This is a genomic window from Arcobacter pernae (assembly GCF_049472135.1).
Taxonomy (GTDB): Bacteria; Campylobacterota; Campylobacteria; order Campylobacterales; family Arcobacteraceae; genus Arcobacter_B.
The window spans coordinates 346,030-461,372 of sequence record NZ_JBMOVV010000001.1 but is presented as its reverse complement, the minus strand read 5'-3'; the positions used below and the strand labels follow the sequence as shown (position 1 = coordinate 461,372).

The window sequence follows — 115,343 nt, the reverse complement described above, 5'->3', positions numbered from 1 at the left end:
GAAGAGCTGCTGCTGGTATTGTAAAAATTGCTATTGAACATGAACTTCCAGTTGATTTATCACAAATCATAGATACTTTAGCTTCAAATTATCCAGGATTAGATAAAGCTCAATTAATTGAATTCTTTAATGAAAGATTATTTAAAATTTTTGATGTAAATCCATCTGTATTAAAAGCTGTTTTAGGTTCACAAGAAACAGATGTTTATAAAATTTCTAAAAAACTTTGTGCTTTAAATCCAATAGTTCAAAGTGATAACTTTAAAGAGTATACAGCTACATTTAAAAGAGTTGCAAATATTATTAAAGATCTAGATATTAACGCCGAATTATCTGTAAAAGAAACTTTATTAGAAGATGATGCTGAAAAAGAATTATATGAAGCAATTAATAAAGTTGTATCAGTAAATTACAATTGTTATGAAGATGAATTAGATGCATTATTTGGATTAAAAGCTCAATTAGACAACTTCTTTGATAATGTATTTGTAAATCATGAAGATGAAACAATAAAAACAAATAGAAAAAATATTATTGGTAAAGTATATCAAGAGTTTAGAAAAATTGCTGATATCAAAGAAATTACTATCTAACAAAATATAAATAGGCATAAGCCTATTTATATCATATTTAACTCACAAAAAATTATTCCTCATATATAATATTTAATCAAACCTTCCTTTTAGTACATTTGTAGTAGACTTTTACTTTGAAAAGCTTAATATAAAAGGATTTTTATTGAAAAGAATATTAATTACAAGTTCGTTAATAGCAACTGCACTTTTTTTCAATGGTTGTGAAGAGAAACAAAATAAAATAAATAGATATTTACAAAATTGGACAGGTGTAAATGGCGTTCTAGAAGTTTATGCAGGAGAAAAACTAGTAAAAAGATTTATTAAAATTGATAAACTTTCAACTGCTGTAGCAACAGAAGGAAGTTTTAATAGACCATACAGATTTGGTTATGGAATACTTGATGAGAATTTAAACTTTAAAAAAGATGCAAATGAAAGTAAAGTATATTTTGAATTTTCTGACTATTCAACAAACTATATTTTCTTTGAAAATCCAAATCCATAAATAAAGGAATTAATATGAAAAAACTTTTATTAATAACTATTACATCAATATTTGTATTTACAGGTTGTGCAACATGGGAAGGTGTAAAAGAAGATAGTTCTGATGCTTGGAGTGCAACAAAAAAAGGAACTAAAAAAGTTTACGAAGGAACAAAAGAAGCTATTCATAATGCAACAGAGTAGTTTTTGTTAATATTTTGGGATTACTCCCAAAATATGTACAAAGTATAATAGAAAAAAATCGCGCTTTTGAAATAATTGTTTGTATTTATTATAAAAATTACTTTGTGAAATTTAGAGTGGAGCTGGTGAAGGGACTTGAACCCCCGACCTGCTGATTACAAATCAGCTGCTCTAGCCAACTGAGCTACACCAGCTTCCAAAAATAATTTGGAATAAAATAAATTTTAATTCCTGAAAATTGTTTACACAATTTTATAAGTGGTGTCAAGAGAGAGACTTGAACTCTCGACCTCCGGCTTATGAGACCAGCGCTCTAGCCAGCTGAGCTACCTTGACACTATGGCTAAATTGGTTGCGGAAACAGGATTTGAACCTGTGACCTTCGGGTTATGAGCCCGACGAGCTACCTAGCTGCTCTATTCCGCGAACTTGAAATAACTTAAAGTGGATGGGGTAGAGGGATTCGAACCCCCGAATAACGATACCAAAAACCGTGGCCTTACCGCTTGGCGATACCCCATCTTTTAAGTGACGAAATTATAGTAGAAATTCTAATATTTGTCAAGAGGTTTTAGAAGAAATTTCAAAATTTCTGATATAATATATTATATATTAAATAAATTATTAAAAAGAAGAGATATGAACGCAATACAAAGAGTAAAAGAAGCAATTGAAGAGATCCAAAAAGGTAATATGGTTATCATGCTTGATGATGAAGATAGAGAAAATGAAGGTGATTTAGTTTATTCTGCTGCATTAAGTACACCTGAAAAAGTAAACTTTATGGCTACTCATGCAAAAGGTTTAATTTGTGTATCAGTTACAACTGAAACTGCAAAAAAACTAGATCTTTATCCAATGGTTAGTTCAAATACTTCATCTTATGAAACTGCATTTACAGTATCTGTTGATGCAGCTGATGCAGCAACTGGTATTAGTGCAGGGGAAAGAGATGATACAATTAAAATATTAGCAAATCCAATCTCAAAAGCAGAAGAGTTAGTAAGACCAGGACATATATTCCCACTTATTGCAAAAGATGGTGGAGTATTAGTTAGAACTGGTCATACAGAAGGAAGTGTTGATTTATGTAAACTTGCTGGATTAAATGGTGAAGCTGTTATTTGTGAAATCATGAAAGAAGATGGTACTATGGCAAGAAGAGATGATTTAGATATTTTTGCCCAAAAACATAATATGAAACAAATCTATATTTCTGATTTAGTAGAATATAGACTATCACATGAAAAACTTATCGAAGAAATCAGTAGTACAGATATAAAGTTTTTTAATACAGATGTAAAGAAAAAAGAGTTCCAAGATCATTTAGGAAATGTTCATACTGCAATTCTTTTTGGAAATACAAATGAAATTACACATGTGAAATTCCATACTATTGTACCAGATATTGAACTATTCTTAAATGATGAAAAATTAAACTCTATGTTAAAAACAATTAACTTTTTATCATCAAAGGGTGGGGTACTTATATTCTTATCTGATGAGAAGAAAAGAGAATCTCAAAAAGATTATGGTATTGGTGCACAAATTCTTAATTCATTAAATATTAAACAAATCAAACTTATGACTAGTGGAGGAAAACACTCTTTTGTTGGACTTCAAGGATTTGGATTAGAAATCGTAGAAGAAATTCAAATAGAGTGTTAAACTCTATTTGAAATATTGATTAAACTAAACCAGCTGCTGATTTAATTAAATCTAATGTTTTTTGAGGAATTACTAAATCATTAGATAATTTATCTTCATTCTCTTTATAATATTTTGATTCTAAAATTGCATTAATTTTATCTTCATATTTTTGAATAACTGTTTCTTGAGTATCTTTATCTTCAATATCTAAGAATTGTCTTGGTTCTTGGTTTGAAACTCTTGCAAGTCTAAATTCAAAAAGAGATTTATTATCAAAATCTTCATTAAATCTGTTACAAATTGTTTTATAAACATCATTTAGCTCAGCTTCATACTTTCTGTATATAGTACCAGCACTATCACTTAATGCTCTTGTAAAGTTATCATAATCAACAAATAATGACTTTAAAGTCTCTTCATCTAAAGAGTCTTCTTCAACATTGTATTTTTTTGATAACAAATGATTACAACAGTAGTAAACTACTTCTTCTTCTGTATTTTTAATGTCAGCTAAAAATTCTGATAGTTTCATGTATTTCTCCTATTTTATTTAATGAAAAAAAGGAGTGAAAAAATTCACTCCTTTTAACAATAAACTTTTATAGTAGAATTATACCTTATAAAATTGGTCCTGCAGCTGTGAAATCATATTCACTTTCTAAAGTTAAGTATTTTTTAAAGTTTTCAATATACATTGCTGCTAATTTTTTCTTAGTATCATCATAAGCAGCTTTATCTTCCCATGTATTTCTTGGGTTTAATACTTCAGTATCAACACCATTTAAAGTTTTAGGAATAGATAAATTAAATACTGGTAATGTTTCAAATTCTGAATTATTGATTGATCCATCTAAAATAGCATTAATACAAGCTCTAGTATTTTTAATACTCATTCTTGAACCAACACCATAAGGACCACCAGTCCATCCAGTATTTACTAAATATACATTTACATTGTGTTTATCAATTTTTTGACCTAATAACTCTGCATATTTAGTAGGGTTAAGAGGTAAGAATGCTTCACCAAAACAAGATGAGAATGTAGCAACTGGCTCCGTAATTCCTCTTTCAGTTCCTGCAACTTTTGCAGTATATCCACTTAAGAAGTAGTACATTGCTTGTTGTTTATCAAGTTTTGCAACTGGAGGTAAAACACCAAATGCATCAGCACATAAGAAGATAATATTAGTTGGATGACCACCTCTCATATCAGGAGTATGGTTTTCAATATGATCTAATGGGTATGAAACTCTTGTATTTTCAGTTTTTGAACCATCAGAATAATCAACAACACCATTTTCATCTGCAACAACATTTTCTAAAATTGCACCTTTTTTAATAGCTCCAAAAATTTCTGGCTCTGATTCTGCATCTAAGTTAATTACTTTAGCATAACATCCACCTTCAAAGTTAAAGATACCATTATCATCCCAACCATGTTCGTCATCACCAATTAAAGCTCTATTAGGATCTGTAGATAAAGTTGTTTTACCAGTTCCTGATAATCCAAAGAATAATGCAGTATCACCATCTTTTCCAATATTAGCAGAACAGTGCATTGGAAGTTTACCCTCTAATGGAAGCCAGTAATTCATCATTGAGAATACACCTTTTTTCATCTCACCAGCGTACCAAGTACCACCAATGATTGCTGTGTTTTCTTCAACATTAAATACTACATACACTTCTGAATGTAAACCATGGCTAGCATATGACATATCACAAGTTTTACAAGAGTTATAAACAGTAAACTCAGGTTCAAAATTATCAAGTTCTTCTTGAGTTTGAGGAACAATAAACATATTTTGAATAAAGTGTGCTTGCCATGCAACTTCTGTGATGAATCTTACAGATTTTCTAGAATCTAATGAAGCTCCACAATAAACATCAGTAACATATAAATCTTTGTTACTTAATTGCTTTTTAGAATTTTTTAATAAATCTTCATAAACTTCTTTAGAAACTTTTTGATTTATATCACCCCAAGCAATATATTTATTTGAAGGATCTTGGTTCACGAAGAATTTGTCTTTTGGACTTCTTCCCGTGAAAATACCAGTATCAACCATTAAAGCACCAGTTGAAGAAACTCTTGCTCCTTCATTCTCTACTGCATCTTTAATTAAAGAATCTACATCAAGATTCCTTTTAACTTCACCTACATTTTCTAGACCTAAAGCGTCTTTAATTTCAGACATAATTTAACTTTCCTACTATATAAAATTTGTTTTCTATTTAAAAATTGATAATAGAACACCAGCTGCAACTGCTGATCCAATTACCCCCGCAACATTAGGACCCATAGCATGCATTAATAATACATTTGATGGATCATATTGTTGACCTTCTTTACTAACAACTCTAGCTGCCATAGGAACGGCAGAAACTCCAGCTGCACCAATAAGCGGATTTACTTGATTCTCCTTAGAACTAACCATGTTCATTACTTTCGCCATAATAACACCCATTGCAGTACCAGCAGCAAATGCTAATAATCCAATAGCCATAATTCCCATAGTCTCTGCAACTAAGAATTGCTCAGCTGCAAGTTTCGAACCAACACCAAGACCTAAGAAGATTGTAACGATATTGATTAATGCGTTTTGCATTGTATCAGATAATCTATCAACAACTCCTGATTCTTTAGCAAAATTACCAAAACAGAATGCACCAATTAAAGGAGCAGCATCTGGTAAGATTAATAATGTTAATACAACAACTACGATTGGGAAAATGATTTTTTCTGTTCTAGAAACTTTTCTAGTAGATTTCATCTTAATTTTTCTTTCATCAATAGTTGTTAAAGCTCTCATAATTGGAGGTTGAATTACTGGTACTAATGCCATGTACGAATACGCGGCAACAGCAATAGCTCCAAGTAATTCTGGTGCAAGTGCAGTAGCAATAAAGATTGATGTTGGACCATCAGCCCCACCAATAATAGAAATTGCAGCAGCTTGTTCTAATGTGAAATCTATTCCCGGAACTAATTGTGCTAAAACAATAGCAGCAACTAAAGAACCAAAGATACCAAATTGAGCAGCACCACCAAGTAATGCAGTTTTAGGATTTGATAATAAAGGACCAAAATCCGTCATAGCTCCAACACCCATAAAAATTAAAAGAGGGAAGAAACCATTTGCAATACCCATATTATAGATAATACCTAACATTCCACCTTCACCAGCAATTTCTGCTATAGGAATATTCGCTAAAATACCACCAAAACCAATAGGAATAAGTAATAAAGGTTCAAATCCTTTTTTAATTGCTAAATAAAATAAAGCAAAACAGATTATAATCATTATTACTCTACCAAAGCTTTGTGCGAACTCTGTTAATTCCTCACCGTGTGGTCCTTTAAGACCTGGTTGAGGATCAAGAATAGCTTTTAAACCTGTCGTATTATAAAAAGCTTGAACTAATTCATTCATACTTTTTGAATGATACTCTTGTTGTTCAGCAGCAGGCTCTACTGGTGCTGATGCTGCTAGTGCATTTATTGAAAATGCACTAAAAAATGTAAACAGTAGGATAAATAGACTTTTTTTCATTTCAACTCCAATAAAATTAGCCAATAATAGCTAATGTTTGTCCTTCATCTACTGCTTCGTTTGCACCAACTGTAATTCTAGTAATAGTACCAGCTGCTGGTGCAGTAATATCAATTTCCATTTTCATAGCTTCTAAGATCATGATTTTTTGATCTTTTTCAACTTTTTCACCTTCATTAACTAAGATTTTCCATACATTACCATTAACTGTTGCTGGAACTTCTGTTTCTTCACCACTTGTAGCTGCTGCAGGAGCTGCATTTGATGATGAGTTACTTGCTGGTGTTACTTGAATATCAGCATCACCTTCAGCAATACTTACATTGAATTTTTGTCCATCTACTACTACAGTATAGTTTCCAGTTGCATTAGCCATTGAGTTTTCTCCTTGAGTTGTATCATTTTTTCTAACATTTAATGGTGAATCACCTTTTAAGAATGCGATTCCTTTTTCATCACATGCTGCTGCAATGAAAATATTTTCTTCAGAAGTTTCTAAACCTTCCATTTCTAATCTTTGTTTCCATACAGAGATTTTTTTCTTATCATCTCTATCTGCAATATCTAAAGGATTTTCAGTAGTTGGTTCCATTTTAAGTTTTTCAGCTGCAAGTGCAACTACTTCTGGATCTGGTTGAACTGGAGTTTTTCCAAAGTATCCAAGTACCATCTTACCGTATCCTGGAGCAATTTGTTTCCATGGACCAAACATTACATTTGCATATGCTTGTTGCCAATAGAATTGAGAAACTGGTGTTACAGATGTACCATATCCACCTTTTTCAACAACTTCTCTCATTGCTTTAATAACTTCTGGGAATTTATCTAATGTTCCGTTGTCTCTCATCATTTGAGTATTAGCAGTTAATGCTCCACCTGGCATTGGTGAGAAAGGAATTAGAGGTGATACTTGAGTTGCTTCTGGTGGCATAAAATATTCACCTAAACAATCACTTAATACTTCTTGATACTTTAATACTTTTTCAATGTCTAAACCACCTAAATCGTAGTTTTTACCTTTTACAGCATGTAACATTGTTAAAATATCTGGTTGAGAAGTTCCACCTGAAACAGGAGAAGCAGCTAAGTCAATTCCATCAGCTCCAGCTTCTAATGCTGCTAAATAACAAGCAACAGAAACACCTGCAGTTTCATGTGTATGTAATCTAATATGAGTATCATCACCAACTAACTTTCTAGCCATTTGGATTGTTTCATATACTTTTTGAGGAGATGAAGTTCCAGATGCATCTTTAAAACAGATTGAATCATAAGGAATTCCACTATCTAATATTTGTCTTAATGTTTTTTCGTAGAAAGGAACATCATGAGCACCTTCACATCCTGGAGGTAAATCCATTAATGTAACAACAACTTCATGATTTAAACCATATTTTTTAATACATTCTGCAGAATACTCTAAATTTTGAACATCATTCAAAGCATCAAAGTTTCTAATTGTAGTTGTACCATGTTTTGCAAACATTTTAGCATGTAAATCAACAAGTTCTCTAGAACCTGTATCTAACATTACTGTGTTAATACCCCTAGCAAGTGTTTGTAGATTTGCATCTGGACCAACAATTTCTCTGAACTTGTCCATCATTTCAAATGCATTTTCTTGTAGATAGAAGAATAAAGATTGGAATCTTGCTCCTCCACCAAACTCAAAGTGTGTTATACCAGCATCTTTCGCAGCTTCAACAGCAGGAAAGAAATCATCCATTAAAACTCTACCTCCAAAGACAGACTGAAATCCATCTCTAAAGGTAGTATCCATAACATCGATATACTTTTTAGCCATTATATATTAACCTTTTAGATTTTTGTGATGTTGAACTGCAGCGATAATTGCAGCCGTCTTTGCAGAATTGTTAGATGCAGATGAACCAACTGGTTTATTTGCAATAGGTTTTTTTTCCTTTTCAGGAAAATACTTCGTAATTAAAGCCGCTTGTGCTTTTAGCACGAAAATTAAGATAACTAAAAATGAGAAAACAACTCCCATCCCTAGCATCATGAACTTTAGTGCTTCTGTGACTAAGTTTACTTCCATAATACTCTCCGTGGTTACCACCATGTAATTATTATTGTAATAATATATAAAAGTAGCTTTATTAACATTTATACTTATCTTTTATTTGTATTAAATTTATAAATTTTTGAATATTTTAGTAGTTTATAATACTTTATCACCAAATTTATAAATCAATATGTCAAGTTTTTGAAAAAAATTAAGAAGATTATCTTTTGTTTCTACAATTTTTCTTGCCATATTTTATCCTTTTTTAAAAATATTTCAAATTTTATGATATTTTTTAAAAACCCTTGAAAAATATTTCATTTTGTAATATAATTGTGTAACTAGTATGTAATAGGAGTTAAAATGTTAGATGTTAATGAAATTATAGACAAATTAAAAGATATTATTAGTGCTGATGGTAAAAATGGTAAAGTTTTTGATAAAGATGTTGCTAATTCATTAGAATTGAGTCAAGCAAACTTTGCAACTATGAAAAATAGAGGAAAAATACCTTATCAAAATATCTTAAATTTCTGTGCGCTTAAAAAAATATCTATAAACTGGTTACTATACAATCAAAACCCTGATTCACTTGTAGATTCTACAGATAAATACTGGATTAAATACTATCCTTCAGTAAATGTAAGTGCAGGTGGTGGTGCATATGAAACTGAAGACAATTATGAATCATTAGAAGTTCCACCATATTTTATTGATATGCTTGGAGGGAAAGAAAATCTTAAAAACATTGATGCTATCAATGTAATAGGGGACTCAATGGAACCAACATTAAATGATGATAATATTATATTTGTTGATAAAACAAAAAAAGATCCTTCAAGAGAGGGTATATTTGCATTTACAACAAACCATGGACTTTTTGTTAAAAGAATACAAAAAAGAGTTGATGGCGATTTAGATATTATTTCTGATAATAAAGATTACCCTTCACAAATTTTGAATAAAAACGATATTGAAATTGTAGGTAAAGTTGTAAGTTCTTTTGGAATGGTATACTAATACTTCAAAAAATTAGAAAAGAGATGCTTGCTTTTCTAATTTTTGAAGCTCTTTTGAAATCTCACTATAATCAAACCCAATTATATATGCTGCATTAAAACTTGTATCTTTTAATGTTTGTTTTAATTCATCTATAGAATTTACAATTATTTGCTTTTCATCTAAAAAAGAATTATATTTTGATGTAATATATAAAGTCTTTGCATATTTAAATCTATTCTTTAAATATGTAATTTCATTTCTTATTAATGATTCATCACTTTGAGTTATAATAAACTTATCACTTTTTCCAAACTCTATAATCTCTAAAGACTTATCTAAAAAAAGTGGTTTAAAATGCTTAAATGATCTAAGTTTTGAAAGATCAATATCTAAATCTAAAAAATTATAGACTTCTAAAAAATCACTTATATAAATTTTAGGTAATCTTAATTTAGAAAAATAGACATCTTCATAAGTAAATGAAACTTCAAAAAGAGAATGTTCTACTAAGTTTTCATAGATTAAGTTATTTTTGTTGAATAAATTAATATTAGGATATATTTTTTCTAATAACTCTTTATTTTTAGAAATTAAAAAATCTCCATCTTCTACATCATCAATAATTTTTATAAAATCATCTAAACTGTTAGATAAAAACTTAATACTTTTTGATGAACTACTAGAAAATAGTTTTAAAAAATCATAACTTGCACTATTACAAGTATATGCTTTTAAAGAGTAGTTTGCTAATTTAAATCTAATTAGCTGTACTATTGAAAGATCAACATCAATAACTTTTATCCATGCAATTTCATCATCAATAATAGGATGAACTTCTTGAGTTACAATAGCAAAAGCACCATTTTGTACTGCTAAAGGAATATCATTTATAGTTCTTGCTATAAATAAATCTCCCTCATTTACTTTTGAAGGATCTGTTTTAAAAGAGTAAATAAATGAGATAGAAGGAGAGTTTAAAAGTCTCCCTCCAATTATATCTATTAATGATGATATTTGCACTAGCTTATTTTTGTTCCTATTTTTTTAGGAGCTTCTGGTCTAATTAAAGATAAACCATTTTCATCTTTAGCAGCCATTAGCATACCTTCTGAAAGCATACCCATTAATTTTGCAGGTTTTAAATTTGCAACAACACAAGCTTGAGTACCTACTAATTCTTCTGCAGAATAAAACTCTTTAATACCTGCTAAAATCTGTCTATTTCTTCCTTCACCTAAATCAACTTGTAGTTTTAAAAGCTTTTTAGATTTTGGAACTTCTTCAGCTTCTACAATTGTTCCTACTTTTAAAGTTGTTTCAAAAAACTTATCAATTGTAATTAAATTATCACACTCTTCAGTTTTCTCTTCTTTTTTAGACTCTGATTTTTTTTCAACTTCATTTTTAGATACTTCTGCAGGTTTTGCTTGCTCTAACAATACTTCTTCAATTCTTGGAAATAATTGTTCAACTTTAGTTATAGTTGTATCATCAAGAAGTTCTTTGTTCTTTAATAATTTATTATAATTTTCAGTTGTTATTTCTATACCTAGTGATTGTGCAATTTTACCAATTTTTTCTGGCATTACAGAATCTAAAAGTAGGGCAACTCTAGCCATAATATTAGTAATTAAAGCAACTAAAGCCATAGCTTCGTCTTCTTTACCTTCTTTCATCTTAGCCCAAGGTTCATAATCACCAATAGCTTTATTAGCTACAGTTAAGACTTTCCAAATATCTTCTAAGTATCTATTAATTTGCATATTATATAGATAATCTTCAATATTTTCTAAAATAGCTTCAACTTCTTCAAGCTCTTTTTTATGATATTTTTCAACATCTTTAGAAGTTACTTTAAAATCAAAATATTTACCAGACATACCAGAAATTCTATTTAATAAGTTTCCTAAATCATTTCCTAAATCAGAATTAATTCTATCAATTAATGCTTTTTGAGAAAAATCTCCATCTTGACCAAAAGGAACTTCTCTTAACATAAAGTATCTAAATGCATCTAAACCATATGCATCAGCTACTTCTTTAGGATTTACAACATTCCCTTTTGATTTAGACATTTTTTCACCATCTCTTGTCCACCAACCATGTGCTGCAATATGCTTTGGTAAAGGTAAATCTAAAGACATTAAAAATGCAGGCCAATAAATAGAGTGGAATCTTAAAATATCTTTTCCAACTAAATGAACACTCGCAGGCCAATGATTCATATTTTTTTCATCTGCACCATAACCTAAAGCTGTAATATAGTTCATTAATGCATCTAACCATACATACATTACGTGTTTTGGTTCATTCATTGATTCTGGAAGCTTAACTCCCCAATCAAAAGAAGTTCTAGAAATTGATAAATCTTTTAAACCACCTTTTACAAAGTTTAAAATCTCATTTTTCTTACTTCTTGGTAAAATACAGTCTTCATTCTCTTCATACCATTTAATTAATTTATCTTCATATTTAGATAATTTAAAGAAATAACTCTCTTCTTTCACAATAGATGTTGGTCTTCCACAATCTGGACAGAACTGCTCATCTACTAATTGTTTTTCAGTAAAGAATGTCTCACATGATACACAGTAGAATCCTTCGTATTCTCCTTTGTAAATATCACCTTTGTTATACATTGTTTCAAATGCTTTTTGAACACCAATTTTATGCTCACTATCAGTTGTTCTAATAAACTTGTCATAAGTAATATTAAAATCATCCCATAATGCTCTAAATTTACCAGAAACTTCATCTGCATATTCTTGTGCAGTTCTTCCTCTTTGTTCAGCACTTTGAGCAATTTTCTGACCATGCTCATCAGTTCCTGTTAAAAAATAAGTGTTTGCACCAGTTAGTCTTGAGTATCTAGCTAACATATCTGCAATAATAGTTGTGTATGCATGACCTATGTGTGCTACATCATTTACATAATAAATTGGTGTTGTTATATATACATTTTTACAAGATTCTTCCATTCTTTACCTCTTTTATAATTTATAATAATTTTTAAAATTCAAATCCACCGCCAGAGCCTTTATTCATAGACTCATAAACAGCAATTACATATTTTTTTCTAAGTTCACAATCAAAAAATTGCTCACAAGGAGTACAAGTTTTTAAGCTTTTAGATTCTTGACAAGTCTTAAGCTCTTGTAGTTTTTGATCAAGCTTTATTTGCCACTCATCAATAACTATCTCTTCTTGATTATCCATTGTTTTTATATACTTCTAATACTCTATTTATTTCTGTTTTTGAACCAAAGAAACAAGGAGTTGTATCATGAATATGAGTTGTTTCAACTTCTAATGCTCTTTTAAATCCATCAACTGCACCACCATTAGCTTTTTCATAAACATAAGCAAATGGGAATACTTCAAATAATTGTCTAAGTTTACCTTTTGGTCTATCAGTAGTACCTGGATATGAGAAAAGTCCTCCACCTTTTAATAAGATTTGATGTAAATCAGGAACCATACCACCTGAATATCTTAATCTATATCCATCTTGGAATATATCATCAATCATTTGTTTATGGAAAGGTGCCCAACAATTTTGAGTTGAACCAGGAGCATTTAACTTACCTTTTTCATTTAAAACAATGTTCTGAATAAACTCAAATTTGCCTTTTAAAAGTCTATACATTTTAACATCATCAGTTGCTACAACCATTTCTACTCTTGGACCAAAAACTACATATATCGATGCTACAATATTTTGTGCATTAAACTCATTTTTGTAAATACCATAAATCGATCCAACTGATAAATTAACATCAACTAAAGAAGAACCATCTAATGGATCATATGCTATTAAATATTCACCATTATCATTTAAATTTACTATTTCTTCTTGTTCTTCTGAAACTATAGCTTTTATAGATGGTACACCTTTAAAAATATCTTCAATAATCTCATCACTTGCAATATCAAGTTTTAACTGAGTATCACCTGTTGAGTTTTCTTGTTCACTTTTTCCAGTATCACCTGTTTCAATAAGATCTTTGATTTTTATACTTGCTTCTTCAATTGCTTTAATTATATCTTGCATTATTACACTCTTTTTGCGTTTTTATCAATCCAAGAGATTATCTCTTCTGGATTGTTTAAATCTAGTTTATAAATATTAGTAGGGATTTCTTTTTTATCAATAGTTTCATCACAAGCTATTGCATCAGTAAAAGGGAAATAAGACTCTTCCAATTTATCTCTAAAAATAGAAATTCTTGGTAAATCTAAAGTTTTTAAACCTTCTACAAGTAAATAATCAAATTCATCAAACATTGAAATTAAATCATCAATCGATGAAGTCTGCTTTTTAAATAGTGTTGTTCTTGTAGAACTCACTACAGCTACACTAGCACCTGTTTGACTGAATTTATATGAGTCTTTTCCAACTACATCAAAAACTGCTTTATCTTTTGGATCATGTTTAATGATACAAACTTTAAAACCTTTTTCTTGCAGCAGATTAGATAGTTTAACAATAACAGTAGTTTTTCCACTATTTGATGGGCCAGATAAAGCCACTACTAATCGTTTATTATTCATAGTGGGGATTTTATCCAAATTGTAGTTAAAGTATATTTAGATTGGTTTATTTTTTATTTAAGCAATAGTTATTAATAATTAATTGTGCTAAACCATCAATCTTACCTAAGTGAGGTAAAATTTCTATATTTGCATTATTATAAACTTCTTTTATTTTTTCTATTTCCATAGGAATATCAACTTTTACATGTTTACCTCTTGCTAGAAAATATGGTAAAATTTTGATTTTAGAGTCTAAATTATTTTTAAGGCAGCTTTCAAGTGAATCATAAATATTAGGTTCAGCTAATTCTAAAAAAGCATATTTAACTTCAAAATCATCGTCAATTAAACTTTTAATACTCTCACAAAATTTAATAATCTCTTCATTTGAGTCTTTAACTCTACTTCCGTGGGCTATTACTAATAATGTATCCATTTTAATCCTTTTTGGAATAATACAATATTTTATTGAAGTTTTATATATAAAATCTGTAAGTTAATTTCTATTTTAGATATTTAAAGTAAAATTAGTTTTCATATAAACTTGGAGAAAACATGTATAAAACTATACTAATAGCAACTCTTTCAACAATATTTATTGGCTGTACATCAACAAATGCATTAAAATATTTTGACGCAGATAAACAAAAAGCAAGAGCTGTTCAACATACAAAAAAAGCAGATATTATAGAAAACAATGAACAAAAAGTTTTATTTTGGGCTACATATTTAAATAATATAAAAGAGTTAGACAAAGAAACTTTTATTATTTCTACATATTTTATAAATCAAAAAATACAAGATTTTAGTGATTATGATTATAAAATAGTATTAAATGAAAATATTAATCCAATTAGTTTTGAAGAAATAAAAGAAGATAGTAAATATAATAATATACTTAAAAATAGATCTTGGGGAAAACACTATTTAGTTAAATTTGAAACTTTAAAAAAAGAAACAAACTTAACTATTGAATTACAAAATAAAAATGCTAAGGCATCTTTAAAGTTTGAAAAATAGAAGATAAACTCTTCTTATTTTTCTTATCTAAATAATTATTATATATATAATAATTAGCTAAAACTTTTTTACCATATTTTCTTGTTTCATTATAAGAAATCAATTCCATACTTAAAAAAGGTTCATACTTTTTATTTATCTTTTTAAATAATCCTCTTTCAAACTGAGTTCTTGTGTATCCAGCACCACCATTGTAAGCATACGCTATAAATAAAGGATTATTATTAAATTGCTTTTTTAAACTCTCTAAATGTTTATTTGCAAATTTTATATTAATTGCAGGAATAAACTGTTCATAAATATTATATGGCATATTTAGTTTTTTTGCTAAACTTTCTGATAAAAATGGCATGATTTGCATCATACCTTGAGCAGTAGCAAATGAAATTGAAGAGGGGATAAATCTACTTTCTTGCTTTCCTAAGGCATAAATCAATATTTGATTATCTAAACTATACTTTTGAACTTCTTTTCTATATGGTGTTAAAAAATGTTCAATTTTATAATTGTTAAATTTTTCAAGTAAAAATGCTAAATGAGGCTTAGTATCATCACTTGTAAATATTTTATTTTTATATTTTAAAAGTTTTTCTTCGTCTAAACCTTTTTTAATATCATCTAAAACTTTTATCCATTCAAATTGATTATGTATATCATAAGTACTCTTTTTATTAGATACTTTTATATCATAAAAAATATTATCAATATCTTTTTTTAAAAGTTCCTTTGCAAATAAAGAGTAAATATTAATATCCCAACTATTGCTTAACTCTTCTAATACAGCTTTATCTTTATTTACTTGATATTTCCAAAAAAGAACTTTGTCCTTATCCATTTTATAATAAGCTTTTTTAGAAGCTATTTCTAAATATTTCAAAGCCACTTCTTCTTTATGATGACTTAATGCATTCATTGCAAGAAAAAAAGTTGTTTGATGAGATAAATTTTTATTATCTTCTACTTGAAATAAAGACCTTTGAATAAAATTATATTTAGGATTAGGCACTGTATATCTAACAAATTTATTAAAATCTTTTTCTAAAGACAATTTATCAACAAAATCTTTAGGCATTGGATGATTTAATTCTTTTAATCTATACTGTTCACCCACATCAAAAAAGATTCTATAAAATCTATGGGGATAGGTTTTTAAAATTGCTAAAAAAGGTTGATTAGCAGCAATAATTTCTAAATCATTCATTAAAGTAGGGTATGAAGATACTCTTTTTATTGCTTCTTTAACATATGAAGTAGGTAATTTTGTAGCTTCTTTTAAAGTAAGTCCTAAAGCTAGACATCTGTCATCTTCTAAAAAAAGTTCTTTTGATGTAGCTCTATAACATTTTAAATCCTCAATAGGAATATCTTGAGTATATTTTTTATATGCCTTATTTACTCTACTTGATTTTCTTTTTGCTAAATCATAAGCTTTCTTTGCATCATCAACAGTAATATTATCTTGATTTAAATATTGAATAATAAAAAAATCTCTTGCATAAGATTCTGGTTTTTCTTCTAACCAAGAAAGAGTAGGCTTAAAATCTTTTTTTAAAAAAGGTGTTTCATTAGCAATAAGAGTAGATGAAGTTAAAGTAAAAAAACAAATTAGTGAAGTTGCTAGCCTTTTCATGATTAAAAGGCTAGACTTTTTAAGAATGTTTCAATAAATATTAAAGCAAAAATTAAAATGATTGGAGCTAAGTCCATTCCACCAAATACAGTAGGAATATATCTTCTAACAAAAGCATATGCTGGTTCTGTTAATCTATATAACATTTGAACTATTGGATTATATGGATCTGGCTTAACCCAAGTTAAAATTGCAGAAATAATAATAACCCATTTATATAAAAATATAATCCCTAAAACAACAGTAAAAATTGATGTTACAAGTGCATCTATCATTTTGCAATCTCTCCTATGTAATTTTTAATTAAAGGATAAATACTCTTTAATTTAGAATAATCATCTTGAGCAGTTAAAATAAAACTCAATGGCTTTTCTAAAGATTTGCCTTTAAATTCAGTCTTTTTAGAGACATAAACTATTAAATCATCTAGTTTTTCAAAGAAAGGTGCATCTTGAATACAAAGTTTTATTTCAACGAACTCTTTTTCATAACCTTCATAAGTTACTTTTTGAGCAAAAAGATTATCTACATTTGATTTTAATTCTTTTATAGTAGAACAATCTTCTAAGAAAATTTTACCAAGTTTTCCTAAATCAACGTCAGCATACCCTAAAATTTTTGATAATCTCATATCATCTAAAATTTCTAAGTGTTTTTTATTTATTTGCTTTAGTTTATCTAAATCAAATGAAATTGTTTCTTTTGAAATCTTTGTGATATCGAACCACTCAATAGCCTCTTCTAAAGTAAAAATCTCTTTTGGTGTTTTATTTCCTAATAAAACTAAATAGTTTGCGATAGCACTTGGTAAAAACCCATCTTCAATTAAAGTTTTGATTGATATTTCATCTGCTTTTTCTATTGTTGGGATATGAATATAATCTATTTTTTTATCATAAGATAAACATTTTCTAATATGTATTTGATTTGCTGTAGAACTTAAATACTCATCATTTCTAATAACTGTAGAAATATCCATTATCATATCGTCTACTGCACAAGCATAATCATAAGTAGGAGTTTTATCATGATTTAAAATTACAAAAGAGTCCATTTCTAATGGTTTAAATTTAAAATCCCCTTGTAATAAATCAGTAAACCTTATACTTGCTGAAGGCTCAACTACTCTTACAGTAAATGGTGCATTTGTATTTAAAACTGTTTCATCAGACAAAGTTTGACAAAAACCATCATACTTAAATGGTTTTCCTTCTTTTTGAGCTTCTTCTTTTAGTTCGTCAAGTTTTACATCACCACAAAAACAAGCAAATGCTTTTTTTTGTGCCATTAATTGCATTGCCATTTTTTGATGATATTTTAAAGAATCACTTTGATGAGCTGCTCTTGAGTAATCTATAGAGAATAGATTTAAAATTTCTAAAATCTCTTTATCTTTCCCTTCAATAACTTTATCTTTATCAATATCTTCAATTCTTACAACTAAATCTTCATTTTTTTGTTTTGATACTATATAATTAAAAATAGCAACTCTTAAGTCACTTAAATTCATACTTCTTGTTGGACTTGGTGCAAATCTGAACAAATCTATTTCCTTACTATTGCAAATGTTAATTTATTAATCTCATTATGAGATTTTATATAATCGTTTAAATCTTCAAGTTTAAGATTTTGAATCTTTTCTAACTCTTTTTTAGAGTAATCTTGAGGTAAACCTCTATAATAAAGAGTAAAAGCTCTATTTAATCTTTGTGCTAATGTTTCACTTCTTAAAGGTTCACTTCCTGTTAAAAAGTTTTTAGCTGCTTCTAACTCTTGGGCTGTTACACCTTTTTTTACAAAATCTTTTACTATTGATGATACAAGTTCTTTTGCCTCATTTGCAGTCTCATTCTTAGTTTGTAAATATCCTGTGAAATATGAGTGTGATTTATTAACTGAAATGTAACCATAAGCACTATAAGCTAATCCTCTTTTTACTCTTATTTCTTCCATTAACCTTGAACCAAAACCTGAACCACCTAAAATAAATGAAGCAACTTTTGCCATATATGAATCTTTATCTTTTGTTTCAACATCATAAGAACTACCAAAATAAATATAAGCTTGTTGTGTATCTTTTATTATAGTTTCTTCTTGAATTTTTGATTTAAAACTTACTTTCTCAAGAGATGGTTTTTCACCTTTTTTAAGAGTCTTTAATACAGGTTTTATTAACTTTTTAAACTCTTCATAATCAAAATCTCCACCAGCAACTATAATTAGCTTATTTAAAACTAAAGTTTCATCTAAAAACTCTTTAATATCTTTTAGCTGAATTTTAGAAATTGATTCAATACTACCTGAACTAGGGTTTTGTAATGAAGTATTTTTAAAAAGTGTAGCTTTTAAAAGATTTCTAGCTGTATAATCAAAATCATTCTCTTTTCTTTTTAATGCTCCAATTTGTATAGTTTTTAACTTATCTAAAACATTATCATCGAAATTTGGTGAACTTAAAAGTTGAGTTAATAAATCTATTGATTTATCACTAACATCTTTAATATTTGAAAGCTCAATTACAAATGTTTCAAATCCATTAGAAGCATTTAATGAAATAGCATTTTCTTCAAGTTTTTGAGCAAACTTTGTTGAACCTAATTGTTTTGTTCCTTCATTTAAAAGTTTAGAAGAAAGACTAACTAATCCACTTTTTTCTTTATCTTGAATATATCCTGAATCTTGAAAAACAAGTTGTAAGTTTAGTGTTGGCAAACTTTTTTGTTCTTCAAAAATCACAGGTATTTTAATATCATCTACTTTTATATGCTTTATTACAGCACTCATTAAACTCCCTTGTATAATCATTGTTGCTAATAAAAGTTTTGAAAATTTCATTAGACTTAATACCTTTCTAGTATCTCGTATGCAGTATTTCTTTTTGCAGGTTTTTCACCAACATCTTTAATCAATCTAATCATTTCTTCTTGATTCATTCTATTTGCAGCTCCTGCTGCTTTTACTACATTTTCTTCCATCATTGTAGAACCTAAGTCATTTGCTCCAAATTTTAAAGCCATTTGACCTATATAAGAACCTTGTGTTACCCAAGAGCTTTGCATGTTTTTAAAGTTGTCTAAATACAATCTTGAAACAGCAAGTAATCTTAAGTATCTATTTGATGATTGAGGTTTTATATTAGGTTGTTCTTTTGCTAATTGTGTATTTTGACCTTGGAAAGACCACATAATAAAGGCTCTAAATCCACCTGTTTCATCTTGCAGTTTTCTAAGCATTTCCCAGTGTTCTATAATCTCTTCATCTGTTTCAACAGTTCCAAACATCATTGTAGCAGTTGTTTTCATACCAATTGAGTGAGCAAGTCTATGAATTTCTAGCCACTCTTCTGAGTCCATTTTGTTTGGCGCTATTATATCTCTTACTCTATCAGATAAAATCTCAGCTCCAGCTCCTGGAATTGAGCTTAAACCTTTAGCTTGTAATCTTTTTAAAACTTCAAGCTTAGATATTTTTGAAACTCTTGCAATAAAGTGGATTTCAATAGCAGAGAAACCATGAATAGTAATTTGAGGATATTTTGTATGAATATGCTCAACTAACTCTTCATAATAATCAATTTTTAATTTTGGATGAACTCCACCTTGGAATAAAATTTGTGTTCCACCAATTTCAAGTAGTTCATCAATTTTTTTATCAATTTCATCAAATTTTAATACATACGAGTCTTCATCTCTTCCATGTCTATAAAAAGCACAGAATTTACAATCAACCCAACAAACATTTGTGTAGTTAATATTTCTATCAACTATAAAAGTTGTAACTTTATTTGGATGTAATTGATCTTTTTTTAAAGATGCTAACTCACCTAATTCTAAAAGTGAAGCATTTTGAATTAAATCTAATGCCTCTTCATTTGATATTCTTCTATTAATAATATCTTTATCTATTTTATTCTCAAATTTCTTAACCATTAAAAACTTGCTCCTAGTGAGAATTCAAATGATGAAGTCTCATCTCCTGCTTCATCATCAAGTGGTTGTGCAAAGATTAACTGTAGTGGTCCAACTGGTGAAATCCACTCAAGTAGGGCACCTGTACTTGATCTTTGTATATCAGTGAAGTCATCAACACCTGTCATACCATAATCATAGAATAATCCCCATCTCATTTTTGCACTATCAGATAATGGGAAGTTTAACTCTAAAGAGTTTGTCCATAACCTTTTATAAGGCACTTCTTTAATACCTTCATCATTACTTGGACCAAAAGCATATGATTTATAACCTCTAAGTGATCTTACACCACCCATATATAAAGAATCCCCTGGATTTAATTGACCTAAATCAGCTAAAACTTTTATTTGAGTTTTAAATCTAAAAATCCAATCAAGCTCAGTCATATCTTCAATAGAATGGAAATATTTAAATGATGTTGTTGATTTTAAATATTGAGAATCGCCACCAACCCCTGCAAACTCTAAAGAAGATGCCATTTTATAACCTTCTCTTGGCACATAAAAATCATCTGTATTATCAAAGTTCATATATGGAGTAATAGAACTTGTGATATATTCAGCATCTTGATAGTATTTGGGATTGCCATCTTTAGAAGTATCATCGTATTTATAATCTTCTTCTATTGTATCTAATCTATATCTTAATCCAACATACATATCTCTTACAACTTCTTTACCAACTGATAAAGAAAAACCTAAAGAGGTTTTATCTAAATCATAAGTATCTCTTGTAATTTCATCTTCACTATTATGTATTTCAAAATTACCATTGTAATCACTGTCATTAATAGCAGGGTTTTTTACATTAAATGCAAACTTACTTCTAGTTGCAGATAAATCAGCATCAACACCAACACCAATTCCTGAACCAAAAATACTTGAGTCACTAACTGATGCATTGATCATTAATTTATCGTAAGAACCATATCCTCCACCAACAATAATTGATCCAGTTGAAGTTTCAACAACTTTTACAAGTAAATCAATTTTATCTTCAGATACTCTTTTTTCTTCAATTTTTACATCATCAAAACTTCTTGTTCTTCTAAGTTTTGAAATTGAGTCTTTTAAGTCAGTAGCATTATATAAGTCACCTGGAGCTAAATGTATATTTCTTCTTACAACTCTGTCAAGTGTTCTTGAATTCCCAGAAATTTTTACATCGTTAATATAAACTTTATTCCCTGGAATTACATTAAAAATAACATCAACTGTTGAATCTTTTGTATTTTTCTTTATATCAAACTTAACTTGGGCAAAAGCATAACCTTGGTTAGCTACCTGAGTTTTGATGTAGTCTTGGTCAGCTCTTAATTTTTTAATATTAAATGTATTACCTATAATAAGATCTAAATTTTCTTGAAGATATTTAGGATCAACAATTGTAGAATCAACATAAATTTTTATATCATTTGTTGTGTATTTAGTCCCTTCACTAATAAAGAAATCTAAATTAGCTTGATTTGAAGCAAAATCAATATTTAAATAAGGTTTTTTAACTTGTGCATCTAAATATCCATTTTCAAAATATAGTTCATTAATTCTTCTTGCATCATATTTTAGTTCATCAACTTTTACTTCACCACTGTTTTGACCAAACCACCATGAAGCGAACTCTTTTTCATTATTTGCAGTTACATCTTCAAAATCATCACCATCAAGTTTATCAGCTCCATAATAGTTAGCTTTTTTAATAATGATTTCATCACCTTTATTTACATTAAAAGTAACTTTTACTGAGTTCTCGTTAAGTTCTTCTGTTTCAATCTCAACAACAGAGTTAATGTATCCTTCACTTTCTAAAAGATCAAGAATTACTTTCTTACCATCTTCTAGTCTTTGTTGTGTATACATAACACCTTTTTTAACTTTCATGAAATCTTTAATAGTTTCAATTTCGTTTTCTCTAGTTTTGTAACCTTTAATCTCAACTTTTGCAATAGAAGGTTTCTCTTTAAAAACTAATTCAATATTTCCATTATTATTTAAAACTATAATATCATCAAAGTAACCAAAGTCATAAAACTTTTTTATAGCATTATTTAACTTTTCATTATCAAGTTTATCACCAGCATTTAGGCCTAAAGTTTCATTTACAATTTTAGGCGATATTTTATTCAAATTTTTATATTCAATAGATTTTATCGTGTTTGCACTAAGTGCTGTTGCACACGCTAAAGAAAATAGTACTGCTTTATTTTTCACGACTTTCCTTAATTTCTTAATAAGGCAATAATATAGCTAAATATTGTTTAAGAATAATTTATAAAGTTTACATTTTTTTAAATGTAAAAAACTATAAAATCGCACTTTCTATTAACTATTAACTTTATATTTTTTTTATTTTCATATAAACTTTTGTAAAAGTAGGGCACAAAAATGACACAATTTTTTATATACTACCTATATAGTTTAACATGTCATAAATAGCATTTGTCATACCTCTTGTAAAACCTTTTCTTGAATCATATGTATATAAAGGTTTTTTATTTTGTTCTTTAAAATGAAAGTATAAATCTCTTTTAGAAATTTTTTTATTTATCTTTATTAGATGATTGCATACATTGATACCATATAAGTAACCTTTGTATAAACCTCTATAATAATAAAGCTTTTCATTATCGTACTCTTTGACTATCTTAGTACATCTATTTCGACAATAATTCTGAAAATCTTTTATTTCATAAATCTCTAAATATTTCATATTGTAATTATATTACATTTTGAAATATAAATCAAATATGTTTTTATAATATATTAATAGTATTTAAATATAATTATTTTATTTTTTAGGGGTAATATGGAAGATACTATTGTAAAAGCTGCGATTAAAGCACTAAGACTGTTAAATAGGCCTTCTTCAATAGAAGATATACGAAAAGTTATTGATGATAATAGACTTTATTTATTTGGTGCACAAGAAGAAAATATTGATTCAGTTGTTAGAAACAATATAGAAAGGTGTTCTGAAAATACTAATAGAAAGAATACTCAAAAAACAAAATACTTTAAAAGAACAAATCCAAATACTTATGAATTACTAGAATGGGAAAATGAAGTAAACTTCTATTGGGTAAATATTGGAAGATCTTATAAAGAAGTACTTGATAATAGCTTTTTATGGGCTCCTGCATATACTTATTTAAAAGATGGACAAACGAAAACTGTAAATGCAGGTTGGAAACATGTTCCAGAAGTAAGAAAAGGTGATGTTATCTTTTGTCAACATAAAAAAAATATTTGTTTTATAGCAGTAGCTAAAGAAAATGCTTATCCATCTCAACGGCCAGCAAGTAGAAAGTTTGAGAAATGGAAAAATGAAGGTTATAAAATAGATGTGGACCTAACTATACTTGATACACCTATTGATAGATCACTTTTTATAGATGATATAAAAAATATTTTTAATGATAAATGTTCTCCAAAATTAGTTGCTGATTCAGGAACTATTAGTCAACAATATTTAATATCTATTCCAAATGGTGCTGCAGCACTTATTTTAAATCATACAACAGAAAAGTCAATAGAAATTCAAGAAAATATTAGAACTAATAAATCAAGAAAAAAACCTACAGAAAGACAAAGAAAAGCAATCGTAAAAGCAAGGGTAGGACAGGGTATATTTAGAGAGGAAGTATTAGAACTTTGGAATAATACATGTCCAATTACTAAAATAAATAAAAAAGAACTTCTTATCGCTTCACATATAGTATCTTGGCAGCTTTCAAATGATGAAGAAAAACTTGATAAATATAATGGCTTTCCATTCTCTCCTGATGTAGATAAACTTTTTGATAAAGGATACATATCTTTTTCAGATGAAGGCAAATTATTAGTATCAAAATTCATTGACTCAAATGTTATACAAAAACTAGGAATAGATATAAATTCTAAAATTGTAGGTTTAAAAGAAGAACATAAAAAATATCTAGAAAGACATAGAAAAGAATTTAATTTTGTTAAGGTCGCGCATGACTAATAAAAAGACATTAAAAGAATTAGAAAAAGAAAATTTAGAATACAATAAATCTTTAAGAAAATTAGAGAAATTACTTAAAATAAAAAAAGACATACTTAATCAGGAAAAAAATAACTTAACAAATGAGAAACTAAGAGATAAATTAAATAAATTACTTGAATCTATTTATAGTACTACAGATCAGCTGGTTGAGATTAATGAAGAAAATAAATTCTGTTGTGATGATTTAATAAACTATTTAGAACATGAGAAAAAAGAATTGAAAAACAAATTATATGATTATAGTTTAAATGAAAAAGACTTTTATCATGTTAATGAAGAATATAAAAATTTAAAAAACAACTTTGATGAGATTTTTAATAATTATGAAAAAAATCTAAATGATTATGATCTCTTTAATAATTATCAAGAAAATTTAAAATATGAAAAATTATGTAATAAGCTAGCGAATAAGTTATTGTCTTTTTCTGAAAAATATAAAAGTTTAAGTGTTAAAAACTATTATATTAATAAAAGCATGAAACTTTCTCGGCATCAATTACAAAATATTAAAGGGTTTTACTTTCAACAATTAGAAGATATATATGAAGATATTAAATTAAGAAAGAGTTTTGATTGTTATAGTGATAAGTATTTGTCTCAAATATGGAGTCTCTTTATTCAAAAAAGTTATAAGTCTAATATCTGTATAGAAATTTATTTAAAAGATTTGAAACAAAATATTAAATTAACTAATATATTAAGTGACATTAAAACTTATATAACCTTATATATAGATAGATCAATTATATTAAATAATAATATAAAAGAAATAGAAAAAGAAAAATCAAAAACTTTTTATATGATTTATGATAATTATAAGATTGTAGGAAGTTTAATTTTGTCATATTCAATATTTCTGGGGTTTCTTTACAATTATATTTTATACAATAAGTATTTTGAATTTGATATATTTAATTTTGTTGATCCTTTAGATTTAATAATGAGTTGGATTTCAAATGATATTTTTATAGTATTTATTTTAGGTATCTTTTGTATGACTATAATAATATATTTTGTTAAAGATAAGCAAAATTTTGAAATAAACTATGAGAATAATATAAATAAGAGATTATTAAAAAACAAACATTTCTATTTTTCTATAGGGTTTTTTATTTTATATATTTTATCCATATTTTTACTTTATTATTTAATGGTAATTGAAAAAAAATACTCGTATAGCTTCTTCTGTTTCCTAGCTCATTTTATTTTTGGTTTATATTCAGTAGAGTTTTTGCCTTTAAAAGTGAATAAAACTTTTTCTTATATAAAATATATTTTTCTTGTTTCAGTATCAACGTTAATTGTTATAGGTCTATCACCAATTGTTTATGCACTCAAATTAATTAATGAGCACAATTTAAATAAAGTAAAATTGAAATTGGTTAGAAATATCGACTCTTTCAATAGTAAAGATAACTTTCAATATATAAGTAGTACTTCTTCTGTAAGTGTTTTTTTAGTAAAAAATTTTGATCATAACTATACAAGATTACAAGTATTTAATAATAGTGATATTTCAAGTATGTATTTTTATAATAATCTAGTGAATGAAGATTTAACTATAAATAAACAATCTATTTCCTTAAAAAAAGATAAATCAGAGATTTTTTTATTTACTTCTGGTTCAATAGAAAATGACAAACATATAAAAAAAGTCTCTACTTTAACAAAGTCTTTTAATTATAATAAAAAGTATTTCATTAAAATTGTAGGTTACTCTGATATAGATAATATTGAAAAAAGTAAGAATAAAATTAATGACAATTATTCTTTATCTATTGCAAGAGCAGAAAATATAAAGAAACATTTTGTTAATGAATTACTTTCTAAAGAATTGGATTTAGATAATTTTAGATTTGAAACATTTGGAATAAGTAACGAGCAATCTACAGGTAATTTAGCTAATGATAGAAAAGTGATTGTAGAAGTTTTTGAATATAGTTTAAAAAATAACTAAATATAATACAACTCATACATTTAAATATGTATGGGTTTATTTTTTAATTCTTTTATCAAGAAACTTCTCTTTCTTTAATTTATAAATCTTTCTTTGTTTCTTTACTTCAATATTGTAAAATCTTTTCTCATTTTCCAGCTTTTCTTTTAATTCTTTTTTTATAACTTTAAGATTGTAGTACTGTAATATTGTTATTGTTGTTAATAAAATGACTATAGTATAATAAGTGAAAGGATTAAAATAAAAACTTCCTAAAATGGCTAATGTTAAAATTATGGGAAATGCATTTTGGTTGTCTTTACTAAAAACAAGTATTGTAAAATTTTGAATAATTTTATTTGTTAAGTTAACAAAGAACTTTGATGTTTTAAAGTTAATAGATTCATCTTTTTCCTTTTTAAATTCTAATTCTTCCATTATTTTATAAAATACACTTGATATATATCTAATTAAAAAATAAATCCATATAATAACAAGTAAATCATTGAAACTTTCAATAAACTGTAGTTCCTTATTTAGATTAAATTCAATATTTAATATTTTAAATTCTGTAATATCTTTATCAGTTATTGCTAGAAGAAACATTAATACATTCATCAGCATTAAGTTTCTTCTTTGAGTGCTTAAATCATTTTTATCTTCCATTAATTATATTAATCTTCAAAAAGTTTAAATACTCCATAAGCTACAGCTCCAACTACAGCAACAGGTGCAGCAGCAGTAATTATTGCACCTGCAGCCATACCTCCTCCTACAGTTCCTCCTATTGCAGCTAACCCAGAAGAAATTGCTGCAGCTCCTGCTGTTCCAGATGCTCCTGCTACTGCAGCACCACTAGCTATATATGTTCCTGCTGTAGCAGACATTATTGTTGCAGCAGAACCACCTGTCACAGCTGCAGCAGTAACTCCACCTGTTAGTGCAGTAACTGCAACTCCACCAGCTGCTACTTTTGTTGATGTTTTTATCTCTTTCCCAGCTGTTGCTTTTACTGATGTTATTACTTTTTCTTCTTTTTCCATTTTTAATCCTTTAAATTTTAATAAACTATACAGTTAACCAAAGCACCAAATTGCTTTTTTCTGCATTTGATATGTACTTTGTCATTTTCTTTTGTATATCCAAGTTCTCTTTTACTTAGTTTCAAAGTAACTCTTCTAAACTCTTTACTATGAACTCTAACCCTGTAGTAATCTGAAAACTTTGTGATATTTAATACTTTTGCTTCAAACAATGAATTTACAATATCTCTTTTTTTATGAACATTTACAGTATGTGTTCCTGCAAATAAAAATGAGTTTATTAATACAATCATTATTAACTTTTTAATCATCCTAAAAACCTATATCCAAGTAATATTGTTGCTGTTAAAAAACCCAAAAGAAAAACAGTTAAATACCTTATCGATGAAATAAATATTTTATTTTTTATTAAATTCATATAGATTCCTTTTTATTTTCTTGCATCTTTTCTAAATGATGTAATGAATTGAAAGTATAAATATCCTAAAAACAATTTATTCAAAGCAAAGGCTATAAAGTTAGATTCTATAAACTCTTTATTCATATTTATAATTGACATATAATTAATGATTTTTGATAAACCTGTTTTAATATATGATTCATTAAATGTAATTACATTATAAAAAATGTCATAAAATGATTGGTTATGTATATACATAGCAGTAAAAAGACTCGTGCAAAATATCCAAAAAAATGCTAAAAACCACCATTGATAAAAGTTTGAACTCCATTGATGCAATTGTAAAGCCCATTTATTTGGAGAGTAAAAGGGTAAATTATGTTTTCTTTTTAATAATTCTAATGAATAGTATTTGTTAGCTTGAATTTTATTACCTAGCTTCTCTAATTGATGTTTTATTATTCTATAGGTTTCTTGAGAAACATTTGATTCTTTTTTTATTTCTATTCCATAAAAGTTTATCTCTTTTTCAATAATTGCAAGTTCTAAGTCAATCCCATTTTTAAAAACAGCATTTTTAAAATGACCATGCTCTTTAAATGTTACATATTCAAATATGACCTTTTCATTATAAATACTACTACCAAATAATACTAGTCCTTTGAATATACAACTTTTAAAATAAATCTCTTTTTTATCTTCTGCTAAAAACTTAGTTTTATAGAAATCTGCATCTTTTTCAAAATTTGTATTATATATTTCAAACTTTTCAATAGTTGAGTTGTGTAATTTAAAATTATTATAAAAATTGCTATTTATAATTTTTATATTTTTTATATCATTTTTTTTATCTTCTTGTTTATCTAAATGGTTAAATTTTGAGAAATAAAACCTTCCATAAAAATCACTATTTAAAATTTCAATATTTTTTATAGTATTATTATCAAAATTTATTTTTGTGTTATAGTCATTTTGATGAGTTTTAAGTATCGATGGGGAAATATTTTTATTTATATCTTCAAATTTTATTTTTTGAATTTTTGAATTTTGAATATCTATATTTAATGCAAGATTATTAATAAACTCTAATTCGTTAATTTTACAATTATCTTTAATTGTCAACTTTGAAATATTTCTAACTATATTATTAATTATAAATTTATTTATTTCACAGTTGTTTAATATAAGTTCATTACAATTGATATTAATTTTATTATTATCATAATATAAATCTAAACTTACACCAGTTTTATTTAGAATAAAAAAATCTTTATCGAAAATAATATTCTCTAATGTTAAAGTATTATTTTCTTTAGTTAAATTATTAGATTTATCAATACTCTCATTAATTAATTTTTCAAATTCAACTTTAATTTTTTGCATCTAGAACCTATTTTTTATTTGATAATACAAAAATAAAATAAAAATAAAATGAATTAATAACAAGATAAAAAGAGTCTGAATTGTATATTTTACAGGATTATGCAACATATACAATTATTATTTGATTATTGTTTTAGTTTTTCTGCTTCTGTTAGGTGGTAAATGTATTTGATTTGTTGTTCATTTAGTTTTTCTAAATTATTGATTATTTCCAATTTATAATCTATATTAGTTGTATTCACTTTTTCTGAATAAATTTCATTTAAATCCAGTTTTTCTGTAACACATAATTCAATAATTTCATTATTTGGTATTGAATTAGTCCTTTTTCTTTCACTAAATGTAGTTGCAGACATCTTAAGTTTTGATGCAAGTTCTTTATCAGTGCCTATATTAAGGGCTTTCTTTAGTTTTTTTACGATTATTTCAAATTTATCCATAAATTCTGTATTTCCTATTGACTTATATTCAGAAAATCTGTATAATTATCTTGTTCATTTATAAATTACATTTTAATTATGGGGTAACAAAATGCAATTCTTTATACAGTCTAACTTATTATTCTATCAAAATTATTCTAATAAACAAAGTCCATAGTCCTTTATGGATTAAATACAAAATCAAATAAATTTCAAAATTTCTGTTTTAGTGTGAAGTTTAGCCACAGCTTCAGAACCATTTAATGCCAAAAAATAGCACTTAAACTCTCTTCGAGTGTATTTGTTCAATACATTTTATAGTGGGTTTTCATGATTGTTCTCTCACTCGGCTAGGCACTTTACCCCGCCTAGTTCGTTAGTTTAAAGGGGTAATTAAATTAAAAATATTAGCAAGGGGTTAACATGCAACTAATCGAACAAGGTTTTGAAGTAAATTATACTTTACAAAAGATGGGACTTATCAAAGTAGGTGGTTCAGGAACTATGGATAATGGACACGCATATCCTGCAAGTTTAAAAATTAGAACTTCTAATTTAACTAGTGAATATGATGAAGAATTAGGGGAAGTAGATAGAGAAGAACTGTTAGAGTTTAAAATTCCTTGTGACACAAATGTACAAGCAGGGGAACTAAATAGACTTTTTAGAGATTTAAAAGCAAACGGAATAATCGTGCCTTTTAATGGTGGACTTCCTAGAAAATATCCTCAATCAGAATATGCAACTGTAACAGTTACAGATAAAGCAGATGAGTTATTTGAAAAATTAAAAAAGTTAAAAGCTCCAACTTCAAAGCCAAATGATAAATAAAAACTTGGAGTAAAGAACAATTGGGACGATTTTTAAATTATCGGGTAGAGATATAAATACGAACTTTATAAAACTCCTCCCGTAATTTAAAAATGTTCAAACAAACGAGAGTGCGTTTAGGGCAGAAACCAAATACCTAAACTAAACAAAAAGCTTACTAGAAAGCAAAGCAATATAAAACGATAGTTGCCTTGATGAAGTACATATCTTCTAGCTGTGTATTTCACAAATTCAACTAAGGCTCTAGGTTAGGGCAAACATAAAGGAAAAAAAGATGAAAGCTATATTCAAAGGTGGAAAAGCAAAAGTAGGTGCATTAATTGCAGCAGGTTTATTAACAGCTTCTCAAGCTCAAGCAGCATTATTACCAGTAGATGCTTCTATTGATATGACAGAGTTTATGGCAATTGCTGGAGTTATTGCTACAGGTTATTTAGTAATCAAAGGTGTACAAAAAGCACTACAACTTTTAAGAAGTGCATAAGATACTTCTTATCTTCCAAAATAGAGGTTAACCCCTCTATTTTATACCTTATCTAAACTAATAAAAACTTGATTTATATAAGTTATAAAGGATTTAAAATGACAGAGATAATACTAACTGGAAAACTAAAACAACATCTTTCAAGAACATCTTCTCAAAATAGCAAGATGTACCATATATACCAATTTGAAACTATGAATAACCATGATTATATTGAAATCATTGATGTATATTCTCAAAATCTAATACCTGCTGCAAAAGTAGGTGCTGATATAGAAATACCTGTTGTTGTATCTCTAAGAGATAACTCAATCTTATTTGAAGTTAAAACAAACAATCTAAAAGGCTAGATTATGGCAACTAAAGTATGGGGAGCACCATCACTAAGTGATGATATTTTTAATAACCTTTCTAAAACACATCATAAAGAAATAGAGTACACAAACTCTTTTTCTACTGATTATTTTAACTCTTTCAAGGCTGCTTTTAAAGGTGAAAAATATGAAAGACCTTTTGAAGAAAAACTTGTAAGAAATAATGATATCGACTATGTAGCAGAAACAAACCTTAATGATATTGCCTATGAAATGACAAATGAGTCTTTACTAGGTTATGACCAAGATGAACACGCAGAAAATCTATTTAATGATTTTGAATCATCTGATAACTTTGGTGATTTTGATACAGACTGGATTTAAAGTGATTTTACTTACTGATTTAAATATCTATTTCGCTTCTGTTGTTGTTTTCTACTTAGCAAAATTTGGATTTGTAAAAGCATTAGATTTACTAAAAAGGGCATAAAAATGAAACTATTACTATTAACACTTTTTTTCTTAGCTTCTCTAAATGCTGATATGCTTCTTAATAATGATAGATGTATTGTCGCTTATTCTACATATTCAAATGGTGCATATTATGAAGTGATTTATTCATCAAATCCTAGTACATCTGTAAAAACTGGATTATCTGTAAATACAACTCCTATTTCATCAGATATTTATATTTTAAAATATGACACAAATAATCAAGAACTATGTATTAAATCAAAAGCTAAAGAACTAGGAATGACAGAACAAGACTATAACTTAGTTATGTCAATAATAGGTGGCCTTTTTGGCATTGCAATCTTTTCTCAACTAATAAGGTTAGCATAATGCCAATACTAGATATACAAATAATAGCAAACGAAGCTGCATTTAATTACTTCGCAAGTATTCCAATGACACTAACATTATATGCACTTCCTATCTTTGCAGCTATTAGGTTAATGAGGTAGTTTTTATGCTTAAAAAATCAATATTTTTACTTTTATTAATTAATAGTTTTGCATTTTCATCTTGTCCTGATGGTCAAGAGTTAAAAGTAGATAGTTATGTAAAACGAGTAATGCATAAGAGCGGTAATACTGAATCACATTGTAATAGTAATAGACAAACTTATCTTTCAAATTCTAAATATTCAACTACTTCATGTACTTACTCTTCTACACTAGGTTGGAATTTCAAAGTTACATATTATTTAGTAATTAGAACTTGTCATGATATAGACGATGGACATGTAGAACCTGAACGACCTAGTTATATAAAACCTGAAACGAATGAAACTTGTGTTCTTGGTTTAGATGGTAGGTATACTTGTTCATGTTCTTCTAATCAAGATTATAAAATAGGTGTTTGTACAAACTTAGGTGCTGGTGAAACAGGTTTTGATAATGATGGTGCACCTATTTGTGGTGATGGCTATGAAATAACTATCATTAATGGTGAAAGCTTTTGTACACCAAAACAGGAAAAACCTGATAACTCATATTGTGGCTCAAGACAAAACGCACTTAATATTTTAGGTAATATATGTAAAAGTGGTGTAAATTCTTCTACTATTGCACCTGATACAAATGGTTGTTATAACTCATTGTCTTACTCTTGTGATAACGGTGAGATTGGTACTGTTGAAATTACTCAAGACTTTAAAACTGGTACAGGTGATAGTGGTGGTACTTCTCCAACTAGTCCAACAGACCCTGATACAAGTACGGGTACAGGTGGTACAACAACAGACCCAACAAATCCTAATCCAGATACAGGAACAAGTACAGGTGGAAGTACTGGAAGTATTGACCCAACAAATCCTGATGATGATAGAACACCTGCAACTGCTGGAACAGGTACTTCAACAGGTGGTGGCTCTACGGGTGAAGTTGATGAACCTGTAACAGATCATACATTTCCTAATGATGAAATAGTACCTGAGCCAGTTGATACTTTACCTGAAGGTAATACTGCTAGTAACTGTGATGAAACACAACTTACATTAACAGAAATGCTTTTATGTGAAATGAATGATAATCTAGAAGATACTGACGGTACTTTTCCAACTGCAGTTGATGATTTAAAAAAGTCTAATAATGAAGCCTATAAAGCTATGAATAATAACCTTATTGGTTCTAATAAAAGACTAGATGAACTTATAAAACTTGAAAGAAATAGTTTACAAGCTGAAAATAAATCAAATTCATTATTAACAGATGTTAAAGACTTATTAACACCTCCTGCAGATGGTGGGAAATCTGAACTTGATAAATTAGATACTATCTTAGATGATGAAACAAACTTTTCCGAAGATGTTGAACTAACAAGTGATTTAAAGAATACTGCAAATGGATATTTTGAAAACTACTCTAATATATTTAAAAATCAATTATTAGACCTTTTTAGTACTTTCTTTTCTATTAATACATCAGGTGCAACAGCTCTTGGAGTTCCTTATAATTTTACCCTTGCAGGTAGAAACTTTACAGGTGTATTTTTAGATGAAGAAATGTTTAAACAATTACATATGGATAAATTAGCAAAGATAATTATATTTGGTTTCTCTGTTCTTGGATTCTTACATGCTTTTAGATTTGTAATAAGTTCAAAGGATAACTAATGTGGAATTTTCTAACTGGATTTTTTGTATCTATCTTTGAAAAGCTATTTTCTTTTATTGGTAAGTTCTTTAAAAAAGCTGTTATTACTGTTCCTGTAGTTGCATTTTTAATAACTTTAGAGTTTGTAATACTTGATAAAATCTTTGATTTAGTACAACCTTTAATACTTACTTTTCCTTATTTAAACTACTTAGTTTATTTTGGATTTATTCAAGGTATTCAAAACTATATACTTATTCTTATTACTGCTTATAGCTCTAAAAAAGCCCTTGATATTGCTAAAAGGTTTATCTAATGGTTGTGTTTGGTACAGGAGTAATGGGAGCAGGGAAGTCTTATGAAGCTATATGTAGAATATATGCTTACTTTGGTAAAGATTCTAAAACAAAAACTTACCTAAAATCTAAGTTCATTATCAATAAAGATATTAAATACCTAAGAACTAATATACCTTATAATAAAGATTCTTTTACTATTGAAAAAGATACTGATACTTCATTTAAATTTGAAAAGTTTTATGAAAAGATTCTGTTACTTCATGCTTACTATTTAGATGATAATGTATCTGAAAAAGAACTTGTAAATCATGCAAAAGATTTTGGAATAGCTGATACTTTCTTTGTAATAGATGAGTGTCATAACTACCTAGATAAAGCTGATAAAGCCTTATTATTCTTTTTTACTTATCATAGACACTTTCATTGTGAAGTACTTCTTATCACTCAAAACCTTTCATTAGTTAACTATAAATATAAAGGTTTTTGTGAACAGTTTGTAAGAGCCGTTCCTTCTACTTTTCAATTAGTATCAAGAAACTTTGTTTATAAATACTTTCCATCTTCAAGAATGTCTGCAAAAGAACTTTATAAAACAGAAAAAATTAAAAAGCTAGATATTGTATTTAAAGCATATACAAGTGGTGGTAAAGTTTTTACTAATAACGCTATTAAAAAAATATTAATATCTTCTGCAGCTCTTTTAGCTCTTGTAATAACTGCTTTTTATTTTCTTGTTTCAAATATGACACCACAACAAGAAACACCAAATATAAATGAAGTAAATAGTACACCTGTAAATGTACCAACTCAAAATAATAGTACGCTGCAGGACACATCACTACAAACTATAAAAGAAGAAAAACTATTTGATATTACAGATTTTGAGGGCTTTATTCTAATAAAACTAGTTTGTAATAAAACAAAATGCTTTAACTCTGACTTCTCTATGAGTTCTAAACTTTTAGAGGTCCTATATAAAAAGAAAATACTTGAGGTAATTAGCTTTACACCTATTACTAAAAGTAGTTACTCAACAACTGTTGCAACTAAACCTGCATTTATAAATCTATTTCAATACAAAGGGGTAAATGATGAAAAAGATATTAATGTCACTGATGATACTAAGTACACTTATTCTAGCAAATAATGATACAGATACTTTAACACTAAAGAACTATATAAAGCTTTTTTCAAACTTGCTAAATATAAATGTTTTAGTTCCAAAAGATTTAGAAGATAAAAAGATCTCTTTCTTTATAAATACAAAATTAGAAAATATAGAAAAAGACTTAGGCACTTTATCAGATGTTTTAAGAGCTAATAACTTAATACTTGTTAGAAAACCAAACTACTACTTAGTTACTGAAAAAAATGAGCTCTCATTAACTTGTACTTATGAAGTAAATAATTCAAGCTTTACTGATATAGAAAACTACTTTAAATTCCAAGCACTAAAATATACACTTTTTAAAGACACAAATGTAGTTTATTTTAAAACAAATAAAACATGTAAAGAGCATATTAAAAAACTAACTCTTATAGATAATGTACTTCAAAATATGGTTCTTAATATCTCAATCTTTCAAAACGATATGTCAAAAAACAATGAGAAAGAAGTTAAGTTTGATACAAAATATTTACAAATACTTAACCCTTTTACTGTTGCAGCTGATACAACAATAAAATATAGTAGAAATAGTTATGAATCATTTTTAAGATATGTAGATAAAAACTCTGATGTACAAATAAAGTCCTCGCCATCTTTAAAAGTCTTTAATAATAAAGCTCTTAATTTTAATTCGTTCCAAGAAATACCTTATACAAAGACAATAACTCAATTGGATAAAGATAATTCAAATAAAACCACAGAATCAACAGACTTTAAAAAAGTAGGTATCTCAATAAAAATTAAACCTAGATTTCTTAAAAATGGCTCTGTTTATTTTGATATGAATTTGTCATTTTCAAACTTTATTGATTTTGATAAAAAAGGTATTCCAACTACATACACAAATGATTTAAATACTAGTTTCATACTAAAAGAAGATGAAATGTTTGTTCTCTCTGGTTTAAACTCACAATCAAACAAAAATGTTCTTTCTTATCCGCTACTTTCTCAACTACCAATAATAGGAGAGGCCTTTAATGGATATATCAAAGAAAACAAAAAGTTCCACTTGTCATTAGTGGTTAAATTAACAAAAGGAGTTAATGATGTCAAAAACTAAACTAAGAATAAAAAACAAGTATAGAAAATCTTTTAGAACAGATTCAATTAAAATTCATTCATATTTTCATAATCATCTTGATGGGAATTTATTTCCTTTATTGATTCCAGATTCAGTAATTGAGATTTTAATAATTCATGGTTTAAAACAAATGTTTAACAAATTTACAAAGGATATATCATGATAAAAAAAATTAAAGACAATATAGCTTTAGCCAATAACCTGATTAGTTCAGTTGATTTTCCAATATCTTTACTTCCTTATGCAGGAGTTATTTTATCAATAGCAAGTGTTAAACAATCATTAGAGGCTTTTAAACAAATGGAAAAAGCAGCACAAGATGACCCAAGAACTGATGAAGAGTTTTTCCAAGATATAAAAAACGAATATTTAAATATGCAAAGAATAAGTGAACAAATAAATGATAATTTTTATGTTTTTACAGAAGAATTTAATCAAGAGCTGAATTTTAGAATTAATTACATTAATGAGTATATCTTCAAATTTGAAGATCAATAAAAATAGGTTTTAAATCTTTATTTTATAGGGATTTAATTAGTGAGAAGAACACTTTTTCTTTGTGAGCGAAGCGAACAAAAAAAAGTGTTCCTTGTCAAATTAACAAAAGTTGTCGTAAGAGGGTAAAAATGAAATATGGTATAACAACAAAAGATTTAGAAGTTATTCAAAAGAAACACGAAATACAAAGAGCATATCTAAAAGACAAATTCTTTATAGGTTCAACAGGTCAATATAAATCACTTTTAGATGTTTCTTTCTCAGCTAATCATTCAAGAAGATACTATTCAGAGATTATAAATAAAATAAATACAATGAATGAGATAGTATCAAGTGAGCTTGTAGAATATTCTAATATTTTTATAACAGCTACTTTAGATGGATATTATAGAGATTTTTTATATGGTAAATTTGATAAATTTTTTAAAAAATATAAAATATTAGATGAACAAAAAAAGATTTTACCTAATAATGATAGATTTGGTAAGTTACTAGATAAAGCTTATGAAGGTTTAAACTTTTCCATCAAAGACTTATACAATGTTTTAAACTTTCAAATATACAGATTTCAAAGTTCATCAAAATATAGAAATATCAAAAAAGCAGGATATAAAGCCCACTATATAAGAGTTGCAGAACCTCATAAAAAAGATGGTGTACCTCATATTCATATGATGTTATATGTTCCTGTACAGTTTAAGAATGACCTTTTAAAAGCTTATAGAGAGTATTTTCCAGCACCTCAAAATATTAAAAAACTAAAAAACTGTAAATTAGGTCAACTAAATGGTTTCCAATGGGATATTCAATCAGCTCCTGCATATATCTTAAAATATTTATTTAAATCATTTCTTGATGTAGAGAATGAAAGTGAGCTAGATGAATTACAATGTTGGTATATTAAACATAGAATTTTAAGAGTTGTTACTTCTCACTCTTTAGTTCCTGCATGGGTTTATAGAAAAACTGCAATCATTGAAAAAGACTGGCATTATCTAACAGATATTATAAAAACTGGCATTGCTTCATGGAATCAAGAGAATGACTATTTTATGTTTCAAGATGAACAAGACAGGGTACTTAGATACCATAACGGTACTTACGAGGTTTTTAACAAAAATAAACTAATTAAATCATTTGGAAAAAAGAAAGATACCATTTCTAAAGATAAACCTTTTAGAATTGATTTAAAACTAAAATATAAAAAGAAAATTAGAAATCCTCATGTTATCGTTGATGGTGTTGATTATGTAAGTATAGATAATAAACTAAAAAAATTTAATCCAATCCCTATACCATCAAGAATGACAAATAAAATATTAACTGATTACTTCAATGAACTTGATAATAAACCAATAGATCAATTAAATATACCTCATTACAAAGTAACTAAAAATGAAATGATTAAAAGAGGGCTGTTTAATAATAAAAAACTTGAACTAGTTAACGGAAACTTTGAACTTATAAACTCTATGCCTTATGAAACATTTGAGACTATAGAGTCATTAGGATTTTAAGATGTTAAAAGAACATACACTAAAAAATGATGAAACTACAATCTATTACATTTTAAAAGACAAAATAGTTTTTCAAATAAGAAAAATAAGACTTTCAGAAAATGCAACATTTGTATTTTTTGATTACACATTTAAAGAAACAAAATTTAAAAGCTTTAAATCTATAGATGAAGCAAAAGAACATCTAAAAAGTAGATTTGAACAATATGTAAATAAATTTAATAAAATAAAAGGAGATACTTAGAATGAATGTACCATATGAAAATTTAGATCTCATACCTTTACTATTAACTAAAATTGAAAAAATAGAAGAAAAAATACAAGAGCTAAATAATAAAGAAAAAGAGATTGATTTGTCAAAACCTACAAATGTTGCTAAATATCTAAAGATATCTAATAAAACTTTATACAATATGATAGAAGAGGGTAGATTTAAAAAAGATATACACTATAAAAGAGTACTTAATAAAAATAGTACTAGAATTGTATTTATAGAAAGTGCGATTAGAGATAAAGGTAAACATGACTTTTTATAATCGTAAATCAAAAAAATATCCTAAAAATGGCCTTTTATATTATAGGCTAAATGGAAATCGTTTCAGTACAGGCTTGGAAGATACTCCAAAAAATAGAAAAAAAATACAAAATTATCTTAAAGATGATGAGTTCTTATTAAAACATACTGTTAAAAAAGATAAGCACCTTTTTAATGATCTTATCATTAAAGCATTAGCAGAAAAAGAAAAAGAGATTAAACATAATTCTTATGATTGTTATGAGTCTTGCTCAAATATATATACTCTACCATTTTTTAAAGATATATATGTTGAAGATATTTCACCTCTTTTAATGAAAAAATATTTTAATCTATTTGATAATAGAAGTAGTTTAAATAGTTCATTAGTTATTGTAAATTTAGCCTTTGAAAATGCAATTTTACAGAATTTTATAACACATAACCCAACTAAAGATATTACAAAACCTAAATTTGAAAGTGATTATAAACCTAATCCTTTCAATTTAGAAGAAATAAGTTTAATTCTAAATGATGATAATTTTTATAGAAATATGTTTTGTATAGCTTTTTATACTGGTATGAGATTTGGTGAAATTATTGCTTTAAAATGGTCTGATATAGATTTTGTAAATAATAAGATTTCAATATCTCGTAGAAGATATAACGGTATAGAACAAAAAGCAAAAACAAAAGCTTCAAATGCAGTTATTGATTTACCATATGAAGCAAAAGAGTATTTTATTAGTCAAAGGTTAAGAACTGGACTAAAAGATTATGTTTTTTATTCAATTAAAGGTAAATTAATTAATAATACATCAACTATTAGTTATTATTTCAATAATCTTTTAAACAAGCTAAATATTAAAAAGCGTGGAATACATCAAATAAGACATACATTCGCTAGTTTAAAACTTTCATATGGTGAAAGAATAGAATGGGTATCTTATATGCTAAGACATGAAAATATTACAATAACTCAAAATATTTATTATCAATGGATTCCACAAAAAGAAGAAAAGAGAATTATAATTAATCTAATTGACACAAAAAAAGCACAATAACTATATATTTCCCTTAAAATCGTGTTTTTTCTGTAAATATTGTTTATATAAATATTAAGATATAATCTCGAAATTATTAAAATTAAAGGTACAAATTTGAATATAGGAATTGTTGGTTTAGGACTAATGGGTGGTTCTTTTGCAAAGGCTGTAAAAAGATATGCAATAGCCACAAAAGTATACGGTTACGCAAGAAGTGAAAAAACAAAAAAAGAAATAGCAGAACTAAATCTTGTGGATGAGTTGGTAGATATTAAAACATTGAAAGAAAAGTGTGATTTAATTGTTTTAGCAATACCTGTTGACAATATTATTTCAATACTTCCTGAATTTTTAGATATTAAAGATAATACAACTATTATGGATTTAGGTTCTACAAAAGATTTTATTGTTAAAAATATTCCAGAATCTATTAGACAAAATTTTATAGCAGCTCATCCAATGACAGGAACAGAAAAATCTGGACCAAAAGCTGCTATTGATGATTTATATGAAGGTAAAACAGTAGTTTTATGTAATCTTGAAGATAACGAAAACATTCATGTAAATAGAGCATTTAAAGTATTCCAAGAAATTGGAATGAGAATTGTAGTTATGGATGCAGATGAACATGATATACATGCATGTTATATGTCACACCTACCTCATGCTATTTCATACTCACTAGCAAATACAGTTATGGGTCATGAAGATCCAAAATCTATTATAGCACTTGCTGCTGGTGGATTTAAAGATATGAGTAGAATAGCAAAATCAAGTCCTGAAATGTGGACAGATATTTTTAAACAAAATAGAGAAAACCTATTAAAATCTATTGATTTATTTGAAGATCATATGAAAAAAGTAAGAAATATGGTTGAAAATCAAGATTATGATGATTTAAAAGAGTGGATGAAAAAAGCAAATAGCTTACATGAGATACTTTAAAAAAGTATCTCATCATTCCGTAATTAATTTATACTATTTATAGCTTCTTGAACTTTGATTGCTTGATGGTGTTCTTTTACATCATGACACCTAATAATAGAAGCTCCATTTTCTATAGACTTAAGATGAATTGCTAAAGTTCCTGGAAGTCTTTCTTCTATTTTTGAAGGAGAAATTAAATCAATCATTGATTTTCTACTAGCTCCAATTAATAATTCATAACCAAAATGTTTGAAATGTTCTAAGTTATTTAATAAAGTAAGATTATGTTCCAATGTTTTACCAAAACCAATCCCAACATCTAAAATTATGTCATTTACTCCAAAAGAGTTAGCTTTTTGTATTTGAGTTGCAAAATATTCATCTAAATCTATCATTACGTCTTTATATTCAGGATTATTTTGCATTGTTTTAGGATCATTTTGCATATGCATAATTACAACTTGAGCATTATATTTAGCACTTATTTTACATACCTCATCATTTTCTAAACCTGTAATATCATTTACTATTTTAAAACCTTTATTTAAGACATAATCAATAACCAAAGGCTCATAAGAATCTATAGAGAACTCAACTTTTTCATAATACTTGTTTTCATAAATAGTATCTACAATATCTTTTAATCTCTCCAGCTCAACTTTTGGTTCAACAGCTACACTTCCAGGTCTTGAAGATACAGCTCCTATATCTATAATATTAGCACCATCTTCTATCATTGATTCAATTTTTTGGCTTGCTTGTTTTGAACTAAATCTACTATCTTTGAAAAATGAGTCTTCATTTGCATTTAAAACACCCATGATTTTAGTCTTATACTTTTGCTCTTTTATATACTCTTTTAGACTTTTTGCTAGATCTTTTAAACCAAAAGGTTGAGCTAACTCTTTTCTTGATAAAAGTTCAAAGTGTTTTGTAGTACCCAATAATATTCCATCAACATACTTTTGCTTTGCTGTAATAACACCAGTTGGAACAGCTAAATCTGCACCAATAGATAAAGCATCTTGCTTTAATATATTTGCTGCGCCAACATGCATTTGTTTTATATATAAAGTATGAAGTTTTGCTTTTTTAGAGAGTATATTCACTCCGCCTTTATCACAATTTAATTGTGCAAATAGTTTTTTAGCATCATTTATTGATATTTTGTATGTTTGCATACAAATCCTTTAAAAAGATTTTTTTTGTTTTGATAAAGATAAAAGTAGGGTAGTTAAAACATTAATAGGTCTAGCATTAAGTTCTATTAGTTTTATAGATTTTGAAAATATATTTAATTGAGCTTCATCCAGTAAAATTTGTTGTTCTTTTACTTTTAGCAAAATTGATTCAATTAAATCTTTAGCTTCATTTTTAGAAATTTTTTGATTTTGTTTTAAAAAATTATACATATCTTTTAAATCAAGTTTTGCAATATCTAAAGAAGAAACTTCTTTTGCTATAGATTTTTTTAAATACTTATAAGGCATCCTAGAATAAATCGTAGGCAGTATTGATGACTTAGAAGTAGTTATTAAAATAAAAACAACATTTCTAGGAGGTTCTTCTAAAACTTTTAATAAAGAGTTTTGTGCTTCATTTCTAAATACTGAACCACATAAAAATATAAACTTTTTTTCATTTGAAGCTATGTAAGCTTCTTTAATAGCTAAATTTGCCTGTGCAATTAAAAACTCATCTTTTTCCTCATTTTTAATTATCCTAACAAGATGTTTTGGATAAAAAGGAACAAGCTCATTTAGAGTAGCTTCTAAATCATTAACTATAAGTATAGTTGAGTTTTCAATTATTTCAGTAATCATTAACTTTAATTTTCCACATTTATTTGTGCGAATAGTGCTGCACTTACTGTTTTATTATATAATCTAAACATTTGCAGTAGTTTCATATCTAATGCTTCGTCAGTACTTCTTAGATTAAAAGCATCTTGCTTTTCTTCATCAAATAACCATAAAAATGAGTTTTTAGAAACCTTTGGAATTATTGCTCTTGGATCTTGGCTTTTTCCAATATACCAAAATACATACCCATTAGGAAAAGAGATATTTAACATATCTTTAATATATGCAATATCATCATCTGATTTTATATTATCTATATATTTATAAAATGATTTAAAATCATAAAAAGGCAAAAATGGTCTATTTAACTTAGGAGAGTTAATGTGAGTTAAAATATACTCTAAGTACCATTCTCTTTCATTATCAGTTAAAACAATTACTGAACATCCTTTTTCTAAAAGATTTACAATATTCTTTGATACTAAAGGTGTCCATTCATACTTTTTTTCTTCCAACCAAGGAGAGATAAGTCTATCTTCCCTAATTGAATCAACTGTCCAGTTTAAAAACTCTTGCACTGTTATTTATCCAGTTCGTATGCTTCATGTAAAGATCTAACAGCTAGTTCTGCATATTTTTCTTCAATTATCATTGAAATTTTAATTTCAGAAGTAGAGATGATTCTAATATTGATATTTTCAGATGCTAATGTTGAGAATGCTTTAGAAGCAACACCTGTGTGTGATTTCATACCAACACCAACAATTGATACTTTACAAATTGAGTCATTGTAATCTATATTTTGTGCATCACCCTTAAATTTTTCCATAACTTTTTTACAAGCTTCAAAATCTGTTGTTGGAATAGTAAAGTCTAAATCAGTTGTTCCATCAACACCAACTGTTTGAACTATCATATCAACATTAATATTACTATCTGCAAGTGAAGTAAAAATAGCTGCTGCGATACCTGGTTTATCAGTTACACCATACATTCCTACTCTTATTTGATTTTTATCTAAAGCAATACCACTTACAACTGGTTTTTCCATAATATTTTCTTCCTTTGTTATTAATGTACCTTCAACTTCAGGAGTGAAGCTACTTCTTGATACTAAATTTACGTTTAATTTTTTTGCCATTTCAACTGATCTATTTTGTAAAACTTTTGCCCCTAAACTAGCTAATTCTAACATCTCATCATATGAAATCTTGTCTAGTTTTTTAGCTTTTGGTTCAATTCTAGGATCAGTAGTATAAATACCATCAACATCTGTATAAATCTCACAAACATCTGCATTAATTGCTCCTGCAATAGCAACTGCAGTTAAGTCACTTCCACCTCTACCTAAAGTAGAAACTCTATTTGTGTCTTGTGCAACACCTTGGAAACCTGCAACAATAATTACATTACCATCACTAATAGCATCTTTCATTGATTTTGTATCAATAGCTTCAATTCTAGCTTTTGTGTGAGCATTATCAGTAACAATACCTGCTTGTCTACCACTCATAGAACAAGCTTTGTATCCTTGTTCATTTAATGCAATAGAAAGTAGGGCAGATGTAACTCTCTCTCCTGAACTTAAAAGCATATCCATTTCATCAGCCTTAGGATCATTAGAGAAACTATTAGCATATTCAATTAACTTATTTGTTTCACCACTCATAGCTGAAACTACAGCAATTACGTCATGACCTTCGTCTTTAATCTTTTTAATAATATTCGCAACGTTTTGAATTCTATCAAGTGTTCCTACACTTGTTCCACCAAACTTAAGTACTTTTAACATCTAACTCTTTATCCTTCTTAAATATAACCTTCATTTCTAAAATATTTTAAAACTTGTTTATAAACAGTTCTTTTAAAAAAGGTTATATAATCGTATATATTTTTTGTTGGTACAAATTTATATTCACTAAACTCAGGAATTTCTGTATTTATGTCTATCTTTGCACCTTTTTTTAGTTTTACTAAAAAATATTTTTGTATTTGACCATCATAAGGTTGCATTTTTTTTGCAATTGCAGGAGGGAACTCATAAGATACCCATTTTGGATACTCTGCAATAATCTCTACTTCTCTTGTGCCTATTTCTTCTTCTAGTTCTCTAAATAATGCCTCTTTTGCACTCTCTCCATCATCTATACCACCTTGAGGAAATTGCCATGCATTTTCTACATCAGTCCTTGAAGCAATAAAAATTTCACATGTATGAGGGTATTTTGCTGATAGTACAATTGCTGCTACGTTCGGTCTAAAATTTTTGTTCTCATTATTTGTTTTTTTCTCGTTTTTATCAGTCATAAATATATTTTCCCTTATAATTAGCCCGATATTATATAATTACTAGGATTAAAAATTGCTTTTATACATACACATACCATTTTGTGACAGTAAGTGCTTTTATTGTGCTTTCAACTCCTATACAGATAGGTTTCACCTAAAAAAGGAGTATATGAAGGCCTTAAAAAAACAATTAAAACATGAGTTACAAAATTATGTTGATAAAAATAGTAAAGAAATAGAAACTGTTTTTATTGGAGGAGGAACTCCATCAACAATAAAATTCCACGAATATGAAGAGGTTTTTGAGTTAATAAAACCTTATTTAAAAAAGAATGCTGAAATAACAACTGAAGCAAATCCAAACTCTGCATCCTTTGAATGGCAAAAAGGAATGTATGATTTAGGAGTAAATAGAATTAGTTTTGGAGTACAAAGTTTCCATCAAGATAAACTAAAGTTTCTAGGTCGTTCGCATAATAGTAAAAGTGCTATAAAAGCTATACAAAATGCCAATTGTATAGGTTTTAATGGTGTTAATTGCGATATTATATATGGTGTACAAGGAGATACTCTATCTTCAATGAAAGAGGATTTTGATACTGCTTTTTCACTACCTATAACTCATTTAAGTGCATACTCTTTAACTATAGAAGAAGGTACAAAATTCTTTGATAGAAGTAGTGTAAAGATTGATGATGAAGAGTTATCAAAAGAGATTTTTGATTATATTCATTCAAAAGGTTTTAAACAATATGAAATCTCAAATTTTGCTAAAGCTAAAGAGTTTGAATCAAAACACAACTATGGTTACTGGGAACATAAAGAGTATTTAGGTATTGGAGCAGGAGCTGTTGGTTATTATGAAAATAAAAGAAGATATCCAACAAAATCAATTGAAGAATATATTGAGAATCCACTAAATATTGAACTTGAAGAGTTAAGTTTAGATGATATAAAAACAGAAAAAACTCTTTTAGGATTTAGATGTTCAAATGGTGTTGACTTATCAATATTTAACGAAAATGAACTTGAGAAAATAAAAGACTTATTAGAGTATGGTAAACTTGAGAGAAAAGAGAATAGGATATATAACATAGAGTTTTTACTTTCAGATGAGCTTGCTTTATATATTTTAGGGTAATAAAAACTGTTTTTACTATAATTACAAGTTTTAAAGGATTGAAAAATTATGACAATAAAAGAAACTATTAAAAAATACTCTTCAAGATTGAAATATGTAACACATATTCCAGCTAAAGAAGTAGAGATATTAATGATGCATTTATTAGATAGAAATACTATTTGGCTTCATTTAAATTATAATGAAGAGTTTACAAAAGAAAAAGAGTTAGAAAAACTAATCAAAAAAAGAGAAACAAACTATCCAATAGAGTATCTAATAAATAAAGCCACTTTTTATGGTGAAAACTTCATTGTAAAAGATGGTGTATTAATACCAAGACCAGAAACAGAAATTCTTGTAGAAAATGCTGTAGAAATTATAAAAAAAGAAAATAGAGCTTTTAAAGTATTAGAAATAGGAACAGGTTCTGGAATAATTTCAGTGATGTTAGCCTTATTAATAGAAGATATTTCTATAATTGCTGTAGATATAAATGAAAAAGCAATTGAATTAGCAAAACAAAATGCAAAGAAACATAATGTTGAACATAAAATAGAGTTTAGACTAAGTAATCTATATGAAAAGGTTGATGAAAATATAGATATGACTATATCAAACCCTCCATATATTGCAGATGATTATAAACTTCCTGAAAATGTAAAATATGAACCCTCAAATGCATTATTTGGAGGAAAGATTGGAGATGAGCTTCTAAAAGACATAATAGATGAAACAAACAAAAGAGATATTGAGTATTTATTATGTGAAATGGGATATGATCAAAAGAAACCATTAGAAGAGTATTTCAAAAAGTTTAATATTAAAGAATATAGTTTCTATCAAGACTATGAAAAGTTTGATAGAGGTTTCACAATACAATTTAAAAAATAAAAGGAGAATAAATGTTTAAAGATTTTAATTTAGAAAACTTAGAAGATTCAAAAAATATATTAGAAAAACTACTTAATGAAAGTAGAACAAAAATAAATGACTTATTAAATATAGAAGAAAAAACATATAAAAATTTTGTTACACCATATCAAGAAATAGGGGAGAGTATTAATGATTTTTTAACTCCTATTTTTCATATTGATTCAGTAAAGAACTCAGAAATAACGAGAAAAGTATATGAAGATTGTCTTCCTATCATCTCAAAGTATGAAACTGAAATAGGTCAAAATGAAAATATTTATAGTGCTTTAATAGATATACAGTCTAAAGAAAAAAGTATATTAAGCAATATACAATTAAAAGTTTTAGAAAATGAAATTAGAGACTTTAAATTATCAGGTTGCCACTTAGATAATAATAAAAAGAAAAGACTTGAAGAGCTTAATTTAAAACTAGGAGAACTATCACAAAAGTTTTCTCTAAACTTATTAGATGCTACAAATTCATGGGAAATGATAATTGAAGATTTTGAAGATGTAAAAGAGATTCCAAAATCAGATTTAGAATTAGCAAAAGTTGAAGAAGATGGAAAAACAAAATATAAATTTACTTTACAAATTCCATCTTACTTAGCATATATTACATATGGTACTTCTAGAGAGAAAAGAGAAGAGATTTATAAAGCTTATTGTACAAGAGCACCCCAAAATGGAAAAATTATTGAAGAGATATTAGAACTGAAAGATGAAAAAGTAAAAATTTTAGGTTTTGATTGTTATGCTCAATACTCTTTATCAACAAAAATGGCAAAAACAGAAGAAGAAGTTGTATCATTTTTAGAAGAGTTGGGTCATAAAGGAAAAGCTAAAGCAAAAGAAGAGTTAGAAGAGATAAAACAAATAGCTTTAGAAGATGGTATCTCTAATGATGAATTTAGATCATCAGATATGGCTTATTACTCAGAAAAATTAAAGAAAGCTAAATATGATTTAGATGAAGAGTATTATAGACCATATTTTGAACAAGAATCAGTTCTAAATGGTTTCTTTGATTTCTTAAATAAAATCTTTGATATTAAATTTGAAAAAGTTAATGCCCCTGCTTGGGATGAAAAAGTTAAAGTTTATAATATAAGTTCAAATTCAGAACTAAAATCTAGAATCTATTTAGACTTAGAAGCAAGAAAAGATAAAAGAGGGGGTGCTTGGATGAATAACTGGCATTCACACTATACTGATTCAAAAGGTATAACTCATCTTCCTACTGCTTATATTGTATGTAATTTCCCACAATCAACTGAAACTACACCATCACTACTTAGACACTCTGATGTTGTTACACTATTTCATGAGATGGGACATGCTCTACATCATTTATTAAGTGAGGTTACTGAAGCATATGTAAGTGGTATTTCAGGTGTTGCTTGGGATACTGTTGAATTTCCATCACAATTCTTAGAGTATTTCTCTTATGATAAAGATATTTTAAAACTATTTGCAAAACATTATGAAACAAAAGAGGTTTTAGATGATGCAGCTATAGAAAGAATAATCAAAGCTAAGAACTTCCAATCATCGTTAGCATTAGTAAGACAAGTTGAATTTGCACTGTTTGATTTTAAAGTACATCAAAAGCTATACAAAACTGAAGAAGAAGTTCAAGATGTATTAGATAATGTAAGAAAAGAGTTTGCTGCAATTACACCACCTAAGTACAATAAATTCCAAAATGGATTCTCTCATATTTTTGCAGGGGGATATGCTGCTGGGTACTATTCTTATAAGTGGGCTGAAGTTTTAAGTGCAGATGCATTTTATATGTTCTTAGATTCAGGAAATGTATTTAACAAAGAGCTTGCAGTTAAGTATAAAGATACAATATTAAGTAAGGGTGGTTCAAAAAATATGGATGAATTATTCTTTGATTTTGCACAAAGACAAGCAAGTGTTGATTCTTTATTAAAAATTGATGGAATTATTAGCTAAAATTTGCAATAATACACTTTTAATTATAATACAAACAAGGATTTTATAACAATGACAAATGCAGAAACAATTTCAAAATTAAACAATGCTTTAAATACACTAATAAATGCATATGAAGAGCTTCAAAATGATAATGAAAATTTAAAAAATAGAATAACTGAATTAGAAGATGAAGTTTTAGAATTAGAGTCTGCTAAAGAAGAATTAGAGTTAAGTAAAATGGAATTAGAGAGTAATTTAGAAGAGTTCAATGAACATAAAGAAAAAGACAACTCAAATATTTCATCTATGTTAGGAAAAATTGAATCTTTATTAAACTCAAAAAGTGATGATGATAACGATAAAGACAAAAAAGATGAAAATTCTACAAATAACAATAGTTCAAATAATTACAACAATAACTCAAGTAGTTTTAACAATAAACAAAACACACAACAAGATAATGATAAAGATGAAGAAGAGGGTGAATCAAATAATAGTGCCTTAAGCTCCTTTGATAATCTTGGCTTAAAAGTGGAAGAGCGTAAAGAAGATGACTCTAATGACAATAAAATTGATTTGAATAGAATGGCCTCATTGTTAAATGGATTTAATAAATAAATTGAAAAGATAAAATGACAATACTATTAAATAAAAATTCTTTGTATAATACTTTTGGAGTTAATGACTTCAACTGCCTAGAAGATGCCGTAAATAATATGGCACCTTCAATGGTAGAATACTATCTTACGAACTTAAGCGAATATAGCGAAGATGCTTATTTAAATAAATCACAAATCGAAAAAAGTGTTTACATAGGGGATTATAGTTTATACATGGATTATAGTGATAATATATATTTAGAATTAGACACACAAAAAGAAAATCCTTATGAAACAGGAAGTTTTTGGTAAGCTGCAATCTATTAAAGAGGTAACCAAAAGCATAAATATAAAAGTTTGGAAATTATAGTTTCCAAAAGTAAAATATTAAATTAAAGGTATATAGTGAAATATCCATTAGATTGTGAAACAACATTTAGTGATACTTATTTATTCTGGTTATCAAGGTTTATAAGAAGTAAAATCACAAGTTTATCTAATAGACAAGTTAAAGATAAAGATAGATTAGCCATAATTCTAAAAGAACTAATTACTGGATATAAATCTATAGATGATTTAAAACTTACAGTTAAAGAAGTTAGGAATATTGGGATAAATAGTATTCATGTATACTATATACCCCTTGAAAAGCTATACAGATTTATGATTAACTTTGGTGCTTCTTCAATGAAAGAAATTGATGAAGAACTGTTAAGTGATTTCCTAGCAACTGAAACAAGTAGATTATCAGATGCTACAAAAAAAAATTATAGAATAAGCCTTGTTACTTTTTTTGGTTATATCGATAAACAAAATGAAGAAGATAATAGCTATGTTTATAGATATGGAATTGAGCTTAAAAACTGGGGTGGATTATCTGGGAAAAGTGGTACTAAACTGCCCTCTTTCATGCAAAAAGATGAAGTTAAACGATTTATTGAAGGTATAAACGAGTATCCTTTTAGTTCAAAAGTTGCAGCAAGAAATAGACTAGTAATAAAAACTATTCTTTATACAGGCATTAGGGTTAGTGAAGCTATAAATATAGATTTAAAAGATTTCAACAAAGATGGTGATGCATATATTATACAAGTAAGAGGAAAAGGAAATAAACCTAGAGTTGTAATGATAAAAGAAAATATCATAAAAAGCGATTTAAATGAATGGTTAGATATAAAATGTTGTGAAAATAATCTTTTATTTTGCAATCAAAAAGGAAAAGCTTTAAGCCAAGCATATATAAGTAGCATTGTAGAGAAAATTCTTCTTAGTGTTGGAATAAGAAAAGAAAAGAATGGGGCACATATGTTAAGACATACTTTTGCTACCCTACTTTATCAAAAAAATAAAGATTTAATTTTAGTGCAAGAGTCTTTAGGTCATGCAGATATTAATACTTCAAGAATTTATACTCACTTTGATAAAGATAAACTAGAAAAAACAACTGACATTTTTTAAATAATATTAAATAGTGTAATTTATTTTATAAATCATTAAAATGTTTTACACTATTTCTTCCATTATTTTTTACATAATATAATGCATCATCTGCTTCTTTTATGATTCTATCTAAAACATCATCAACATTATCATCTTTTGTTAGAGAAGTACTTGTCAAACCACAACTAATTGTTTGATTTTCCATTTTTCCAATCTTATGATTTTGTATATATAGTCTAATTCTCTCCACAGCAATAAAAGCTTCTTCTTTACCAGTCTGTGGCATAAGAACTATAAATTCTTCACCACCATATCTAGCAATAATATCGCTGTTTCTACAAGTATCAAGTAAAATTTCTGAAATAGTTTTAATTACTTCATCACCTTCTAAATGACCATAAGTATCATTAACTTTTTTAAAAAAATCTAAATCTAATATAGCTAAACTTAGTGGAGTATTATCTCTTTTTGAGAGTTCAATAATAGGCTTAACTCTTTTTATAAAACCTCTTCTATTAAAAAGTTTTGTTAAGTAGTCCTCATATGCCTTTTTATAAAGCTTCTCATTTGCCTCTTCTAAGGCTTTTTTTTCTTCAAGTTTTTCTCTTAACTGCATAATAGTTGTTAAATCATTATGAGCACCAAGCATTCTTTTTGCATTTCCATCTTTATCTCTTATTGCCATACCTCTACATCTTATCCATACAGTAGAGCCATTTTTATGCTTGTATCTAACAATTTGATCATAAGGATGTTCAGGATTTTGTATGTGTAAGTTAAAATTTTCAATAGCTAAAGCTAAATCTTCTTTAAATATAATATCTTGCCATTCTGATGATTTATGTTTCATTTCAGTAGGGTCATATCCAAGAATTTGCCAAAATTTAGGACTCATCCATTCATTTTGAGGGTTTTCTAAATCCCAATACCAGATTCCATCTAAACTTGATTCTTGAATAAACTCAAAAATTGAAATATCTTCTCTTATTAAATTATACAGTTCTTCTTTTAAATAGTTTTCTTTTTTCAAAAAAAATCCTAACTAATAATATTTATCTAACAAATTATGTAACAATAACAAAATTATGTTTTGAAAATAATTAAAAAAGAAGAAAAGTTTTATTTATCTTCTTTTCCCTTTTGAGAACTCTACAATATATTGAGCTATTTCATTTAAGTGTATTATATCTTTTACTGCACCTGCTTGAATTGCCTTCATAGGCATTCCAAATACAACACAAGATTCTTTATTTTGAGCAACTGTGTAAGCACCATTATCAAACATGTCTTTCATAGCAATCATACCATCATCACCCATTCCAGTCATCATAACAGCCATTGCAGAAGAACCTACACTATTATTTACAGATCTAAATAGAACATCAACACTTGGTTTATGTTGACTCACTTTTGTTGTATCTAATAATCTAGTTTTATAAACAGAACCTATTTTTTCAATAGTTAAATGCATATTACCAGGAGCTAAATATGCACAACCTCTCTCTAAAATTTCACCATCTTTAGCCTCATGTACATTAACTTGAGAATTATCATTTAATCTATGGGCAAAAGAGTTTGAAAAACCATAAGGAATATGCTGAGTAATAACAATTGGAGGTAAACCACTTGGTAAATCTCTAAATACTTTTAGTAAAGATTCAACTCCACCTGTAGATGAACCAATTGCAATAACTTTACTCCCAGGCATTAATGCTGGTCTTGATGGAATAACTTCATCAGGATGAACTTTATGATGAACTTCAAGTTTTGTAACCTTAACTTGTTTTAATGGTTTTGGTTTCTTTAAAGTATATCTTTTTAAAAGAAACGTTAAATTAAGTAATGTATCTTTTATTCTTTCATGAAAAGACATCATTGATTCCCCAACTTCAGGTTTTGGAATAAACCCTACTGCGCCATCATCAAAAATATCATTTCCTCTAACACCTTCACCAGATATAACAACAGCTGGCATAGGGTGAAGTCTCATAAGATTTCTTAAAAATGTAACTCCATCCATTTTAGGCATATTAATATCAATAGTAACTAAATCAGGTTCATACTGTTTAATTTTTTCTCTTGCATCATAAGCATCTACTGCTGTAGCAATAACTTCAAATTCATCAATTGAATCTATCATATCTTTTATGACTCTTCTCATTGAAGGAGAGTCGTCAATAATCAAAACTGTATACACTACTATATCTACCTTTTTTAGAAAAGATCAATTTCCATTTGAGGTTCAGCTTCTTGTTTATCTGAACCAAATAAGTCAACACCACCAACGTATTCTTTGATAACTGGTGCTTTTGTAATCTCTTTTTGTAATGATTGTTCTTCAGTAGCAATTTTACTATCAGTTTCACTTTTCTGAGTAACTTTAATAAAAGTTTGAAATTCATCAGCTAAAAGAATCAATCTACCGTGCTCACCTCTTGTATGTTCACTAATAAGTTTAAAACCCTCTGATTTACAAAAATCTTTAGCAAACTCAACATTTCTATGTCCAATAGATAATGAAGACATATTAAGTTGCATAATATCAGCACCACCTGAAATCTTTGCAACCATATTATTTTTAGCACAACCTAATTTATACATTTCATTTAGCATAGCCTCAACAGAATATAAACCATACTTCATATCATCATTTGTATTATTTGTTGTTGGTAATAAAAAATGGTTCATTGCTTTAATCTTTTTTACTTTATCATAAAACATAATTGCTACACATGAACCTAAAAGAGTTTTAAAAGCAATATTTTCAATATCACTTCCAACTGCAAACTCTCCACCAATTACTGTATGAGTTAACAAACCTTTTGTTTTCTGAGTAAATCTTACAGCTGATGCTTTTTCGATACTACCATCTTTATGACCAATAACAATCAATTTATTTCCTTTTGTTTTACAAAAATATTTTGTCCAACTCTACTAACATAATTAATTAGATCTTGAGGATTTTCAGAGTGTCCTAAGTATAAAGTCCCACCAATTTTTAAATGTCTAAAAAGTTTTTTAAGAATCTTATTTTGATCTTCTGCTGAAAAGTAAATTAAAACATTTCTACAGAAAATTACATCAAATTGGTTATTTTGATAAGGATACGAACTATCATTTAAATTCATTACTTTAAAAGTAATCATTTTCTTTAATTCGTCTTTTACCTTAATTAAAACTTCTTCACCTGCAAGATTTTTTTGAACTCTTCTTTTAAAATATTTTTGAGGTTTAATCCAACTTGGAAACTCTTTAGAAGATTTTGAGAATCTATAAATACCATTTGCTGCATATTGTAAAACATTTGTATCAATATCAGTAGCAATTATAGAAGCATCTATAAATTTACTCATTTCTTCTTTTGCTTCTAATACAGTCATGGCCATTGAGTAAGGCTCTTCTCCTGTAGAAGATGCAGAACAATACATTTGTATTTTACCACCCTCTTTTGCTATTTGAGGTAGTACCCTATCTTTTAAATCTAAAAAATGAAAATCTTCTCTAAAAAAGTGAGTTTTATTTGTAGTAAATGAGTTAATAAACTCAGAAACATAACTTCCACTCTCAACTAAATCTAAAAGATCCATAATATCACCTTGATATTTTGAATCTCTTTTTAATTTATCAATTCTATTTGAAATCATAATATCTTTATTGTCTGCCAGAGTAATCCCTGTCAGAGAATAAAGAAGTTTTTTTATTCTATCATGAGCATCTTGAGTACTATATTTTTTCATCTAAGGTTCTACTATGAAGCCTTCTTTGCGAAGCTCATATCTTTCTCTCTTTTTATTTGTGCATTGATAATACCAACTACATCTAAAATAAGTCCAATACTTCCATCACCTCTTACTGTTGCTGCACCAATACCTTGAACACTTCTAAAGTTTTTATCTAAAGGTTTTACAACAACTTGGTGTTGATTTAGGAATTCATCAATTGATAAAGCAACTTTTGTGTTACTTGATTTAACAACAATTAACATACCTTCTTCAAGTTTTTCAAAACTTTTCTCAATTCCAAATAAGTCATGAAGTCTAACAACTGGGATAAATTCTTCTCTTAACATTAAAAGATCTTGAGTTCCATCACCAATTTTCTTAATCATGTCAGAACTTGGTTGTAATGACTCAACAATAGAACTTAGTGGTAAAATATATTTTTTATCTCCAACAGCAATGTCAAGACCATCAAGAATAGCAAGTGTAAGAGGAAGCATAATAGTAATAGTAGTACCAACACCAACACTAGTATCTAATTCAATCGCTCCACCTAATTTATGAATGTTTGTTCTAACAACATCCATTCCAACACCTCTACCTGAAATATCAGTAATTTGATCTGCTGTTGAAACACCAGCACCAAATACAAGCATTGCTTTTTCTTTATCACTCATAGTTTTAAATTGATTTTCATCAATTTGCCCGTTATCTAAGGCTTTTTGAGCAACTTTTTCAGCATTAATCCCTCTACCATCATCTTCGATAGTAATAATCATTTGACCATTAGCCTGCTCTGCTGAAATAGTAATAGAACCTACTTCTGATTTACCAGCTTCAATTCTTTGTTCAGTTGTTTCAAGTCCATGATCAAGAGAGTTTCTAATAATATGCATTAAAGGATCAGTTAGTCCCTCAATCATAGCTTTATCAATCTCAACATTATCACCATAATGAATAAATTCAACTTTTTTACCAAGTTTTCTTGAAATATCTCTAACAACTTTTGGGAACTTAGAGTAAATAGATTCCATTGGTACCATTCTAATACTCATAATTGAATCTTGCATATCTCTAATATGTCTTTCAAGAAGCTCTAATCTTTCAAGTACAGAATTTCTAGTTTTAGCTGCTTCAATTGTAGTTGCGAATTGAGTTAACATTGCATTTGTAATTACTAAATCTCCAACATTATTCATTAATAAATCAATTTTATCAAGATTAACTCTAATATTACTACTTGCTGCAGATTTCTTAGCACCCTCTTTTTGATCTCTTGGTTTTCTTGAAGGTCTTTCTTTAGTTTCAGTAGAAGTAACTTCTTCTTTACTCTCTTCAACTTGTTCAGTTACAGCAGTAACAGTATCTGCTTTTTCTACATTTTTAACTTCAACAGTTTTTGTTGTATTTTGCTCAACACTGTTTGTTTCCATAACTGAATCAGGTGTAATTGAAGGAACATCATCAAAGAAACCAAAATCTTCTCTGTCATCATTAGTATCAATCATATCTTCTTCTGAATCATCCATACTAATAGCTAACTCTTCTAAATCATCATCAAAGAATCCATAATTTTTATGTTTTTCATCAATTGAATCATCTTCAAAAATACCATAGGCATTGCTATTTTTTTGTTCATTTAGGTCATCATCAAAAAATCCAATATTGTCATTGTCGATTTCTATATGATCTACAGATTTAATCTCTTGCTTTGGTTCTTCAACAGTTTTTTTAACTTCTACAGTTGCTGCTTTTTCTTTTGATACAGGTACATCACCACTTGAGTAAGATCTAATCTCTTCTAAAAGATCTTTTGTCATATCTTCAAAAGTTTCTCTTGTAAGAGTTTCTGCAACCTCTAAGTCTAGAATTTCTCTCATTACGTCTAAACCATCAATAAGAGTACTTGCCATTTCTGGAATAAATTCTATTTCGTGATTCCTTAGTTTATCCATCATGTTTTCTACATCATGTGTAAACTCAGCAAACATAGTCAATTCTACAGATGCACCACTACCTTTTAAAGTATGTACATCTCTAAAAAGTTGACCCATTTCATCATCAGTTAATGCTCCATTGTTTTCTGCTTCTAATAAAACATTATCTGCAGATTCAAAAAGCTCTTCAGCCTCCTCAAGAAACATTTCTCTGTATTTAGAAATATCAAATGACATGATAACCCCTTTTTTATTATCTACTTAAAACTATATTCACAGCTTTTAGTAATTGATCTGGAACAAATGGTTTAACAATCCAACCAGTAGCACCAGCTGCTTTTCCTTTTGCTTTCATTTCATCGCTTCTTTCAGTTGTAAGAACTAAAATAGGCTTTTTTGAATATTGTGGAAGTTTTCTTAATTCACCAATTAATGTTAATCCATCCATATTTGGCATATTTACATCTGTGATAATTAAGTCAAACTCTTCTGCTTTAGCTTTTGCTAAACCGTCTACACCATCGATACCTTCTGTAACATCAGTGTATCCACCTTCATTTAATGCATAGTTTAGCATATCTCTTAGCATAGTAGAATCATCTACAATTAAAAGCTTAGCCATTATAAAACCCCTTAGTTTTTTAAAAAAATTATTTTTACTATACTATCGTAAGAAATATTAATGTAAGTTTATAATTTAAAATAATTCTTACTATATTACATCTGAATGACAAAGTTTAGCATATATTGCTATATCATTGTTTTATATTATATCATAAAAGTTATAAATACCAAACATTGTTTGTTACTTTTTATTACTATTAAGGTAAGATTTAAAATTATTTATTTTTTGTAAGTAAATAAAAAGACCTAAGTCTTTTTATTTTAAAGTGAAGCTGCTGATAGTTCTATTCTGTCTTTTTTAACATTTAATACTTTAATTTCTACATTATCTCCAACTGAGAATACATCAGAAACATTATTAACTCTTTTTTTAGAGATTTTAGAAATATGAAGTAATCCTTCTCCACCTTTTGGTAAAGAAACAAACGCACCAAAGTCAACTATTCTTTCAACTTTTCCTGTTAGAATATCTTCTGCTTTATATAAGTCTTCAAAGTTAATATTTTTTGACTCTTTTTTTGCAGGAGCATTATTTGAAATAGATTTAATATGCTCACAAGCATCTAATACATTTTGTTTAGATTCACCACTAACTTTTACATTACCAGAGTTTCTATCTAAATCAATTGCAACTGAGAATTTCTCAATAATTTCTTTAATAGTTGCACCAGCTTTTCCAATAACAACCATCATTTTACTAGGATCAATTGCAAATTGCTCTACTAAAGGCAAAGCATCACTTGGTACAATTTGTTCTGCTGCTTCTTCCATTAAACCTAAAATATGTTCTCTACCCTCTTTTGCTTGAAGTAATGCCTCTTTTAATACAGATAGCTCAATTCCACCAAGTTTAATATCCATTTGAAGTGCTGTAATTCCTGTTCTAGTACCTGCAACTTTAAAGTCCATATCACCATCATGATCTTCTAATCCCATAATATCAGTTAAAACAGCATACTCATCACCTTCAACAACCATACCCATTGCAACACCTGCAACTAAATCAGATACAGGAATACCTGCTGCTTTTAGTGCCAATGAACCTCCACAAACTGTAGCCATTGAAGAAGATCCATTTGATTCTAAAATTTCTGATACTAATCTAATAGTTTCTGTATAATCTTTATCAATTGTAGCTTCAAGAGCTTTTTTACCTAAGTTACCATGTCCTAACTCTCTTCTTCCAACTCCAAACATTGGTTTAGCTTCACCAACTGAGAATCCAGGGAAGTTATAATGAACCATAAAGTTTTCCATTGAAGTTGATTTGTCAGTTAAAACTTCATACATTTGTCCATCTTTTGCTCCAGCGATTGTTCCAACAACTAAAGCTTGAGTTTCTCCTCTTGTAAATAAACAAGAAGAGTGTGCAGAAGGTAAAATGTTTGTATCAATTGAAATAGGTCTTACATCTTTAAGTCCTCTTCCATCTGCTCTTACTTTATCTTTTACAATCATATCTCTTACAAGTTCTCTTTTTACTACAGATACTGCTTCATATACTGTACTATATTCAATCTCTTTTGAAACACAATTTTCATCTTTAGCAATAAGCTTAGCTACATCTTTTAACTCTGTTGCTCTTTCACTTTTTGCAAGTTTTTTAATTGCATCTTTAATATTTGAAGAGTAATTGTCTCTTACATAGTCAATTACTTCTTCATCTATTGTAAATTCAACTAATTCGACATCTTTTATAGGAGCACACACACTTTCAAAACCATCTTCATAAGTTTTGTTTGCTTCATATAAAGCTTTTTGAGCAACAGCAATTGCTTCAACAAGTTCTTCTTCACTCATTTCATTTGCATGATGAACTTTAGTAAATGCTTCAATATCAACTTCTACTAATTCTGAGCTTGAAATAGATTTCATTTCAATCATTAAAAGTTCATCTTTAGAACCTGCAACATATAAATCAAGTGTTGAGTCTTCTAATTGAGATGATGTAGGATTTACAACATACTCACCCTCAATTTTACCAACTCTTACACCACAAACTGATTTTTTAATAGGAAGATTAGAAGTATATAAAGCAGCATTCGCAGCATTTAAAGCTAAAGTTTGTAAATCAACATCTTTATCAGCACTTAAAACCATTACAGTAATAGTTGTAGGATAAACATAACCTTTTGGAAATAATGGTCTTAAACTTCTATCAATAACTCTTGAAGTTAAAGTTTCAAACTCACTTGGTTTTGCTTCTCTTTTAATAAATCCACCAGGAAGTTTTGCTGCTGCATATGTTTTTTCAACATATTGAACAGTCAATGGAGTAAAGTCTTCTTCCACTGGATTGTCAAATTCACTTACTACAGTAGCTAAAACTACTGCATTTCCTATTTTTGCTAATACCGAACCATTAGCTTGTTTAGCAACTTTGCCAAACTCAAAAATCTCTTCTTTTTCATTTAATTCGAATTCACATACTGTTGACATACTTACTTTATCCTTTATTTATTTTTTCTAAATCTTCAAATTCAATATCATTTAAACTATCATAATAAAAATCAATTGATATAAAATGATCAAGTTTTTTTACATAATACAAATCATCTGCAATTGACTCAATTGTTTGTATACTAGCTGTTGGTAAAATAGGAGTTGCAACAGAAATTGACTTTGCTCCTAAATTTATAGCAGTTTTAATACAAGCCATCATAGTAAGACCTGTATTAATACCTTCATCAACAATTAATACATTTTTATAGTTTAAATTTTCGATTTGACTGCCATGTCGTAATCTATTAACTTTATTTAATACAATGTTTTCATAAACCTGTTTTGATTTAGCATAAATATAATCTAAACTAATATCAAAACTTTTAACAAGTTCTTCATGAATTACAACTTCTTCATGCTCAGTTACAATTGCAATTTCACACTCTTCATTAGAAGGTGCTTCAATTTTTTCATTTATCATTATATCAAGTTTAGCATTTAATGTATCTGCGATTACTTTAGCAATTTCATAACCACCACAAGAGCTTGATATTACTGTCCAATTTTCAAGTTTCATTTTGTCAATAGGCATAACATCTAATAATCTATAAGCAGCAACTTCTCTATTTTTAAAATAGATATTATTTTCAGGACTCATTACTATCCTTGAATTTGTACTTTTGTTTTATACCACCTAGTGGTTTTAATTCCAAGTTTATATATAAAATATTTTGTTTAATTCCCTCAACATTAGTACTAGTAGATGGAACAATTTCTTTTTCATATTTTAAACCTAAACTCCAGCATCTATCATAAATATCAAGTCCTATACCTTGTCTATTTCTTAATTTTTCTTCAATATTATAGTTTTCATAATAAGAGATTTTATAATCATTTGAAATATCATAAGATGTATTAATTCTAAACGACTCTAATTCTTCTTTGTTTGAATTTTCTGTATCTTTTGATTTATAATAACCTAAAGATAAATCAAAATCTTCATATTTATATGTAAAACTTGAAGTGTTTTCTGTAAAATGTTTATCCTCTATATTGTAAATGATCTTATTTGTGATAGTTCCATAAGAATAATTGTATTTAACAAAATTCTCTAAATCATAAAACTTTGCATCATTATTTTCATCATATAAAATAGATTGAGATATTTTATGATTAATTATCTGTTTTAAACTATCTTTTTTATATAAAGATTGATTCAACTGTAGCTTAATATTCTTTCTACCTTGAGTAATTGGAAAAGATTCTAATTCTTGTCCTTTTATACTATTTTTATCAATTGTAATGTCATATAAATCACCATCTGTTTGAATATTCTTAGGATAAGAATATTTTGCACTTAAATTAATAGTATGAAGATAGTCTTTATAAGGTTTTATTAAATCTGTACCTAAAGTAATAGAAGATTCATTTTGAACTAATGTTCCATCTTCATAATTTGTATTAAAATTAGAGTATTGATATTGACTAATAGTACTTTTATTTTCTAAATTTATATATAAAAAATCATCAAAAAAATAAGTCGTATAACTAATTGGTAAAGTTAGTTCATAAATAGTTGCATTTATTTCTTTTTGTCTTTCATAATTAATAGCTTTAGCATCAATTGAATAAATTAGATTTTTGATACCTAAATCTTTATTATATGAATGTAATTGAATTTGAGGTAATTCTTGTAAAGTTGCATCATTAGAATCTAATTTTGTATCAATATAATATCTCGCATATAATCCACCATAATATTTAGGTGTATTATAAAAATAGTTCAGTTTTGATTCAACTTTTTTTTCTGTTGAAACAGCATCTTCTTCATCTTCAACAGTCTTATATTCAATATCATTTAGCCAATTAATAGAAGCATATAGACCATCTTGGTGGGAGTCTTTTTTTGAAAAAACTTTTGTTCTTTCATAATCAATATTCCAACCATAATGTTTTTCATTCTTTAAATCAAACTCTTTTCGATACTCATCTTTTTCTTCAAAATATCCACTTTTTAATTTAAGTAATGAATATGGTGAGTCTGCTAATCTATAATAAGCATAAAGTCCTGAACCTCTTTGTGTTCTTATTTGAGGGATAAACTCAAAATCATAATTCTTTGCAGGTGCAAAATAAATTGGTTGAGAATAAAAACCACCATCATTTTTTGAATAACCAATAGTAGGAGTTAAAAGACCTGTTCTTCTTGTTTTGTCAGTTGGAAAACCTAAATAAGGAGTATAGAAAACTGGCACATCTTTGATATATAAACGTGTGTTATATGTATGTAACCATTTATCTTCAGTATCAAAAGAAGCTGATGAAACTTTTATACTCCAAACTGGATCAACACAATCACAAGAAGAAATAATAGAGTCTTCAAGTTCAATTTCTGATTTATTCTTTTTTGAAGATTTTGAATTCACCCATAAATTACTCTCTTTTTCCATAAGTAAAACAGGTGTTTGTTCATAAGTATCATCATTTATATCTAAAAAGGCATAATTACTTTGAGTTTGTACATTATTATCTTTTAAAATCAATACATTATCAAAAAGTTCAAATGTCTCTTTCTTCTTATCATAAATTATTTTATCTGCTGAGATGTAGTAATTTTTAGAGAATATAACTACATCACCATTTGCTATAACCGTATTATCTTTAGTATCAATATTTTTTGCAAGAATTTGAAATTGTTCATTATTCAACTCTTTAGAGTAAGAAAGAGTTGATAATAAGATTAATGGGGCTACTACACTTCTAAGCATTTACAACCAATGTTCTACCAGTATAATCATGGAAAGTTCTTTTCCCATCATTAAAGAATGCAAATATAAATCCTATATATACAAACCATTCAGAAAAAACTCTACCAATTGCTCTTAATAAAGATGAAAAAATAGAAATTCTTCCTAATGTATTATGATCAATAACTCTAATTTTAGTAATGATCTTACCAACAGTTGCTCCATAATACCAAACAAAAAAAGTATGGTAAACAACTTTTAACATAATTAAAGGACCAACAATTTCTACTTTCATTAAGTAAACCATTGATTCCATAGAATTACCCGCATTAGTAATTTTATCCCAAAACATTGCGATAATTAAAAAAGTAACAAGTAAATCATCAATTACAAAAGCCATTGCCCTTGAACTAAGTGTTGCTAATTGAAGATCTTTTGAACTGTTTTCTTGCATTATCTAATCTCTATTTTAAAGCTTGGTATGCAATATCTGATCTACATTTTTTCCCAGCAAAATGAACATATCCACATAAATCATATGCTCTATCTCTTGCTTCTTGAATTGATTTACCAAAACCTACACAAAGAAGTACTCTTCCTCCTGTAGCCATTAATTTACCATCAATCTCTTCTACTCCAGCAAAAGATATATGAGAATTAGCTTTTAATTCTTCATCTGTAATATCATCAATTATAATCTCAGCAGGTTTTGAAGAAGAGTATGGATAGTTTTCACTTGCCATTACAACAGCAACACCAAATTCATCTTTAATCTTAATATCTAATTTATCAAGTTGTTTAGTAGCACCTTTGTAGAATAAATCTGAAACAGGTGTTTCTAATAAAGGCATTAAAATTTCACACTCTGGATCACCAAATCTTACATTATATTCTAAAATAATTGGCTCACCTTTTACAACCATAACACCAATAAATAATACACCTTCAAAAGGAGCACCCTCTTGTTTCATACCTTCAAGTGTTGGTTTAATTACTCTTTCTTCAACTTTTTTATAAATATCTTCATTCACTAAAGGTGTTGGAGCATATGCACCCATTCCACCAGTATTAGGACCTGTATCACCATCACCTACTCTTTTGTGATCTTGTGCTGCTGGAAGAACTTTGTAGTTTTCTCCATCACAAATAGCAAAAATAGATAACTCATATCCATCTAAATACTCTTCAACTACAATAGATGTACCTGCATCACCAAATGAAGAACCACTTAACATATCAGATGCAGCTTGTTTCGCTTCATCTTTTGATTGAGCAATAATTACACCTTTACCTGCACATAAACCATCTGCTTTTACAACAATTGGTTCACTCATAGTATCAATAAAATCATGAGCTTCTTTTTCATTTGTTGTTTCTATAAACGCTGCTGTTGGTATGTTATACTTTTTAAGAATATTTTTCATATATACTTTAGAACCTTCAAGTTGAGCAGCAGCTTTACTTGGTCCAAATACAGTTAAATCATTCTCTTTAAAAATATCAACAACACCATCTACTAATGGAGCTTCTGGTCCTACAATTGTTAAATCAATAGAATTATCTTTTGCCCACTGTGCTAATTCGTTATAATCTTTTATATTAATATTTGTACCTAATTGCGAAGTTGCACCATTTCCTGGCATGAAAAATAAGTTATGAGCATTTTCTTTATATATTGCTAATCCAATAGAGTATTCTCTACCACCACTTCCTAGTATCAATATATTCACGATAATTCCTTGTATTGTTAGTTTAATGTTAAATAACCAAGTAGCCGTTAACCATCAAATGGCCCACAAAAGCCAACGACTGCACGTAAGAGCGACGCTTTAGGAGCATAAACATAATGAAATGCTGCACACCACGTATCTACAATTACACACATAAATACAGTATCGGACCCTCAACAATGGAAATCCCGAACTACTTAGATAATCTTATTTTAGCGAAACTTATTAAATCTGAGTTTAAATTTATAATGTAGAAGCCACTTTTATGCACTCTTCAACAGATGTTTTTTCACTTACATGTGCATTTATATCAAAAGGCAAGTATTTTAATGTAGTCTTTCCAATAACAACTGCTTTATAAGATTCATCCCAATTAAAACTTTTGAAAAAACACTCAACACTTGAGGGAGATGTAAAAATTATTACACTATTTTTTTCTAAATCTTTTTCTATTTTGTTACATGATGTTTTATAAACTATTTCATCATCAATTTTAATTTCATTGTTTTTTAATATATCAACTAAGTTTGAAACTGTTTTTTCTGCTTTTAAATATAAAACCTTTTTATTTTTTAAATTTGGTATTAATTCATAAGCAAAATCATTTCCATGTCCAGAGTTACCTGTAAATTTTAAAGCACCACCAAGTTTTTCTAAAATATTTGCTGTTTTGGGTGCAATAACATATGAAGGTATCTTTTTCCAAGTTGAACTAAAACTATCTATTGAATAAATAGCATTTTTTGATGTAAATACTAAAGCATCATATTTTTCAAAATCAATATCTTTTTTTATATACTCTATTTTAAAAACCTCTAAATTTTCAACCCCATCATATTTTAAATTATTTAATAAATATATTTTTCTATGCATTTTTCAACTCTAACTCTTGTGTAAAATTAATTGCTTCATCTATGTCATGATAAAGTTTACTATCTTTAAATTTTTTGTTTATGTCAACTTTTTGAATAGCTCTTCTATGAGCATACTTTAAAACAAATATTGTTTTTATACTTTTACTATTTAATTTTTCTATTAAATCTTCAATCATAAAAATTGCAGATATATCTAAATAAGCAACATTTTTTAAATCTAATATTACATACTTAATCCCTGACAATTTTTCAATTTTTTTATCTAAAACAGATGCTGTTCCAAAAAAAAGTGAACCATCAATTTTTATTATTTCAATTTTACTGTTATCTAAATCAATATCAAAAGAAGTTTTTGTTCTTTGAGTTTTAATTTTAGTACTTTTTGAAACCTGATAAACTGCCAAAATTGATGCAATAGTAATACCTACTCCAACTGCCATAATCAGATCTACAAAAACAGTTAATAAAAAAACTGTTATCATAATCAAAAAGTCTTGTTTTTTTATTTTTGATAAAATCTTTATAAATCTATAATCTAATATATCAAATCCAACTTTTATTAAAATTCCAGATAAAACAGCTAAAGGTATTTCAGATGCCAATGGTGCTAATATTAAAACTATTAATAATAGTGTAATCGAATGAACCATACCTGATAGTTTTGATGTTCCGCCACTATTTATATTTATTACTGTTCTCATAGTAGCACCAGCACCAGGAATTGCTCCAACAAAAGAACATAAACTATTTCCTATACCCTGACCTATTAACTCTTTTTTTGAGTTATGTTTAGTCTTTGTCATAGAATCAGCTACTAAAGATGTTAATAAAGAATCAATTGAACCTAATAAAGCAAGAGTAATAGCAAGAGTTAATATAGTATCTAAGTTTGCTAAATCAAAAGAGAAAGGTAAAGTTATTTGTGGTAAACCCATAGGAATTTCACCAATTTTATCAATTTGCAAGTTAAGATAATAACTAAGTAAAGTAACTAAAACTAAAGCTATTAGTGCTGTAGGTATCTTTTGAGAAACTTTTTTTGGTGTAAAAAACATAATACATAAAGTAATTAAAGCAATTAAAAAAGAATCATAATTAATATTTTTTAATGTAGTGAAAATCTGACTAATTGTCATAACAACAGAACTTTGAGAATCAACACCTAAAAAAGGATTAATTTGAAGTATTATAATAATAACTCCAACTCCACTCATGAAACCAGAAATAACTGGATATGGAATATATTTAATCCACTTACCAATACCAACAATTCCAAAAGATATTTGAATTAATCCAGAAAGAAGTATAACAGTCATAACAGAAGAAAAATCATTGGGAAAAGCAACAATTGCACTTGCAGTTATAACTGTCATAGGACCAGTAGGTCCAGATATTTGAGTAGATGTACCTCCGAATGCTGCAGCGAAAAATCCCAAGATTATTGCACCATAAAGACCAGCAATCGCACCAGCACCACTTGCAACACCAAAGGCTAAAGCTAATGGCAAAGCAACAATAGCAGCAGTAATTCCTGCAAAAATATTATTCTTTACTGCATTCAAAAGTACTCCTAAATATTAATTATTCTCTTCTAAATATTCCTCATCACCAATTTTATCATTTTTACCTCTTGCAATAACATGAATAGGTGTTCCTTCAAAGTTAAAGTTATCTCTTAAGAAGTTGATTAAATATCTTTTATAAGAGAAGTGAAGAAGTCTTGGCTTATTCATAACTAAAGCAATTTTTGGTGGTTGTGCACTAAATTGTGTAGCATAATAAATTCTAAGATAGTTACCAGCAGGACTTGGTAAAGCATGTCTAATAACTGCTTGTTCAATTACTCTATTTAATGCAGAAGTTGGAATTCTTCTTGTATAGTTTTCATGAACCTCTAATATTTTCTCTTTTAATCTTTCAACAGATCTTCCAGTTTTTGCAGAAATAGCAATAATTGGTGCATACTCTAAGAATCTAAATCTTCTTCTAACTTCTTTTTCAAGTTTTTGGAAAGTATCCATATTCTCATCCCATTTGTTTAAAACAATAATAGTTCCTAAACCATATTGATCAACTAATCCTGCAATTTTTTCATCTAAATCTGTAAAAGGCTCTGAAGCATCTAATACAACTAAAGCTACATTTGCTTTTTCTAACATATCTTTAGTTCTCATTAAAGCAAATTTTTCAATTCCTTCAATTCTACCTCTTCTTCTAAGACCAGCAGTATCAACAAAAGTGATGTTTTTATCTTTGTATTCAAAAGATTCGTCAACTGGATCAATTGTAGTTCCTGCAATTTCTGAAACTACTGATCTTTCCTCTCCAATTATTGCATTAAGTGTAGATGATTTACCAACATTTACTCTACCAATGATGGCAACTTTGATATTTTTTTCATCTACTTCTTCTCTTTTTGCTTTTTCATCATCTTCTTGATTTTCTAAAGCAGCTTCAAGTTTAGCTTTTTCTTCTTCTGTAAGTTCTGGTTCAATTACAGCAGGAAGATGATTATAAATCCATTCAAATAAAGATTTTGTTCCTCTATTATGAGATACAGAGATTCCAAAAAGATTTTCATCTGAAATTCCAAATTCGAAGAATTCCCACAATCTTTCATTCTCTTTATCATTATCTATTTTATTTACAACTAAAGCTAACTCTTTTCCTAAAGCTTGAAGCTCATAAAATAATTCTTTATCTTTTTCATCAGGTATTTTTTTACCATCTACCATAAAAAGTATTATATCAGCCTCTTTTGCAGTTTCTATAGCTTTTCTTTTTACATTAGAAAAGATTGCATCATTAGTTTCATCAATACCACCTGTATCAAGCATCATAGCACATCTATCAAAAATTTCTACTTCGTGTTTTCTAATATCCCTAGTAGTACCTGCTAAATCAGATACAATAGCAATTCTTTGTTTTGCTATTCTATTAAAAAGTGATGATTTACCAACATTTGGTTGCCCAATAAGTGCAATTTTTTTTAGTTCAGTATTCATTTAGTATGAACTCCTATATTAAATATAAATAAAAAAAGGCATTAGCCATGGCTAATACCTCTTTTCTTTTTGTAAGAAAGGATTAGTATAATCCAAATTTACCTTCATCGTTTGCTTTGTATAGTACTCTCATGTTATCATCTTTATCATAGAATACTTTAAATTGTGCATCAGAACCTTTTAAATCAGCTAATGCTTCTTCAATATCCATTGGTTTGTATGAAGTTAATCTTACTGGAGTAATTTCATCTTCAAATTTTTCTAATTCATTAGCAATTTGATCTTCAATTACTTGAGACTCTACTTCAGTAAGTTTTGTAGCTTTATGTCCAGTGATTTTATCATGGTGTCTTCTTAAAACTTTAGATACTCTATCTACTGCAATATCAATCGCAGAATATAAATCTTTATCTTTTTGTTTAACAACAATTGTATCTAAATGAGCTACGTTTAAAGTAAACTCAAAAGAAAATGCTTTTTTCCCATGTTTTTCATCTTGAGAAATAATTGAGTTAACAGAAATAATATCTAAGTTATATTTTTTGAATATTTCTACAGAGCTATTGATATAATCTTTAATTGGCTCAGTTAAATCTATGTGTCTTCCTACAATACTTGTATTCATAACAAACTCCTTAATAATAATTTATTTATTCTAGCATAAAAAAAATAAAAAGAGAGCCTGTTATATCAAGCCTATACAATAAAAATATAGGCTTAAACTAAAATTTCTCTATTTCCTTTAACATTTGCTTCTGAAAGTACTCCAGTTTGCTCTAATTGCTCTACAATTGTAGCTGCTCTGTTATATCCTATTCTTAGTTTTCTTTGAATATAAGAGATTGAAGTTTTTCTATCAGTCAATACCACTTGCTTAGCATCTTCATATAATTCATCTAAATCTCCAAGCTCTGCATCTGTTGAAGTAGCACCTAAACTTGAAGAGTTAGAATCTTTAATGAAATTCATATCATATTCAACTTCTCTTTGAGCTTTTAAGAACTCAACAACTTCTTCTATTTCTTCTTCTTTTGACCAAGGTGCATGAATTCTTACAAGTCCAGAAGTTCCAGGAGGAGTAAATAACATATCCCCTCTTCCAAGTAATGATTCTGCACCAAGTGAATCTAAAATAATTTTTGAATCTACTTTTTGTCCAACTTTATAAGATAGTCTACTTGGTAAGTTTGCTTTAATAAGACCTGTAACAACATCAACAGATGGTCTTTGAGTAGCAACAATTAAGTGAATACCTGATGCTCTTGCCATTTGAGCTAATCTAGCAATTGAGTACTCAACATCTTTTCCACTTGTCATCATTAAATCTGCTAACTCATCAATAACAACAACAATATATGGCATTTTATCATGACCATGTTTTGCTGCTTTTTCATTAAAGTTCTCAATATTTTTTGTTTTTGTTTGAGACATTAATGTATATCTTCGCTCCATCTCACTTACCATATTAGCTAAGGCATTAATAGCATCACCTGCTTTTGTAATAACAGGAGTTAAAAGATGAGGAATATCATTGTACATAGAAAACTCTAACATTTTTGGGTCAATCATCACCAGTTTTAAACTATCTGGTGAATTCTTATATAAAAGAGATAAAATCATTGAGTTAATACCAACAGACTTACCAGAACCTGTAGTACCTGCAATTAATAAATGAGGTAACTTCTTTAAATCTGTAACAAAAGGTTTTCCAACAATATCTTTTCCTAAAATCATTGTTAAAGGAGATTTTGCATTTTGGAAAAGTTCACTATCTAACATATCTCTTAAATAAATAACTTGGCTATCTTCATTAGGCACTTCAATTCCAACAACATCTTTTCCTGGAATTGGAGCTTGAATTCTAATAGTTTGAGCTTTTAAAGCCATTGCTAAATCATCTTGTAAATTTAAAATTTTAGAAACTTTTACATTTGGTGCTGGTTTAAACTCAAAAGTAGTTACAACTGGCCCTGTGTAAGTTCTTACAACATCTCCTTCAATTTTAAACATTGAAAGTTTATCTAATAAATCACAAATCTTTTGATCAATTACACTCTCAGACATTTTAGATTTATTATCTTTTGGAGCTTTTTGAAAAAACTTTGTAGGAGGTAACTTAAAATCTTTTGGTTTTTCTGTTTGACCTAACTCAATATCATCTAATAACTTTCTATTCTCTTCAAGTTCATCAACAATCACACTATGAGTTTCATTTACAATTTCTTCTGTCTTTTCAGTATTTAAAGACTCAGCAGGTAATTGTTCTTCTATCTTTTGTGATGTTTCTTCTGTTTTTATTGAAGTATTGTCAATAGAGTTTGGCATACTTAATGTCTCATCTTTAACTTCTTCAATAACCTCATAGATATCAGGTTTTACAGCAAAACTATTGTTTAATTCCTCTTTATGCTCTTTTTCTAAAGTTATTTCTGCAACATTTCCTGTTTCTTTTACTGTAACCTTTTGTTCTTTTCTTTTTGTTCTTCTAGTAGTCTCTACCTTATTTGTATTATTAGATGTTGTCCTAAGCTTTAATCTATGCTTTAGATTTTTTACTTTTTGGAAATCAACATCACTATTTTCAAAAGCAACCATAAATGAAATTACATATCCAACAATAACAAATATAAATAGTCCTGCTCTACCAATAAAAGGGCTTAATGTATCAATAAGAATATTTCCTATTTTACCACTATAAACACCATCAACAAGTAAAGCTTGTAAAGTTAAAGATACAAATAAAATAAGTAAAACAACAGAAATATTTACGATAAAATCTTTAATATCAAAATTTTTTCTAAAGTTTACTACATATAAAGTATAAATAAATAATAATAAATAAAAGTATGCTAAAAATCCAAAATACTCTAAAGAGTATTTAGCAAAAGTAGAACCAAACTGTCCTACTATTTCTTTACTACTAAAAAAAGTAGCATATTCAAAGTATACTAAGATAAATAATACAATTAGTGAAATAATTTTTTTAGCTATTTTATATCCCTTATTTTAATAATTTTGCAATTCTTCCCTGAAGTTTTAACCATTGTCTGTGATTCATTAAAGGAAAACCGGCCCATGATTTTTTAGGTTCAGTAATAGTTTTAGTTACACCACCTCTTGCTGCAATAGTTGTAAATGGTGCTATTTCTAAATGCCCAGCAGTAGCACTTTGTCCACCCATGATTACATATTGATGTAATGTTGTTGAACCTGAAAGACCAACTTGCCCAGTCAAGATACATCCTCTTGATAATTTACAATTATGTCCAATATGAACTAAGTTATCAATTCTAACTCCATCTTCAATAATTGTAGATTTAAATACTGCTCTATCTATTGCACTATTAGCACCTATTTCTACATCATTACCAATCTCTACATTACCATTTTGATATATTTTTATATATTTACCATCTTTAGTATTTGCAAAGCCAAAACCATCACTTCCAATTACAGTTCCAGCATGAATAATACAATCACTACCAATTTTACAATCTCTATACACTGTAGTGTTAGGATATAAAGTTGTATTATCACCAATAGTTACATTATCACCTATAAATGCTCCTGACATTATTGTACAGTTTTTACCAACTGATGAACCTTTTCCAATATAAACGTTTGGCATTACTTTAGTTCCATCACCAATTAAAGGTTTTTCACCTTCAACTTCAATAATATTTGGTGCAAAAAGTTTACTAGTTTTTGCCAAATATAAATAAGGCTCATCACAAACTAAAGCTATTGTACCAGTAGGAACACTTGATGCGTGTTCTTCTTTTACTAATACTGCTGCTGCTTTTGTATTTTCTAAATCTTTTATATATTTTTTATTTTCAAGGAAAGTTAATTCATTTTCATTTGAGTCTTTAAGAGTATTTAATCCAGATATTTCAATCTTACTATCACACTTAAGCTCTAAAGTTTCTGCTATTTCTTGTAGTGTCATAAGTATCCTTAAGGGAGTTTAATAAAAAAAAGATAAGAGAGTTTCTCTTATCTTTCCATTGCTACAATACCACTTCTTACTACTTCAAGTGGATTGAATTTTTGCATAATTTTTATAAAGTTCATAATTCTAGAACTTGAATCTGTAGCAGATACAATTATAGCTTCATCTGTCACATTTTGAATAGAGCCATGGTATGCTCTTGCGATAACATCAATATCAGATAGATTATTATCAATTGAGAATTTCATAATTACAGTATCTTTTTCAACTACATTTCTGTGTTCATTTACTTTTAATACTGGAATTAGTTTGTTTAATTGTTTTACAATTTGATCAATTACTCTTTTATCTCCAGTTGTAACAATCGTCATTCTAGAGTATTCACTACCTTCAATAGGAGCAACAGTTAATGAATCAATATTGTAACCTCTTGCTGAAAACAGTCCTACAATTCGTGATAGAACACTGTTTTCATTCATAACGATTACAGAGATAACCTGTCTGATTTGTTCTGTATCGTAATAGTGATTATCTTTAAACATTACTTTCCTCCCTCGATTAACGTCATTTCATTTAAAGCATGACCATTTGGAACCATTGGTAATACTTCTTCATTTCTAGCAACAATAACTTCAATCATTGCAGGTTTTCTTTTCTCAACAGCATCTTTTAATGCTGCATCAAACTCTTCTTTTGTAGTAACTCTATATCCTAGTCCACCAAAGGCTTCAATTAATTTAGGGAAATCAGGTTGAGCTGTTAGGTCAGTTTCAGAAAGTCTATTATCATAGAACATTGTTTGCCACTGTCTTACCATTCCTAAATAATTATTATTTAAAATTACGTTGATAACTGGTAATTCATACTCTACACAAGTCATTAACTCTTGAATATTCATAAGAATTGAACCATCACCTGTAAAGTTAACAGATACTTTATCAGTATCTTTAAAAGCTCTTGCTACACCCATAGCTGCAGGAAGTCCAAATCCCATTGTTCCTAAACCACCTGAAGTAATCCATTGTCTAGGATAAGCAAATGGATAGAACTGAGCTGTCCACATTTGATGTTGACCAACATCTGTAGAAACAATTGCTCTTTCACCTAACAATTGCCCAACTCTTTCAATTGGCCATTGTGGTTTAATAACTTCATTTGAATCATTGTATCTTAATGGTTCTTTTTCTCTATATTCAGTTAATAACTCAACCCAATTAGAGTAATCATTAAACTCTGCTTCATTTGAAGCTTCAATCATAGCTTCAACAGTAAGTTTTAAATCTCCAACAATTGGATAATCAGGTGTAACTAACTTTCCAATACTTGTAGGGTCAATATCAACATGAATAACCTTTGCTTTTGATGCAAACTCATCAAGTCTTCCAGTTACCCTATCATCAAATCTAGCACCAAGTGAGATTAATAAATCAGTCTCATAAGCAGCCATATTAGCTGCAAACTCACCATGCATACCTAACATACCAAAGAATAATGGATTATCATGACCCATTACTCCTCTTGCCATTAGTGTCTCAACAGCAGGAATGTTTGCTTTTTTAGCGAATTCTCTAATTTCATATCCACAATTTGAAAGAATAGCCCCTCCACCAATATATAATAAAGGTTTTTTAGCTTTTGCTATTGCTGTCATTGCTTTCTTTAGTTGCCTTTTGTTGTAATTAACAGTTGGCTTATAAGTTGGCAAATGAAGCTTTGTTGGATATTTGAAAGTAGAAATTTCTGCAGTGATATCTTTTGGAATATCAACATGTACTGGACCTGGTCTTCCAGTGCTTGCAATATGGAATGCTTCATTAATAATTCTTGGTAAATCATCAATATTATTTACTAAATAATTATGTTTAGTACATGGTCTTGATATACCAACAGCGTCTATTTCTTGAAATCCATCAGTTCCAATTATCGTAGTTGGAACTTGCCCTGAAATAACAACCAAAGGAATAGAATCCATGTAAGCATCAGCTAAACCAGTTACTGCATTTGTAAAACCAGGACCTGATGTTACAATAGCAACACCAACTTTACCAGTTGATCTTGCATAACCTTGTGCAGCTATAATTGATGCTTGTTCATGTCTATTTAATATATGTTCAAAATAATCTTGCTTGTATATTTCATCGTAGACGTTCATAATAGCGCCTCCAGGGTATCCAAATACTACTTCAACCCCTTCTTGATGTAATGATTCTACAACCATTTTTGCGCCCGTCATTTTCATATCATTTCTCCGTTTTAAATTAAAGCAATTATTATATAGAAAATATTATTAATTAACCTTTAGAGATGGAAACGTAAATTATTTGTTTTATAATTTCTTTAGCTAAATTTAAATATAATTTAAGAATAAAAATTAAAAATAGTAAGGATAAATTATGGAAGTAAATAATATTAATAATAATATTAGTACCTTAAATAATACTCCCTCATCCCTACAAACTGGTAAAACACAACAAAGCAATAAAATTGAAAATGTTGAAAATGCTTCTCTTGTATTATCAGTTAACCAATATAATCAAAAAAGAGATGAGTTATCTTTAAATATACAAAGTATAAATGAAGGTCTTGCTATTACTAAAATTTCTGAAAAATCTCTAGAAAAGCAGCAAGAGTTTTTGTCAAATATACAAGATAAACTTCAAAAAGTTGAAAACAATGAATTTGAAGCAAGAGATAAAAATGATATAAAACAAGAAATAAATGAAGATTTAAAAAACTTCAATGAGATTGCATATGAAACAAAATTTAATAGACAAACACTATTAAGTAGAGACTCTTTAGATGAAACTACAACTATTGAAGTAAATACTAGTAATAATAATTTTTCAATAGAAAAACCAAACACACCTCAATTAGCAAATGATATATTTGGTGAATTAAATGAAGCAAATCTAAATAATCTTCCCGATTTACAAAGAGTTTCTAAACAAGTTGAAGAAGCTTCAAGACAACTACAAGCAGTTACTTCTGAATTTACTGAGTTTGGGAATAGATTAGAAAGTAGTGCAAAAGAGAATATTGTTGAGCAACAAAATCTATATAACCAAAATAAAGCTAATCAATTAAAGGATTTTGGCAAAGAATCAACAGATTTTAATAAAACAAATGTAAATGCTAATGCAGGTTATTTGGCAGCTTCTCAAGCGAATATAGTTCAAGAACAAAGTGTAAGACTTTTATCTTAAGCCTTACACTTTATACATTCATTTATCGCAACACCTTCTCTTAATCCGTCATCTAAAACAATTGATTCTGTTTTTTCTAAAACTTCATATATTGCTTGGTAAATAAAGATTCCAACTTCTATAAATTCAACTCTTCCTCTTCCTACAAGTTTTGTAATCTCATCTTTTGAAGAGTTAGTTAAAAGTGTTAAACAAGTTTGTAAATCATCTAGATTCACTATAGTTCCATTTACAGCATCTTTATCATAAGAAAAAAAGTCTTGACCTAATTTTACAGCTGCAACTGTTGTTGGAGTACCTGCTGTTGCAACAAAAGTGTATTCATCTAAATTTATCTTTAAACTATCTAAAAAACTTTTTATCTCTTTTTTTCTTTTTTCTAAATCACTATTTAAAGCATGATAGTGTAAATACTCTTGAGTCATAGTTACAATACCAAAATCGAAACTACGAGCTTTATATGATTCTTCAGTATTTACGATTATTTCAGTAGAACCTCCACCAATATCTAAAAGAATAAACTTTGAAGAATCTATTTTTTCTCTTTTTAAAGCATGTTTTACAGCTAATAAAGTAAGCCTAGCTTCTTCTTCTCCATCAATAATTGTGAATTTAACTCCTGTTTTATCTTCAAAATATGCTAAAACTTCTTTACTATTAGAAGCTTTTCTCATAGCAGCAGTTGTAACAGCAACTGCTTTTTTTGTATCATATTTTACAATTTCAACAGACTTATTTATAGCATTAACTACTCTTAAAATAGCCTCTTTTGATATTTGTTTAGTTTCTACTAAACCATCAGCCATTCCAACTACTTCATTAAATTCAGCAACTATTTTTTCATTTTTACAATCATATTTCAATACTCTAAAAGAGTTTGAACCTAAATCAATACTTACTATTTCATTCATTAATACAACTGCTTATGGGTGTGGGATTTTAACTTTTGAGTTCAATAAGTAACCTACAACAATCATAAGAACTAAAACAACTGTTTCATTTATAAATCCAGTTAAATATATTAAATATGTAAGCCATAGAAGTATAGCTCCTAATGGTGTTGGAACTCCTGTAAAGTACTTTTCAACTTCACCTTCATTAGAATTAATATTAAACTGTATTAATCTTCTAAGTCCTGAAATTACATAATAAACAAAAGCAAAAATAACTAAAACTGTGTTTAACTCTAACTCTTTTGTATCTATTACTGCAAAATAAATATACATAGTAGGAACAATAACAAAAGATAAAAAGTCAGCATACGAATCTAACTGAATTCCAAACTCTGTTGAAAGATTATATTTTCTTGCAATTTTTCCATCTATAATATCAAATCCACCTGCAAGCCATGCAAAAAGTGCTGCTGCAAAAAACTCTTGATGAGTTAAAAAATAAATAGCAAATATTCCCGAAGTTATATTAAAAAAAGTCACTATATTTGCTAAATTAAAATGGTTGTTTTTATTGAACAAAAATGTCATTATTCCCCTTTGTAAATATGGTATTGATTTCTACCATTCTGTTTTGATTTATATAAACATTCATCGGCTAATTTGTAAAGCTTATTTGCTGAAACATAACTATTTGGCTCATAAATTATAGCCCCAATAGATACAGATACAACATCTAGTATTTTACTACCTTTATGCTCAATATTTAACTCAATTATTCTTCTATTTATATCTTCTAAACAGCTTTGTAAAGTAGTTTCATCAATATCAAATAAAACTACACCAAACTCTTCACCACCTAATCTAAATACAAACTCATATTTTTGATTAAAGTAATCTTTCAAAGTAACAGCTACCTTTTTTAAAGTCTCATCACCTAAATCATGACCATAAGTGTCATTATACTGTTTAAAAAAGTCGATATCTAAAATTATAAATGCACATTGCCAATTATTAGCATTTGCTATAAACGGCATATTATCAAAAATAGTATCAAAATATTTTCTATTATAGAGTTTAGTCATTCCATCAGTAATTGATTCTATCTTATATTTTTTATTTAAGATTCTTAACTGATTGTCTTTTTTTACAACTTGCAAGATTATAAAACCTATAAGTCCAAAAGAAAGCACAATAATAGAAATCACACTATATAATAAGAAGTCTTTCATACTTTGATAATCTTTTAAAAAAAGTTTCCTTTGTTTAAAAGCCATTTGAGTTTCATATTCAATTAAATAATCGATTTTTTTTACTATTTTTTTAAATAGATGAAGCTTGTTTAGTTTAAAAGTCTCTTTTATTGATTTATCTACACTATTTACTACTTCTTTTTCTTTTGCATTTTTATAAGCACTAAAGTAGTATTCCCACTCTTTTTCAATACTTTGCTGTTCTTCTTTAAAATCGCATACATATTTTAGAGTTCTACATGATATAATTTTTCTATAATTATCTTGAATTTTTTCTAGTTTTACTACAGGAATAAAGTTTCCAAAATAGATATTATCAATCTGTTTTTTTAATTTATCAATATGTGAGTTAAATATTAGTGAAGCTGTAATTAAAGCGAACATTACAATAAAAACTAACATTATTAATTTAAAAGTAACTGATTTAAAAAAATTATATTTCATCGCAATATTTTATTCAAAAAATCATTTAACTAACATTAAAGTACATCTTAGGTATCATCGCGAATTAATACAAACACAAAGGTTTCAAATTTGTTAAATATAAAAGATACTTTTATAGGGAAAAACCCTAAAAGTGACATTCTATCTGGGCTTGTTGTAGCAGTTGCATTAGTACCTGAAGCTATTGCATTCTCATTTATTGCACAAGTTAGTCCTATTGTTGGTCTTTATGCTGCATTTATACTTGGACTTATTACTGCGTTAATGGGTGGAAAACCAGGTATGATTTCTGGTGCTACAGGTGCAGTTGCGATTGTTTTAGTTGGTGTAAGTATTGCTGCAAAAGAGCTTCTTATGGCACAAGGTCTTACAGGTGATGCTCTTTCATTTGGTATTATTCAGTACATTACTTTAACAGGTATTGTTGCAGGAACTATTCAGATTTTAATTGGTGCATTTAAAATGGGTAAATTTATTCGTTTAGTACCACAGCCTGCTCTTCATGGATTCGTAAATGGTCTAGCAGTAGTGATTGCAACTAGTCAATTTAAATTCTTAGATGGTGCTGGTATGATTATGTATGGTATCATCATTGGAACAATGGCTATTATGTACTTCTTACCTAAATTTACTTCTGCTGTTCCAGGTGGACTAGTAGCAATTATTTTGTTTACTGTTATTGTATATTTTACAGGTACAGAAACGAAACTTGTAGGAGATTTAGCAAACTTAACTGAATTTAAAGGTTTATTACCACAATTTCATATTCCTGATGTAATTTTAGATTTTGATGCATTTATGTTAGTACTTCCATATGCAGTTATTGTAGCACTTGTTGGTGTTATTGAGTCATTATTGACTTTATCTGTTTTAGATGAGATTAGCAACACAAGAGGTAGTGCAAATCAAGAGTGTATTGCACAAGGAACTGGAAATATTACTTGTGGATTCTTTGGTGCAATGCCAGGATGTGCGATGATTGGTCAATCAATAATTAACTATACATCTGGTGGATTAGGTAGATTATCAGGTGTTGTAGCTTCTATTGGTCTTATTTTATTAGTTGCAACATTAACTGACCTTTTAAATATTATTCCTGTTGCTATTCTAGTTGGAATTATGTTTATGGTTTCTATAGGAACTTTTGAGTGGAGTTCTTTTGCAAGAATTACAAAAATGCCTAAAAGTGATGCTTTTGTACTTGTAACAGTAACAGGAATTACTATTGTTGAAGATTTAGCAATTGCTGTTATCTCAGGAGTTATTATCTCTGCTTTAGTATTTGCATGGAATCATGCAAAGGTTACTGCAAAAACACATACAGAAGAAGATGGTTCAAAAGTTTATGATTTTGATGGTCCTTTATTTTTTGGAAGTGTTACATCATTTAATGAAAATTTTGATATTGAAAATGACCCACAAACTGTAATATTAGACTTTAAAAACTCTAGAGTTATGGATATATCAGGGGTTGAAGCAATTGATGCTATTACAAAAAAATATGCTGATGCAAACAAAAAACTTGTAATCAGACATTTAAGTAAAGATTGTAAAAAAATTCTTAAAAATGCTGGACCATTTTGTACTTATGAAGAAGATGATCCAAACTATAAAGTTGCAATCAACTATTAAATATTATATTTCTTAGAAGTCCTATAACTTGGGGCTTCTTTTCTCTTATTTACAAGTCTTAAAAAATTAGATAAAATTTAACTATAAATATATTGAGGTGAATCATGGAAATTTTTGATAGATACCAATCTGCCTCTTCAATACATCAACAAATAGCTATTAAAAAAGCTGAGCTTTCTGCTATTGATAAAAAAGAGGAACAAAAATCATCATTTGAAAAAACTGATACTGTTAATATTGGTGAAAAAAACTATGATGAAAATGATTACCAAAGAGTATTAGAAAAATTCAAAAGACTTGATTCTCAAACAAAAGCTCATGAACAGCAACATGCAAGTTTAGCTGATACAAAAGGTGCTATTTCATACAACTATCAAATGGGACCTGATGGAAAGCTTTATGCAACAGGTGGACATGTTAGACTTGATACTTCTTTACCTCAAGACAAAGACGCAGCACTTGCAAAACTTGATCGATTATCAAAATCAGCAGGAGCTCCAAGTGAATTAAGTAGTGCTGATGCTTCAATAGCAAGAGCAGCAAATTTAAATAAAATGCTTATTTTAAGTAAGCAAGAAAATGAAGGAGTAAGTGATGCAAATAACAGACAGTAATAGTTTAAATGGAATGCTAGCAGCCCAAGCTCAAGTAACTCAAACAGCTTCAAATCTAGCACAAGTTGCAAATATCACAGGTGATCCAGCAACACAAGAAGTTACGGCAGATTTTATAAATAGTATTGTAAATCAAATTCCGCAGGTAATTGCCTATGAAGCAAATGCACAAGGTTTAATTGCTCAACAGCAAGTAACAGATTCATTATTGAATATAAAGGCTTAATATGAATAAAATAAATGTAGTTTGCCCATCTTGTCTTAAAGTTAATGCAATTCCAAAAAAAGAATCCTATTTAAAAGCAAATTGTGGGTCTTGTAAAAACTCATTATTAGAAACACATCCTATTGAGTTAAATGAAGAAAACTTTGACCATGTAATAGTAAATTCAGATATCCCAGTAATTGTTGATTTTTGGGCACCTTGGTGTGGTCCATGTAAGATGATGGCTCCAATTTTTAACGAAACTGCTACAAAATATCCTTTAAAAGCTTTATTTGCGAAAGTAAATACAGAAGAGCATCAAGCTTTAGGAGCAAAATATGGTATTAGATCTATTCCTACAATTGTAATTTATAAAGCAGGAAGTGAAATAAAAAGAGTTAGTGGAGCATTAGATCCATTAAGGTTATCAAATCTTGTAAATGAAAATTTATAAAAACTACTAAGAGTTAGTTTTTATAAATTTGTTAAGTTCTTTTAATTGAGTCTCATTAAAAATAGTTACACCATTTTCTTCAAGTAATCTTGCAGTAAGACCTTTTCCCGAAACCAAATTATCACTAAAACTTCCATCATAGATTTTTTCATTTCCACAAGATGGAGATTTAGATTTTAATAAAGCTACTTTAATACCTTCATTTACACATAAATCAAGAGCATTTTTTGCCCCAAGTAAAAAGTTTATAGTTACATCATCTTGTTCTTTTGTTAAAACCTTAAAAGGTTTATCTGCACTTACTAATTCAGCTGCAGGTCTTGGAGTAGTAAGACCTCCTGAAACTTCAGGACAAAAAGAATAAATTTCATTATCACATAAAATATCCATAAAAAGCTCTTTTTGAGAAAAAGTAAAAGAAGAGCCCATTGCAATAGAGGAGTTACCTCCATCATATCGCACGTCCTCACCTAATAAACATGAAGAAATAAGTAACTTCATATATTAAGCTTCCTCGTCAATAGGGTCAATTCTATCTAACTCATCTTTTGTGAAAAATGTTGATAATTGAATATTGTTAAATGCTGCTTTCATAGATACAAAAATTTGAGGATTATCCTCTTCTAATTGTGCAAGTAACTCTTTAGTTTTTGCTCTTGCGTATGGCATTTTAACATCAAATCTAAGACCAGGACAAGCTTCATCTCCAATTACTTGAAGTTCATTGCTATCTGCAAATGCTCTTAATTGTCTCTCTCTACAGAAGATTAATGGTCTGATAACTTCTAAACCATTCTCTGCTTTATAAATTGGAGGCATTGATCTCATAGTTCCATTATAAAAGAAGTTCATAAAAAATGATTCCATTGCATCATCTAAATGGTGTCCTAATGCAACTTTGTTGTATCCTTGTTCTAATGCAGTTGAATAAAGGTATCCTCTTCTCATTCTTGAGAAAAATGAACAAAAAGATGAATTCTTTCTAATTTTTTCTCCTGCTAATTCAAAGATTTCAGTATCAACAATCTCATGTTCAATACCGTGTTCTTTACAGTGATCAGCTAAAAACTGAACTTGCTCACCCATACCATAAGTAACTGTTACAGCTTTAAATTCAAAATTATATGGTGCTTTACTTTGAAGTCTTTTTAATGCATGAATTAATGTAGTTGAGTCCTTACCACCTGAAAAACCAACTAATACTCTATCACCCTCTTTAATAAGGCTATATTCGGCATTAGTTTTTCCTACTAGTTTAGTTATTTTTTTACTTAGTTCAATCAAGATGTGTATCCTACTTAAAAAATTTTTGCAAGTATATCGAAAAAGTTCTCAATCTTTTGTTTTATATCTATAAATTTTACATTAATTGTATAATTTGTCTATATTTTACTAAATTTTTAGATAAAATCATTATAATTTCAGATACTTTCAATCATTAGGAAAATAAAACATGACACTAGAAGAACAAGAAGAGTTTAAACAAAAAATTGCTGAAACAATTTTACCAATTGCTGTTAATATGACAGAAGAACAAATAAGAACAGTGATTTTAAATGTTTTAAAACAAAACGAAGAAATAAACCCTGCTTTTGGTGATATGCTATTTGAACAAATAATGATTCATAAATATAACTTAAATAACAAAAATACAAAGTAATTAAATAAACTAATTCATTTGGTTTAAACCAAATTTAGCAAATTTTAATTATGTGTCGTTATAATTTCGCCCCGAAAAAAAATTAAAGGCTTAAAAATAAGAATTACAGTTTCAGTAAAAGACTTAAAAATATTACAAGAACTTTGTAAAGATCATGGTCAAGCAGAATTATATAAAAAACTTCATCTTGAAGAAGAAAAATATCAAAAAAGTTTAACTGAAAAGAAAAGTAAAGCTACTAAAAAAGCTACTAAAACTAGACAAGAAACAGCTAAACGAAAAATTGAAGCTTCTGTAAATATGATGAGAATGTTTAATCAAAGAATTACTGTTTACTCTGTATCTAAAGAGGCTCAAGTAAGCTATAATACTGCTTTAAAATATAAAGAGTTTATCGAACAAAATGCAAAGTAATTTACTTTGCATTAAGTAACTATTTTTTATTTTTTGGTAATATTTCATTTACCTAAATTAGGAGAATGAAATGAGAGAATTTATAAGTTACGATAAATCATTAGAAATACTAAATAATATAAAACTATCAAAACCTACAACACAAAAAGAGTTTTTAATCAATGCTATTGGAAAAGTAATAGCAACTGATATTATTGCAGATCATAACTCACCTGAATTTCCAACTTCAGGGATGGATGGATATGCTATAAAACACGAAGACCAAGCTTTAAAAACAATCAAAATTATAGACAAAAACCCAGCTGGTTCTGTAGTTGAATCAAAAGTAGAAACTGGTCTTTGTATCAAAACATTTACAGGTTCATTAATGCCTGAGGGTAGTGACACTTTAATTCCTATTGAAAATGTAGAAGTAAATGGCGATGAAATAACAATCACAAAAGAAGTACCTTTTGGTTTTGCAACAAGAGCTATTGGTGAAAACTATGCTAAAGATGAAGTTTTAATCAAAAAAGGAACTGTTGTTGGATTTGCTGAAGTTGGTGTTTTAGCTTCTTTAAATATAGCTCAAATTCCTGTTGTTGTAAACCCAACAGTTGCAATAGCAAGTACAGGAAGTGAGATTTTAGACTTAGGTGAAATACAAACAAATAATGCTCAAATTAGAAGTTCAAATCATCTAACAATCGAAGCTTTATGTAAAAAAGCAGGTGCTTCAACTTTACAACTTGGTATTGTAAAAGATGATATAGATTCAATTACTGAGATGTTAGAAACTGCTCTATCAAAATCTGATATTGTAGTTACAACAGGTGGTGTTTCTGTTGGAGATTATGATTTTGTACAAGATGTTATAAAAGATAAATTAAATGCTGAAGTTTTATTTCATGGGGTAACTATAAAACCTGGTATGCACTTACTTGCTGCTGTTAAAGATGGTAAAACTATTATTGCTTTACCTGGTTTTGCATACTCTTCTACTGTTTGTGCTATTTTATATGTATTACCTCTTATTTATAGACTTAGAGGTTCAAATGAGAAGCTTCCAATAGTTAAAGCTAGAATACAACAAGACTTCCCAAGAAAAATGCCAAAAACAGTATTTACAGCTTGTAATGTAGAGTATATAAATGGTGAATACACAATCAACTTTGATGGAAAGAAAAAAGGAACAAGCGCTATTTTAACAAATATGCTTGAAAGCCCTGCACTACTTATTCAAAAAGAAGATAGTGAAGATATTAAAAAAGGTGACTTAGTAGACATCTTACTTTTAAATGAACTAAAATAATAGTTCATTTAAAATTTTAAGAGCAACAAGATTTTGATTGCTCTTTTTTTGAAAACTTATCTTTAAATAAATGATAAAAAATCAAAAGTAAAACTGCAAGAGAAGCTAAACTCTCAATTAATGAACTACTCTCTTCTTCCATAGAAACTCTTAAAATCTCTAAATCATCAAAAAACATATCAAACACAATACCAAATACTAAAGCTAAAATAGAAATAGTTGATACATATATAATAAGTGAAGTTTTTCCAAGCATTTTATAAACAATACTCATAGTAACAGCACTAGTAGCAGGACCTGCTGTAAGGAAAATAAAAGCAGCACCACCACTCATACCTTGAAGCATTAAAGCAGCAGCTATTGGAAGTGAAGCCGTTGCACAAGTGTATAAAGGAATAGCAAAAAGCATTATTACAAAGTATGTTAAAAACACATTATCAAAAAGCATACTACTATACTCTTTTGGAATAAAGGTGATAAACAGACTTCCTAAAATAAGACCTATAAGTAAAGCTTTCGCCATATCAGCAAAAAGAGTACTGTAAGCATAAGTAAATACAGCTTTTATAGAAAAGCCTTTTTTTTCTTCATTTGAACTACAACAACTAGTAACTTCTTCTTTAACTTCTTTTTTTATAGTAGTAGAAAAGTTTTGAGCGAAGTTCATTTTAGGTTTTGTATTTATAGGACTTACACTAAATGCAGGTTTTTCTTTTTCTTTTGTTTGCTCTTTTTTTTCAAAAATATTTTGTACTAAACCAACACAAATAGCAATAACAATTGAAGATACTACTCTATATAAAGTAAAAACTAAACCAAAAAGTGAAAAGGTAGCTAGGATAGAATCAACTCCTGTAATTGGAGTTGAAATCAAAAAGCTTTGAACTGAACCTTTACTAGCTCCCTCTTTTCTAAGTCCTTGTGCTAAAGGAATAACTGAACAAGAACATACAGGTAAAGGAATTCCAAATAAAGTAGCTTTCACAACAGAACTTGTAGAGTCTTTTCCTAAATGAGAAGATACAAAATCTGAAGGTACTATTTGTTTTAAAATACCTGCGAAAAATAGCCCTACTATTATATAAATAGCAAAAGCATCTAAAAGTGTTAAAAAGTTTTGTGCAAATTCATATGCTAATTCCATTTTTTACTCTTCTTCTAATAAATTTATATTATCTATTTGTTTTTTAGGTTTTACACCTAAGTCTATAAACTCTTGTGATCTTTTAATTAGGTTTCCATTTCCAGTTGATAATTTTTTCATTGCATTATCATAGGATTTTTGGGTTCTATTTATATGTGTTCCTACTTCTTCTAAATCTTTTACAAATAAAGCAAATTTATCATACAAATATCCAGCTTTTTTTGCAATAAGCAAGGCATTTTCATGCTGTTGTTCATTTCTCCAGATATTCTCAATTGTTCTTAAAGTAACAAACAAAGTAGAAGGAGATACTAACATGATATTATGTTCAAAAGCTAATTTAAATAGATTTTCTTCTTCAGTACTAGCAAGTAAAAAAGCCCCCTCAATAGGGATAAACAGTAAAACAAAATCTAATGTTCTAACACCTTCAATATCTTCATATTTTTTAGAACTAAGACCTTTTATATGGGCTGTTATTGATTTAACCAACTCTTTTTTTGCAAGTAGTTTTTTATTTTCATTTTCACTATTTGTATAATCAATATAGGCTTTTAGTGAAACTTTTGAATCTATAATAATATCTTTATTTGAAGGCAAGTGAACTATAACATCAGGTCTTAATCTTTTTCCATGCTCATCAGTAAATGAATCTTGTGTTGAGTACTCTTTTCCTTCTCTTAAACCTGTTTGCTCTAAGATTGAAGATAAAATCATTTCGCCCCAATCCCCTTGAGCTTTGTTATCACCTTTTAGAGCTTTTGTAAGATTTACAGCATCTGTTGAGATTTGTTGGTTTAGTTCTTTTAGATTTTTTATTTCTGTAAGCAATGAACTTCTTTGTTTTGTTTCTTCATTGTAAATATCATTTACTCTTTTCCCAAAAGAATCTAACTGCTCTTTAAAAGGTGTTAATAACTGATTTAAAGTAAGGTTTGATTTTTTTTGGTTTTGTTCAAAAACCTTTGTTGCTAAAGACTCAAACTCTATTTTCATCTTTTCTTTAGACTCTTCAAGTAAATTTATTTTCTCATTAAAAGAGTCTTCTTTAATCTTATACTCATTTGTTAGGTTTTCCAATCTTAACTCATAAGTTTCAATAAGATTTTCTTGAATTTGATCTGACTGATTTTGAATAGCTTTTATTTTATCTTCATAAAAAGAGCTTGTAAGTTCTATCTTTTCATTTGCCGTATTTATTTTTAGCAGTACTTCATCTTGCAAATTTTGAAGCTTATCATTATAATTTCGCTTCGTAAAATGTAAAATAGCCATAACTGCTAAAGTTATGGCTATTATGCTTAATATTAATGTGAGTGTATTTATTTCAATGACACTATTAATCAAATTTCAAATCCTCTTTTAATGCATCTTTTGAACTATTGTGAACATCATATCCAAGCTCTTTAAATCTCTCAACTAAAGGAGGGTGAGAGTAATAAAAGAAAATATAAATAGGATGAGATAAAGGAAATGATTTATTTTCATTTGCAAGTTTTAAAAGTGCATTTACTAAATCATTTTTAGATTGTAAATTAGATCCAAATTCATCTGCTGCGTACTCGTTATGTCTAGAAATTAAAGAAATAAGTGGCATTAAGAAAAACGATAAAATTGGTGAAAAAATCATAAAAATTGCAATAATTGCTGCTGGTTCTTGGTTTAATGATAAACCTAAGAATAGCTCTTCTGGTAAATTACCAAAAATTGCAAAGAATATAAACATTACAACACCCATAATTCCAATATTCTTTAAAATATCTCCATTTTTAAAGTGCCCTAATTCATGTCCTAAAACAGCTAGTAGCTCATTGTGAGTTAGTTTTTCAACTAATGTATCAAATAAAACTACTCTTTTTGTACTTCCTAGTCCACCAAAATATGCATTTAATCTATTGTCTCTTTTACTTGCATCTACTGAGAAAACTCCTGAACTTTTAAATCCTACTTCATCAAGTAATCTTTCAATCTTAGATTCTAAATCTTTATCTTTTAAAGGCTCAAACTTATCAAACATTTTATCTCTAACTAAAGGATAAACCATATTTATGATAATAATAACTGCAAAAATAAAAGCAAATCCCCAAATCCACCAAGATGATAAATTTTCTATAATTAAAGAAATACCCGCAATCACAAGTGATCCAAATACTAAGAAAAGAATCCCTGATTTGATAGTATCTTTTATAAATAGTGAACTTGTCATATTTGAGAAACCATATTTTTTGTCTAATTTAAAAGTTTTATATAAATCAAATGGTAAAGTTAAAACCCAATTAATAATAATAAATAAGTCAATAAAGACAACAGCTTTTAACCATGAAGATTCAATGTTTACTAATGAATTTAAGTAAGATAAACCAAAACCTATCCACATAAAGAAAATAACAAACTCATAAAATGATGATACTATTGATAATTTCTCTTTTTCAATAGAATAGTTTGCCGCCTCGTAGTATTTACTACCTTCCAAAATTATTGGTTCTAAGTTTCTTGCATTTTTTACATATGCTACTTGCATAAATGATGTGTAAATATTTAAAGCAAAATATAAACAATAAGCAATAACAAAAATCTCTAACACTTATTAATCCTTCTTAATATAATATTATTTATATTACAATTTTATTGCTTTCATTTTAGTAAAGATATTCTTATTGATTATCAGTATCTTCTTTATAAACTTCTACTGTATTTCTACCATTTCTCTTTGCTTCATACAATGCTAAATCAGCTTTATGAAGTAAACTGTTTAAGTCATTTTCATTTGAACTTAAAACACTAACTCCTATAGAAACAGTAAACTTAACTCTTTTTTTATTTGCAGAGCAGTACTCTAAAGCTTCTATCTCACTTCTAATATGTTCTGCAACTTTTTTTGCTCCTCTTATTGAAGTGTTTGGCAAAATTACACCAAACTCTTCACCACCTAGTCTTCCAAAAACATCACTTTTTCTAAGTAAACTTTGAGTAGTTTGAGCCATAAGCTTTAATATCTCATCTCCTACTTTATGCCCATAATTATCATTTATAAATTTAAATTTATCTATATCAATCATTAAAGCACTAAGACTTTTTTTCTCTCTTCTATTATAAGAAATCATTGGAGTACATGATTCAAAGAAACTTCTTCTATTTTTTACTCCTGTCAAAGAGTCTGTAGTAGCTAAAATACTTAATTTTACATTTATATTATTTAGTTCTTTAGTTCTTTTATCAACTGCTGATTCTAAAACTTTTTGATACTCTTTTAGTCTTCTTTCTTGAGCGTTTAACTTTATAGCTTCAAGTACCATAAGTTCAAAATCTACTTTTTTTAGTGTTCTTGGGATAATTTTATAAACAGAAGCTTCATTTATAACTTTTTCTAGATTTTCAAGTTTTATAGCATCTTTAAAAATTATATTTTTTGTATTTGGAGAGTTTTTATATAATTCTAATAAAAAATCATCAAAAGATAGTGTGGAATTATTGTTTCCATTTATTGTAATAAGTATTTCATTTCCAGCAATTATATTATTAAAGCAACCTATTAATGCTTGTTCTGCATTTATATAACTTTCAATAATATAATCACCATCTACAATTCGTGATAATTTGTTGTAAAGTTCATCTAAAATCTCTACATCATTATCAATACAAGCTATTATATATTTCATATTTTATCTCCAAAATTGAAATATTAGCCAATTAAATTTTAAAATTAAATATAACTTTTAAAGTTTTTTTTTGCTTTTAATCAAACTTTTTAATGAACTTTTTTGACTCTTTAATTATTTTATTATCTTTAGTAAATAAAATAACTTCATAATTGTCTTTGAATGAATCTTTAGTCCAGTTTGTACTTCCTAAAACTACAATTTTTTCATCAAAGATAGCTATTTTAGTATGTAGTTTCTTATCTGCGACAATAGTCTTTATGCCATTTTTTTGTAATAGTTTAAAGATTCCATCATCTTTTTCAACTTTTGATTTGTCAAAAATAACTATAATATTAATTTTTTCTTTAGATTTTTCAACAAGCTCTTTTGCAAATTTTTTATAAGAAAAATTGTACATAGAAATATAAATACTTTTATTAGATTCTCTAATTAAATCTATAATCTTATCTTTTGCATCATCTGCTTGCTTTGGTAAAAAGTATATTTCATTTGTTTTTTCTAAAGAAAAAGCATCTTTTGAAAAAGCAACACTACAAACTAAAATCAGTCCTAAAACTATTTTAAAAAAACCACTATTTTTCATCTAAAACCTCAAACATCTCTTTTGGAATTTTTGTTGGTTTAAAGTTTTTTAAATATGCCAATTTAAATGAACCTTTAAATAAAACTTCACCATCTCTTAAAACTTCTTGATACATCACAACTGATGCTGCTTTTTTTTGTGTAAGTTTACAAGTAACAACTAAATCATCACCAAATACTGCTGATTTTATATAATCTACTTCTACATGTTTAACTACAAAAAATTCATCTTCTTGATGAGGAGACAATCCTCTTTTAAAAAAAAGTTCAGACCTAGCTCTCTCGCAAAACTTCAAATAGTTGGCATAATAAACAACCCCACCTACATCCGTGTCCTCATAATATACTTTTATATTTAGCACTAAAACTTCCTATCTCAATCAATATTTCTTATTTAGGGACAATAAGGAAGTAAATTATACATTCCTCTTTCTTTAATACCTATTTTAAATCCTTTTATAATAGCTATAATATAAAAGATATAAAAACTCAAGAGCTTATAAAACAAGTAAAGACTTTTTATAAATAAGATTATATTAATATAAAAGCTAAATATGCTAAAATCCGTTTTCAAAAATTTAATATATTTCAAGGTGGTTATTTGTCTATTTTTGCGTTACAATCTTTAGCTGGTGGGTTTCTAGATGAGGATTTAGAACATTTTAACAAACATTTCGATGACTGGTGTATTCAATTTGACAGTTATGAAGATGCAAAACTTATAGTAGAAACTTTAGAGAATCAAGAATCTATAGATATAGTTGAAATCACTCCTTTAAGTTATCCCAAATACTTTTTCAACTCTTTGCAAGGTACTATTTATGCCACAAGACAAGTAGATGATAATATCATTTGTATTGTAGAACCACACATAGGTTCTAGTTTTAAAATTGCAATTTGTGATTTAAAAACAAAAAGAGTTAGATTAACAAAAACAAACTATAAAAACATACCAAATGTTGAAGCAGCTTTTGCTAATCTAAGTGAAATCAACTAAACTCTAAACTATTAAGAAGAACAACTTACATGAGATATCCCAGCAATATCAAAATATTCGCTAGGTTTTAATCTATAATATTTATTCTGTATTTCTTGTGATTGTTCTTCATATGGATTTATCATAATTTCTTGCAATTCTTCTATTAAACTATAATCCCCATTATTTGCTTTTTCATACGCAGGAACTAAGAACCATTCTCTTAAAGTATATTTTGGGTTAATAGCTTTCATATCTTTTGCAAGTTTTTCTTTTTCTTTTGAAGATGATATTTCTATTGCCTTATTCCATTTTTTTAGCCATTCAGTCCATCTAGCAAATAATTCTTCTTTTTTAGAGATATCTTGATAAAAGCTTTTTTCAAGAACTTTTACATCTTCTGGGATAGAAGATAATTCTCTAAAGAATAGCGTATAATCAACAGATGTTTCAATCATAAGTACTATTAATTCTCTAAATAAATTCTCATCAAACTTCTTAATACCTAGCTTTGAAGACCACATTTCTTCCATTTTCTTTTGCATTACATCACTGAAATTATCTTCAATCTCATCTAATTGTTTCTGTACTTCTTTATTATTCTCAAATAAAACTCTTAATGACTTACAAAACATCTTAAAATTTTGTCTTGCTGCTTCTGGTTGATTGAAAAATGAAAAGTGAACTCCTCCACCAGTCCAAGGTTGATATCTTGGATGAAAATTATCTATAAATCCAAATGGACCATAATCAAGTGTAAATCCTCCAACAGCACAATTATCACTATTAAAATTACCTTGACAATACCCTACTCTTATCCAATTTGAAACAAGAGAAGTTAATCTATCTCTAAAACTCTTTGCAAGCAAAATAACTTTTTCTTCCAATGATAAAGCATTATTTATCTCATCATATTCTCTATGAATAGCATGTAATACAATTTGTTCCAACTCTTTTTTTGCATTTTCATATTCATTTTTTCTAGCTCTTCTACCAAATAGTTCTAGCTGACCAACCCTTAGAAAAGAAGGTGCAACTCTAGTTGAGATTGCTATTATTTCATCTATCATAACTTCAGGATCTTTTGAATAAGAACCTTTTGTAAACCAAGGTCTTTTAACTATTTGAGTATCAGAAGTATAAAGAGTTAAAGACCTTGAAGTTGGAATACCTAAAGCATACATATGTTCTTGTGCTAAAAACTCTCTGATACTAGACCTAAGTACAGCTCTTCCATCAGCTCCTCTACAATAAGGCGTTTTACCTCCACCTTTTAATTGCATTTCCCAACGTTTACCATTTAGCACAACTTCAAGAATTGAAATAGCTCTTCCATCTCCATATGCATTTCCAGTTTGAAAAGGACATTGTTGATAATACTCAGTGCCATAAATAGATAAAGCATAACCACATGCCCATCCTACTTTACTAAAGGGCTTTTCTAAAGAAGAAGTATCAGCTGAAAACATTTTCATAAACTCAGACGAAGTTGCTAAAGTATCATCAAAACCCAATTCCTCAAAAAAGTTTTTACTATGAGCTATATATTTAGGATTTTGCAAAGGAGTTGGCTTTACAGGGACAAAATGCCCACTAGTTACTTCTCTTGGGAAATAATCAATACCATCTTCACTTGAATTAGGATTACTATTTAAAGTATTCATTAAAGAGTAATCTACAAATTCTCCTAACTCTTTAAGTGTTTTTATTTTCTTATCTATTTTTTTCATATAAAATCTTTCTTATTTAATAAAATCAAAACAATATATCAATAAACAAAATACATATATGTATTGTAAAAACTATTATTATAAAATTTATTTTCTATTGATAATTATTATTCATAGCTAATTATACAAATGAGTCTCTTTAATAATGATTGAGTTAAATAAAAAAAGATTAATTTGATTTAGATTTTTACAAAAAGTTATAAGAAGGTAGAGCTTAGACTCTACCTTATTTTAGTGTCCACAGTTTATTTCTCTTATTCTATTTAATAAATGAAATACTTGGTCAATATTTTTCTCTATATTTTCTGTTACAGCAAATATTTGTCCATTTTCATAATTTTCTGCATATAAATCAACAGTATCTTGAACCATTGTATGAACTTTTCTATGTGCAGATTTTAGCTCTTCCCACTCTTTTGTATTTGCAAAAGAAGAATTTTCATTTGCATCTATCCATTTTCCTAGATTACATTCATGATGACTTTTAACTTTAAATTTAAAGCCTTCTTTACACTCAGAAAAATTTGTATTTTTAAATACAATATGGTCTGATTTTAATTTATTTAAGTCAAAAATCATATCCGTATTACAAATTCTTTTTCTTGCATTTTCATCAAAGCTTGTTTTATTTACTACTCCTTGAAGTTGCACAGCTAAAGAAGTAGTGTTTTCTGCCATATCACTAATGCTTGACGCTAATGTTGCATTTTGTTGTGTAGCTTGGTCAAGAGAGTTTACTGTATCGTTGATTTGATTCATTGCTAACTGCTGTTCTTTTGAAGCATTTGCAACTTCATTAATTAACTCAATAGTAGAATTGATGTTCTCATCTAATTCATTATAACCATTGATCATTTCAGTAGTAACATCTTTTCCAGTTTTTGCTTTATTAGTTGCACTTTCAACTAAATCTTTAATCTCTTTTGCAGCTTCTGCACTTCTATTTGCAAGGTTTCGCACTTCTTGTGCTACAACAGCAAAACCTTTTCCAGCTTCACCTGCTGTTGCTGCTTCAACTGCTGCGTTAAGTGAAAGAATATTTGTTTGAAATGCAATTTGGTCAATAATAGAAATTGACTCATATATGTCATTTACTTCACTACTTAATTCATCCATTGAATTAGAAGTTCTTGAAGCCAAGTCTCTTCCTTTATCATTTGATTGAATTACACTTTGAGCTAAACTTGCCATTTTTGCAGCATTTTCACTACTCTTGTTAACAGTTGCTGAAACTTCTTCAATAGCTGCCGCTGTTTGTTCAAGTGATGCTGCTTGAGTATTTGAAGAATCACTTAACTTTCTAGAAGACATAGTAAGTTCATTTGCACTTTGTGTTAACTCTTTATTTGATTTATCAATTAAACACATTACTTCATTTATTGTTGATTGTGTTACTTTTGTTCCACTCATTAAAGATGCTATTAATCCAGTAAGACCTTCAATATGAGGAATTTTATAGTCATATTGTGCATTAGATAAAGCTACTAAAGAGTCAGATAATACTAATAGATTTTTCTGAAGAGTTTTAATCATACTATTTATCTCATTTACTAAAGAATCAACTTCTTTTGAATGAGCTGTACCTTTAATAGTATCATTTAATAAACCTGCATTTACCTTTTCAATGATAAGCTTTGTCTCTTCTATTACTATTTTATCTTGTTTTACACCTTCTTCAATAAAATCTAAATAACCATTAAAACTTTTTACTAAATCCCCTATTTCATCATTTGATGTAATATCAAGTTTTTTAGATTCAGACCCTTTATTGTTTTTAATAGAATCAATTGAATTTTTTAGATTTAAAATAGGAGATAAAATATTTTTCTTCATATTTATAAGTGAAGCTATCATACTTAAAAGTAAAGCAACAACTAAAATAGTTAATGCACTCCAAATAATCGATGATGTATGTTCAACAGAATTCATAACTATAGATACAGGTCTAGCTGATAAAGCAATCCCTAAAACTTTTTCATTAAAATCTTTTACTTCAATAAAAGAGTAAAAATAATTATCTGTAATTAAATACTTTTCATTTTTTAGTTTTTCAAAATCAATATTTCTAGAATCATTTAGAAAATCTTTGCTAACAAAGTTTTGAGAAATTACGTAGTTTTGAAGTTTCTTATCTTCAGGAATTTTTGCAACAGCTAAAGAGCTATCCATAAGAAGTAAAAAGGAATCTCCTATTTTATCAAAAGACTTAGCAACAGAGTTAATTCCTTGCATAAATTCAAGTGAACCTAAATGCATATTGTTTGAATCAAAAACAGGCACAACAGCTCTTATACTAAGACCAGCTTTTCCAACTTCAAATGTATTTACAGCCTGTTTTGTTGTATTTACTTTTACAACACTTGCTCTAAATGAACTTAAGTCATCGCCAAATTTATCTATTTTCCATGATCTTAAAAATGAATGAGAATCTTTTGTATGAATATGCACTTTAATATTTTTGAAAGGCGTTGATTCCTTCATGCTTTTAGATAAATTTTCTAATGCATTTATAGCATATTCTCTTTCATTTAATTCTAATGCTTTTTTTATTTCTCCATCATTTGAAATTGAAATAGCATTTGAAATACCCACATCAAATTTTGCTTGAATCTTTGACTTTGATAAATTATTCAAATCTTTTTGAACACTCTCATAAACTTCTAAAGTCAAAATTTTTTTATAATAGTCTAAAACTATATAACCTACAACTAACATCAGTAAAGTAACTATAATAGTAATCAAAGAAGATTTTTTTGATATACTTAAGTTATTCATATACATCCTTTATTAAAAAAAGTTATATATAATACTATTTTATGTATTAATAGTAGTTATATTTAGTAATTATTTATTATCACATATAGTTATTTTTTAAAAAACTCTAATAAAACTTCTGTTATTATCAATAATACAAATAAAAAAGAAAAGTTATACTTATGAAAAATGATTTAAAAATAGTAATTGTAGTTTCATCTTTGTTAGTAATATTATCTGTTTCAATGTCAGTTGTTAATTTTATGGTTTCACTTGATTCAACACAAAAAGACCTAAAAGAATACTCTTTACCCTTATCCGTGGATAATATCTATTCTGAAATACAAACTCACATAATAAAGCCAAATTTAGTATCATCTATGATGGCTCATGATACTTTTGTAAAGGATTGGCTTTTAAATGAAGAAGAAAATAATATAAAAATTAAACGTTATTTACAAATGGTAAAAAATAAATACAATATGTTTGTAGCTTTTTTAGTATCAGAAAAAACAAAAAACTATTATACACAAGATGGTTTTTTAGAAACACTTGATAAAAATAATTCTGATAACAAATGGTACTTTAGGTTTAAAAAAACTCAAACTGACCAAGAAATAAACCTAGACTATAACCAAGACTTAGACAACTCTTTAATTATGTTTATAAATCATAAAATGTTTGATGAAGAATATCAACTAATAGGTATAACAGGAATTGGACTTAAGATTTCTTATGTTGATGAGATGCTAAAACACTTTAGACAAAACTATAACTTTACAGTATATTTTGTAGATGAAGATGGAAAAGTAGTTTTATCTGAAAGAAAAGTCAATAATATAAAAAACTTAAATGATATAAAAGAGTTATCAAATCTAAAAGAGCAAATAATCTCTAAAAAAACTAAAGTAATTGAGTATTCAAAAGATAGTATGAATTATTTACTAAAAACTAAATATGTTCCAGAACTTGATTTATATCTTATTGTTGAAGCAAAAATTGATGATTTTATGAAAACTGAATATAATACTTTTTATATAAATCTACTAATATCTTTATTTGTTACAGTTATTATTACTTTTGTTATTATATATAGTATCAAAGGCTTTAATAGAAGACTAGAACATTTTGCAAATAATGACTCACTAACAAATCTATTAAATCGAAGATCTTTTAATAGCAATCTAAAAACATTTGATAAATTATCAAAAAGAACTGGCAATCCAATATCTTTACTATTTTTAGATATTGATGATTTCAAACTAATTAATGACAATTTAGGACATAAAATAGGCGATGATGTACTAAAAAGAGTATCAAGTATTTTGAGAGAAAACCTAAGAGAAACTGACATAAAAAGTAGATGGGGTGGTGAAGAGTTTATTATAGGACTTATCAACACAGAACAAAAAGAAGCCTTTGAAATAGCTCAAAAAATAAAAGAGAAACTTCAAAATGATTTAACTCTTATAAACTTAGCAAACAGACCTATTACAGCTAGTTTTGGTGTTACGCAAATACAAAAAGAAGAGAAATTAGACTTAGCAATAGTTAGAGTTGATAATGCGATGTATGAAGCTAAAAAAAGTGGGAAAAATAAAGTAGTTGTAAAATAAAAATGAAACCTTTTGGTTTCATTTTTTTATCTATCCCATAGGATATAAAATCTCTTTTTGAACCTCTTCTATTTTCTTCATAAGTTCATCATCTATTTTAAAATCAAATGCAGCTAATGACTCATCTACTTGACTTAATGTTCTAGCTCCAATAATAGTTGAAGCAACAAAATCAAAGTGCTTTGAGTATGCAACTGCTAGTGTTACAGGCGAAATCCCATACTCTTTTGCAAGTTCTACATATCTTTTTGTAGCTTCTATAGTTTTTTCATTTACAAATCTATTGGCCATTGCTTGAACTCTTGGATTTTTATTTTTGATATAAGCTGTAAATCTACATCCATCTGGATATAAACCATTGTTGTATTTTCCTGCTAAAACCCCTCCCGCGATTGGAGAGTATGGAAGAAGTGAAATATCTTCATTTTTACATACAGTTGATAGCTCATCTAAAAATCTTGGATTTAATAATGAAAAATTATTTTGTATTGATTCAAATCTAGCTAGTTTATTATTTTTTGCAGTTTCATTTGCTTTTGTAAGTCCATAAGCACTATCATTTGATGTTCCTATATATCTTACTTTTCCCTCTTTTACCAAATCATCAAAAGCTCTTAATGATTCTTCTATAGGCACTATTGTATCAGGCCAGTGCATTTGATATAAATCTATATAATCTGTATCAAGTTTCTTTAAACTTCCTTCAACTGCTCTTTTAATATGAAAAGAATCAATTGCAGTAAGTCCATGTCTAATAGGAGGTACAAACCATCCAGAAGCTGCTCCTGCAACTTTTGTAGCTAAAATAATAGAGTCTCTATCTTTAGTTTTTAACCATTCACCTACCCATTGCTCAGTAATACCTGCTGTATTTGCTTTTGGTGGTACTGGATAAAGCTCAGCTGTATCATAAAAGTTTATTCCATTATCATAAGCTTTATCCATTATTTTAAAAGCCTCTTCTTTTGATGTAGAAGAACCAAAAGTCATAGTTCCCATACAAATAGAAGATACTCTAAGTCCACTTTTTCCTATATATCTAAAATCCATAAATAATTCCTTCAAATTTTTAAAAATTGAACTTTATTATATCTTGAAAAGTTTAAACTACTCCATTATACAAATCTCTTTTTTTCTCATATGTATCAATGTTTGAATAGCTACTAAAAGCACTATAAAAGTTGATATGAAAGTAAATACATATGATAAATACTCATAGAAAGACACCTTTGTTAATTCAAACATTAGTATCGTAGCTAAGCTTATAGCTGCCATGGGAAAAGTAAAAGCCCACCATGATATAAAAAACTTTATATTCATATAGTTTTTATACATAACAAAAACTAAGATAGTAAAAAACAGCCCTAGACTATAAAGTATGTGTGCAAAAAAATCTAAACTTGATGTTAGTTTTATATAAGCAATAAAGCCAATAGCAGGAGGAGCTATAAGTATAAAAAGTGTTGGCATAAACTTTGCTGCAAACTGTTTATGGAAAATAATTCTATTTAAAATTATTGAAAAAAGAATAATCCAAAAGAAAATACCAATAGAGTAAAAAAAGTATAAAATTGATTTATCTACAAACCCTATTCCAGCAATTGGAACTATTAAATTTCCAACTATTGGTATAAACCATGCGGGATTAGAATGTACTATTTCTAAATTATTGTTTATCCAAAATTTGATTGTATAAAATGTAAAAAATATATGAACAAAAGCTCCAATAAAAAACAAAATATAAGCAACATTCATGTCAACTTGTCTAAAGAACATTGATAAAAGAAGTGTAGATATTGAAGAAGCTGCAAAAAAGTTTACTCTTATTGGGTGAGATAACTCTTGTTTTACTTCTTTTGTATGTAAAAATATTTTTAAAATATATGTTAAAACAATACTCAAATAAACCCCAGATGTAAAAAGTCCAAGATAAAAACCTATTTCATATGGAAAGTCAAAGCTCTCATTTAACTTTATGAAAACCATTGATAAACCCATAAGTCCCATAACTGTAGCAAACATCATGATGGGAAAAAATTGAAGTCTGTTTGAAGGAATTGCTTTAATTGATTCGCTATTATGCATCTATTAAATCCTATTAAGAAAAATTTATTATAATTAGAAAAAAGTTAGGAAAATAAATGGCAAAGAGCAAAAAAGCAATCATAGACTTAAAAAATATGAATCTATCTTTTGAGGAGAGAAATCATCATATTAAACTTTTAAGTTTCAAAACATCAACAATGACTTTAGATGTAGAAGTATATGAAAAAGGTCAATTGTTAAAGAAAGATACAATTGTTTTTGCTCACTTACCAAAAAAGCTTAAAGCTAAACTAAATCCTCTATTCTAATCATAGTTATAATTATAACTTATTTTAATTAAATAAACTTTACTTATATATAAGTTTTAATTATAGTTAAACAAAATAAGCTTTGATTTTAGCAAAGTTAGCCCTAAACATGGTATGTAAGTAAGTTCCAAAAACTTTATCTTTTTTAAAGGCAGCCTCTTTTTCATACTCACCTTTTTTCTTATATAAAGTATACTCACCTTTAATAGAAGAATCTACACTAGTATAGTGAAAAGCATGACCTGTTATACCCAAGTCATTATCATAATATCCCATTCTTGTAAATCTTTTATTTAATGTAAACTTCAAAGGAAGTAAGCCTAACATCTTTTTATCATCACAAACTTCACCTAGAACTATAAGACCCGCACACTCACCATAGATTTTTTTTGTTTTTGCATGCTCTTTTAATGAAGCTTGGAAGTTTTTAGATTTTTCAAACCTCTCATATGACTCTTTTGTTTCGATATAACCACCACAAATAAACACACTATTTGCATCATTTGGAATAATCTCATCATTTACACTATTTACAATACTTACTTTTGTAAAGTGCTCTTTTAAAAACTCCAAATTATCATGGTATAAAAAAGAGAAGTTTTTATCATAAACAACTGCTATGTGTTTATCTATTTTCTCAATTTTTTCAAAAGGATAGATTATCTCTTCTTTTTCATATTTAGTTATCTCTTCAAGCTTTTGTAAATCTATATTTTTAAGCACTTCCTTTGAAAGCTCTTCTATCTTATCTTCTTCACAATCTTTTAAGTCTAAACCTAGATGAGTTGAACTTAAAGCTTCTAAATTCTTTGAAATAAATCCTAAACAAGCTACGTCATCAAAATCTTTTTCAATTTGATTTTTTATAAGTTCATAATGCCCTTGGGATGAGATATGATTAAATACAACAGCTTTTATAGTATTGTCTTTTCTATACTCTTTTAGACCTTTTATAATTGCACTTAAAGTGATATATGAACCACTTGCATCTAAAATAATAATTGTTGGGATATTTAAAAGTTTTGTTACATCGTAAGCAGATGAGTTTTTATCCATTCCATCATAAAAGCCCATAACGCCTTCTAAGATAGAAAACTCTTTATTACTATAATTTGAAAACAACCATTTAACACCCTCTTTTTTACAAATATTAATATCCAAATTTACACTAGGTGTTTTAGAGATTTTTTCATGAAATTGAGGGTCGATAAAATCAGGTCCTATTTTAAAAGGTCTTACACTCTTTTTGTAGTGGTAAAGTAAAGATGTTGTAAGGATTGTTTTTCCTTGGTTTGAGGCAGTTGCACTAATACATAAAGCTTTTATAATCTATCCTTTTTATTATTTATGAGATTTTACTATTTTTTCCTATTTACCTAACTTACAAAGAACCTTCAATTTGATATAATCCAAAAAAAGTTCAATAAGGAAATAGATGAAAATTGCTATTATTTCAGATATAAAATCAAATGTTTACGCACTAGAAGAAGTAATAAAAGATATAAAAGCAAAAGATATAGAAGTAGTTTTAAACCTAGGCGATATGTTTTATGGACCAATAGAACCCAGAGCTACTTATGAGTTAATAAGAGAAAATAAGTTTATAAATATCATGGGTGATGAAGATAGAAAAATCCTTGAAGCTTCACTTGCACAACTAGAAGAAGATGAAACATTAAAATATGTTTATAATAATTTAGGTGAAGATGTTTTATACTGGATTCAAGAACTACCTTTTGAGAAAATAATTGGTGGAACTTATTATATGATTCATGGAACTTACTTTGATGATACACAATATTTATTTGAAGATATAAAAGATAAACAATTAGTTCAAAGAGAAGATGAACAAATCATAAAACTTACAGATGATATTGAAGCACCTTTTATTTTCTGTGGAAACTCTCATATTCCAAACTATAAAAAGCTAAATAGTGGTCAAATTACTATCAACCCTGGTTCAGTTGGATTACAAGCTTTTAGTAAAGATAAACCAAAACATAAGATAGAAAACAACACTCCAAATGCTTCATATATGATACTAAACATCGAAGATAATAAATTTTCTATGGATCATGTAAGAGTTGCTTATGATTATGAAAAAGCAGCCCAAAAAGCACAAGAGAATGGAAGAGAAGATTGGGCTTATGCTCTTAGAACTGGTAAAGTAAAAGAAGCCTAATGAACTGGCTTGCTCATGTACTACTATCAAAAAAATCAATTGATTTTCAAATAGGAAATTTTATAGCAGACCCATACAAAGCAAGACCTTGGGAAAATGCAAGCAATGATTTAAAAAATGGTATGCACATTCATAAAATCATAGATTCATACTCTGATAAACATGAAGCTTTTAAAAGAAGTAAAAAAAGACTAAAAGAAAAAGGTTTATTAAAAGGAATAATCATAGATTTTGTTTATGATTATTTACTTACGAAAAATTGGGATAAGTACTGCAATATAAAACTTGAAGTTTTTATACAAGAGTTTTATGAAAAAGCCTATATTCAAAAAGATAGTTATCCTTTAAGAGCAAATCAAATAGTTGAAAATATGATAGCTAGGGATTTACTAAACTATAAAGATTTTAAGCACTTAAAAAAAGCTTTTCAAAGACTTGATATGAGGCTATCAACTAAACTTGCACAAAGAGATAGTGCTATTTCTTACTATGAAATAGTTTGTGAAAAAATAGCTGAACTTGAAGATGACTTTTTAGAGTTTTTTCCTGATTTAATCAAAAAAGTAAATGAAGAGTTAAAAGCACTTGAAGAGGAAAAACTAAATCATATAAAGATTTAGTTTCCTTCATTTGCCTTTTTATTTCTTTTTATAAGAAGATATACAAAAAATGGTGCTCCAATAAATGCTGTTACAACACCAATAGGAAGTGTTGAAGCTGTATTTAAATTTCTAGCTATTAAATCTGAAACAACTAAAAATACTCCTCCATAGAAAAATACAGGGAAGATTAGTTTGTCTGCACTTTGTTTGTAAATAAGCTTAATTATATGAGGTACAACAAGTCCTATAAAACCAATGGGTCCTACAAAACTAATACAAACACCTACACATAAAGAAATGACTACAAGCAATGTCAGATTTAGTTTATGTACATTTAAGCCTTTTAGAAATGCTGTATCATTTGAGATTAAAAGAAGTTTGATATTTGCTCTATTTACATAAATAGTAAAATACATAATCAAACTTGCAATAAGTACCCAAAAAGAGCTACTAAAACCAACTGTATCTAAACTACCTAATGTAAATCTCACAATTGAATAGTTTTGTTCTAAATCACTTAGATAAAAAACAAGCATTAAAGCTGATGAATAAAAATATGATAAGGCAATACCAATTAACAAAATAGAGTTTGTAGATACGGCTATGCTGTTATTGTTTATTCTTTTTGAAATGTAATATAAAATTATAATAGTTACTAAAGAACCCAAAGATGATGAAACAGGAAGTATTACACTTGGAATAAATACTATAGAAATAGCAGTAAACAAAGTTGTACCACTTGCTATTCCTAAAGTATATGGTGTTATTAAAGCGTTTTTAAAGATAATTTGAAAAATCAAACCACTCAAAGCTAAAACACCACCTACTAATAGTGCTAAAAATACCCTTGAAACTCTTAACTCCCAAAATACTTTATATGTAATAGTTGAAGGATCAAATAGTTCATTTAAGTTTAGAGCTATTTCTCCTAAGAATGGAGAGATTACAATAATAAAAAGTGATGATATAAATAGTAGTTTTTTTATCATAGGTTCACCACCAAGTGTTTATCTAATTTTATAATTGCGTTATTATAAAACTTTTGAAGATTTTCATTTGAGAAAAACTCTTCATTTGAACCAAAAAACTTGATTTGTCCATCTTGCAAATATAAAATCTTAAACTTTAAGGCATAAGCTAAATCAAGATTATGAGTTATTACAATTTTTTGTTGTAAAAAATCAGATTTAAAAATATCAAATACCTCTTTTAATCGTGTAATATCCAAGTTTGCAGTAAGCTCATCAAAAATAGTAATTTTTGCATTATGCATAATAGCAGAGCCAAGAAGTAAAAGTTGTTTTTCCCCTGAACTAAAGGCTTTACAAAATCTATTTTCTAATTTTTTTAAACTTAATAATTCGATGATTTTATCTATTTGTGAGTTATTATCACTATTGTTAATTGCTGATAACTCTAAAAACTCTCTTAGTGTAATATACTCATCAAATATTTCAAGTTTTGGAGGAATATAGTTTATTAAAGATGCTCTTTTTGCGTCACTTATATCATTTATATTCTCATCAAAAAGTTTAACTTCATCATTCTCAATTAGATTTGATAAAACCTTAGCAAGAGTTGATTTTCCTGCTCCATTTTGTCCTAAGATTATAAGATTTTCATTTTCATTTAAAGAAAATGAAATATCTTTTAAAATAGAACTATTGTAGTTGTTTATTTCTAACATTTATTAATATCTTTTTAAAATCTTTTATAAAATAAATCACCCTATCACTAGGTATTCCTGCATAATCTTTTGCTATTAAATATACATCTTTATTTATACTTGCATTTACAGGAAGTGTTTTCCATGATTTTTCTAATCTTTTTTGCTCTTCGAAATTATCTTTTATTCTAGGGCTTAAAAGTATTATTATATCAGGATTCATATTTATAATCTTTTCTTTATTTACAACTGGTTGATTTGTACTAGTTGAGAAATAAGCATTTTTATTTCCTGAAGCCTTTATAACATCTTCAAAGTATAGATTATTACCTGTAATATAAATCTGATTATTTAAATCTTTTCTAGGACCAATAACCAACAATATTTTTTTATCATTGATTATATTGCTTAACTGTTTTAGCTCATTATCAATTTGAGATAAAAACTCATTTGCTTTTTTTTCTACTTTAAAATACTCACCTAAAGTTCTAATTGTATGTTTTATATCATCTAAAGTGTTTGTTTTAAAAACCAAAGTTTTAACACCTAAAGCTTTTAAATCAGAAATAAGCTTTTGATTATAATCTTGTGCAATTACAACTGTTGGTTTAAAATTTAAGATTTTTTCCAATGATATAGTTGCATATCCACCAACTTTAGGCAAATCTTTTGATTCTTTTGGGTAATTACTATATAAAGTATTTGCTACTATATTTTTACCTTGCCCTAAAGCAAAAACAATCTCATTTATTGAAGGAGTAAGAGTTATGATTCTCTCACTCCCAAATAAATTTATACATAAAAATAAAAGTATAAATGTGTATTTCTTCATATTAGAATTTAGCCTTCAGTCCAACATAAGCACTTCTCTCAGCTGTTGCATATCCATCAACTGTTTGATAATATTTGTCAAATAAATTATCAACTTTTAAATATGTAGAAAAAGTCTTATTTATATTATAATTAACTACTGTATTCCAAACAGTATATCTACCTGTTTGTGCACCTGTTTTATTTGAACCATCATATCTAGTTCCAATATATCTAGCATTTACATTAAAATGAAACTTATCAATCCCATAATAATCAACTGCAAAACCTAATTCTCTTTTTGCTCTTCTTGCTAAATCTTTTTTATCACTATCCCTAGCACTTAAATGGTTATAATCCAAAGTTATTAAAAGATCTTCTGTTAAATCTTTGTTGTATGATAATTCATATCCTTTTAACTTCGTTTCTCCATCAAGATTTTCATATTGAGTATTTGGCCATGAACCTGAAACATATTGAATCATATCACTAATTTTATTTTCAAAATAAGTGATCTTAAAATTATTATATTCTAAATTTAAATCTAAAGATTTTGCTGTTTCAGGTTTTAAAGTTGGAGTATAATTTATATTACTTAATGTTGGGGCATTATAAGCAGTACCATAATTAGCACTAATATTTAATTCATTATTAATTAAATATTTTGCTCCTAATTTACCTGTAATTTTTTCCTCAAATTTACTATTATCATCAAATCTTAAAGTTTGTACTAAAATTAAATTACCAAATTTATTTGAGTTAGATAAGAAAACTGCTTTTGTATTATACTTTAAATTACTACTTTTATATTCAAAATTCTGTTTATTTAAACCAACTAATAATTTACTATTTTCATTATAATCTATATCACCATGCACAGCAAATTCATTTACTAAACTTTTAGCATTAAAAGTACCTTGTGTTCTATCAAATTTTGATTGCTGAGCATTAAACTTAAGTTTAAACACATCTGACTTATTTGTGTAGTTAATTGACTTTAAATATTGTTTAAAATATGCTTTTTTTGTCAAGTCATCAGCTGAACTACTATCATATTCATAATCTGAATCAATTTTTTTATATAGAACTTCTAAAATGTCATTATCTGATAAATTTAGTCCAGCTTGAATATTATATGTATTATTAGAGTAACCATCTTTATCATAACCTAATTCATCACCTCTTTTTCCATAATTAGCTGTACCTTTTTTTGCTTCAAATGCACTAAATCCTTGAGATTCAACTCTATTTGCTCCAACTTTAATATAACCAATTTCATTTGTATTAGAAATTGTAGCAGAAGCTTTTTTTGTATTAAAACTACCATACTCTAAAGATGCATTTCCATGTAAACCTTTTTTAGCTTTTGAAGTAATGATATTAATTACTCCACCACTAGCATCAGCTCCCCAAATACCTGATTGAGCACCTTTTACAACTTCAATCTTTTCAATATCATCAACTAAAAGTTGAGCCATGTTAGCACCACTTAAACCAGCAGGTTCGTTATATCTAATCCCATCAATTAAAACAAGTACTCTTTTACCACTTACTCCTCTTATTGTAAGATTATCTAATTGTCCAAGTCCACCATTACTTGTAATATTAATCCCTGAAATAGTATTTAATGCTTGACTAACACTTGCATAGTTTTTTTCTTGAATATCTTGCTTTGTAATAACTTCAACATTTGAAGTAACGTCTTTGATTGATTGTTCTGATTTTGTAGCACTTGTAACAGTAATTGTTTCTAAAGTTTCGTTTGCAGTTAAGTTTGTTGCAATAATTAAGCTTGCAACTAAGCTTGTAGTTAATTTTTTATTCATTTATCTATTTTCCTTGGCTTTTCTATATATGATTTGTTAAATTTATTTTGATTGGTTTTAATTGTTTACTTAAAAGTAATTTTGTGATTTTTGGTAAATCTTGACTCATAATTGAGTGTACAGTACAGTAAGAAGAGTGTATCTTTCTATCAACAGTAGCAGCTAAGATACCAAAAAATGTGAAGTATTTTTTCGATTTACTAATCATGATTATTCCTCCTTTATAAAATTTTGTAGTTTAAAAGTGCGGAATTATATATAAAAAATGTTAAAAAACAGGAATTACAAGCTTATATTTGTAAAAACTCCATTTGTATCTGTGTAGAATTGGTACCCTAAATACATCATATAAAAACCAAATACAATTACTAAAATAGAAGCAACTTTTATAAATACATCTCTTAAATTAGATTGTTTAAAAAGTCCAATAAAAAACCCTAATGAAAAAAGTGCAGGTAAAGTACTAAGTCCAAAGACAAACATCACAAAAGCTCCCCAAAAAGCACTAGCAGTTCCAGCAGCTATAATGGCAAAGGCATATACAAAACCACATGGTAAAAGTCCATTTAACATTCCAAGTAAATAAAAACTCAATAATGAATCTGAACCTAGAAGCTTTTTAAAAGTTTTTTGATAAAAAGTAGATTTAGAACATGTGTGTTCTAATACAGTTAGAAATTTGATTTTTCCAAGTAATGATAGACCAACTAGTATCATCATTAAACCTGTAAAGACTAATAATATAGAGTTTGTTAGATTATTAAATGTTACAACACTTCCAATAAAACCTATTACAGCCCCAATCATAGTATATGTAGTAATTCTTCCAAATGAATAAAAAAGATGAGCTATTGCTTGAACTTTTTTTGACCATTCACTTCTAATCTTTGTACTTGAATATGCCATAACAATACCACCACACATTCCAACACAGTGACCAAATGAACCTAACACAGCAATTGATACAATTGCTAAAATACTAATTGTTTCCATATAATCTAACTCCAAAGCAGTTATTATATTGACTTAATAATAAATTTCTCTTTTAATTGCTAAAATTAGGGCAAAAAAAAAGCTTCACAAAGGGAGTTGTGAAGCTTTTATATTATTCAAATTTATTTCAATAGTTTAAAATAGGATACTAATTAAAATATGATTAGTAGTAGGAGGATTTAATATAAATATCCTATATGTTTGTAAGTATAACAGTCCAAGTGTTAATTATTTGTTAAATCAAGATACTTTTTGTCCTCTTTAACTAAAAATTTCTTATTAATTGTAGAAAAGTAACACTTTTTTAGAATTTCACTATCTTTTTTTTAAGAATATAATCATATAATACATCAAATTTAAACAATTATTATAGGAATAAATTTATGAGATTAATCATGTTTGATATGGATGGAACGCTTGTTGATAGTTCTAATGCCATAACTAATACAATAAATTATGTAAGACAAAATTTAGGTTTAGAAACATTAGAAAAGAATTTTATTTTAGAAAAAGTAAATGACCCAGATATAAACTCAGCTGAATTTTTTTATGGAACAAAAGAGTTTACAGATGAACAAGTAGTACTTTTTGAAGAGTATTATAATGAACACTGTTTACTTGATTTAGAAGTTTATGATGGAATTACTCAACTAATAGAAGATTTAAAAGATGATTTTACATTAGCAGTTGCTACAAATGCAAGTTCTGATTTTGCAAGAAAAATGCTTGACCATGTAGGAATAGAAAAACACTTTTCAAGTATCTTAGGTTTTAATGATGTTAAAAATCCAAAACCTCATCCTGAGATGGTTCACAAAATTTTAAATGAGCATAGTATATTAAATAGTAATGCTCAACTAATTGGAGATTCACATAAAGATATTATGGCAGCTACAAACGCTGGTGTTGATTCAGTTTTAGTAAACTGGGGATTTTCAAATCATGAAAAAGATGCAATTCATACAGTACAAGAGTTAGAACAAAAAATATTTGAGAAGTTTAGATAAACTTCTTAGATATACATATTTCTTCCTAAAGACTTCGCTTTATATAGATTATCATCAGCTTTTTTTATTAAATTTTTTGGTGTTACTTCCTCTAAATCACAACTTACAGCTACACCCAAACTCATAGTTACAAAACTACTTACCTCAGATTTTTCATGAACTATTTGCTCTTTTGAAATATTATCAAGTATTAATTTTGCTATTTTCTTTGCTCCTAATTCATTTGTATTAGGTAAAACTATTACAAACTCTTCACCACCATATCTAGCGACTAAATCAGTAGGTCTATTTATTGTTTGTCTTAAAATATCTGAGACTTTTTTTAGACAATCATCTCCTAGTTGATGTCCATAAAAGTCATTATAGTTTTTAAAGTAATCTATATCCCCAATAATTAAAGATAAACACTCTTTAGTTCTTTGGGCTCTCTTACACTCTTTAAATAAATACTCATCAAAGTATCTTCTATTTTTTAATTGTGTCAAAGAGTCTAAGGTAGCTAATAAATCTAGTTTCTTTACAGCTTCTTTTAACTGTTTGTTTTTATTATCTAAAGATTTTGTTCTCTCTTCTACTTTTTGTTCCAACTCATTATAAATCAAAGCATTATCAATAGAAATGGCAATTTGCCCACTTAAGTGTTTAAATAAATCTAACTTATCTTTTTTAAACAAAGAACTAATAATATTGTTTTCTAAATAGATTAAACCTTTTAGTTCTCCATGTAACATCAAAGGCACACACATTACAGATTTTATTTTTCTCTTTGAGACTTTAAGTTCATCATAAAAGATTTTATTTTCTGATAAATCATCAATAATAATAGACTCATGTGTTCTTAAAACATAATTTACAATTGTATGTGTGATATTAATATAATCCATATAAGGAATATTTGTTAAAACCTTTGTTTGTTTATCTGTACTATTTCTATATGCTTCAACTAACAATTCATCTTTTTGTTTTAAAAGAAGCACTATATTTTGAGCGCCTGCATTTTTCATCAACTCTTCAATGATAATTTTTAAAAGCTCTTTTAAATTCTTTTCTTCACTTATAACTTGCATTACATTAATTAAGGTCTTAATATCAATATTTGAAGATTCATCAATCTTACTTGATTTATGACTTATCCAAGCATTGAAGCTCTCTTTTGCTTCTTTATCATACATATAAGAAACTCTATTTTGAAAGTTCTTATTATAAATTTGTGATAAACTCTTGTTTGAGATATAAATAAGTTGATTTTGACCATATATCTTAGCTGTCTCATTTGCTTCTTCATATAAAATAATTGCTCTTTGTAAATTATTGTTTATTTCATACAAAGAAGCTTCTAATACCTTATATCTTACAAGAAAGTTTTCATAGTTTAATTTTGACCATTTTTTAAACTTATTTCTAATTCTTTTTATATAAGCCCTAAATCTTATTTTATCAACTAAATTTGCCTCTTTATAAAGTTCTTTGTATATAAGAGCTTTATAGAAGTAATATTCTGTATTATGAAGCATACCTTTAGAAGCTTTTGAAAAAACATCAGCTTTTTTTATAAAAGGTAGAGTTTGTGTATATTTATTGTTTAAAAATAAAGCTATGATTTTATTTATAAAATAGTAGTGAGCAAAGTGTTTTGATTCATAGTCATCCAAATTACTTGAAAAGCTTGCTTCATCAAACTCTTTATTTAAATACCTTTTCCCTTGAATATCATAAATATTATATTTAATACTTTCCATAATACTGTAGTGTTCATTAGCACCTATACTTTTTAAGATAGGCTTGAAAGACTCTATTTTATTTAGTATTATATTAAAAGATACTCCTCTTATAAACATACTTTGTATCAAAGCAACAGCAGAACATGAACTATGAAACCAATCCCCTATTTCAAGTCCATTTAAATAAGAGTTCATCCATTTCTTTTCTGTTTCAATAGCAGGATTAGTCCAAGAGTTAGCAAAATATCCACATACAAACTCCACTTCACTACTTAAAAGTTTATTATCAAACTTATCAATCATTTTATGTGAAAGATTCGAATACTCATCAGCTAATTCATGTTTACATAAAATCCCACCTTGAAAGATAACTCCAAAAACCATAAAACCAATTACAGAATCTTTTGTTATTCCATATTTTAAACATAAATTAATAAGCTTTACAGACAAAGAAACACAAAGTTCAGGCTGAATTTGATAAGCAACCTTTAAAAGAGAAGAAAGTGTTTTAAGAAGTATCTCTTTTTCTTCATCTTTTACAATTGGAAGGTTTAATATATCATTTTCACTTTTTGATTTAAGTTTGACTTTTAACTTTACAAACTCATAAATGAAATCTACTTTATTAAAAGAAGCAGGTATATTTTCATTAAAAAGAATAGCAATTTTTAAACCAATCTCATAAGCTTTTTTAAACTCAGATAAATCTGTATAAAACTTAATTAGAAGTTCATATACTTTAGCTTTTTGTATATTTGTATTACATAATAAAATAGCTTCTTCGAAAAACTTTATAGCTTCACTATTATTATGGCAAAGCTGTTCACAAATAGCTCTTTGTTTTACAATCTCAAGATATGAGATTTCTTCTTTATTATTTTTCCCAATTAATGACATAGCAATTTTTACAAACTCTAATGCACTCTTAAAATCACCACTTAACCTTGAGAATATTGAAGCCTCATAATTTAGAGTTATTAAAACAACTATTTGTTTATCCTCAATAAATTCAATTGCCTTATTTAAATGATTTACACAATTAATTAAATCCATATTTTGCAACAGCTTAGTTTGTAAGAGTTTATATCCTATACTAAAATGAATCTTTTTTAACTCTTCATTACTTATTGAAGAGTATACAATTTGTTGCATTCTATCATGAGAGAAACTATAAAACTTATCATCACTTTTAAACTGCTCTAAATTCTGGATTATCCAGTCTTCTTTTATGGCAATTTCTAATGCCTCTTTTAAAGAAGCTGTATCATCAAATAGTTGAGATAACATCTTTTTATTAAAACTATTTCCAATACATGAAGCTATTTTAAGTATATTTTGTACATTTTTAGGCAAAGAAGCAATTCTTTTTGATAATACATCAAATACATTATCACTTATGGGTAAACTATTTAATTCCTCTACTTTGCAATACCATTTTAAATCTGTAGTATTAAAGTATATAATTTCATCTTTTTTTAACTGCTTTAAATACTCTTTTACAAAAAATATATTTCCAGCTGTTTTAGTAAATATTATATCTGATACTTTTTCTAGTTCATTAATATCTGTCTTGTTTTTAATATAGTCTAAAAGAATCTGTTTTGTCATAGGTTTTAGAAAAATTGTATTGACTTTTATTCCTAAAGAATGAAGTTTATCAAGCATTGAACTAACAGGACTTTTTTTATCTACTTCTTCATTTCTAAAAGATACAATAAAAAAGCAGTTTTTTAGATTTATTGAAGCTTTTTCTATCCACTTTAAAGTTACATAATCTGCCCACTGTATATCATCTATGAAAATACACAAAGGCTTTTCATCTAAAGTAAATAAATCTAAATACTTAAACAACAAAAAATCAAATCTAGCTTTACTATCTTTTACATTTAAAGAGTCAACATCAGGTTGAACTCCTAAGATAATCTCTAACTCGGGAATTACATCAATTAAAACTTTTGCATTTTCACCCAAAACCTCTAAAGCTTTTTCTTTAAAATCTTCTAGGCTTTTCTCTTCTTTTATAATAATTTGTCTTGTTAAATTTCTTAAAGCCTCATAGATAAACTCATAAGAAGAGTTTTGTTTATATTTATCTAACTTTAGTTTTATAATATTTGAAAACTTATCTATATTTTTATTTATAAAATAGTTAATTAATGTAGATTTACCTATTCCTGAATTTCCTGATACACTTATAAAGGTATTGTTATTTTGATTTAATTCTTTAAAGTAAGCATTAAACTGATTAAACTCTTCTTCTCTTCCAAAAATCTCTTCTTTATTATTAAAATCAAATACTTTCTCAAAATTATCAAAGTTAATATCTTCTATTTCTTTTTCTTGAACTAAAGAGAAACACTTATGTAAATCAGCTAAAACAAAACTAAGATCACTATATCTTTCTTTCTCATCTTTTACTGTCATTCTTGATACTATTTTTGATAAAAATATTGGTACTTCTTTATTAATATCACTTATAAAAGGTATATCATCTGATATTAAAGAGCTATTTTTATCAAAAGGCATATAAGAACAAAGCATTTCATAAAAGATTATTCCTAAAGAGTATATATCTACTTTTTTATTTACACTTTTTAAGCCTAAAAGAGTTTGTTCAGGAGCAATATATAAAGAGTCTATAGTTGTTTCATAAGTTTCATTTTCATAGTTTGAGAACAATAAATCTAAAAGCTTAACTTCTTTACTTTCTGAAACTAAAATTGATTGTGGACTTAAAGAGTTATGAACAATTCCTTTTTTATGTAAATAAATTAATGCTTCACAAATTTTGATTGCTAAGATAAAAAAAGTTTCTAATTTTAATTTTTCTTTATGTAAAAGCTGTTTTAGAGTTTTTGATTTAAATGATTTAAAAATCAAATCAATTTGTTTACTATTATTATCTAAGAAATCTACATCTAGAATATATTTATGATTACAATCATTTAGAAAAGAAAATTCTCTGTGAATATTCTCAATTATATTTTCATTAAAAGTATCTAATTTAAAAGTCTTAACTATTATATTTTTATTATTTGTTTTATCATAAGCTTCAAACAATTCATAATATCTATTGTCAATTATCTTTTCTACTACTGTATAGTTACTTTTAATCAAAAGATGCCTTCTTAACGTTATTGTTCTATTTACATCATTATAACTTTATTATTTTTAAAGTTACTCTTTTAAGCTAAGAAGGCTCATTTTATTTATTTCCTCACAGTAGTATGAGTATGATTATGCCCACCTTTTTTTACGCCATATGTTTGAAAAACATATCCCGTATAAAACTTCAAACACATATAAAAAACAATCAAAGCACTTGCAAAAGGAAAAGCTAAAACTTTTAGTGATGTCTTAGTATCAATAAGTTTTAACCTTACTATCATAATAATAAATGCCCAAATATATGCAATATGATTAAATATCTTAAATATATGAACCCACTCATCTCTTCTACTAGCAAGGGGTTTTATATACTCCATATCTAAAGCAAATGCTTGAATAAATCCATTTACTATATTTGAAGCATAAGAATAAAAGAAAAACTCTCCTATATGAGATAAACCACCTATGATAAATAAAGGAGCAAAAGCATAAGCTAAAGTATAAAAAGTCTTTTCATATGAGACTTTCATAATTTTTGAAGCTATATACATTCCAGATACACTTAAAAAAACAGATATTAACACAGCATATAATAAAGCAAACAAACCTATAGTATCAATAGAGCCAAAGTTTACAAAACCTTCAAAACATCTTGCTGTTTTAACCCAAAAAAACTCTTCAACTATTGCACTTCTTCCAAGTGCATGATGAAAACTCATTGTGATAGATATAACTGCTGTTATTAGTATAAGTGCCCAAACCTCAGCCTTATTTGTTTTAAACTTACCAAAAACATTTGAAGATGGTTTTTTTAAAGAAAAAGCCACATTCTCACAAGAACTTGCACAGTCCATACATAAAGTACAATCTTCCATAGAGTTCTTTTTGTCAAAAGTAAATGGTTTTAAGTTATAGCTACATGCACTTGCACAATCAAAAGTTTTACAAGTTGCACAGCCATCTTTATATGTTTCTAACTTTGTAAAGCCAATCTTTGAAAAGACTTTTGTCAAAGTTCCAATAGGACAGATATACTTACAATAAGACATATTTTCATATACATAAAATACTAGTACTGCAACTATAGTCATAACAGTAAACATAATAGCTGTTGCAATTGGTGTTTTAAATAAACTTGGATACATATAATAAACCAACCACCAGCCAACTAACAAAATAGTTAAACCAATAAAAGGATTAGCTAAAAACTTTGGCATTTTTTTATTTAAACCAATCTTTGTAATATATTTTCCTATAAAACCATGGGGACAAACTCCACAAAACACTCTACCTAAAGTAGCTAAACTAACTACCATAAAAAAAGGCCAAAATAGATTCCAAAATAGTCCTGTTGTAAATCTATTTTCACTTTTAGTTTCATAGGCAAAACCAAAATAGATTGCATATATAAATAATGAAAAAACTAAAAGTTTTAAAACAAATAAAAATTTTGTATTTTTAAACATAAAGCCTATTAAAGGAAATGAAAAAATATCATTTCCTTTTCTTTTTATAATCTGTTTCATTTTTTAGTCCTTTAAAACTTATATGTATATGTAAGCATTGCAGTTCTTGGAGCTGCTGCTTTATAAGTAATATCACCGTCTAAATCTTTTTGTGCTGACATTGCATAGTGTTTATCAAAAAGGTTATTTACATTTAACTGTATATTATGATTTCTTTTTTCATATCCAATTATCAAGTCAGTTACAAAATCATAACCTTCGTATTTTTGTGAGTTTGCATTATCCATATAGTAGCTACCCCATGATCTAACCTGCACTCTTGTTTTAAAGCCTTGATTTTTATACATTGCAAACATTGAGTATTGGTGTTTTGGAATATAAGGTAAGTAGTTACCATTTCTATCGTAAGTTCCTTCTTCTTTAAACTCTTTAAATTTGAAGTTACTATAAGCGTAAGAGCCACCTAAAGTTACATTTTTATTTAACATATAAGCTGTATTAAACTCTAAACCTCTTTTTTGTGTTTCCCCTGCATTTTCATATGATGTAGTCCAATTTTGTTTTACAGCAGTAACTTCATCTTTAACATCATTTTGATAGATAGCTAAGTCATAAGAGTATTTATTTGCTCTTGATTTTAAACCAATTTCATAGTTTCTACTTTTTGTCTTTTTTAGTGTTCCTTTATTCTCAACAATATTTGTTTTAAGTTCATTATCTGTTGGAGCTTGATTTGCTGAGGCAATTGAAGCATAAAAATTGGTAATCTCATTTATGGCATATGAAAAACCAACTTTTGGAGATACCAAAGTAT

Annotated in this window: 116 protein-coding genes and 4 tRNA genes (2 of these 120 only partly in view); 44 read left to right on the top strand and 76 right to left on the bottom strand. The window is 27.6% G+C overall.

Annotated features, from left to right (window positions below; genetic code table 11):
* The 3 genes from glyS to ACH5BF_RS02315 all read left to right on the top strand — a co-directional run.
* A protein-coding gene (gene glyS, locus ACH5BF_RS02325) for a glycine--tRNA ligase subunit beta (protein ID WP_423272404.1) crosses the window boundary here: on the top strand, nt 1–593 show its 3' portion. The gene continues 1,423 nt to the left of window position 1, outside the view; the window shows 593 of its 2,016 coding nt (coding positions 1,424–2,016); the start codon falls outside the window, past its left edge; its stop codon occupies nt 591–593.
* A gap of 145 nt (nt 594–738) precedes the next feature.
* A complete protein-coding gene (locus tag ACH5BF_RS02320) occupies nt 739–1,083 on the top strand; it encodes a hypothetical protein (RefSeq protein WP_423272403.1) in 345 nt (114 codons plus the stop codon).
* Between the two features lie 14 nt (nt 1,084–1,097).
* Nucleotides 1,098–1,265, top strand: coding sequence for an entericidin EcnAB (locus ACH5BF_RS02315; protein ID WP_423272402.1), 168 nt, complete (start codon nt 1,098–1,100; stop codon nt 1,263–1,265).
* 117 nt (nt 1,266–1,382) lie between these two features.
* Here ACH5BF_RS02315 and ACH5BF_RS02310 read toward each other — a convergent pair.
* From ACH5BF_RS02310 to ACH5BF_RS02295, 4 genes are all read right to left on the bottom strand, one after another.
* Nucleotides 1,383–1,459, bottom strand: a tRNA-Thr gene (locus tag ACH5BF_RS02310).
* Nucleotides 1,460–1,524: 65 nt separating this feature from the next.
* A tRNA-Met gene (locus ACH5BF_RS02305) sits at nt 1,525–1,601 on the bottom strand.
* Nucleotides 1,602–1,614: 13 nt separating this feature from the next.
* Nucleotides 1,615–1,691 (bottom strand) — tRNA-Met (locus tag ACH5BF_RS02300).
* 19 nt (nt 1,692–1,710) lie between these two features.
* Nucleotides 1,711–1,785, bottom strand: a tRNA-Gln gene (locus ACH5BF_RS02295).
* Nucleotides 1,786–1,904: 119 nt separating this feature from the next.
* Here ACH5BF_RS02295 and ACH5BF_RS02290 point away from each other — a divergent pair.
* The gene (locus ACH5BF_RS02290) at nt 1,905–2,933 is read left to right on the top strand and encodes a bifunctional 3,4-dihydroxy-2-butanone 4-phosphate synthase/GTP cyclohydrolase II (RefSeq protein WP_423272401.1); all 1,029 of its coding nucleotides are present in this window, start codon (nt 1,905–1,907) and stop codon (nt 2,931–2,933) included.
* A 19-nt stretch (nt 2,934–2,952) separates the two neighbouring features.
* Here ACH5BF_RS02290 and ACH5BF_RS02285 read toward each other — a convergent pair whose 3' ends face one another.
* The 5 genes from ACH5BF_RS02285 to ACH5BF_RS02265 all read right to left on the bottom strand — a co-directional run bounded on the left by ACH5BF_RS02285 (nt 2,953) and on the right by ACH5BF_RS02265 (nt 8,525).
* Nucleotides 2,953–3,447 (bottom strand): hypothetical protein, encoded by a 495-nt coding sequence (locus ACH5BF_RS02285; RefSeq protein ID WP_423272400.1) that lies wholly within the window; start codon nt 3,445–3,447, stop codon nt 2,953–2,955.
* Between the two features lie 85 nt (nt 3,448–3,532).
* On the bottom strand, nt 3,533–5,113 hold the full coding sequence (pckA, locus tag ACH5BF_RS02280; protein ID WP_423272399.1) for a phosphoenolpyruvate carboxykinase (ATP): 1,581 nt from the start codon (nt 5,111–5,113) through the stop codon (nt 3,533–3,535).
* Between the two features lie 33 nt (nt 5,114–5,146).
* Nucleotides 5,147–6,469 (bottom strand): sodium ion-translocating decarboxylase subunit beta, encoded by a 1,323-nt coding sequence (locus ACH5BF_RS02275; protein ID WP_423272398.1) that lies wholly within the window; start codon nt 6,467–6,469, stop codon nt 5,147–5,149.
* 16 nt (nt 6,470–6,485) lie between these two features.
* Nucleotides 6,486–8,273, bottom strand: coding sequence for a biotin/lipoyl-containing protein (locus ACH5BF_RS02270; RefSeq protein ID WP_423272396.1), 1,788 nt, complete (start codon nt 8,271–8,273; stop codon nt 6,486–6,488).
* A gap of 6 nt (nt 8,274–8,279) precedes the next feature.
* A complete protein-coding gene (locus tag ACH5BF_RS02265; RefSeq protein WP_423272395.1) occupies nt 8,280–8,525 on the bottom strand; it encodes an OadG family protein in 246 nt (81 codons plus the stop codon).
* A 330-nt stretch (nt 8,526–8,855) separates the two neighbouring features.
* Between ACH5BF_RS02265 and ACH5BF_RS02260 the strand changes: the two genes are divergently transcribed.
* Nucleotides 8,856–9,512, top strand: a complete 657-nt coding sequence (locus ACH5BF_RS02260) for a S24 family peptidase (RefSeq protein WP_423272393.1) — start codon at nt 8,856–8,858, stop codon at nt 9,510–9,512.
* A gap of 12 nt (nt 9,513–9,524) precedes the next feature.
* Here ACH5BF_RS02260 and ACH5BF_RS02255 read toward each other — a convergent pair whose 3' ends face one another.
* The 6 genes from ACH5BF_RS02255 to ACH5BF_RS02230 are packed head-to-tail and all read right to left on the bottom strand — an operon-like array spanning nt 9,525 to nt 14,463.
* Complete coding sequence (locus tag ACH5BF_RS02255) at nt 9,525–10,514, bottom strand: peptidoglycan synthetase (RefSeq protein WP_423272391.1); 990 nt, start codon at nt 10,512–10,514, stop codon at nt 9,525–9,527.
* Nucleotides 10,514–12,472 (bottom strand): methionine--tRNA ligase, encoded by a 1,959-nt coding sequence (metG, locus tag ACH5BF_RS02250; protein WP_423272390.1) that lies wholly within the window; start codon nt 12,470–12,472, stop codon nt 10,514–10,516. The genes ACH5BF_RS02255 and metG overlap by 1 nt, the downstream gene beginning before the upstream one ends.
* Nucleotides 12,473–12,503: 31 nt before the next feature.
* On the bottom strand, nt 12,504–12,710 hold the full coding sequence (locus ACH5BF_RS02245; RefSeq protein WP_423272388.1) for a hypothetical protein: 207 nt from the start codon (nt 12,708–12,710) through the stop codon (nt 12,504–12,506).
* Entirely contained in the window at nt 12,703–13,545 is an 843-nt protein-coding gene (locus tag ACH5BF_RS02240) for a class 1 fructose-bisphosphatase (RefSeq protein WP_423272386.1), read from the bottom strand. The genes ACH5BF_RS02245 and ACH5BF_RS02240 overlap by 8 nt, the downstream gene beginning before the upstream one ends.
* Before the next feature lie 2 nt (nt 13,546–13,547).
* Nucleotides 13,548–14,045, bottom strand: coding sequence for a molybdopterin-guanine dinucleotide biosynthesis protein B (gene mobB / locus ACH5BF_RS02235; protein ID WP_423272385.1), 498 nt, complete (start codon nt 14,043–14,045; stop codon nt 13,548–13,550).
* Nucleotides 14,046–14,091: 46 nt separating this feature from the next.
* Complete coding sequence (locus ACH5BF_RS02230) at nt 14,092–14,463, bottom strand: sirohydrochlorin chelatase (RefSeq protein WP_423272384.1); 372 nt, start codon at nt 14,461–14,463, stop codon at nt 14,092–14,094.
* Nucleotides 14,464–14,582: 119 nt separating this feature from the next.
* Here ACH5BF_RS02230 and ACH5BF_RS02225 point away from each other — a divergent pair, with 119 nt between their 5' ends.
* Nucleotides 14,583–15,047 carry a hypothetical protein gene (locus ACH5BF_RS02225; protein WP_423272383.1) on the top strand — a complete coding sequence of 155 codons (465 nt, stop codon included), beginning with the start codon at nt 14,583–14,585 and terminating at the stop codon, nt 15,045–15,047.
* On the opposite strand, the gene ACH5BF_RS02220 is transcribed toward ACH5BF_RS02225, so the two are convergent.
* The 7 genes from ACH5BF_RS02220 to ACH5BF_RS02190 all read right to left on the bottom strand — a co-directional run bounded on the left by ACH5BF_RS02220 (nt 15,019) and on the right by ACH5BF_RS02190 (nt 23,354).
* Complete coding sequence (locus ACH5BF_RS02220; protein ID WP_423272382.1) at nt 15,019–16,677, bottom strand: lytic transglycosylase domain-containing protein; 1,659 nt, start codon at nt 16,675–16,677, stop codon at nt 15,019–15,021. The genes ACH5BF_RS02225 and ACH5BF_RS02220 overlap by 29 nt on opposite strands.
* 2 nt (nt 16,678–16,679) lie before the next feature.
* On the bottom strand, nt 16,680–16,952 hold the full coding sequence (locus tag ACH5BF_RS02215; RefSeq protein WP_423272381.1) for a YggT family protein: 273 nt from the start codon (nt 16,950–16,952) through the stop codon (nt 16,680–16,682).
* Nucleotides 16,949–18,220 (bottom strand): glutamate--tRNA ligase, encoded by a 1,272-nt coding sequence (gene gltX, locus ACH5BF_RS02210; RefSeq protein ID WP_423272380.1) that lies wholly within the window; start codon nt 18,218–18,220, stop codon nt 16,949–16,951. Before gltX ends, ACH5BF_RS02215 begins: the two co-directional genes overlap by 4 nt.
* A 2-nt stretch (nt 18,221–18,222) precedes the next feature.
* On the bottom strand, nt 18,223–19,512 hold the full coding sequence (locus ACH5BF_RS02205) for a M16 family metallopeptidase (RefSeq protein ID WP_423272379.1): 1,290 nt from the start codon (nt 19,510–19,512) through the stop codon (nt 18,223–18,225).
* A gap of 5 nt (nt 19,513–19,517) precedes the next feature.
* On the bottom strand, nt 19,518–20,606 hold the full coding sequence (locus ACH5BF_RS02200) for a dehypoxanthine futalosine cyclase (protein ID WP_423272378.1): 1,089 nt from the start codon (nt 20,604–20,606) through the stop codon (nt 19,518–19,520).
* Entirely contained in the window at nt 20,606–22,855 is a 2,250-nt protein-coding gene (bamA, locus tag ACH5BF_RS02195; protein WP_423272377.1) for an outer membrane protein assembly factor BamA, read from the bottom strand. Before bamA ends, ACH5BF_RS02200 begins: the two co-directional genes overlap by 1 nt.
* A gap of 187 nt (nt 22,856–23,042) precedes the next feature.
* The gene (locus tag ACH5BF_RS02190; protein ID WP_423272376.1) at nt 23,043–23,354 is read right to left on the bottom strand and encodes a hypothetical protein; all 312 of its coding nucleotides are present in this window, start codon (nt 23,352–23,354) and stop codon (nt 23,043–23,045) included.
* A gap of 96 nt (nt 23,355–23,450) precedes the next feature.
* Between ACH5BF_RS02190 and ACH5BF_RS02185 the strand changes: the two genes are divergently transcribed.
* A complete protein-coding gene (locus tag ACH5BF_RS02185) occupies nt 23,451–24,629 on the top strand; it encodes an HNH endonuclease (RefSeq protein WP_423272375.1) in 1,179 nt (392 codons plus the stop codon).
* The gene (locus tag ACH5BF_RS02180) at nt 24,622–26,628 is read left to right on the top strand and encodes a hypothetical protein (RefSeq protein ID WP_423272374.1); all 2,007 of its coding nucleotides are present in this window, start codon (nt 24,622–24,624) and stop codon (nt 26,626–26,628) included. The genes ACH5BF_RS02185 and ACH5BF_RS02180 overlap by 8 nt, the downstream gene beginning before the upstream one ends.
* A 36-nt stretch (nt 26,629–26,664) precedes the next feature.
* On the opposite strand, the gene ACH5BF_RS02175 is transcribed toward ACH5BF_RS02180, so the two are convergent.
* From ACH5BF_RS02175 to ACH5BF_RS02155, 5 genes are all read right to left on the bottom strand, one after another.
* Entirely contained in the window at nt 26,665–27,273 is a 609-nt protein-coding gene (locus ACH5BF_RS02175; protein ID WP_423272373.1) for a hypothetical protein, read from the bottom strand.
* Nucleotides 27,274–27,281: 8 nt separating this feature from the next.
* A complete protein-coding gene (locus ACH5BF_RS02170) occupies nt 27,282–27,650 on the bottom strand; it encodes a hypothetical protein (protein ID WP_423272372.1) in 369 nt (122 codons plus the stop codon).
* Between the two features lie 17 nt (nt 27,651–27,667).
* The gene (locus ACH5BF_RS02165) at nt 27,668–27,961 is read right to left on the bottom strand and encodes a hypothetical protein (RefSeq protein ID WP_423272371.1); all 294 of its coding nucleotides are present in this window, start codon (nt 27,959–27,961) and stop codon (nt 27,668–27,670) included.
* 119 nt (nt 27,962–28,080) lie between these two features.
* Nucleotides 28,081–29,433 carry a hypothetical protein gene (locus ACH5BF_RS02160; RefSeq protein WP_423272370.1) on the bottom strand — a complete coding sequence of 451 codons (1,353 nt, stop codon included), beginning with the start codon at nt 29,431–29,433 and terminating at the stop codon, nt 28,081–28,083.
* A 125-nt stretch (nt 29,434–29,558) separates the two neighbouring features.
* Nucleotides 29,559–29,873, bottom strand: a complete 315-nt coding sequence (locus tag ACH5BF_RS02155; RefSeq protein ID WP_423272369.1) for a helix-turn-helix domain-containing protein — start codon at nt 29,871–29,873, stop codon at nt 29,559–29,561.
* Between the two features lie 402 nt (nt 29,874–30,275).
* Here ACH5BF_RS02155 and ACH5BF_RS02150 point away from each other — a divergent pair, with 402 nt between their 5' ends.
* From ACH5BF_RS02150 to ACH5BF_RS02070, 17 genes are all read left to right on the top strand, one after another.
* The gene (locus ACH5BF_RS02150) at nt 30,276–30,683 is read left to right on the top strand and encodes a hypothetical protein (protein ID WP_423272368.1); all 408 of its coding nucleotides are present in this window, start codon (nt 30,276–30,278) and stop codon (nt 30,681–30,683) included.
* 274 nt (nt 30,684–30,957) lie between these two features.
* A complete protein-coding gene (locus ACH5BF_RS02145) occupies nt 30,958–31,167 on the top strand; it encodes a hypothetical protein (protein ID WP_423272366.1) in 210 nt (69 codons plus the stop codon).
* A 98-nt stretch (nt 31,168–31,265) separates the two neighbouring features.
* Nucleotides 31,266–31,517: a hypothetical protein gene (locus tag ACH5BF_RS02140; protein ID WP_423272365.1), complete on the top strand. Its 252-nt coding sequence runs from the start codon at nt 31,266–31,268 to the stop codon at nt 31,515–31,517.
* Between the two features lie 3 nt (nt 31,518–31,520).
* On the top strand, nt 31,521–31,865 hold the full coding sequence (locus tag ACH5BF_RS02135) for a hypothetical protein (protein ID WP_423272364.1): 345 nt from the start codon (nt 31,521–31,523) through the stop codon (nt 31,863–31,865).
* A gap of 108 nt (nt 31,866–31,973) precedes the next feature.
* A complete protein-coding gene (locus ACH5BF_RS02130) occupies nt 31,974–32,324 on the top strand; it encodes a hypothetical protein (RefSeq protein ID WP_423272363.1) in 351 nt (116 codons plus the stop codon).
* The gene (locus ACH5BF_RS02125) at nt 32,324–32,446 is read left to right on the top strand and encodes a hypothetical protein (RefSeq protein ID WP_423272362.1); all 123 of its coding nucleotides are present in this window, start codon (nt 32,324–32,326) and stop codon (nt 32,444–32,446) included. The genes ACH5BF_RS02130 and ACH5BF_RS02125 overlap by 1 nt, the downstream gene beginning before the upstream one ends.
* Nucleotides 32,447–32,451: 5 nt before the next feature.
* Complete coding sequence (locus ACH5BF_RS02120) at nt 32,452–34,098, top strand: hypothetical protein (RefSeq protein WP_423272361.1); 1,647 nt, start codon at nt 32,452–32,454, stop codon at nt 34,096–34,098.
* Nucleotides 34,098–34,394, top strand: a complete 297-nt coding sequence (locus ACH5BF_RS02115; RefSeq protein ID WP_423272360.1) for a hypothetical protein — start codon at nt 34,098–34,100, stop codon at nt 34,392–34,394. The genes ACH5BF_RS02120 and ACH5BF_RS02115 overlap by 1 nt, the downstream gene beginning before the upstream one ends.
* Nucleotides 34,394–35,524 (top strand): zonular occludens toxin domain-containing protein, encoded by a 1,131-nt coding sequence (locus ACH5BF_RS02110; protein WP_423272358.1) that lies wholly within the window; start codon nt 34,394–34,396, stop codon nt 35,522–35,524. The genes ACH5BF_RS02115 and ACH5BF_RS02110 overlap by 1 nt, the downstream gene beginning before the upstream one ends.
* Nucleotides 35,469–36,605: a secretin GspD/PilQ domain-containing protein gene (locus tag ACH5BF_RS02105; protein ID WP_423272357.1), complete on the top strand. Its 1,137-nt coding sequence runs from the start codon at nt 35,469–35,471 to the stop codon at nt 36,603–36,605. Before ACH5BF_RS02110 ends, ACH5BF_RS02105 begins: the two co-directional genes overlap by 56 nt.
* Nucleotides 36,592–36,789, top strand: a complete 198-nt coding sequence (locus ACH5BF_RS02100) for a hypothetical protein (protein ID WP_423272356.1) — start codon at nt 36,592–36,594, stop codon at nt 36,787–36,789. Before ACH5BF_RS02105 ends, ACH5BF_RS02100 begins: the two co-directional genes overlap by 14 nt.
* The gene (locus ACH5BF_RS02095) at nt 36,786–37,124 is read left to right on the top strand and encodes a hypothetical protein (RefSeq protein ID WP_423272355.1); all 339 of its coding nucleotides are present in this window, start codon (nt 36,786–36,788) and stop codon (nt 37,122–37,124) included. Before ACH5BF_RS02100 ends, ACH5BF_RS02095 begins: the two co-directional genes overlap by 4 nt.
* Nucleotides 37,125–37,252: 128 nt before the next feature.
* Nucleotides 37,253–38,641 carry a rolling circle replication-associated protein gene (locus ACH5BF_RS02090; RefSeq protein ID WP_423272354.1) on the top strand — a complete coding sequence of 463 codons (1,389 nt, stop codon included), beginning with the start codon at nt 37,253–37,255 and terminating at the stop codon, nt 38,639–38,641.
* 1 nt (nt 38,642) lies between these two features.
* Nucleotides 38,643–38,885: a hypothetical protein gene (locus ACH5BF_RS02085; protein ID WP_423272353.1), complete on the top strand. Its 243-nt coding sequence runs from the start codon at nt 38,643–38,645 to the stop codon at nt 38,883–38,885.
* A gap of 1 nt (nt 38,886) precedes the next feature.
* Complete coding sequence (locus ACH5BF_RS02080) at nt 38,887–39,177, top strand: helix-turn-helix transcriptional regulator (RefSeq protein ID WP_423272352.1); 291 nt, start codon at nt 38,887–38,889, stop codon at nt 39,175–39,177.
* 73 nt (nt 39,178–39,250) lie between these two features.
* Nucleotides 39,251–40,219: a tyrosine-type recombinase/integrase gene (locus tag ACH5BF_RS02075; protein ID WP_423272350.1), complete on the top strand. Its 969-nt coding sequence runs from the start codon at nt 39,251–39,253 to the stop codon at nt 40,217–40,219.
* Between the two features lie 96 nt (nt 40,220–40,315).
* Nucleotides 40,316–41,146: a prephenate dehydrogenase gene (locus ACH5BF_RS02070; RefSeq protein ID WP_423272349.1), complete on the top strand. Its 831-nt coding sequence runs from the start codon at nt 40,316–40,318 to the stop codon at nt 41,144–41,146.
* Nucleotides 41,147–41,169: 23 nt separating this feature from the next.
* Here the strand turns inward: ACH5BF_RS02070 and folP are convergent, their stop codons facing one another.
* The 5 genes from folP to ACH5BF_RS02045 are packed head-to-tail and all read right to left on the bottom strand — an operon-like array spanning nt 41,170 to nt 45,237.
* Nucleotides 41,170–42,309 carry a dihydropteroate synthase gene (folP, locus tag ACH5BF_RS02065; protein WP_423272348.1) on the bottom strand — a complete coding sequence of 380 codons (1,140 nt, stop codon included), beginning with the start codon at nt 42,307–42,309 and terminating at the stop codon, nt 41,170–41,172.
* A 9-nt stretch (nt 42,310–42,318) separates the two neighbouring features.
* Nucleotides 42,319–42,951 carry a DNA polymerase III subunit delta' gene (locus ACH5BF_RS02060; RefSeq protein ID WP_423272347.1) on the bottom strand — a complete coding sequence of 211 codons (633 nt, stop codon included), beginning with the start codon at nt 42,949–42,951 and terminating at the stop codon, nt 42,319–42,321.
* 5 nt (nt 42,952–42,956) lie between these two features.
* The gene (locus ACH5BF_RS02055; RefSeq protein ID WP_423272346.1) at nt 42,957–43,508 is read right to left on the bottom strand and encodes a HobA family DNA replication regulator; all 552 of its coding nucleotides are present in this window, start codon (nt 43,506–43,508) and stop codon (nt 42,957–42,959) included.
* 2 nt (nt 43,509–43,510) lie between these two features.
* Nucleotides 43,511–44,722: an aspartate kinase gene (locus tag ACH5BF_RS02050; RefSeq protein ID WP_423272345.1), complete on the bottom strand. Its 1,212-nt coding sequence runs from the start codon at nt 44,720–44,722 to the stop codon at nt 43,511–43,513.
* 17 nt (nt 44,723–44,739) lie between these two features.
* Complete coding sequence (locus ACH5BF_RS02045; protein WP_423272344.1) at nt 44,740–45,237, bottom strand: RNA pyrophosphohydrolase; 498 nt, start codon at nt 45,235–45,237, stop codon at nt 44,740–44,742.
* Nucleotides 45,238–45,292: 55 nt separating this feature from the next.
* On the opposite strand from ACH5BF_RS02045, the gene hemW reads away from it, so the two are divergent.
* The 6 genes from hemW (at nt 45,293) to ACH5BF_RS02015 (ending at nt 51,257) form a co-directional block, all read left to right on the top strand.
* Nucleotides 45,293–46,360, top strand: a complete 1,068-nt coding sequence (gene hemW / locus ACH5BF_RS02040) for a radical SAM family heme chaperone HemW (protein WP_423272342.1) — start codon at nt 45,293–45,295, stop codon at nt 46,358–46,360.
* A 48-nt stretch (nt 46,361–46,408) separates the two neighbouring features.
* Nucleotides 46,409–47,233, top strand: a complete 825-nt coding sequence (gene prmC / locus ACH5BF_RS02035; protein WP_423272341.1) for a peptide chain release factor N(5)-glutamine methyltransferase — start codon at nt 46,409–46,411, stop codon at nt 47,231–47,233.
* Between the two features lie 11 nt (nt 47,234–47,244).
* Nucleotides 47,245–49,218: a M3 family metallopeptidase gene (locus ACH5BF_RS02030; RefSeq protein ID WP_423272340.1), complete on the top strand. Its 1,974-nt coding sequence runs from the start codon at nt 47,245–47,247 to the stop codon at nt 49,216–49,218.
* Nucleotides 49,219–49,269: 51 nt separating this feature from the next.
* A complete protein-coding gene (locus tag ACH5BF_RS02025; RefSeq protein WP_423272339.1) occupies nt 49,270–49,818 on the top strand; it encodes a hypothetical protein in 549 nt (182 codons plus the stop codon).
* Nucleotides 49,819–49,832: 14 nt separating this feature from the next.
* Nucleotides 49,833–50,111 carry a hypothetical protein gene (locus tag ACH5BF_RS02020; RefSeq protein ID WP_423272338.1) on the top strand — a complete coding sequence of 93 codons (279 nt, stop codon included), beginning with the start codon at nt 49,833–49,835 and terminating at the stop codon, nt 50,109–50,111.
* Nucleotides 50,112–50,204: 93 nt separating this feature from the next.
* A complete protein-coding gene (locus tag ACH5BF_RS02015; RefSeq protein ID WP_423272337.1) occupies nt 50,205–51,257 on the top strand; it encodes a tyrosine-type recombinase/integrase in 1,053 nt (350 codons plus the stop codon).
* A 25-nt stretch (nt 51,258–51,282) separates the two neighbouring features.
* Here ACH5BF_RS02015 and ACH5BF_RS02010 read toward each other — a convergent pair whose 3' ends face one another.
* The 19 genes from ACH5BF_RS02010 to ACH5BF_RS01920 all read right to left on the bottom strand — a co-directional run bounded on the left by ACH5BF_RS02010 (nt 51,283) and on the right by ACH5BF_RS01920 (nt 74,509).
* Nucleotides 51,283–52,269, bottom strand: coding sequence for a sensor domain-containing diguanylate cyclase (locus tag ACH5BF_RS02010; RefSeq protein ID WP_423272336.1), 987 nt, complete (start codon nt 52,267–52,269; stop codon nt 51,283–51,285).
* Between the two features lie 93 nt (nt 52,270–52,362).
* Entirely contained in the window at nt 52,363–53,436 is a 1,074-nt protein-coding gene (locus tag ACH5BF_RS02005; RefSeq protein WP_423272335.1) for a protein-glutamate methylesterase/protein-glutamine glutaminase, read from the bottom strand.
* Nucleotides 53,437–53,453: 17 nt separating this feature from the next.
* Nucleotides 53,454–54,131: a chemotaxis protein CheD gene (locus ACH5BF_RS02000; RefSeq protein ID WP_423272334.1), complete on the bottom strand. Its 678-nt coding sequence runs from the start codon at nt 54,129–54,131 to the stop codon at nt 53,454–53,456.
* Nucleotides 54,128–54,976, bottom strand: coding sequence for a CheR family methyltransferase (locus ACH5BF_RS01995; RefSeq protein ID WP_423272333.1), 849 nt, complete (start codon nt 54,974–54,976; stop codon nt 54,128–54,130). Before ACH5BF_RS01995 ends, ACH5BF_RS02000 begins: the two co-directional genes overlap by 4 nt.
* Nucleotides 54,977–54,987: 11 nt before the next feature.
* Nucleotides 54,988–57,132: a chemotaxis protein CheA gene (locus ACH5BF_RS01990; protein WP_423272332.1), complete on the bottom strand. Its 2,145-nt coding sequence runs from the start codon at nt 57,130–57,132 to the stop codon at nt 54,988–54,990.
* A gap of 16 nt (nt 57,133–57,148) precedes the next feature.
* Nucleotides 57,149–57,517, bottom strand: a complete 369-nt coding sequence (locus ACH5BF_RS01985) for a response regulator (protein ID WP_490372046.1) — start codon at nt 57,515–57,517, stop codon at nt 57,149–57,151.
* Between the two features lie 263 nt (nt 57,518–57,780).
* On the bottom strand, nt 57,781–59,958 hold the full coding sequence (locus tag ACH5BF_RS01980; protein WP_423272331.1) for a polyribonucleotide nucleotidyltransferase: 2,178 nt from the start codon (nt 59,956–59,958) through the stop codon (nt 57,781–57,783).
* Between the two features lie 7 nt (nt 59,959–59,965).
* Entirely contained in the window at nt 59,966–60,619 is a 654-nt protein-coding gene (locus ACH5BF_RS01975) for a phosphoribosyltransferase family protein (protein ID WP_423272330.1), read from the bottom strand.
* Nucleotides 60,609–62,729 carry an LPS-assembly protein LptD gene (locus tag ACH5BF_RS01970; protein ID WP_423272329.1) on the bottom strand — a complete coding sequence of 707 codons (2,121 nt, stop codon included), beginning with the start codon at nt 62,727–62,729 and terminating at the stop codon, nt 60,609–60,611. The genes ACH5BF_RS01975 and ACH5BF_RS01970 overlap by 11 nt, the downstream gene beginning before the upstream one ends.
* Nucleotides 62,722–63,162, bottom strand: a complete 441-nt coding sequence (locus ACH5BF_RS01965; protein ID WP_423272328.1) for an RDD family protein — start codon at nt 63,160–63,162, stop codon at nt 62,722–62,724. The genes ACH5BF_RS01970 and ACH5BF_RS01965 overlap by 8 nt, the downstream gene beginning before the upstream one ends.
* A gap of 10 nt (nt 63,163–63,172) precedes the next feature.
* Nucleotides 63,173–64,438, bottom strand: a complete 1,266-nt coding sequence (gene purD, locus ACH5BF_RS01960) for a phosphoribosylamine--glycine ligase (protein WP_423272327.1) — start codon at nt 64,436–64,438, stop codon at nt 63,173–63,175.
* A 243-nt stretch (nt 64,439–64,681) separates the two neighbouring features.
* A complete protein-coding gene (locus ACH5BF_RS01955; protein WP_423272326.1) occupies nt 64,682–65,311 on the bottom strand; it encodes a uroporphyrinogen-III synthase in 630 nt (209 codons plus the stop codon).
* Nucleotides 65,304–66,875: a SulP family inorganic anion transporter gene (locus ACH5BF_RS01950; RefSeq protein WP_423272324.1), complete on the bottom strand. Its 1,572-nt coding sequence runs from the start codon at nt 66,873–66,875 to the stop codon at nt 65,304–65,306. Before ACH5BF_RS01950 ends, ACH5BF_RS01955 begins: the two co-directional genes overlap by 8 nt.
* A gap of 15 nt (nt 66,876–66,890) precedes the next feature.
* Nucleotides 66,891–68,318, bottom strand: coding sequence for a ribosome biogenesis GTPase Der (gene der, locus ACH5BF_RS01945; protein WP_423272322.1), 1,428 nt, complete (start codon nt 68,316–68,318; stop codon nt 66,891–66,893).
* An 82-nt stretch (nt 68,319–68,400) separates the two neighbouring features.
* On the bottom strand, nt 68,401–68,943 hold the full coding sequence (gene hpf, locus ACH5BF_RS01940) for a ribosome hibernation-promoting factor, HPF/YfiA family (RefSeq protein ID WP_423272321.1): 543 nt from the start codon (nt 68,941–68,943) through the stop codon (nt 68,401–68,403).
* Between the two features lie 92 nt (nt 68,944–69,035).
* A complete protein-coding gene (locus ACH5BF_RS01935) occupies nt 69,036–71,294 on the bottom strand; it encodes an FtsK/SpoIIIE family DNA translocase (RefSeq protein WP_423272448.1) in 2,259 nt (752 codons plus the stop codon).
* Nucleotides 71,295–71,319: 25 nt separating this feature from the next.
* A complete protein-coding gene (gene lpxD / locus ACH5BF_RS01930) occupies nt 71,320–72,267 on the bottom strand; it encodes a UDP-3-O-(3-hydroxymyristoyl)glucosamine N-acyltransferase (protein WP_423272320.1) in 948 nt (315 codons plus the stop codon).
* 47 nt (nt 72,268–72,314) lie between these two features.
* The gene (gene ilvN / locus ACH5BF_RS01925; protein ID WP_423272318.1) at nt 72,315–72,812 is read right to left on the bottom strand and encodes an acetolactate synthase small subunit; all 498 of its coding nucleotides are present in this window, start codon (nt 72,810–72,812) and stop codon (nt 72,315–72,317) included.
* Nucleotides 72,812–74,509: an acetolactate synthase large subunit gene (locus ACH5BF_RS01920; RefSeq protein ID WP_423272317.1), complete on the bottom strand. Its 1,698-nt coding sequence runs from the start codon at nt 74,507–74,509 to the stop codon at nt 72,812–72,814. Before ACH5BF_RS01920 ends, ilvN begins: the two co-directional genes overlap by 1 nt.
* Nucleotides 74,510–74,663: 154 nt before the next feature.
* Here ACH5BF_RS01920 and ACH5BF_RS01915 point away from each other — a divergent pair, with 154 nt between their 5' ends.
* Entirely contained in the window at nt 74,664–75,473 is an 810-nt protein-coding gene (locus ACH5BF_RS01915; protein ID WP_423272316.1) for a flagellin N-terminal helical domain-containing protein, read from the top strand.
* Here the strand turns inward: ACH5BF_RS01915 and ACH5BF_RS01910 are convergent.
* The 3 genes from ACH5BF_RS01910 to ACH5BF_RS01900 are packed head-to-tail and all read right to left on the bottom strand — an operon-like array spanning nt 75,470 to nt 78,060.
* Complete coding sequence (locus ACH5BF_RS01910; protein ID WP_423272315.1) at nt 75,470–76,384, bottom strand: Ppx/GppA phosphatase family protein; 915 nt, start codon at nt 76,382–76,384, stop codon at nt 75,470–75,472. The genes ACH5BF_RS01915 and ACH5BF_RS01910 overlap by 4 nt on opposite strands.
* Nucleotides 76,385–76,396: 12 nt before the next feature.
* Entirely contained in the window at nt 76,397–76,954 is a 558-nt protein-coding gene (locus ACH5BF_RS01905; protein ID WP_423272314.1) for a CDP-alcohol phosphatidyltransferase family protein, read from the bottom strand.
* Complete coding sequence (locus tag ACH5BF_RS01900; protein WP_423272313.1) at nt 76,954–78,060, bottom strand: GGDEF domain-containing protein; 1,107 nt, start codon at nt 78,058–78,060, stop codon at nt 76,954–76,956. The genes ACH5BF_RS01905 and ACH5BF_RS01900 overlap by 1 nt, the downstream gene beginning before the upstream one ends.
* Before the next feature lie 90 nt (nt 78,061–78,150).
* Here ACH5BF_RS01900 and ACH5BF_RS01895 point away from each other — a divergent pair, with 90 nt between their 5' ends.
* The 4 genes from ACH5BF_RS01895 (at nt 78,151) to trxC (ending at nt 80,965) form a co-directional block, all read left to right on the top strand.
* Nucleotides 78,151–79,692: a SulP family inorganic anion transporter gene (locus ACH5BF_RS01895; protein ID WP_423272312.1), complete on the top strand. Its 1,542-nt coding sequence runs from the start codon at nt 78,151–78,153 to the stop codon at nt 79,690–79,692.
* Between the two features lie 104 nt (nt 79,693–79,796).
* On the top strand, nt 79,797–80,306 hold the full coding sequence (locus tag ACH5BF_RS01890) for a putative metalloprotease CJM1_0395 family protein (protein ID WP_423272311.1): 510 nt from the start codon (nt 79,797–79,799) through the stop codon (nt 80,304–80,306).
* Nucleotides 80,287–80,532 carry a hypothetical protein gene (locus ACH5BF_RS01885; RefSeq protein WP_423272309.1) on the top strand — a complete coding sequence of 82 codons (246 nt, stop codon included), beginning with the start codon at nt 80,287–80,289 and terminating at the stop codon, nt 80,530–80,532. Before ACH5BF_RS01890 ends, ACH5BF_RS01885 begins: the two co-directional genes overlap by 20 nt.
* Before the next feature lies 1 nt (nt 80,533).
* On the top strand, nt 80,534–80,965 hold the full coding sequence (trxC, locus tag ACH5BF_RS01880) for a thioredoxin TrxC (protein WP_423272308.1): 432 nt from the start codon (nt 80,534–80,536) through the stop codon (nt 80,963–80,965).
* A 6-nt stretch (nt 80,966–80,971) separates the two neighbouring features.
* On the opposite strand, the gene ACH5BF_RS01875 is transcribed toward trxC, so the two are convergent.
* Together ACH5BF_RS01875 and ACH5BF_RS01870 are read right to left on the bottom strand one after the other, a co-directional pair.
* On the bottom strand, nt 80,972–81,466 hold the full coding sequence (locus ACH5BF_RS01875) for a 2-thiouracil desulfurase family protein (protein ID WP_423272306.1): 495 nt from the start codon (nt 81,464–81,466) through the stop codon (nt 80,972–80,974).
* 3 nt (nt 81,467–81,469) lie between these two features.
* Nucleotides 81,470–82,249: a tRNA 2-thiocytidine biosynthesis TtcA family protein gene (locus tag ACH5BF_RS01870; RefSeq protein WP_423272305.1), complete on the bottom strand. Its 780-nt coding sequence runs from the start codon at nt 82,247–82,249 to the stop codon at nt 81,470–81,472.
* 169 nt (nt 82,250–82,418) lie between these two features.
* Here ACH5BF_RS01870 and ACH5BF_RS01865 point away from each other — a divergent pair, with 169 nt between their 5' ends.
* The gene (locus ACH5BF_RS01865; protein ID WP_423272304.1) at nt 82,419–82,625 is read left to right on the top strand and encodes a hypothetical protein; all 207 of its coding nucleotides are present in this window, start codon (nt 82,419–82,421) and stop codon (nt 82,623–82,625) included.
* Between the two features lie 484 nt (nt 82,626–83,109).
* On the top strand, nt 83,110–84,330 hold the full coding sequence (locus tag ACH5BF_RS01860; protein WP_423272303.1) for a molybdopterin molybdotransferase MoeA: 1,221 nt from the start codon (nt 83,110–83,112) through the stop codon (nt 84,328–84,330).
* A 16-nt stretch (nt 84,331–84,346) separates the two neighbouring features.
* Here ACH5BF_RS01860 and ACH5BF_RS01855 read toward each other — a convergent pair whose 3' ends face one another.
* From ACH5BF_RS01855 to ACH5BF_RS01830, 6 genes are all read right to left on the bottom strand, one after another.
* Nucleotides 84,347–85,474, bottom strand: a complete 1,128-nt coding sequence (locus tag ACH5BF_RS01855; RefSeq protein WP_423272302.1) for an SO_0444 family Cu/Zn efflux transporter — start codon at nt 85,472–85,474, stop codon at nt 84,347–84,349.
* 3 nt (nt 85,475–85,477) lie between these two features.
* Nucleotides 85,478–86,821 carry a DNA recombination protein RmuC gene (locus ACH5BF_RS01850; protein WP_423272300.1) on the bottom strand — a complete coding sequence of 448 codons (1,344 nt, stop codon included), beginning with the start codon at nt 86,819–86,821 and terminating at the stop codon, nt 85,478–85,480.
* Nucleotides 86,814–88,058 carry a M48 family metallopeptidase gene (locus ACH5BF_RS01845; protein ID WP_423272299.1) on the bottom strand — a complete coding sequence of 415 codons (1,245 nt, stop codon included), beginning with the start codon at nt 88,056–88,058 and terminating at the stop codon, nt 86,814–86,816. The genes ACH5BF_RS01850 and ACH5BF_RS01845 overlap by 8 nt, the downstream gene beginning before the upstream one ends.
* 70 nt (nt 88,059–88,128) lie before the next feature.
* Entirely contained in the window at nt 88,129–89,133 is a 1,005-nt protein-coding gene (locus ACH5BF_RS01840; RefSeq protein WP_423272297.1) for a GGDEF domain-containing protein, read from the bottom strand.
* A 76-nt stretch (nt 89,134–89,209) separates the two neighbouring features.
* On the bottom strand, nt 89,210–89,719 hold the full coding sequence (locus ACH5BF_RS01835) for a phospholipase D-like domain-containing protein (protein WP_423272296.1): 510 nt from the start codon (nt 89,717–89,719) through the stop codon (nt 89,210–89,212).
* Nucleotides 89,709–90,080: a YbgC/FadM family acyl-CoA thioesterase gene (locus tag ACH5BF_RS01830; protein ID WP_423272295.1), complete on the bottom strand. Its 372-nt coding sequence runs from the start codon at nt 90,078–90,080 to the stop codon at nt 89,709–89,711. Before ACH5BF_RS01830 ends, ACH5BF_RS01835 begins: the two co-directional genes overlap by 11 nt.
* 239 nt (nt 90,081–90,319) lie before the next feature.
* Here ACH5BF_RS01830 and ACH5BF_RS01825 point away from each other — a divergent pair, with 239 nt between their 5' ends.
* Nucleotides 90,320–90,715, top strand: a complete 396-nt coding sequence (locus ACH5BF_RS01825; protein WP_423272294.1) for a hypothetical protein — start codon at nt 90,320–90,322, stop codon at nt 90,713–90,715.
* A gap of 11 nt (nt 90,716–90,726) precedes the next feature.
* Here the strand turns inward: ACH5BF_RS01825 and ACH5BF_RS01820 are convergent, their stop codons facing one another.
* Nucleotides 90,727–92,424, bottom strand: a complete 1,698-nt coding sequence (locus ACH5BF_RS01820; protein WP_423272292.1) for a protein adenylyltransferase SelO family protein — start codon at nt 92,422–92,424, stop codon at nt 90,727–90,729.
* Between the two features lie 231 nt (nt 92,425–92,655).
* Nucleotides 92,656–95,199 carry a methyl-accepting chemotaxis protein gene (locus tag ACH5BF_RS01815; RefSeq protein ID WP_423272291.1) on the bottom strand — a complete coding sequence of 848 codons (2,544 nt, stop codon included), beginning with the start codon at nt 95,197–95,199 and terminating at the stop codon, nt 92,656–92,658.
* A gap of 161 nt (nt 95,200–95,360) precedes the next feature.
* Here ACH5BF_RS01815 and ACH5BF_RS01810 point away from each other — a divergent pair, with 161 nt between their 5' ends.
* Nucleotides 95,361–96,794 carry a sensor domain-containing diguanylate cyclase gene (locus ACH5BF_RS01810; protein ID WP_423272290.1) on the top strand — a complete coding sequence of 478 codons (1,434 nt, stop codon included), beginning with the start codon at nt 95,361–95,363 and terminating at the stop codon, nt 96,792–96,794.
* Nucleotides 96,795–96,824: 30 nt separating this feature from the next.
* Here the strand turns inward: ACH5BF_RS01810 and ACH5BF_RS01805 are convergent, their stop codons facing one another.
* Both ACH5BF_RS01805 and ACH5BF_RS01800 read right to left on the bottom strand, forming a co-directional pair.
* Nucleotides 96,825–97,844 carry an aldo/keto reductase gene (locus tag ACH5BF_RS01805; protein ID WP_423272289.1) on the bottom strand — a complete coding sequence of 340 codons (1,020 nt, stop codon included), beginning with the start codon at nt 97,842–97,844 and terminating at the stop codon, nt 96,825–96,827.
* Between the two features lie 57 nt (nt 97,845–97,901).
* On the bottom strand, nt 97,902–98,879 hold the full coding sequence (locus ACH5BF_RS01800; protein WP_423272288.1) for an SLAC1 anion channel family protein: 978 nt from the start codon (nt 98,877–98,879) through the stop codon (nt 97,902–97,904).
* 56 nt (nt 98,880–98,935) lie between these two features.
* Between ACH5BF_RS01800 and ACH5BF_RS01795 the strand changes: the two genes are divergently transcribed.
* A complete protein-coding gene (locus tag ACH5BF_RS01795; RefSeq protein WP_423272287.1) occupies nt 98,936–99,148 on the top strand; it encodes a malate dehydrogenase in 213 nt (70 codons plus the stop codon).
* A 66-nt stretch (nt 99,149–99,214) separates the two neighbouring features.
* Here ACH5BF_RS01795 and ACH5BF_RS01790 read toward each other — a convergent pair whose 3' ends face one another.
* Entirely contained in the window at nt 99,215–100,459 is a 1,245-nt protein-coding gene (locus ACH5BF_RS01790; protein WP_423272447.1) for a cobyrinic acid a,c-diamide synthase CobB, read from the bottom strand.
* Nucleotides 100,460–100,583: 124 nt separating this feature from the next.
* On the opposite strand from ACH5BF_RS01790, the gene ACH5BF_RS01785 reads away from it, so the two are divergent.
* Nucleotides 100,584–101,330, top strand: coding sequence for a metallophosphoesterase family protein (locus tag ACH5BF_RS01785; RefSeq protein WP_423272286.1), 747 nt, complete (start codon nt 100,584–100,586; stop codon nt 101,328–101,330).
* On the top strand, nt 101,330–101,950 hold the full coding sequence (locus tag ACH5BF_RS01780) for an acyl carrier protein phosphodiesterase (protein ID WP_423272285.1): 621 nt from the start codon (nt 101,330–101,332) through the stop codon (nt 101,948–101,950). The genes ACH5BF_RS01785 and ACH5BF_RS01780 overlap by 1 nt, the downstream gene beginning before the upstream one ends.
* Here ACH5BF_RS01780 and ACH5BF_RS01775 read toward each other — a convergent pair.
* The 6 genes from ACH5BF_RS01775 to ACH5BF_RS01750 form a co-directional block, all read right to left on the bottom strand.
* The gene (locus ACH5BF_RS01775; protein ID WP_423272284.1) at nt 101,947–102,921 is read right to left on the bottom strand and encodes a FecCD family ABC transporter permease; all 975 of its coding nucleotides are present in this window, start codon (nt 102,919–102,921) and stop codon (nt 101,947–101,949) included. The genes ACH5BF_RS01780 and ACH5BF_RS01775 overlap by 4 nt on opposite strands.
* Nucleotides 102,918–103,619 (bottom strand): ATP-binding cassette domain-containing protein, encoded by a 702-nt coding sequence (locus ACH5BF_RS01770; protein WP_423272283.1) that lies wholly within the window; start codon nt 103,617–103,619, stop codon nt 102,918–102,920. The genes ACH5BF_RS01775 and ACH5BF_RS01770 overlap by 4 nt, the downstream gene beginning before the upstream one ends.
* Entirely contained in the window at nt 103,594–104,430 is an 837-nt protein-coding gene (locus tag ACH5BF_RS01765) for an ABC transporter substrate-binding protein (protein WP_423272282.1), read from the bottom strand. The genes ACH5BF_RS01770 and ACH5BF_RS01765 overlap by 26 nt, the downstream gene beginning before the upstream one ends.
* Before the next feature lies 1 nt (nt 104,431).
* Entirely contained in the window at nt 104,432–106,234 is a 1,803-nt protein-coding gene (locus ACH5BF_RS01760) for a TonB-dependent receptor domain-containing protein (protein ID WP_423272280.1), read from the bottom strand.
* A 22-nt stretch (nt 106,235–106,256) separates the two neighbouring features.
* Nucleotides 106,257–106,442 (bottom strand): hypothetical protein, encoded by a 186-nt coding sequence (locus ACH5BF_RS01755; RefSeq protein WP_423272279.1) that lies wholly within the window; start codon nt 106,440–106,442, stop codon nt 106,257–106,259.
* A 74-nt stretch (nt 106,443–106,516) separates the two neighbouring features.
* The gene (locus ACH5BF_RS01750; RefSeq protein ID WP_423272278.1) at nt 106,517–107,227 is read right to left on the bottom strand and encodes a sulfite exporter TauE/SafE family protein; all 711 of its coding nucleotides are present in this window, start codon (nt 107,225–107,227) and stop codon (nt 106,517–106,519) included.
* Nucleotides 107,228–107,610: 383 nt separating this feature from the next.
* Between ACH5BF_RS01750 and ACH5BF_RS01745 the strand changes: the two genes are divergently transcribed.
* Nucleotides 107,611–108,234, top strand: a complete 624-nt coding sequence (locus tag ACH5BF_RS01745; RefSeq protein WP_423272277.1) for an HAD family hydrolase — start codon at nt 107,611–107,613, stop codon at nt 108,232–108,234.
* 5 nt (nt 108,235–108,239) lie between these two features.
* On the opposite strand, the gene ACH5BF_RS01740 is transcribed toward ACH5BF_RS01745, so the two are convergent.
* The 3 genes from ACH5BF_RS01740 to ACH5BF_RS01730 form a co-directional block, all read right to left on the bottom strand.
* Complete coding sequence (locus tag ACH5BF_RS01740; RefSeq protein ID WP_423272276.1) at nt 108,240–113,072, bottom strand: diguanylate cyclase domain-containing protein; 4,833 nt, start codon at nt 113,070–113,072, stop codon at nt 108,240–108,242.
* A gap of 92 nt (nt 113,073–113,164) precedes the next feature.
* A complete protein-coding gene (locus tag ACH5BF_RS01735; RefSeq protein ID WP_423272275.1) occupies nt 113,165–114,589 on the bottom strand; it encodes a 4Fe-4S binding protein in 1,425 nt (474 codons plus the stop codon).
* A gap of 11 nt (nt 114,590–114,600) precedes the next feature.
* A protein-coding gene (locus tag ACH5BF_RS01730; protein WP_423272274.1) for a TonB-dependent receptor crosses the window boundary here: on the bottom strand, nt 114,601–115,343 show its 3' portion. It continues 1,354 nt past the right edge of the window; the window shows 743 of its 2,097 coding nt (coding positions 1,355–2,097); its start codon lies beyond the right edge, outside the window — the gene reads right to left on this strand; its stop codon occupies nt 114,601–114,603.

Coding starts and splice junctions, on each gene's coding strand:
- ACH5BF_RS02315 (WP_423272402.1), top strand. CDS start 1,098: ATGAAAAAACTTTTATTAATAACTATTACATCAATATTTGTATTTACA.
- ACH5BF_RS02290 (WP_423272401.1), top strand. CDS start 1,905: ATGAACGCAATACAAAGAGTAAAAGAAGCAATTGAAGAGATCCAAAAA.
- ACH5BF_RS02285 (WP_423272400.1), bottom strand. CDS start 3,447: ATGAAACTATCAGAATTTTTAGCTGACATTAAAAATACAGAAGAAGAA.
- pckA (WP_423272399.1), bottom strand. CDS start 5,113: ATGTCTGAAATTAAAGACGCTTTAGGTCTAGAAAATGTAGGTGAAGTT.
- ACH5BF_RS02275 (WP_423272398.1), bottom strand. CDS start 6,469: ATGAAAAAAAGTCTATTTATCCTACTGTTTACATTTTTTAGTGCATTT.
- ACH5BF_RS02270 (WP_423272396.1), bottom strand. CDS start 8,273: ATGGCTAAAAAGTATATCGATGTTATGGATACTACCTTTAGAGATGGA.
- ACH5BF_RS02265 (WP_423272395.1), bottom strand. CDS start 8,525: ATGGAAGTAAACTTAGTCACAGAAGCACTAAAGTTCATGATGCTAGGG.
- ACH5BF_RS02260 (WP_423272393.1), top strand. CDS start 8,856: ATGTTAGATGTTAATGAAATTATAGACAAATTAAAAGATATTATTAGT.
- metG (WP_423272390.1), bottom strand. CDS start 12,472: ATGGAAGAATCTTGTAAAAATGTATATATAACAACACCAATTTATTAT.
- ACH5BF_RS02245 (WP_423272388.1), bottom strand. CDS start 12,710: ATGGATAATCAAGAAGAGATAGTTATTGATGAGTGGCAAATAAAGCTT.
- ACH5BF_RS02240 (WP_423272386.1), bottom strand. CDS start 13,545: ATGCAAGATATAATTAAAGCAATTGAAGAAGCAAGTATAAAAATCAAA.
- mobB (WP_423272385.1), bottom strand. CDS start 14,045: ATGAATAATAAACGATTAGTAGTGGCTTTATCTGGCCCATCAAATAGT.
- ACH5BF_RS02230 (WP_423272384.1), bottom strand. CDS start 14,463: ATGGATACATTATTAGTAATAGCCCACGGAAGTAGAGTTAAAGACTCA.
- ACH5BF_RS02225 (WP_423272383.1), top strand. CDS start 14,583: ATGTATAAAACTATACTAATAGCAACTCTTTCAACAATATTTATTGGC.
- ACH5BF_RS02220 (WP_423272382.1), bottom strand. CDS start 16,677: ATGAAAAGGCTAGCAACTTCACTAATTTGTTTTTTTACTTTAACTTCA.
- ACH5BF_RS02215 (WP_423272381.1), bottom strand. CDS start 16,952: ATGATAGATGCACTTGTAACATCAATTTTTACTGTTGTTTTAGGGATT.
- ACH5BF_RS02205 (WP_423272379.1), bottom strand. CDS start 19,512: ATGAAATTTTCAAAACTTTTATTAGCAACAATGATTATACAAGGGAGT.
- ACH5BF_RS02200 (WP_423272378.1), bottom strand. CDS start 20,606: ATGGTTAAGAAATTTGAGAATAAAATAGATAAAGATATTATTAATAGA.
- ACH5BF_RS02190 (WP_423272376.1), bottom strand. CDS start 23,354: ATGAAATATTTAGAGATTTATGAAATAAAAGATTTTCAGAATTATTGT.
- ACH5BF_RS02185 (WP_423272375.1), top strand. CDS start 23,451: ATGGAAGATACTATTGTAAAAGCTGCGATTAAAGCACTAAGACTGTTA.
- ACH5BF_RS02180 (WP_423272374.1), top strand. CDS start 24,622: ATGACTAATAAAAAGACATTAAAAGAATTAGAAAAAGAAAATTTAGAA.
- ACH5BF_RS02175 (WP_423272373.1), bottom strand. CDS start 27,273: ATGGAAGATAAAAATGATTTAAGCACTCAAAGAAGAAACTTAATGCTG.
- ACH5BF_RS02170 (WP_423272372.1), bottom strand. CDS start 27,650: ATGGAAAAAGAAGAAAAAGTAATAACATCAGTAAAAGCAACAGCTGGG.
- ACH5BF_RS02165 (WP_423272371.1), bottom strand. CDS start 27,961: ATGATTAAAAAGTTAATAATGATTGTATTAATAAACTCATTTTTATTT.
- ACH5BF_RS02160 (WP_423272370.1), bottom strand. CDS start 29,433: ATGCAAAAAATTAAAGTTGAATTTGAAAAATTAATTAATGAGAGTATT.
- ACH5BF_RS02155 (WP_423272369.1), bottom strand. CDS start 29,873: ATGGATAAATTTGAAATAATCGTAAAAAAACTAAAGAAAGCCCTTAAT.
- ACH5BF_RS02150 (WP_423272368.1), top strand. CDS start 30,276: ATGCAACTAATCGAACAAGGTTTTGAAGTAAATTATACTTTACAAAAG.
- ACH5BF_RS02145 (WP_423272366.1), top strand. CDS start 30,958: ATGAAAGCTATATTCAAAGGTGGAAAAGCAAAAGTAGGTGCATTAATT.
- ACH5BF_RS02140 (WP_423272365.1), top strand. CDS start 31,266: ATGACAGAGATAATACTAACTGGAAAACTAAAACAACATCTTTCAAGA.
- ACH5BF_RS02135 (WP_423272364.1), top strand. CDS start 31,521: ATGGCAACTAAAGTATGGGGAGCACCATCACTAAGTGATGATATTTTT.
- ACH5BF_RS02130 (WP_423272363.1), top strand. CDS start 31,974: ATGAAACTATTACTATTAACACTTTTTTTCTTAGCTTCTCTAAATGCT.
- ACH5BF_RS02125 (WP_423272362.1), top strand. CDS start 32,324: ATGCCAATACTAGATATACAAATAATAGCAAACGAAGCTGCATTTAAT.
- ACH5BF_RS02120 (WP_423272361.1), top strand. CDS start 32,452: ATGCTTAAAAAATCAATATTTTTACTTTTATTAATTAATAGTTTTGCA.
- ACH5BF_RS02115 (WP_423272360.1), top strand. CDS start 34,098: ATGTGGAATTTTCTAACTGGATTTTTTGTATCTATCTTTGAAAAGCTA.
- ACH5BF_RS02110 (WP_423272358.1), top strand. CDS start 34,394: ATGGTTGTGTTTGGTACAGGAGTAATGGGAGCAGGGAAGTCTTATGAA.
- ACH5BF_RS02105 (WP_423272357.1), top strand. CDS start 35,469: ATGAAAAAGATATTAATGTCACTGATGATACTAAGTACACTTATTCTA.
- ACH5BF_RS02100 (WP_423272356.1), top strand. CDS start 36,592: ATGTCAAAAACTAAACTAAGAATAAAAAACAAGTATAGAAAATCTTTT.
- ACH5BF_RS02095 (WP_423272355.1), top strand. CDS start 36,786: ATGATAAAAAAAATTAAAGACAATATAGCTTTAGCCAATAACCTGATT.
- ACH5BF_RS02090 (WP_423272354.1), top strand. CDS start 37,253: ATGAAATATGGTATAACAACAAAAGATTTAGAAGTTATTCAAAAGAAA.
- ACH5BF_RS02085 (WP_423272353.1), top strand. CDS start 38,643: ATGTTAAAAGAACATACACTAAAAAATGATGAAACTACAATCTATTAC.
- ACH5BF_RS02080 (WP_423272352.1), top strand. CDS start 38,887: ATGAATGTACCATATGAAAATTTAGATCTCATACCTTTACTATTAACT.
- folP (WP_423272348.1), bottom strand. CDS start 42,309: ATGCAAACATACAAAATATCAATAAATGATGCTAAAAAACTATTTGCA.
- ACH5BF_RS02060 (WP_423272347.1), bottom strand. CDS start 42,951: ATGATTACTGAAATAATTGAAAACTCAACTATACTTATAGTTAATGAT.
- ACH5BF_RS02050 (WP_423272345.1), bottom strand. CDS start 44,722: ATGTTAAAAGTACTTAAGTTTGGTGGAACAAGTGTAGGAACACTTGAT.
- ACH5BF_RS02045 (WP_423272344.1), bottom strand. CDS start 45,237: ATGACTGATAAAAACGAGAAAAAAACAAATAATGAGAACAAAAATTTT.
- prmC (WP_423272341.1), top strand. CDS start 46,409: ATGACAATAAAAGAAACTATTAAAAAATACTCTTCAAGATTGAAATAT.
- ACH5BF_RS02030 (WP_423272340.1), top strand. CDS start 47,245: ATGTTTAAAGATTTTAATTTAGAAAACTTAGAAGATTCAAAAAATATA.
- ACH5BF_RS02025 (WP_423272339.1), top strand. CDS start 49,270: ATGACAAATGCAGAAACAATTTCAAAATTAAACAATGCTTTAAATACA.
- ACH5BF_RS02020 (WP_423272338.1), top strand. CDS start 49,833: ATGACAATACTATTAAATAAAAATTCTTTGTATAATACTTTTGGAGTT.
- ACH5BF_RS01995 (WP_423272333.1), bottom strand. CDS start 54,976: ATGAAAAAATATAGTACTCAAGATGCTCATGATAGAATAAAAAAACTT.
- ACH5BF_RS01990 (WP_423272332.1), bottom strand. CDS start 57,132: ATGTCATTTGATATTTCTAAATACAGAGAAATGTTTCTTGAGGAGGCT.
- ACH5BF_RS01985 (WP_490372046.1), bottom strand. CDS start 57,517: ATGGCTAAGCTTTTAATTGTAGATGATTCTACTATGCTAAGAGATATG.
- ACH5BF_RS01980 (WP_423272331.1), bottom strand. CDS start 59,958: ATGTCAACAGTATGTGAATTCGAATTAAATGAAAAAGAAGAGATTTTT.
- ACH5BF_RS01975 (WP_423272330.1), bottom strand. CDS start 60,619: ATGAGTCCTGAAAATAATATCTATTTTAAAAATAGAGAAGTTGCTGCT.
- ACH5BF_RS01970 (WP_423272329.1), bottom strand. CDS start 62,729: ATGCTTAGAAGTGTAGTAGCCCCATTAATCTTATTATCAACTCTTTCT.
- ACH5BF_RS01965 (WP_423272328.1), bottom strand. CDS start 63,162: ATGCAAGAAAACAGTTCAAAAGATCTTCAATTAGCAACACTTAGTTCA.
- ACH5BF_RS01955 (WP_423272326.1), bottom strand. CDS start 65,311: ATGCATAGAAAAATATATTTATTAAATAATTTAAAATATGATGGGGTT.
- der (WP_423272322.1), bottom strand. CDS start 68,318: ATGAATACTGAACTAAAAAAAATTGCACTTATTGGGCAACCAAATGTT.
- hpf (WP_423272321.1), bottom strand. CDS start 68,943: ATGAATACAAGTATTGTAGGAAGACACATAGATTTAACTGAGCCAATT.
- lpxD (WP_423272320.1), bottom strand. CDS start 72,267: ATGACACTACAAGAAATAGCAGAAACTTTAGAGCTTAAGTGTGATAGT.
- ilvN (WP_423272318.1), bottom strand. CDS start 72,812: ATGTTTAAAGATAATCACTATTACGATACAGAACAAATCAGACAGGTT.
- ACH5BF_RS01920 (WP_423272317.1), bottom strand. CDS start 74,509: ATGAAAATGACGGGCGCAAAAATGGTTGTAGAATCATTACATCAAGAA.
- ACH5BF_RS01915 (WP_423272316.1), top strand. CDS start 74,664: ATGGAAGTAAATAATATTAATAATAATATTAGTACCTTAAATAATACT.
- ACH5BF_RS01910 (WP_423272315.1), bottom strand. CDS start 76,384: ATGAATGAAATAGTAAGTATTGATTTAGGTTCAAACTCTTTTAGAGTA.
- ACH5BF_RS01905 (WP_423272314.1), bottom strand. CDS start 76,954: ATGACATTTTTGTTCAATAAAAACAACCATTTTAATTTAGCAAATATA.
- ACH5BF_RS01900 (WP_423272313.1), bottom strand. CDS start 78,060: ATGAAATATAATTTTTTTAAATCAGTTACTTTTAAATTAATAATGTTA.
- ACH5BF_RS01890 (WP_423272311.1), top strand. CDS start 79,797: ATGGAAATTTTTGATAGATACCAATCTGCCTCTTCAATACATCAACAA.
- ACH5BF_RS01885 (WP_423272309.1), top strand. CDS start 80,287: ATGCAAATAACAGACAGTAATAGTTTAAATGGAATGCTAGCAGCCCAA.
- trxC (WP_423272308.1), top strand. CDS start 80,534: ATGAATAAAATAAATGTAGTTTGCCCATCTTGTCTTAAAGTTAATGCA.
- ACH5BF_RS01875 (WP_423272306.1), bottom strand. CDS start 81,466: ATGAAGTTACTTATTTCTTCATGTTTATTAGGTGAGGACGTGCGATAT.
- ACH5BF_RS01865 (WP_423272304.1), top strand. CDS start 82,419: ATGACACTAGAAGAACAAGAAGAGTTTAAACAAAAAATTGCTGAAACA.
- ACH5BF_RS01860 (WP_423272303.1), top strand. CDS start 83,110: ATGAGAGAATTTATAAGTTACGATAAATCATTAGAAATACTAAATAAT.
- ACH5BF_RS01855 (WP_423272302.1), bottom strand. CDS start 85,474: ATGGAATTAGCATATGAATTTGCACAAAACTTTTTAACACTTTTAGAT.
- ACH5BF_RS01840 (WP_423272297.1), bottom strand. CDS start 89,133: ATGAAATATATAATAGCTTGTATTGATAATGATGTAGAGATTTTAGAT.
- ACH5BF_RS01835 (WP_423272296.1), bottom strand. CDS start 89,719: ATGAAAAATAGTGGTTTTTTTAAAATAGTTTTAGGACTGATTTTAGTT.
- ACH5BF_RS01820 (WP_423272292.1), bottom strand. CDS start 92,424: ATGAAAAAAATAGATAAGAAAATAAAAACACTTAAAGAGTTAGGAGAA.
- ACH5BF_RS01815 (WP_423272291.1), bottom strand. CDS start 95,199: ATGAATAACTTAAGTATATCAAAAAAATCTTCTTTGATTACTATTATA.
- ACH5BF_RS01810 (WP_423272290.1), top strand. CDS start 95,361: ATGAAAAATGATTTAAAAATAGTAATTGTAGTTTCATCTTTGTTAGTA.
- ACH5BF_RS01805 (WP_423272289.1), bottom strand. CDS start 97,844: ATGGATTTTAGATATATAGGAAAAAGTGGACTTAGAGTATCTTCTATT.
- ACH5BF_RS01800 (WP_423272288.1), bottom strand. CDS start 98,879: ATGCATAATAGCGAATCAATTAAAGCAATTCCTTCAAACAGACTTCAA.
- ACH5BF_RS01795 (WP_423272287.1), top strand. CDS start 98,936: ATGGCAAAGAGCAAAAAAGCAATCATAGACTTAAAAAATATGAATCTA.
- ACH5BF_RS01785 (WP_423272286.1), top strand. CDS start 100,584: ATGAAAATTGCTATTATTTCAGATATAAAATCAAATGTTTACGCACTA.
- ACH5BF_RS01780 (WP_423272285.1), top strand. CDS start 101,330: ATGAACTGGCTTGCTCATGTACTACTATCAAAAAAATCAATTGATTTT.
- ACH5BF_RS01775 (WP_423272284.1), bottom strand. CDS start 102,921: ATGATAAAAAAACTACTATTTATATCATCACTTTTTATTATTGTAATC.
- ACH5BF_RS01770 (WP_423272283.1), bottom strand. CDS start 103,619: ATGTTAGAAATAAACAACTACAATAGTTCTATTTTAAAAGATATTTCA.
- ACH5BF_RS01765 (WP_423272282.1), bottom strand. CDS start 104,430: ATGAAGAAATACACATTTATACTTTTATTTTTATGTATAAATTTATTT.
- ACH5BF_RS01760 (WP_423272280.1), bottom strand. CDS start 106,234: ATGAATAAAAAATTAACTACAAGCTTAGTTGCAAGCTTAATTATTGCA.
- ACH5BF_RS01755 (WP_423272279.1), bottom strand. CDS start 106,442: ATGATTAGTAAATCGAAAAAATACTTCACATTTTTTGGTATCTTAGCT.
- ACH5BF_RS01750 (WP_423272278.1), bottom strand. CDS start 107,227: ATGGAAACAATTAGTATTTTAGCAATTGTATCAATTGCTGTGTTAGGT.
- ACH5BF_RS01745 (WP_423272277.1), top strand. CDS start 107,611: ATGAGATTAATCATGTTTGATATGGATGGAACGCTTGTTGATAGTTCT.
- ACH5BF_RS01735 (WP_423272275.1), bottom strand. CDS start 114,589: ATGAAACAGATTATAAAAAGAAAAGGAAATGATATTTTTTCATTTCCT.